The organism is Streptomyces sp. NBC_01233, from assembly GCF_035989305.1.
Lineage (GTDB): Bacteria > Actinomycetota > Actinomycetes > Streptomycetales > Streptomycetaceae > Streptomyces.
The window spans coordinates 8,517,404-8,628,428 of the sequence record NZ_CP108514.1 but is presented as its reverse complement, the minus strand read 5'-3'; the positions used below and the strand labels follow the sequence as shown (position 1 = coordinate 8,628,428).

At 72.4% G+C, this 111,025-nt stretch carries 102 protein-coding genes and 8 pseudogenes (2 of these 110 cut by a window edge); 54 read left to right on the top strand and 56 right to left on the bottom strand.

The genetic code is table 11. The features are described from left to right. On the bottom strand, positions 1-1,406 hold the 5' portion of the coding sequence (locus OG332_RS40260; protein WP_327418086.1) for a fatty acyl-CoA synthetase. 175 nt of this gene lie to the left of the window's left edge; only the first 1,406 of its 1,581 coding nucleotides appear in the window; its start codon is at positions 1,404-1,406; its stop codon lies beyond the left edge, outside the window. A 156-nt stretch (positions 1,407-1,562) separates the two neighbouring features. Between OG332_RS40260 and OG332_RS40255 the strand changes: the two genes are divergently transcribed. Continuing rightward, on the top strand, positions 1,563-4,022 hold the full coding sequence (locus tag OG332_RS40255) for a penicillin acylase family protein (protein WP_327418085.1): 2,460 nt from the start codon (positions 1,563-1,565) through the stop codon (positions 4,020-4,022). Between the two features lie 27 nt (positions 4,023-4,049). Here OG332_RS40255 and OG332_RS40250 read toward each other — a convergent pair whose 3' ends face one another. Then, positions 4,050-5,189 (bottom strand): calcium:proton antiporter, encoded by a 1,140-nt coding sequence (locus OG332_RS40250; protein WP_327418084.1) that lies wholly within the window; start codon positions 5,187-5,189, stop codon positions 4,050-4,052. A gap of 139 nt (positions 5,190-5,328) precedes the next feature. Here OG332_RS40250 and OG332_RS40245 point away from each other — a divergent pair, with 139 nt between their 5' ends. The 5 genes and pseudogenes from OG332_RS40245 (at position 5,329) to OG332_RS40225 (ending at position 9,620) form a co-directional block, all read left to right on the top strand. Further along, complete coding sequence (locus OG332_RS40245) at positions 5,329-6,105, top strand: TnsA-like heteromeric transposase endonuclease subunit (protein ID WP_327418083.1); 777 nt, start codon at positions 5,329-5,331, stop codon at positions 6,103-6,105. 101 nt (positions 6,106-6,206) lie between these two features. After that, complete coding sequence (locus tag OG332_RS40240; protein WP_327418082.1) at positions 6,207-6,947, top strand: hypothetical protein; 741 nt, start codon at positions 6,207-6,209, stop codon at positions 6,945-6,947. Then, the gene (locus tag OG332_RS40235) at positions 6,911-7,954 is read left to right on the top strand and encodes a Mu transposase C-terminal domain-containing protein (protein ID WP_327418081.1); all 1,044 of its coding nucleotides are present in this window, start codon (positions 6,911-6,913) and stop codon (positions 7,952-7,954) included. The genes OG332_RS40240 and OG332_RS40235 overlap by 37 nt, the downstream gene beginning before the upstream one ends. Then, positions 7,951-8,997: pseudogene (locus OG332_RS40230) on the top strand (ATP-binding protein). Before OG332_RS40235 ends, OG332_RS40230 begins: the two are co-directional and overlap by 4 nt. Next, complete coding sequence (locus OG332_RS40225) at positions 8,994-9,620, top strand: hypothetical protein (protein ID WP_327418080.1); 627 nt, start codon at positions 8,994-8,996, stop codon at positions 9,618-9,620. The pseudogene OG332_RS40230 and the gene OG332_RS40225 overlap by 4 nt, the downstream one beginning before the upstream one ends. Before the next feature lie 225 nt (positions 9,621-9,845). On the opposite strand, the gene OG332_RS40220 is transcribed toward OG332_RS40225, so the two are convergent. Beyond that, a complete protein-coding gene (locus tag OG332_RS40220; protein ID WP_327418079.1) occupies positions 9,846-10,352 on the bottom strand; it encodes a DinB family protein in 507 nt (168 codons plus the stop codon). Positions 10,353-10,751: 399 nt separating this feature from the next. Here OG332_RS40220 and OG332_RS40215 point away from each other — a divergent pair, with 399 nt between their 5' ends. After that, a complete protein-coding gene (locus OG332_RS40215; RefSeq protein ID WP_327418078.1) occupies positions 10,752-11,501 on the top strand; it encodes a hypothetical protein in 750 nt (249 codons plus the stop codon). Positions 11,502-11,562: 61 nt separating this feature from the next. Here the strand turns inward: OG332_RS40215 and OG332_RS40210 are convergent, their stop codons facing one another. Together OG332_RS40210 and OG332_RS40205 are read right to left on the bottom strand one after the other, a co-directional pair. Next, positions 11,563-13,143, bottom strand: coding sequence for an acyl-CoA synthetase (locus OG332_RS40210; RefSeq protein WP_327418077.1), 1,581 nt, complete (start codon positions 13,141-13,143; stop codon positions 11,563-11,565). Positions 13,144-13,157: 14 nt separating this feature from the next. After that, positions 13,158-14,264 (bottom strand): NAD(P)H-dependent flavin oxidoreductase, encoded by a 1,107-nt coding sequence (locus OG332_RS40205; protein WP_327418076.1) that lies wholly within the window; start codon positions 14,262-14,264, stop codon positions 13,158-13,160. Positions 14,265-14,583: 319 nt separating this feature from the next. Here OG332_RS40205 and OG332_RS40200 point away from each other — a divergent pair, with 319 nt between their 5' ends. Continuing rightward, positions 14,584-16,473 (top strand): serine hydrolase domain-containing protein, encoded by a 1,890-nt coding sequence (locus OG332_RS40200; protein ID WP_327418075.1) that lies wholly within the window; start codon positions 14,584-14,586, stop codon positions 16,471-16,473. A 36-nt stretch (positions 16,474-16,509) separates the two neighbouring features. Here OG332_RS40200 and OG332_RS40195 read toward each other — a convergent pair. Both OG332_RS40195 and OG332_RS40190 read right to left on the bottom strand, forming a co-directional pair. Next, a pseudogene (locus OG332_RS40195) lies at positions 16,510-17,073 on the bottom strand (GNAT family N-acetyltransferase). A 67-nt stretch (positions 17,074-17,140) separates the two neighbouring features. Beyond that, positions 17,141-18,040, bottom strand: a complete 900-nt coding sequence (locus OG332_RS40190; RefSeq protein ID WP_327418074.1) for an RNA polymerase sigma-70 factor — start codon at positions 18,038-18,040, stop codon at positions 17,141-17,143. Positions 18,041-18,233: 193 nt separating this feature from the next. Here OG332_RS40190 and OG332_RS40185 point away from each other — a divergent pair, with 193 nt between their 5' ends. Next, a complete protein-coding gene (locus tag OG332_RS40185; RefSeq protein WP_327418073.1) occupies positions 18,234-19,292 on the top strand; it encodes an NAD(P)/FAD-dependent oxidoreductase in 1,059 nt (352 codons plus the stop codon). 7 nt (positions 19,293-19,299) lie between these two features. Here the strand turns inward: OG332_RS40185 and OG332_RS40180 are convergent, their stop codons facing one another. The 4 genes from OG332_RS40180 to OG332_RS40165 form a co-directional block, all read right to left on the bottom strand. Continuing rightward, positions 19,300-19,986, bottom strand: a complete 687-nt coding sequence (locus OG332_RS40180; protein WP_327418072.1) for a DNA alkylation repair protein — start codon at positions 19,984-19,986, stop codon at positions 19,300-19,302. Positions 19,987-20,163: 177 nt separating this feature from the next. After that, entirely contained in the window at positions 20,164-20,781 is a 618-nt protein-coding gene (locus OG332_RS40175) for a GNAT family N-acetyltransferase (protein WP_327418071.1), read from the bottom strand. Positions 20,782-20,872: 91 nt separating this feature from the next. Next, positions 20,873-21,250 (bottom strand): VOC family protein, encoded by a 378-nt coding sequence (locus OG332_RS40170; protein WP_327418070.1) that lies wholly within the window; start codon positions 21,248-21,250, stop codon positions 20,873-20,875. 9 nt (positions 21,251-21,259) lie between these two features. Continuing rightward, positions 21,260-21,898 (bottom strand): TetR/AcrR family transcriptional regulator, encoded by a 639-nt coding sequence (locus OG332_RS40165; RefSeq protein WP_327418069.1) that lies wholly within the window; start codon positions 21,896-21,898, stop codon positions 21,260-21,262. An 80-nt stretch (positions 21,899-21,978) separates the two neighbouring features. Between OG332_RS40165 and OG332_RS40160 the strand changes: the two genes are divergently transcribed. From OG332_RS40160 to OG332_RS40150, 3 genes are all read left to right on the top strand, one after another. Further along, positions 21,979-23,187 carry an FAD-dependent monooxygenase gene (locus OG332_RS40160; RefSeq protein ID WP_327418068.1) on the top strand — a complete coding sequence of 403 codons (1,209 nt, stop codon included), beginning with the start codon at positions 21,979-21,981 and terminating at the stop codon, positions 23,185-23,187. A gap of 38 nt (positions 23,188-23,225) precedes the next feature. Then, the gene (locus OG332_RS40155) at positions 23,226-23,675 is read left to right on the top strand and encodes a nitroreductase family deazaflavin-dependent oxidoreductase (protein ID WP_327418067.1); all 450 of its coding nucleotides are present in this window, start codon (positions 23,226-23,228) and stop codon (positions 23,673-23,675) included. A gap of 282 nt (positions 23,676-23,957) precedes the next feature. Beyond that, positions 23,958-25,151 carry an IS30 family transposase gene (locus OG332_RS40150; RefSeq protein ID WP_327419355.1) on the top strand — a complete coding sequence of 398 codons (1,194 nt, stop codon included), beginning with the start codon at positions 23,958-23,960 and terminating at the stop codon, positions 25,149-25,151. Between the two features lie 53 nt (positions 25,152-25,204). Here OG332_RS40150 and OG332_RS40145 read toward each other — a convergent pair whose 3' ends face one another. Both OG332_RS40145 and OG332_RS40140 read right to left on the bottom strand, forming a co-directional pair. Beyond that, entirely contained in the window at positions 25,205-26,119 is a 915-nt protein-coding gene (locus OG332_RS40145) for an alpha/beta fold hydrolase (protein ID WP_327418066.1), read from the bottom strand. A gap of 262 nt (positions 26,120-26,381) precedes the next feature. Further along, positions 26,382-26,960: a TetR/AcrR family transcriptional regulator gene (locus tag OG332_RS40140; protein WP_327418065.1), complete on the bottom strand. Its 579-nt coding sequence runs from the start codon at positions 26,958-26,960 to the stop codon at positions 26,382-26,384. Between the two features lie 90 nt (positions 26,961-27,050). On the opposite strand from OG332_RS40140, the gene OG332_RS40135 reads away from it, so the two are divergent. The 3 genes and pseudogenes from OG332_RS40135 (at position 27,051) to OG332_RS40125 (ending at position 29,223) form a co-directional block, all read left to right on the top strand. Continuing rightward, positions 27,051-27,497 carry a DUF1772 domain-containing protein gene (locus OG332_RS40135; protein ID WP_327418064.1) on the top strand — a complete coding sequence of 149 codons (447 nt, stop codon included), beginning with the start codon at positions 27,051-27,053 and terminating at the stop codon, positions 27,495-27,497. Between the two features lie 322 nt (positions 27,498-27,819). Then, a pseudogene (locus OG332_RS40130) lies at positions 27,820-28,244 on the top strand (DUF4267 domain-containing protein). Between the two features lie 82 nt (positions 28,245-28,326). Further along, positions 28,327-29,223, top strand: a pseudogene (locus OG332_RS40125) (IS5 family transposase). Positions 29,224-29,242: 19 nt separating this feature from the next. Here OG332_RS40125 and OG332_RS40120 read toward each other — a convergent pair. Genes OG332_RS40120 through OG332_RS40110 form a run of 3 tightly spaced genes read right to left on the bottom strand, consistent with a single transcriptional unit; the run spans position 29,243 to position 33,783 of the window. Then, positions 29,243-30,808, bottom strand: coding sequence for a phytoene desaturase family protein (locus tag OG332_RS40120; protein WP_327418063.1), 1,566 nt, complete (start codon positions 30,806-30,808; stop codon positions 29,243-29,245). Continuing rightward, complete coding sequence (locus OG332_RS40115; RefSeq protein WP_327418062.1) at positions 30,805-32,940, bottom strand: serine/threonine-protein kinase; 2,136 nt, start codon at positions 32,938-32,940, stop codon at positions 30,805-30,807. Before OG332_RS40115 ends, OG332_RS40120 begins: the two co-directional genes overlap by 4 nt. A gap of 27 nt (positions 32,941-32,967) precedes the next feature. Further along, on the bottom strand, positions 32,968-33,783 hold the full coding sequence (locus OG332_RS40110; protein WP_327418061.1) for an oxygenase MpaB family protein: 816 nt from the start codon (positions 33,781-33,783) through the stop codon (positions 32,968-32,970). Positions 33,784-34,185: 402 nt separating this feature from the next. Between OG332_RS40110 and OG332_RS40105 the strand changes: the two genes are divergently transcribed. Further along, positions 34,186-34,536: an SAV_915 family protein gene (locus OG332_RS40105; protein WP_327418060.1), complete on the top strand. Its 351-nt coding sequence runs from the start codon at positions 34,186-34,188 to the stop codon at positions 34,534-34,536. Positions 34,537-34,549: 13 nt separating this feature from the next. Beyond that, positions 34,550-35,884: a diaminopimelate decarboxylase gene (lysA, locus tag OG332_RS40100; protein WP_327418059.1), complete on the top strand. Its 1,335-nt coding sequence runs from the start codon at positions 34,550-34,552 to the stop codon at positions 35,882-35,884. Positions 35,885-35,972: 88 nt separating this feature from the next. On the opposite strand, the gene OG332_RS40095 is transcribed toward lysA, so the two are convergent. Beyond that, on the bottom strand, positions 35,973-37,376 hold the full coding sequence (locus OG332_RS40095; RefSeq protein WP_327418058.1) for a virginiamycin B lyase family protein: 1,404 nt from the start codon (positions 37,374-37,376) through the stop codon (positions 35,973-35,975). A gap of 414 nt (positions 37,377-37,790) precedes the next feature. Here OG332_RS40095 and nadE point away from each other — a divergent pair, with 414 nt between their 5' ends. Next, on the top strand, positions 37,791-38,621 hold the full coding sequence (gene nadE / locus OG332_RS40090) for an ammonia-dependent NAD(+) synthetase (RefSeq protein ID WP_327418057.1): 831 nt from the start codon (positions 37,791-37,793) through the stop codon (positions 38,619-38,621). Positions 38,622-38,666: 45 nt separating this feature from the next. Here nadE and OG332_RS40085 read toward each other — a convergent pair whose 3' ends face one another. From OG332_RS40085 to OG332_RS40060, 6 genes and pseudogenes are all read right to left on the bottom strand, one after another. Continuing rightward, a complete protein-coding gene (locus OG332_RS40085; RefSeq protein WP_442816284.1) occupies positions 38,667-39,104 on the bottom strand; it encodes a carotenoid oxygenase family protein in 438 nt (145 codons plus the stop codon). A gap of 111 nt (positions 39,105-39,215) precedes the next feature. Continuing rightward, positions 39,216-39,686: pseudogene (locus OG332_RS40080) on the bottom strand (IS200/IS605 family accessory protein TnpB-related protein); the annotation flags it as partial. Positions 39,687-39,745: 59 nt separating this feature from the next. Continuing rightward, positions 39,746-40,234: pseudogene (locus OG332_RS40075) on the bottom strand (carotenoid oxygenase family protein); the annotation flags it as partial. 104 nt (positions 40,235-40,338) lie between these two features. Next, positions 40,339-40,779, bottom strand: a complete 441-nt coding sequence (locus OG332_RS40070) for an SRPBCC family protein (protein WP_327418056.1) — start codon at positions 40,777-40,779, stop codon at positions 40,339-40,341. Positions 40,780-40,899: 120 nt separating this feature from the next. Beyond that, positions 40,900-42,387, bottom strand: a complete 1,488-nt coding sequence (locus tag OG332_RS40065) for an MFS transporter (RefSeq protein WP_327418055.1) — start codon at positions 42,385-42,387, stop codon at positions 40,900-40,902. Positions 42,388-42,546: 159 nt separating this feature from the next. Then, positions 42,547-43,113 (bottom strand): TetR/AcrR family transcriptional regulator, encoded by a 567-nt coding sequence (locus OG332_RS40060; RefSeq protein WP_327418054.1) that lies wholly within the window; start codon positions 43,111-43,113, stop codon positions 42,547-42,549. Positions 43,114-44,146: 1,033 nt separating this feature from the next. Here OG332_RS40060 and OG332_RS48000 point away from each other — a divergent pair. Continuing rightward, positions 44,147-44,245, top strand: a pseudogene (locus OG332_RS48000) (IS5/IS1182 family transposase); the annotation flags it as partial. A 23-nt stretch (positions 44,246-44,268) separates the two neighbouring features. On the opposite strand, the gene OG332_RS40050 reads toward OG332_RS48000, so the two are convergent. From OG332_RS40050 to OG332_RS40030, 4 genes are all read right to left on the bottom strand, one after another. Next, positions 44,269-44,703: a VOC family protein gene (locus OG332_RS40050; RefSeq protein WP_442816283.1), complete on the bottom strand. Its 435-nt coding sequence runs from the start codon at positions 44,701-44,703 to the stop codon at positions 44,269-44,271. Between the two features lie 392 nt (positions 44,704-45,095). Further along, the gene (locus OG332_RS40040; RefSeq protein ID WP_327418053.1) at positions 45,096-45,785 is read right to left on the bottom strand and encodes a hypothetical protein; all 690 of its coding nucleotides are present in this window, start codon (positions 45,783-45,785) and stop codon (positions 45,096-45,098) included. Then, entirely contained in the window at positions 45,782-46,213 is a 432-nt protein-coding gene (locus OG332_RS40035) for a hypothetical protein (protein WP_327418052.1), read from the bottom strand. The genes OG332_RS40040 and OG332_RS40035 overlap by 4 nt, the downstream gene beginning before the upstream one ends. A 245-nt stretch (positions 46,214-46,458) precedes the next feature. After that, on the bottom strand, positions 46,459-48,162 hold the full coding sequence (locus tag OG332_RS40030) for a glycoside hydrolase domain-containing protein (RefSeq protein ID WP_327418051.1): 1,704 nt from the start codon (positions 48,160-48,162) through the stop codon (positions 46,459-46,461). Positions 48,163-48,317: 155 nt separating this feature from the next. On the opposite strand from OG332_RS40030, the gene OG332_RS40025 reads away from it, so the two are divergent. Further along, on the top strand, positions 48,318-49,478 hold the full coding sequence (locus OG332_RS40025) for an ISAs1 family transposase (protein WP_442816085.1): 1,161 nt from the start codon (positions 48,318-48,320) through the stop codon (positions 49,476-49,478). Positions 49,479-49,489: 11 nt separating this feature from the next. On the opposite strand, the gene OG332_RS40020 is transcribed toward OG332_RS40025, so the two are convergent. Then, on the bottom strand, positions 49,490-50,158 hold the full coding sequence (locus OG332_RS40020) for a hypothetical protein (RefSeq protein WP_327418050.1): 669 nt from the start codon (positions 50,156-50,158) through the stop codon (positions 49,490-49,492). A gap of 578 nt (positions 50,159-50,736) precedes the next feature. Between OG332_RS40020 and OG332_RS40015 the strand changes: the two genes are divergently transcribed. Continuing rightward, the gene (locus tag OG332_RS40015) at positions 50,737-50,892 is read left to right on the top strand and encodes a hypothetical protein (protein WP_327418049.1); all 156 of its coding nucleotides are present in this window, start codon (positions 50,737-50,739) and stop codon (positions 50,890-50,892) included. On the opposite strand, the gene OG332_RS40010 is transcribed toward OG332_RS40015, so the two are convergent. From OG332_RS40010 to OG332_RS40000, 3 genes are all read right to left on the bottom strand, one after another. Then, on the bottom strand, positions 50,889-51,275 hold the full coding sequence (locus OG332_RS40010; RefSeq protein WP_327418048.1) for a MarR family winged helix-turn-helix transcriptional regulator: 387 nt from the start codon (positions 51,273-51,275) through the stop codon (positions 50,889-50,891). The two genes, OG332_RS40015 and OG332_RS40010, sit on opposite strands and share 4 nt — an antisense overlap. A gap of 260 nt (positions 51,276-51,535) precedes the next feature. After that, positions 51,536-52,495, bottom strand: a complete 960-nt coding sequence (locus OG332_RS40005; protein ID WP_327418047.1) for a M56 family metallopeptidase — start codon at positions 52,493-52,495, stop codon at positions 51,536-51,538. Continuing rightward, a complete protein-coding gene (locus tag OG332_RS40000) occupies positions 52,492-52,869 on the bottom strand; it encodes a BlaI/MecI/CopY family transcriptional regulator (protein WP_327418046.1) in 378 nt (125 codons plus the stop codon). Before OG332_RS40000 ends, OG332_RS40005 begins: the two co-directional genes overlap by 4 nt. 436 nt (positions 52,870-53,305) lie before the next feature. Here OG332_RS40000 and OG332_RS39995 point away from each other — a divergent pair, with 436 nt between their 5' ends. The 3 genes from OG332_RS39995 (at position 53,306) to OG332_RS39985 (ending at position 55,140) form a co-directional block, all read left to right on the top strand. Continuing rightward, positions 53,306-54,088 (top strand): phosphatase PAP2 family protein, encoded by a 783-nt coding sequence (locus OG332_RS39995; protein ID WP_327418045.1) that lies wholly within the window; start codon positions 53,306-53,308, stop codon positions 54,086-54,088. Further along, positions 54,085-54,657, top strand: coding sequence for a TetR/AcrR family transcriptional regulator (locus tag OG332_RS39990; RefSeq protein ID WP_327418044.1), 573 nt, complete (start codon positions 54,085-54,087; stop codon positions 54,655-54,657). Before OG332_RS39995 ends, OG332_RS39990 begins: the two co-directional genes overlap by 4 nt. A 165-nt stretch (positions 54,658-54,822) precedes the next feature. Next, positions 54,823-55,140 (top strand): hypothetical protein, encoded by a 318-nt coding sequence (locus OG332_RS39985; protein WP_327418043.1) that lies wholly within the window; start codon positions 54,823-54,825, stop codon positions 55,138-55,140. A 93-nt stretch (positions 55,141-55,233) separates the two neighbouring features. Here the strand turns inward: OG332_RS39985 and OG332_RS39980 are convergent, their stop codons facing one another. Next, entirely contained in the window at positions 55,234-56,424 is a 1,191-nt protein-coding gene (locus OG332_RS39980; protein ID WP_327418042.1) for an acyl-CoA dehydrogenase family protein, read from the bottom strand. A gap of 157 nt (positions 56,425-56,581) precedes the next feature. Here OG332_RS39980 and OG332_RS39975 point away from each other — a divergent pair, with 157 nt between their 5' ends. After that, on the top strand, positions 56,582-57,133 hold the full coding sequence (locus OG332_RS39975; protein WP_327418041.1) for a DinB family protein: 552 nt from the start codon (positions 56,582-56,584) through the stop codon (positions 57,131-57,133). 805 nt (positions 57,134-57,938) lie between these two features. On the opposite strand, the gene OG332_RS39970 is transcribed toward OG332_RS39975, so the two are convergent. Genes OG332_RS39970 through OG332_RS39960 form a run of 3 tightly spaced genes read right to left on the bottom strand, consistent with a single transcriptional unit; the run spans position 57,939 to position 60,220 of the window. Then, complete coding sequence (locus tag OG332_RS39970) at positions 57,939-58,460, bottom strand: hypothetical protein (RefSeq protein ID WP_327418040.1); 522 nt, start codon at positions 58,458-58,460, stop codon at positions 57,939-57,941. A 24-nt stretch (positions 58,461-58,484) separates the two neighbouring features. After that, on the bottom strand, positions 58,485-59,321 hold the full coding sequence (locus OG332_RS39965; RefSeq protein ID WP_327418039.1) for a class II fructose-bisphosphate aldolase: 837 nt from the start codon (positions 59,319-59,321) through the stop codon (positions 58,485-58,487). Then, complete coding sequence (locus tag OG332_RS39960) at positions 59,318-60,220, bottom strand: SIS domain-containing protein (RefSeq protein WP_327418038.1); 903 nt, start codon at positions 60,218-60,220, stop codon at positions 59,318-59,320. Before OG332_RS39960 ends, OG332_RS39965 begins: the two co-directional genes overlap by 4 nt. Positions 60,221-60,410: 190 nt before the next feature. Here OG332_RS39960 and OG332_RS39955 point away from each other — a divergent pair, with 190 nt between their 5' ends. Next, positions 60,411-61,190, top strand: coding sequence for a DeoR/GlpR family DNA-binding transcription regulator (locus OG332_RS39955; RefSeq protein WP_327418037.1), 780 nt, complete (start codon positions 60,411-60,413; stop codon positions 61,188-61,190). A gap of 339 nt (positions 61,191-61,529) precedes the next feature. Here the strand turns inward: OG332_RS39955 and OG332_RS39950 are convergent, their stop codons facing one another. The 3 genes from OG332_RS39950 to tdh all read right to left on the bottom strand — a co-directional run bounded on the left by OG332_RS39950 (position 61,530) and on the right by tdh (position 64,938). Next, positions 61,530-62,444, bottom strand: a complete 915-nt coding sequence (locus tag OG332_RS39950) for a LysR family transcriptional regulator (protein WP_327418036.1) — start codon at positions 62,442-62,444, stop codon at positions 61,530-61,532. A gap of 128 nt (positions 62,445-62,572) precedes the next feature. Then, entirely contained in the window at positions 62,573-63,781 is a 1,209-nt protein-coding gene (locus OG332_RS39945) for a glycine C-acetyltransferase (protein ID WP_327418035.1), read from the bottom strand. 128 nt (positions 63,782-63,909) lie between these two features. Continuing rightward, the gene (gene tdh / locus OG332_RS39940) at positions 63,910-64,938 is read right to left on the bottom strand and encodes an L-threonine 3-dehydrogenase (RefSeq protein ID WP_319721267.1); all 1,029 of its coding nucleotides are present in this window, start codon (positions 64,936-64,938) and stop codon (positions 63,910-63,912) included. A 211-nt stretch (positions 64,939-65,149) separates the two neighbouring features. Between tdh and OG332_RS39935 the strand changes: the two genes are divergently transcribed. After that, complete coding sequence (locus tag OG332_RS39935) at positions 65,150-66,058, top strand: alpha/beta hydrolase (protein ID WP_327418034.1); 909 nt, start codon at positions 65,150-65,152, stop codon at positions 66,056-66,058. A 32-nt stretch (positions 66,059-66,090) separates the two neighbouring features. On the opposite strand, the gene OG332_RS39930 is transcribed toward OG332_RS39935, so the two are convergent. Then, positions 66,091-66,828, bottom strand: a complete 738-nt coding sequence (locus OG332_RS39930) for a class I SAM-dependent methyltransferase (RefSeq protein WP_327418033.1) — start codon at positions 66,826-66,828, stop codon at positions 66,091-66,093. A 169-nt stretch (positions 66,829-66,997) separates the two neighbouring features. On the opposite strand from OG332_RS39930, the gene OG332_RS39925 reads away from it, so the two are divergent. From OG332_RS39925 to OG332_RS39915, 3 genes are all read left to right on the top strand, one after another. Beyond that, positions 66,998-67,273, top strand: coding sequence for a hypothetical protein (locus tag OG332_RS39925; RefSeq protein WP_327418032.1), 276 nt, complete (start codon positions 66,998-67,000; stop codon positions 67,271-67,273). Between the two features lie 49 nt (positions 67,274-67,322). Further along, positions 67,323-69,425 (top strand): SpoIIE family protein phosphatase, encoded by a 2,103-nt coding sequence (locus tag OG332_RS39920; protein ID WP_327419517.1) that lies wholly within the window; start codon positions 67,323-67,325, stop codon positions 69,423-69,425. 81 nt (positions 69,426-69,506) lie between these two features. Next, entirely contained in the window at positions 69,507-70,670 is a 1,164-nt protein-coding gene (locus OG332_RS39915) for an IS701 family transposase (RefSeq protein WP_327419097.1), read from the top strand. A 142-nt stretch (positions 70,671-70,812) separates the two neighbouring features. Here OG332_RS39915 and OG332_RS39910 read toward each other — a convergent pair whose 3' ends face one another. Continuing rightward, positions 70,813-72,636: a glycoside hydrolase family 15 protein gene (locus OG332_RS39910; protein ID WP_327418031.1), complete on the bottom strand. Its 1,824-nt coding sequence runs from the start codon at positions 72,634-72,636 to the stop codon at positions 70,813-70,815. An 88-nt stretch (positions 72,637-72,724) separates the two neighbouring features. Continuing rightward, positions 72,725-73,288, bottom strand: coding sequence for a DoxX family membrane protein (locus OG332_RS39905; protein ID WP_327418030.1), 564 nt, complete (start codon positions 73,286-73,288; stop codon positions 72,725-72,727). 120 nt (positions 73,289-73,408) lie between these two features. Between OG332_RS39905 and OG332_RS39900 the strand changes: the two genes are divergently transcribed. Both OG332_RS39900 and OG332_RS39895 read left to right on the top strand, forming a co-directional pair. After that, positions 73,409-73,873, top strand: a complete 465-nt coding sequence (locus OG332_RS39900; RefSeq protein ID WP_327418029.1) for a MarR family winged helix-turn-helix transcriptional regulator — start codon at positions 73,409-73,411, stop codon at positions 73,871-73,873. Between the two features lie 55 nt (positions 73,874-73,928). Further along, entirely contained in the window at positions 73,929-74,225 is a 297-nt protein-coding gene (locus OG332_RS39895) for a YkvA family protein (protein ID WP_327418028.1), read from the top strand. A 33-nt stretch (positions 74,226-74,258) separates the two neighbouring features. Here the strand turns inward: OG332_RS39895 and OG332_RS39890 are convergent, their stop codons facing one another. The 4 genes and pseudogenes from OG332_RS39890 to OG332_RS39880 form a co-directional block, all read right to left on the bottom strand. Continuing rightward, positions 74,259-74,618: a VOC family protein gene (locus tag OG332_RS39890; protein WP_327418027.1), complete on the bottom strand. Its 360-nt coding sequence runs from the start codon at positions 74,616-74,618 to the stop codon at positions 74,259-74,261. Between the two features lie 64 nt (positions 74,619-74,682). Next, entirely contained in the window at positions 74,683-75,318 is a 636-nt protein-coding gene (locus OG332_RS39885; protein ID WP_327418026.1) for an alpha-ketoglutarate-dependent dioxygenase AlkB, read from the bottom strand. A 63-nt stretch (positions 75,319-75,381) separates the two neighbouring features. Continuing rightward, a pseudogene (locus OG332_RS47995) lies at positions 75,382-75,656 on the bottom strand (VOC family protein). Continuing rightward, complete coding sequence (locus OG332_RS39880) at positions 75,646-76,881, bottom strand: MFS transporter (RefSeq protein ID WP_327418025.1); 1,236 nt, start codon at positions 76,879-76,881, stop codon at positions 75,646-75,648. The pseudogene OG332_RS47995 and the gene OG332_RS39880 overlap by 11 nt, the downstream one beginning before the upstream one ends. Positions 76,882-77,250: 369 nt before the next feature. Between OG332_RS39880 and OG332_RS39875 the strand changes: the two genes are divergently transcribed. From OG332_RS39875 to OG332_RS39845, 7 genes are all read left to right on the top strand, one after another. Beyond that, on the top strand, positions 77,251-77,478 hold the full coding sequence (locus OG332_RS39875; RefSeq protein ID WP_030708804.1) for a CbtB domain-containing protein: 228 nt from the start codon (positions 77,251-77,253) through the stop codon (positions 77,476-77,478). A 12-nt stretch (positions 77,479-77,490) separates the two neighbouring features. Next, positions 77,491-78,324 carry a CbtA family protein gene (locus OG332_RS39870; RefSeq protein ID WP_327418024.1) on the top strand — a complete coding sequence of 278 codons (834 nt, stop codon included), beginning with the start codon at positions 77,491-77,493 and terminating at the stop codon, positions 78,322-78,324. A gap of 95 nt (positions 78,325-78,419) precedes the next feature. Continuing rightward, the gene (locus tag OG332_RS39865; protein ID WP_327418023.1) at positions 78,420-78,770 is read left to right on the top strand and encodes an ArsR/SmtB family transcription factor; all 351 of its coding nucleotides are present in this window, start codon (positions 78,420-78,422) and stop codon (positions 78,768-78,770) included. Positions 78,771-78,883: 113 nt separating this feature from the next. Then, on the top strand, positions 78,884-80,221 hold the full coding sequence (locus OG332_RS39860; RefSeq protein WP_327418022.1) for an MFS transporter: 1,338 nt from the start codon (positions 78,884-78,886) through the stop codon (positions 80,219-80,221). Positions 80,222-80,356: 135 nt separating this feature from the next. Next, the gene (locus tag OG332_RS39855; protein ID WP_327418021.1) at positions 80,357-81,775 is read left to right on the top strand and encodes a hypothetical protein; all 1,419 of its coding nucleotides are present in this window, start codon (positions 80,357-80,359) and stop codon (positions 81,773-81,775) included. Positions 81,776-81,836: 61 nt separating this feature from the next. After that, complete coding sequence (locus OG332_RS39850) at positions 81,837-83,141, top strand: AAA family ATPase (RefSeq protein ID WP_327418020.1); 1,305 nt, start codon at positions 81,837-81,839, stop codon at positions 83,139-83,141. 11 nt (positions 83,142-83,152) lie between these two features. Then, positions 83,153-84,424: a vWA domain-containing protein gene (locus OG332_RS39845; protein ID WP_327419516.1), complete on the top strand. Its 1,272-nt coding sequence runs from the start codon at positions 83,153-83,155 to the stop codon at positions 84,422-84,424. Here OG332_RS39845 and OG332_RS39840 read toward each other — a convergent pair. Then, positions 84,370-85,275, bottom strand: coding sequence for an alpha/beta fold hydrolase (locus OG332_RS39840; protein WP_327418019.1), 906 nt, complete (start codon positions 85,273-85,275; stop codon positions 84,370-84,372). The genes OG332_RS39845 and OG332_RS39840 overlap by 55 nt on opposite strands. A gap of 78 nt (positions 85,276-85,353) precedes the next feature. On the opposite strand from OG332_RS39840, the gene OG332_RS39835 reads away from it, so the two are divergent. After that, on the top strand, positions 85,354-85,983 hold the full coding sequence (locus OG332_RS39835) for a sigma-70 family RNA polymerase sigma factor (protein ID WP_327418018.1): 630 nt from the start codon (positions 85,354-85,356) through the stop codon (positions 85,981-85,983). Here OG332_RS39835 and OG332_RS39830 read toward each other — a convergent pair. Together OG332_RS39830 and OG332_RS39825 are read right to left on the bottom strand one after the other, a co-directional pair. Then, complete coding sequence (locus tag OG332_RS39830; protein ID WP_327418017.1) at positions 85,980-86,525, bottom strand: DM13 domain-containing protein; 546 nt, start codon at positions 86,523-86,525, stop codon at positions 85,980-85,982. The genes OG332_RS39835 and OG332_RS39830 overlap by 4 nt on opposite strands. A 137-nt stretch (positions 86,526-86,662) precedes the next feature. Beyond that, positions 86,663-87,496 (bottom strand): class I SAM-dependent methyltransferase, encoded by an 834-nt coding sequence (locus tag OG332_RS39825; RefSeq protein WP_327418016.1) that lies wholly within the window; start codon positions 87,494-87,496, stop codon positions 86,663-86,665. A gap of 137 nt (positions 87,497-87,633) precedes the next feature. Between OG332_RS39825 and OG332_RS39820 the strand changes: the two genes are divergently transcribed. The 4 genes from OG332_RS39820 (at position 87,634) to OG332_RS39805 (ending at position 91,005) form a co-directional block, all read left to right on the top strand. Further along, a complete protein-coding gene (locus OG332_RS39820) occupies positions 87,634-88,374 on the top strand; it encodes an ArsR/SmtB family transcription factor (RefSeq protein ID WP_327418015.1) in 741 nt (246 codons plus the stop codon). An 85-nt stretch (positions 88,375-88,459) separates the two neighbouring features. Continuing rightward, on the top strand, positions 88,460-89,437 hold the full coding sequence (locus OG332_RS39815; RefSeq protein WP_327418014.1) for a DMT family transporter: 978 nt from the start codon (positions 88,460-88,462) through the stop codon (positions 89,435-89,437). Then, the gene (locus OG332_RS39810; RefSeq protein WP_327418013.1) at positions 89,434-89,547 is read left to right on the top strand and encodes a 2-dehydropantoate 2-reductase N-terminal domain-containing protein; all 114 of its coding nucleotides are present in this window, start codon (positions 89,434-89,436) and stop codon (positions 89,545-89,547) included. Before OG332_RS39815 ends, OG332_RS39810 begins: the two co-directional genes overlap by 4 nt. A gap of 231 nt (positions 89,548-89,778) precedes the next feature. Beyond that, on the top strand, positions 89,779-91,005 hold the full coding sequence (locus tag OG332_RS39805) for a cytochrome P450 (protein ID WP_327418012.1): 1,227 nt from the start codon (positions 89,779-89,781) through the stop codon (positions 91,003-91,005). Positions 91,006-91,039: 34 nt separating this feature from the next. On the opposite strand, the gene OG332_RS39800 is transcribed toward OG332_RS39805, so the two are convergent. After that, positions 91,040-91,972 (bottom strand): SigB/SigF/SigG family RNA polymerase sigma factor, encoded by a 933-nt coding sequence (locus OG332_RS39800; RefSeq protein WP_327418011.1) that lies wholly within the window; start codon positions 91,970-91,972, stop codon positions 91,040-91,042. A gap of 173 nt (positions 91,973-92,145) precedes the next feature. On the opposite strand from OG332_RS39800, the gene OG332_RS39795 reads away from it, so the two are divergent. Then, positions 92,146-92,517: a helix-turn-helix transcriptional regulator gene (locus tag OG332_RS39795; protein ID WP_327418010.1), complete on the top strand. Its 372-nt coding sequence runs from the start codon at positions 92,146-92,148 to the stop codon at positions 92,515-92,517. A gap of 56 nt (positions 92,518-92,573) precedes the next feature. Beyond that, positions 92,574-92,840, top strand: coding sequence for a DUF6296 family protein (locus OG332_RS39790; RefSeq protein ID WP_327418009.1), 267 nt, complete (start codon positions 92,574-92,576; stop codon positions 92,838-92,840). A gap of 26 nt (positions 92,841-92,866) precedes the next feature. Here the strand turns inward: OG332_RS39790 and OG332_RS39785 are convergent, their stop codons facing one another. The 3 genes from OG332_RS39785 to OG332_RS39775 form a co-directional block, all read right to left on the bottom strand. Then, on the bottom strand, positions 92,867-95,290 hold the full coding sequence (locus OG332_RS39785) for a SpoIIE family protein phosphatase (protein ID WP_327418008.1): 2,424 nt from the start codon (positions 95,288-95,290) through the stop codon (positions 92,867-92,869). Continuing rightward, entirely contained in the window at positions 95,287-98,754 is a 3,468-nt protein-coding gene (locus OG332_RS39780) for a hybrid sensor histidine kinase/response regulator (protein ID WP_327418007.1), read from the bottom strand. Before OG332_RS39780 ends, OG332_RS39785 begins: the two co-directional genes overlap by 4 nt. 196 nt (positions 98,755-98,950) lie before the next feature. Further along, positions 98,951-99,295 carry an STAS domain-containing protein gene (locus OG332_RS39775; protein WP_327418006.1) on the bottom strand — a complete coding sequence of 115 codons (345 nt, stop codon included), beginning with the start codon at positions 99,293-99,295 and terminating at the stop codon, positions 98,951-98,953. Positions 99,296-99,506: 211 nt separating this feature from the next. On the opposite strand from OG332_RS39775, the gene OG332_RS39770 reads away from it, so the two are divergent. The 8 genes from OG332_RS39770 (at position 99,507) to OG332_RS39735 (ending at position 104,620) form a co-directional block, all read left to right on the top strand. Further along, positions 99,507-100,433 (top strand): SigB/SigF/SigG family RNA polymerase sigma factor, encoded by a 927-nt coding sequence (locus OG332_RS39770; protein ID WP_327418005.1) that lies wholly within the window; start codon positions 99,507-99,509, stop codon positions 100,431-100,433. Positions 100,434-100,442: 9 nt separating this feature from the next. Then, positions 100,443-100,802: an STAS domain-containing protein gene (locus OG332_RS39765; protein WP_327418004.1), complete on the top strand. Its 360-nt coding sequence runs from the start codon at positions 100,443-100,445 to the stop codon at positions 100,800-100,802. After that, positions 100,799-101,755 (top strand): anti-sigma factor RsbA family regulatory protein, encoded by a 957-nt coding sequence (locus OG332_RS39760; RefSeq protein ID WP_327418003.1) that lies wholly within the window; start codon positions 100,799-100,801, stop codon positions 101,753-101,755. The genes OG332_RS39765 and OG332_RS39760 overlap by 4 nt, the downstream gene beginning before the upstream one ends. Positions 101,756-101,831: 76 nt before the next feature. Beyond that, positions 101,832-102,296, top strand: a complete 465-nt coding sequence (locus OG332_RS39755; protein ID WP_327418002.1) for an ATP-binding protein — start codon at positions 101,832-101,834, stop codon at positions 102,294-102,296. An 88-nt stretch (positions 102,297-102,384) separates the two neighbouring features. Then, positions 102,385-102,507: a hypothetical protein gene (locus OG332_RS39750; protein ID WP_327418001.1), complete on the top strand. Its 123-nt coding sequence runs from the start codon at positions 102,385-102,387 to the stop codon at positions 102,505-102,507. 71 nt (positions 102,508-102,578) lie between these two features. Continuing rightward, positions 102,579-103,241 (top strand): DUF4230 domain-containing protein, encoded by a 663-nt coding sequence (locus tag OG332_RS39745; RefSeq protein WP_327418000.1) that lies wholly within the window; start codon positions 102,579-102,581, stop codon positions 103,239-103,241. 115 nt (positions 103,242-103,356) lie between these two features. Continuing rightward, a complete protein-coding gene (locus OG332_RS39740; RefSeq protein WP_327417999.1) occupies positions 103,357-103,806 on the top strand; it encodes an SRPBCC family protein in 450 nt (149 codons plus the stop codon). Positions 103,807-104,011: 205 nt separating this feature from the next. Further along, on the top strand, positions 104,012-104,620 hold the full coding sequence (locus OG332_RS39735; protein WP_327417998.1) for a response regulator transcription factor: 609 nt from the start codon (positions 104,012-104,014) through the stop codon (positions 104,618-104,620). Between the two features lie 55 nt (positions 104,621-104,675). Here OG332_RS39735 and OG332_RS39730 read toward each other — a convergent pair whose 3' ends face one another. The 4 genes from OG332_RS39730 to lanKC form a co-directional block, all read right to left on the bottom strand. Further along, on the bottom strand, positions 104,676-106,442 hold the full coding sequence (locus tag OG332_RS39730) for an ABC transporter ATP-binding protein (protein ID WP_327417997.1): 1,767 nt from the start codon (positions 106,440-106,442) through the stop codon (positions 104,676-104,678). Beyond that, positions 106,439-108,223: an ABC transporter ATP-binding protein gene (locus tag OG332_RS39725; protein ID WP_327417996.1), complete on the bottom strand. Its 1,785-nt coding sequence runs from the start codon at positions 108,221-108,223 to the stop codon at positions 106,439-106,441. The genes OG332_RS39730 and OG332_RS39725 overlap by 4 nt, the downstream gene beginning before the upstream one ends. A 68-nt stretch (positions 108,224-108,291) precedes the next feature. Further along, positions 108,292-108,426 (bottom strand): SapB/AmfS family lanthipeptide, encoded by a 135-nt coding sequence (locus OG332_RS39720; protein ID WP_319732052.1) that lies wholly within the window; start codon positions 108,424-108,426, stop codon positions 108,292-108,294. After that, on the bottom strand, positions 108,423-111,025 hold the 3' portion of the coding sequence (lanKC, locus tag OG332_RS39715) for a class III lanthionine synthetase LanKC (protein ID WP_327419515.1). The gene runs 34 nt beyond the window's last position; the window shows 2,603 of its 2,637 coding nt (coding positions 35-2,637); its start codon lies beyond the right edge, outside the window; the stop codon is at positions 108,423-108,425. The genes OG332_RS39720 and lanKC overlap by 4 nt, the downstream gene beginning before the upstream one ends.

Here is a 111,025-nt window from a genome sequence, read left to right as displayed (position 1 = left end):
ACGACCGCCGTGACCGCCTCGATCCACCGCTCGTCCGGGAGCCCGACCACCGCCGCCTCCGCCACCCCCGGATGGGTGTAGAGCACGTCCTCCACCTGGCGCGAGGCGACCAGCACCCCGCCCGAGTTGATGACGTCCTTCACCCGGTCCACGACCGTGAAGTACCCCTGCGCATCGCGCACCGCGAGGTCGCCCGAGCGGAACCAGCCGTCCCGGAAGGCCTTCTCCGTGGCCACCGGGTCGTTCCAGTAGCCGAGGCACAGCTGTGGCGAGCGGTAGACCACCTCGCCCGGCGTTCCGTCCGGCACGTCCTTGCCGTCCTCGTCGACGACCTTCGCCTCGACGTGGCGCACCGGCCGTCCGCAGGAGTCCATCCGCCCCTCGTGTTCGTCCGGCCCGAGCACGGTGGCCAGCGGGCCGATCTCGCTCTGGCCGAAGCAGTTGTAGAAGCCGAGGCCGGGCAGCCGCTCGCGCAGCCGTTCCAGGACCGGAACCGGCATGATCGAGGCCCCGTAGTACGCCTTCCTCAGCGCGCCCAGCTCACGCACCGCGAACTCCGGGTGGTTGGCCAGGCCGATCCACACGGTGGGCGGGGCGAAGAGGCTGTCCGCCTCCCCCGCCTCCACCAGGTCGAAGACCTGCTCCGCGACCGGCGCGTCCAGGATGGTGTTGCGCGCCCCCACCGCGAGGTACGGGAGCAGGAAGACGTGCATCTGCGCCGAGTGGTACAGCGGCAGCGAGTGCACCGGCCGGTCCTCCTCGGCCAGGTCCAGCGCCTCGATCGCGCTCTCGTACTCGTGGGCGAGGGCCCGGTGGGTCATCTTCGCGCCCTTGGGCAGGGCGGTGGTCCCCGAGGTGTAGAGCAGCTGCGCCAGCCGGCCCGGGTCCGCGTCGTCTTCAAAGGACAGCGGCTCGGCCAGTTCCGCGAGGAAGGAGCCGGGGGCGTCGCGCAGCGCCCGTACGGGATGTCCGCCGGGGACCCGCCCGGCCAGGTCCGGGTCGGCGAGGACCAGGGCGCTCGCCGAGTCGTCCAGGATGTGGGCGAGGTCCTCGCCGGTGAGGTTCTGGTTCACCGGGACGTGGATGAGCCCGGCCCGGGCGCAGGCGAGGAAGGCGAGGAGATAGGCGTCGCAGTTGTGGGCGAAGGTGGCGACGCGGTCGCCCTCGGCCAGCCCGTACCGCTCCCGCAGGACGGCGGCGCCGGTGGTGACGGCCGCATCGAGTTCCGCGTACGTCCAGTTCCGGTCGCGGTAGCGGACGGCGAGGCGGTCGGGAACCCGTCGCGCGGTGTCGCGCACCAGCCCGTCGACCGTGTTGCACCGCACGGTCTGCCCCGCCCGCCCTTCCTGCACGGCTCGCTCCGCCGACCCTGCCTGCTCCGCCCGCCCCGCTCGCGATGCCGTCATGGCGCGATCCTCGTCCCCCGCACTCCCAAGGTCAATAACCGGGATACCAAGCGGGATGTTGACAGATCATCGGACCGCCTGCATGAGTGTGGGGGCACGGACGCACGCCTGTCCCACGGGCAACCATGCCCATCCGCAGGCTACTTGGGAGGCACTTTGCAGCTCAGCACCCGTCCGATACTCCGCCGCGTCGCCCTCGCCGGCGCCGCGCTGCTCGCCGCGACGGCCGCGATGCCGCAGGCCTCGGCGGCGACCGGTGACCGGTTACCGGCCGGCGGCGGTCTGTCCGCCGTCATCCGGTACACCGAGAACGGCATCCCCCACATCCTCGCCCGCGATTACGCCCAGCTCGGCTTCGGCACCGGCTGGGCTCAGGCGGCCGACCAGGTCTGTGTCCTCGCCGACGGGTTCGTGACCGTCGCCGGTGAGCGTTCGCGCTGGTTCGGGCCCGACGCCGCACCCGACGGATCCCTCTCCTCCGCGACCCGGAACCTCTCCAGCGATCTGTACTTCAAGGGCGTCCGCGAGTCCGGCTCGGTGGAGAAGCTGCTGGCGACCCCCGCCCCGGCCGGTCCCACGAAGGACCTCAAGGAGCTGATGCGCGGCTGGGCCGCCGGGTACAACGCCTGGCTCGCCCGGAACAGGATCAGCGACCCCGCCTGCAGGGGCGCCGCCTGGGTCCGCCCGGTCACCACCACCGACGTGGCCGCCCGCGGCTTCGCGGTCTCCGTCCTCGGCGGCCAGGGGCGTGGCATCGACGGCATCACGGCCGCCCGGCCACCGGGTGCACAGCCACCCGCCGCAGCGGCGCCCGGCGCGCAGGCGGAGGCCCGTGGCCCGGCCGCCGAGCCCGATCCGGCGACGGCGGCCGAGGCGGCGCGCGAGTTCTTCGAGGCCGGCCGGTACGACATGGGCTCCAACGCGGTGGCCTTCGCCGGTTCCACCATGGCGAGCGGCAGCGGGCTGCTGCTCGGCAACCCGCACTATCCGTGGCAGGGCGGGCGCCGCTTCTGGCAGTCGCAGCAGACCATCCCGGGCGAGCTGAACGTCTCGGGCGGCTCCCTCCTCGGCACCACCGTGGTCAACATCGGCTTCAACGAGAAGGTGGCGTGGAGCCACACCGTGGCCACCGGCACGCCCGTCAGCCTGCACCAGCTCACCCTCGACCCGGCCGACCCGACCGCCTACCTGGTCGACGGCAAGCCGGAGAGGATGACCCGGCGGTCCGTCACCGTCCCGGTGTCCGGCGGTGATCCGGTCACCCGTATCCAGTGGTGGACGCGCTACGGACCGGTCGTCTCGCACCTCGGCCCGGGCCTGCCGCTGCCCTGGACGGCCGGCACGGCGTATGCCCTGAACGATCCCAACGCGGCGAACCTGCGCGGCTCCGACACCGCCCTGGCGATGGGCAAGGCCCGCTCGGTCGCCGGGATCCAGGACGCGCTGGCCCGCACGCAGGGCCTGCCCTGGGTCAACACCGTGGCCGCCGACTCCGCGGGCGGCACCCTCTTCACCCAGTCCCAGGTGGTCCCGCGGATCACCGACGAGCTCGCGGCCCGCTGCTCCACGCCGCTGGGCCGGGCCATGTACCCGGCCTCGGGGCTGGCGGTGCTGGACGGCTCGCGCACGGACTGCGCGCTCGGCTCGGATCCGGACGCGGTGCAGCCGGGCGTGTTCGGCCCCGCGAAGGCGCCGACGCTGCGCGACGCCCCGTACGCCGAGAACTCCAACGACAGCGCCTGGCTGGCCCATGCGGAGCGGCCGCTGACCGGCTACGAGCAGGTCTGGGGCAACGTCGCCACCCCGCGCTCGATGCGCACGCGCGGCGCGATCGAGGACGTCTCGGCGATGGCCGCGAGGGGTCGGCTGACCGTGTCCGACCTGCAGAAGCAGCAGTTCGCCAACCGGGTCCCGGCCGGTGATCTCGCGGCGGCCGACGCGGCGAAGGCCTGCGCCGCGCTGCCCGGCGGCACGGCCACCGGCAGCGACGGGAGCACGGTGGACGTCTCGGCCGCCTGCCCGGTCCTGGCGGGCTGGGACCGTACGACCGACAGCTCCAGCCGCGGCGCGCTCCTCTTCGACCGGTTCTGGCCCAGGCTGACGACTTCGACCGCGGCCAAGGACCTGTGGCTGGTGCCCTTCTCGGCGGCCGATCCCGTACGCACCCCCCGTACGCTCAACCAGGCGGCGCCCGGCCTCGGGCGGGCGCTCGCGGACGCCGTGGCCGAGCTGAGGGCCGCCGGAATCGCTCTGGACGCCCCGCTGGGCGAGCACCAGTTCGTGGTGCGGGGCGGGCGGAAGCTGCCGGTGGGCGGCGGTACGGAGGCGCTCGGCGTCTGGAACAAGATCGAGGCACCGTGGAACGCGGCGGCCGGCGGCTACCCGGAGGTCACGCACGGCTCCAGCCACATCCAGGCGGTCGGCTGGGACCGCGGCCACTGCCCGGTGGCGCGCACCCTGTTGACGTACGGCCAGTCCTCGAACCCCGGCTCGCCGTACTCCGCGGACCAGACCCGGCTGTTCTCCCAGGAGCGGTGGGTCACGGCGCGCTTCTGCGAGCGGGACATCCTCACCTCGCCGCAGCTGAAGGTGGTCTGGGCCCGCGAGCGGCGGTGAGCGCGACCTCCTCCTGGCCGCCGGCCCTCAGGGGCTGACGGCCAGGAAGAGGTACGCGGCCAGCAGCACGATGTGCACACCGCCCTGGAGCAGGGTGGCGCGGCCGGGGGCGATGGTGAGGGCGCTGACCACGACGGTCAGGGCGAGCAGCACCATGTGGACCGGACCGAGGCCGAGCAAGAGCGGGCCGGAGAGCCAGATCGAGGCCAGGGCGATGGCCGGGATGGTCAGGCCGATGCTGGCGATGGCGGAGCCGCAGGCCAGGTTGAGGCTGGTCTGGACGCGGCCGCGGCGGGCGGCGCGGACGGCGGCCAGGGTCTCGGGCAGCAGGACGAGCAGGGCGATGATCACGCCGACGACGGCGTTGGGCAGGCCGGCGTCGGCGACGCCCTTCTCGATGGTCGGGGAGACGGCCTTGGCGTCGCCGACCACCGCGACGAGTGCGACCAGCAGCAGGCCGAGGCTGATCAGGGCGGCGCGGGCGGTGGGCGGGGCCGCGTGGTCCTCGTTTACGTCTTGGCCGCCCTGGCCGCCTCGGCCGCCGGGCTCGTCGGCCGGCCGCTCGGTTTCCACGGGCAGGAAGTAGTCCCGGTGGCGGACGGTCTGGACGGCGACGAACAGGCCGTAGAGGGCGAGCGAGGCGACGGCGGCGAAGGCCAGCTGGGCGGTGGAGAACTCCGGGCCGGGCTTGCTCGTGGTGAAGGTCGGCAGCACCAGGCTGAGGACGGCGAGGGTCGCGACGGTGGCGAGCGCCGCGCCGGAACCCTCGGGGTTGAAGACCGCGACCCTGTTGCGCAGGGCTCTGACGAACAGGGACAGGCCGACGATGCCGTTACAGGTGATCATGACGGCGGCGAAGACGGTGTCCCCGGCGAGCGAGGCGGTCTTGTCCCCGCCGTCGGCCATCAGGGTGACGATGAGGGCCACTTCGATGACGGTGACCGCGACGGCGAGCACGAGGGAGCCGAAGGGTTCCCCGACCCGGAGGGCGACGACCTCGGCGTGGTGGACGGCCGCCAGCACCGCTCCCGCGAGGCAGAGCGCGACCAGCACCACCCCGAGCGCGGGCAGGTCGCGTCCCCAGCTGAGGACGAGTGCGACGAGCGCCACCAGGGGGACCACGAGGGTCCAGTCGGTCAGGGCAGATCTGCGGGTAGCCGTACTCATATATGCAAACTTGCCAGAAATGCCCCTCAAGTGCGGTGTCGTCCGCGTCACGCGTGGCTGACCGCTCTCATCCAATCGAGGCGTTTACTCACCGAACCGAGTCGTTTGGCTTTCCGTCTCAGCGAACCTAGGCGTGCGGATGGACGCACTGGGGGGGGACTGGGTGGCTGTGCTGGCTGGAGTGGATCTTGCGGAGACGTACGTCGAGCTGTCGTACGTGGACGCTGTACGCCAGCGGCGACGGCGTCCACTGCTGGACTGTGTGACGGCCCGCTTTGAGGACACACCGCCCGTACGGCCGTTTCGGTGGTCTCGTGGTGAGCGTCACTTCTCCGGCTGGTACTGGTCAGCGACGACCGGGCAGCACGTCGGCTTCGAGTCCTGGCTGGAACGGGACCGGCTTGTGCTCATGGACTCCGATCCCGGCGTCGTGGGGATCGCCTCGCAGCCGTTCTGGCTGCACTGGCACGACGGCAAGCGGGAGCGTCGGCACGCCCCGGACTACTTCGTACGCCGCGCGGACGGCTCGGCAGTGGTCATAGACGTCCGCGCGGATGAGCGGATCGAGCCCAAGGACGCGGAGGCGTTCGAGGTGACCCAGTTCGCCTGTGCTCAGGCGGGGTGGGGATTCGAGCGGGTCGGGGTGCCGGAGGCGGTGCTGGCGGCGAATGTCCGGTGGCTGTCACGTTACCGGCACCCGCGGTGCCTGCACCGCACGGCCGTGGACCGGCTGCGCGAGGTCTTCGCGACTCCGAGGCCGCTGCTGGACGGGGCGGATGCGGCCGGTGACCGGCTCGCGATGCTGCCGGCCCTGTTCCATCTCCTCTGGATTCAGGAGCTGGCCGCTGCGGATCTGTCGGTCGAGCTGATGGGACCGCGCACGGTCGTGGGCCTGACCAGCAGGGGTGTCGGGTGAGCGGGAGGGGGCGGAAGGTCCCGCCCACAGCCCGGCTCGCGGAGTTTCCCGAGACGGCGGCCGAACGGGCCTGCTGGTGGGAGGAGCACATCCTGGAGGTGATGCACGGCCTTGCTCCGGACGCCGCCGAAGGAGCGGTTCCCCGGCCGCAGTTCGACCCGAAGCGGCATTCACTCGCTGAGCGCGAGCGCGCGAAGGCTGCCGAGCTGACGGCGGCCGGGCATCAGGTGACGGCCAGCGGGGTCAAGCAGCGGCGCCAGCGCTATCAGCGAGACGGGTTGATCGGACTGGCGGATGGCCGGTCGGCCAAGCAGATGCCGGTCTTCGGCAAGGTCGATGCGGTGGTGGAGGCGATGCGGCAGGCGATCGGCGAGACAGGCGAGGATTCGTCGAAGACGATCGGGTTCATCGTCTGGCGGGCGAAGGAGATCCTGGCCCGCCGCAAGGACGCCGCCGCCATCGAGGTTCCCTCACGGGCCACCCTCTACCGGCTCTACGACAAGTTGGCGATCGGCACTCACGCGACGGGGTCGGCCAGCGCCCGCCGGTCGGTCAACGCCCGGCCGCCCGGCCCGTTCGGGGAAGTCCCGGCAAGTGCTCCGGGTGAGCTGATGCAGATCGACTCGACCCCGCTGGATGTGCTGGTGCGGCTGGACGACGGGATCGCGGAGAAGGTCGAGTTGACCGCAATGGTCGATATCGCGACCAGGTCGATCACGGCTGCGGTGCTACGGCCGACCACCAAGGCAGCGGACGAAGCGTCACTCCGGAGGCGATGCGTCCTGGCTGGTCAGAGGCTCTGCGAATGTCCCGTTCGGTGCTGCCGCACCGGCGGTTGCTGAGCTTGGACGAGCGCCTGGAGCACGCGGCAGCACGGCCGGTGATCGTTCCGGAGACGATCGTCTGCGACCACGGCAAGGTGTTCATCTCGAACAACTTCCGTGCCTCCTGCCGATATCTGGGCATCAATCTGCAACCGGCCCACAAGGCGACGCCGACCGACAAGGGAACGATCGAGAAGACTCTGGGCTCGGTGGCCACGCTGTTCGCCCAGTTCGTCGCGGGTTACACCGGCTCGAACCCGGACCGCCGTGGCCGGAAGCTGGGAGACGGGCCCTTGTGGTCGCTGCCCGAACTCCAGAATCTTCTCGACGAGTGGATCATCGCCGTCTGGCAGACGAGACCACATGACGGGCTGCGCGACCCGGACGCTCCGAAGCGGGCGTTCTCGCCGAACGAGAAGTACGCGATGTTGCTGCGGTCCTGCGGCTACGTCCCGGTCCCGCTGAACGGCGAGGACTACATCGAGCTGTTGCCTGAGCGCTGGCAGGCGATCAACAGCTACGGCATCCGGATCAAACACCGCACCTACGACGATATGGAGTTGGGCCCTCTGCGCCGCCAGCATTCCGGGGTGGTGGAGAAGAAGGGGTTGTGGGAGATCCACCATGATCCCTACGACATCTCCCGGATCTGGGTACGCGACCGCCAGCACGATCGGTGGATCACAGTGTTCTGGAAGCACCTGCGCCGCGTCGGCGTCCCGTTCGGAGAGCTGGCCTGGGACCACGCCTGCGAACAGGTCCCCGGCGGCACCGAGGAACAGATCGCGGACGCCGCTGCAACCCTGCTGCGACGGGCTCATGACGGCCCCGCTCCGAAGACGGGCCCCGCGGCCAAGCGGTCCCGGCGCGTCGCCGCTCGGACCCGGGCCACCGTCTCCGAGCGGTCGGCCCCCGATCCGCCCGTCGCCGAGGACGCTCAGGAACACCAGGCGGACACCGAGCTGGCCGAGGTCATCCCGCTGGGCCTGTTCGACCCGCTCGCGAACCCCTGGAGGCGCACGTGACCATCTCCGAACCGCCAGTCCGGCATACCGTTCTGCAGGAGGCCGACGCCGAGGCCAACCTGCAGCTGACCACCCTGGACGAATGGCGGAGGTTCACCGCCGGCCCGCCCCAGCCCGTGGTCATGCTGTCTGCGGATCAATTGCGAAGGCTGTCTGCGGCTGAGCGGACGCTCTACGACGAGGACCGGCTCGATCATCACGCCCGGATGCTCGTGGTCGCCACCTCGTTCGTCGAGAAGACGGTGGTCTGCGGCCGCAGGCTGGTCTTGCTCAACCGGCACGCGATCAGTGCCCGCCGCGGCCTGATGGTCTCTGGGCTGCCCGGCACGGCAAAACCAGCGCCATCACCCAGCTCGGGCTCGCCCACGAGCTCCTCGACCGGGCCCGTCATCCGAACTCCACCGACCGCATCCCGGTGCTCTACATCACCGTCCCGCCCGCGGCGACGGCCCGCATGGTCGCCGCCGAATTTGCGCGTTTCCTGGGCCTGCCGGTCCGGGGCAGGTCGAACATGACGGACATCATCGAGGCGGTGGTCGGCGTCTGTACTGACACCCGCACCGGCCTGGTCCTTGTCGATGAGATCCACAACGTCTCGCAGGTCACACGGGCCGGAGCCGAGGTCTCCGACACGCTGAAGTACTTCTCCGAGCGGATTCCGGCGACTCGTTTACGCGGGCATCAATCTCGAAACCAGCGAGCTGTTGGCCGGCACCCGGGGCGCTCAGATCGCGGGCCGTTTCACCCTCGTCCCCACCCGCCCGTTCCCCTATGGCGAGGAGTGGAAGGGCCTGGTCGCGACCATGGAGGCGACCCTGCTGCTGCACGGTCACCCGCCGGGCAGCCTGGTCAAGCTGGACCGTTACCTCCACAACCGGGCTGACGGCATGATCGGAGCGTTGTCCCATGCCATCCGAGGGGCCGCGATCGACGCGATCCTGACCGGCACCGAACGCGTGACCAAGGAAGGGATCGACGCGATCCCCCTGGACCACGCTGCGGAGACCAGGGGGAAGCCACTGAAGAAGGCGGCCACCCTATGACCGGGGCCCTGCCGGGGCGGCTGGCCCGGCTGCCCGTCCAGGTCGCACCGCGACTCGGTGAGGAAACCGACTCCTTCATCCGACGTCTCGCCCGCGCCAACCACCTCAAGCCCAGCTACCTGCACGGATACCTCTGCGGACCGCCGTTCTGGTTCGGCAAACCCCTCCTGGACCGACTCGCCGACGCCGCCGGACGGTCTCCCCAGGCACTGGAGCGGGCGCTCGCGGACGCAAGTTCGCCCCGAAGGCGCCTCAAGCCCAACCCCCGTTACCCCGGCAAGGACCTGTTTCCGAACCGTGGCGAAATGTCCTTCCTCATCGCCAATGACGCGCGCGACGGGACCATGACCATTCGTGCACTGTCTGAGCGTTACGAGGTCTCACAGCGAGCAGTACGGCGCGTGCTGGACACCGCACGGCCCGCTGATCGTGTTGTGAAGTTCCGCAAGGATCCGGTCATGATCCCCGTCATCCTCCTGGTCGACGACATGCTCGCCCGAGGGGCTCGCGGCAGAGCCATCTGGGCGGAGCTGATGGATGCGCACGACTACTCCGTGTCCTACTCGTCCCTGCTCTACTACATCCACCGCGGCCGGCACATGAAGCGCTACCAGCAGCCATGAGGAACCGGCAGAAGCAAGCCCACCATCGACCCGGCCGCCTGATCGCACTGCCCATCCAGGTCCGGCCCATCGCCGGCGAGGGATTCAATTCCTTCATCGAACGCCTCGCTGCCGCCAACCATCTCAGGGCCGGACACCTTCGGACCTACCTCTGCGAGCCGCCCCCACGGCACCGTCGCCGTCGCCTCGATCCGACTCTGGCTCCGCCCATGATCTCCGCCGGATCTAGTCGCCGGTCGTGCCGTCGAGCATCTCGCGCAGGATGTCCAGGTGGCCGTTGTGGCGGGCTGTTTCCTCGGTGAGGTGGAGGAGGATCCAGCGCAGGTCGACGTGGAGGCCGTTGCGGACGGCTCGCTTGGCCTGGTCGTCCAGGCCGTTCCCGGCGACCAGTTCGCGGTAGCAGGCGCTCTGTTCGGCGTATTCGTCGAGCAACTGCGTGAGTGGGAAGTCGACGGCGATACGCATCTCGCGGTCGGGGTCCTCCTCGGTCCAGGGGCCCCGGTCTTCCTCGCCGAGGAAGACCACCTGGAACCAGTAGTACTCGACCCAGCGGAGGTGGTTGATCACTCCGCTCATGGTCATCAGCGGTGAGCCCGACAGGAGCGCCTTGCGAGCGTTCTCTGCGGAGACGCCCTCGCACTTGGCGCGGGCGGTGTCACGTGTGTAGTCGAGGAACGTGGTGAGCTGGGTGCGCTCGTCCCACGCGGGAGGTGTGTCGTCGATTCTGGTCATCGCGCGAAGCGTCCCCGATCACCGCGACCGATGTCGAGGTATTTATCGACGGGCCCAACCTGCTCCACCTTATCCGGCGGATCGCTACAGCGATTCAGCGCCGGTGGGCCGCCCGGCCTGATCCGCCGGACAGGCCCTAGACACCGAGACCGAACCCGTTGATCGTCCTCACGGAAATTGTGCATGAGCCCGGCTGTCACCGACGAAGCCACCAGGAACACCTCGGAGAACCCGTCTCACGCAACATAGTCCACGCAGGTCGGCAGGACCCGGCCGACTAACTTCGCTGCGACAGGTCAGTGGCGGGAGTGTCGGGCGTGGCGTGGCGGGGCGTCAGGCGGGGCGGGGCGTCTGGTGCGGTGTCCCCGCAAACCCGGGCACGGCACCGCAGAATGGGGCATGACCTCAGCGGACGCACCCTCGGCCTGGACCGAGGCGGACCTGAACGGACTGCACCGCGTCGTGGTCAGGGCGTTGCAGCGCCACGTCTCCCCGGCGCCCGGGGCCGTGGGCGCCACCGGGGAAGCGGGCCGGCCCGTACGCGGGGTGGTGCCGCCGCCGGGACGCCCGGACACCACCCGCGTGGTCCTGTGGGACGGCCGCGACCTGGACAGTTCGGTCGCCTACGACCTGCCCCTGGTCGATGCCTCCCACGACTGCAACATCCCGTGGAGCGTCATCGCCGCGGTGCTGCGGCAGCTGGCCGCCGGCGGACCGGACCCGGCCGCCGCCCCGGCCGCGGACGGCCTGGGCATCCCCGTCATCGACGCCCGCCCCGCGACCTGGCGGTTCCTGGAGAAACCCGCGTACGACCTCACCGACGCGCTGCACGCCGCCGTCTCCATGATCGGTTACTACGGCGGGGATCGGGACCCCGAGCCCGAGCTGCTGCTCGCCGGTTTCCTGCTGGTCGGCCCCGCCACGGTACGACCGTACGTCGACCGGACGGCCGGCACCGCCGCGGCCGCCGGGCCGGCCGCGCGGATCGGTGTGGACATCGCACTGAGGGACGGGGAGGGAGCCGTACGAGGGGGGTTCACCGGGACGATGGCGGCGCTGCCCTCCCTCGTACGCGACGAGCTCGACTGGAACGCCTCGGAGGCCGAGGACCCCTACTGCCCGGCGGTCTACGACTTCACCTCCTGGTGACGCGGGATCAGCTGGACGAGCGGGACCGGCGGATCAGCCGGATCGGCCGGATCCCGCGCGATCACACGGCCCGGTCGCGGCCCTCCCAGTACGGGTCGCGCAGCCGCCGCTTGTAGAGCTTGCCGTTCGGATCGCGCGGCATCGTCTCGATGAAGTCGACGGTCTTGGGGCGCTTGTAGCCGGCGAGCCGGCGTTCGCAGTGGTGCAGGATCTCCGCGGCGAGCGCGTCGCCCGCGACGAAGCCCTCGGCCGGTTCGATGACCGCCTTGACCTCCTCGCCCCAGTCGGCGTGCGGGATGCCGAAGGCGGCGGCGTCCGCGACGGCCGGGTGGGTGAGCAGGGCCGACTCGATCTCGGCCGGGTAGATGTTGACCCCGCCGGAGATGATCATGTCGATCTTGCGGTCGCGGAGGAAGAGGTACCCCTCCTCGTCCATCAGGCCGAGGTCGCCGACGGTGAAGAAGTCGCCGATGCGGTTCTTCTTCGTCTTGCCCTCGTCCTTGTGGTAGCTGAAGCCGCCGGTGTTCATCTTGATGTAGACGGTGCCCAGTTCCCCGGCGGGCAATCGGTTGCCGTCGTCGTCGAAGACGGCCAGTTCGCTGATCGGCCAGGCCTTGCCCACGGTTCCCGGCTTCTTCAGCCAGTCCTCGGCGGTCGCGAAGGCGCCGCCGCCCTCGCTCGCCGCGTAGTACTCCTCCACGCAGCCGCCCCACCAGTCGATCATCGCCCTTTTGACGTGGTCGGGGCAGGGCGCGGCGCCGTGGATGGCATGCCGCATCGAGGAGACGTCGTACGCGTCCTTCGTCTCCTGCGGGAGGGCGAGCAGCCGGTGGAACTGCGTGGGGACCATGTGCGTGTGCGTGCACGCGTGCCGGTCGATCAGGCGCAGCATCTCCTGCGGGGTCCACTTGTCCATCAGGACCAGCGGGTGCCCGATGTGCAGGGCGGCGCCCGCGAACTGGAGGACGGCCGTGTGGTAGAGCGGCGAGCAGACCAGGTGGACGTTGCCGTCGAAGGGGCGGATGCCGAAGATGCCGAGGAACCCGCCGAGGTACGTCTCCTCCGGAAGCCTGCCCGGCAGCGGGCGGCGGATCCCGCGCGGGCGGCCGGTGGTGCCGGAGGTGTAGTTCATGACCCAGCCGAGGGTGCGCTCCCCGGGGGGCGTCCCGGGCTGTCCTTCGAGGAGGTCCCGGTACGGGCGGAAGCCCACGACCGCTCCGACGGCGTAGCGGTGGCTCGCGGGGAGGGCGGCCTCGTCGGCCGCGGCGGTGGCGGCGTCGGCGAAGCGTTCGTGGGCTATGAGCACCTTGGCCCCGGAGTCGGAGACGATCCAGGCGATCTCGGGGCCGACGAGGTGGTGGTTGACGGGGACGAGGTAGAAGCCGGCCTGGGAGGCGGCCAGGTAGGCGGTGAGGAACTCGACGCCGTTGGGGAGGACGACGGCGAAGACGTCCCCCTTCTTCAGACCGGCGGCGCGCAGGCCGTGGACGAGGCGGTTGACGTCGGCGTGCAGCCGGCCGGCCGTCCACTCCTCGCCTTCGGGGGTGACGAGGACGGTGCGCTCGGGGTCGGCGGCCGCCTGGGCCCAGAAGCCTCCCCCGGACTTCGTCCGGGGGGACCCCCATGCAGGCTGGTCACTCATGCTGATCACACCTCTCAGGCCCGGCCGGCGATGCGGTTGATGCGGTCGATGGCGCGCTCGAACCCGGCGGTGAGGTCGTCGAAGACGGCCTGGACGCTGCGTTCGCTGTTCATCCGCCCGACGATCTGGCCGACGGGGGTGCCGAGCAGCGGCTGGACCTCGTACTTCTGGATCCGGGAGACGGCCTCGGCGACGAGCAGGCCCTGGAGCGGCATGGGGAGCGCGCCCGGGCCCTCCGGGTCGTCCCAGGCGTCGGTCCACTCGGTGCGGAGCTGGCGGGCGGGCTTGCCGGTGAGGGCGCGGGAGCGGACGGTGTCGCCGGAGCCCGCGGCGAGCAGCTTCTCGGTGAGGGCGCGCGAATGGAGGTCGGACTCGGTGGTGGTCAGCCAGAGGGAACCGAGCCACGCGCCCTGGGCGCCGAGGGCGAGTCCGGCGGCGATCTGCTCGCCGCTGCCGATGCCGCCGGCGGCGAGGACCGGGAGCGGAGCGACGGCTTCGGCGACTTCGGGGACCAGGACCATGGTGGCGATGTCGCCGGTGTGGCCGCCGGCCTCGTAGCCCTGGGCGACGACGATGTCGATGCCGGCTTCCGCGTGGCGGCGGGCGTGCTTGGCGCTGCCGGCGAGGGCGGCGACGAGGACGCCGTGGTCGTGGGCGCGGGCGATGACGTCGGCGGGCGGGGAACCGAGGGCGTTCGCCAGGAGTTTGATGGGGTAGTCGAAGGCGACGTCGAGCTGGTTGCGGGCGACCTGCTCCATCCAGCCGGTGATCCGCCAGCCGGAGGCCTCTCCTTCGGCGAGCTCGGGAACGTGGTGCTTGGCGAGGGTGTCGCGGACGAAGGCACGGTGCCCGGCCGGGATCATCGCCTCGATGCCGGCTTCGCTGATGCCGTCGACGGCCTTCTTGGCGGGCATGACGACGTCGAGGCCGTAGGGCTTGTCGTCGGTGTGCGCCTGCATCCAGTCGAGGTCGCGCTTGAGGTCGTCGGGAGCGGTGTAGCGGACCGCACCGAGTACGCCGAAGCCGCCCGCGCGGGTGATGGCCGCGGCGACCGCCGGGAAGGGCGTGAAGCCGAAGATGGCGTGCTCGACTCCCAGTTTCTTGCTCAGCTCCGTCTCCATGGGCGGCAGGATGCCGCAGCCCGGCATGCGAGGGAAGAGATTTTCTGATGCAGTGTCAGATTCTTTACGGGCCGGTCGGTGCGGAGGGTGGCCGGCGGGCGGGCAGATACCCACTAGCGTGCGGCGCGAACGACGGCACGGGCAGGTCAGCCAGGATGAACCCAGCCCCGCACGACCGCGACGGGGCAGATCGTCTCGCTGCGGAGAACGGCTCGGCCGGACAGATCCAGCCCCGCCGGCGATTGAGGCGCGAGGTCCGGGGCGGAGCCCTGGGAAACGGCGCCGCAGCAGGACTCGGACGAAGAGCAGGAGGGCGGACATGACAGCACGAACGGGGGCTCACGGCGCGGCGGGCAGCGATGCCCAGGCCGCACCAGCGACGGCGGCAGCGACGGCGACGGCAGGCGGGCCCGGAAAGGCGGGCGGCGGGCTGAGCCGCCGCCGGCTCGGGGCGCGGCTGCTCGCGCTCGGCGGGGTGCTCGTCCTGCACGCCGCGCTCCCCGGCGCCGCCGCCGGGGCCTCGGGCCATCCGGCCGAGCGACGCGCGCTCCAGGGCCTGCGGCTGCGGTACGGCTCCGCACGCCAGGCCGGTCTGCTGGAGCAGCACCTCGAAGGGGTCGCGGACGAGGCCCGGCGGTTCCTCGGCCCCTCCCCCGAACACCCCTACTACGCCGGTGCGGTGGTCCTCGCGGGCCGGGGCCGCACCATCGCCCTGCACCGGGCCATGGGCGAGGCCGTGCGCTACGCGGACTACGACGGGCGGACCGACCGGGTCCGGGAGTTCCCTGCGGCCGAGCGGATCGCGATGGCCGAGGACACCGTCTTCGATCTGGCCTCGCTGACCAAACTGTTCACTTCCATCCTGGCCGTGCAGCAGATGGAACGGGGGCACTTGGAGCTGGAGGCTCCGGTGCGCCGGTACCTGCCGGAGTTCACCGGGGGCGGCAAGGAGGTGATCACGGTCCGTCAACTGCTCACGCACACCTCGGGGCTGCGCTCCTGGGCGCCCTTCTACAAGGAGTCCACGCGGGAGGGCCGCCTGAGGCTGCTGTGGTCGGTGAGGCCTCAGGAGACTCCCGGAACGGTCTACCGGTACTCCGACCTGAACCTGATCACCCTCCAGCTGCTCTTGGAACAGATCACCGGTCGCACTCTGGATGTCCTGCTCCACGACGAGATCACTGCTCCACTCGGAATGCACCGCACTCGTTACAACCCACCGCTCTCCTGGCGCCGGGTCACCGCCGCCACCGAGGTGCAGCGCCCGCCCTGGTCCGGCCTGGACCGCGGACTGGTGTGGGGCGAGGTCCACGACGAGAACGCGTACGCGCTCGGCGGCGTCGCGGGCCACGCCGGCGTCTTCGGCACCGCCTGGGACCTGGCCGTCCTCGCCCGCACCCTCCTCGACGGCGGGGTCTACGCGGGCAAGCGCATCCTGCGCCCGTCCTCCGTCGAGCTGCTCTTCACGGACTACAACACCGCCTTCCCCGGCGACGACCACGGCCTCGGCTTCGAGCTCTACCAGCACTGGTACATGGGCGCCATGGCCACCCCGCACTCCGCCGGCCACACCGGCTTCACCGGCACCTCCCTGGTCCTCGACCCCTCCACCGACTCCTTCCTGATCCTGCTCGGCAACTCCGTCCACCCCGTGCGCACCTGGCGGGCCGGCAGCGCGCCACGCGTCGCCGCCGGCAACCGCTTCGCCCGTGCCGTCCCGGTCCGTACCCGGCACGGCGGCGCGGCCTGGTTCTCCGGGATCGAGCCGGGCACCTCCGGCACGCTCACCCTCCCGCCGCTCACCCCGGCCACGGCCGCCGCCCGGCTGCGCTGCGCCGTGTGGTGGGACACCGTGCCCGGCGAGGGCGCCCTGCACCTGGAGGCCTCATCCGACGGGGAGCACTGGGAACCGCTGCCCTTCAGCACCCTCCGCTCCACCGGCGGCGCGCCCGAGCAATGGCCCCGCGGCTCGGTGAGCGGCTGGTCCGGCCGCATCTGGCACCGCCTCGAAGCCCCCCTCACCGCCACCGGGGCGGGCCGGGAGGTACGCCTGCGCTTCCGCCACACCGCGACCGGCCGCTATGTCGGCCGCGGGATCTACGTGGACGTCATCCGCGTGTCGGAGCCGGCCCGCCTCCTCTTCTCGGAAGACCGCCTCGCCGACGCCGTCCGCCTCGACGTCATCGGCTGGACCCGCTCCACGGACTAGAACGGAAGGGGGCCGGCCCTCGGGGGCCGGGCGGCCCTACGGGGTGGCCGTCGGGTGGGGCGGGCGGTCCGTACGGTCCGTGCGGCAGACGAAGTGGGCGCGGTCGTCGACGGGGTTGTCGGGTTCCAGGGAGCCTTCGGCGATACGGCGCAGGCCCGCCTTCTCCAGTGCCCTCCAGGAGGCCCGGTTGGCGGCATGCACCGGGACGATGATCGCCGTGGTGTCGGGATGGTCGGTCCAGGTCGCCTCGACGACCGCGTGGATCATGCGTGTGCCGTGTCCCCGGCCGGCCAGGCGGGGATCCCCCATCAGCTAGTCGATCGTCACCGCCCCGTCGGGCACGTCGACTTCGGCCGCCAGCTCGGCCGGGTAGTCGGGGTAGCCGGCGAGGCGGCAGCGCTGTACGAGACCGAGCGGTTCGCCGTCGAGCAGGACGAGCGGGGCCTCTGCCGGCTCCTCGCCCCGGGCTGCGGGGCCGAAGTCGCGCTCGACGGCCTCCGGGGAGGTCTCGTGGTTCCACCACCGTGCGACATGCGGCTGCGCCAGCCACTGCCTCAGGTGCGGGAAGTCCGGCTCGCCGAGCCGGCGCCAGGTGATCATCGGGGCTCCTCGGTGGGTCTGCGGCAACAGCCGTATCCGGCCTGCCGGGTGTTCGCCGCCTCCGAATTCAGCGGCTCACAGCGGTTTCCCGGTCCACGTGCGTCAGTTTTTCGGGGTTGCGCACGGTGTAGATGCCGGTGATGACCCCGTCGTCGATCCGCATGGCCACGACCAGGTCGATCTCCCCGCCGATCCGCACGATCAGAGCCGGATGGCCGTTGATCTGCGCCGGCTCCAGCGTGGACACCGGTCCCCACGCCGCCACGCCGGCGGCCAGCAGGCGGGCTACCTTCTCGGCTCCCACGGTGGGCCGCGGCATGGCCTGCTTGATGCCTCCGCCGTCGCTCAGGGCGACGACGTCCGGGGCGAGGAGGTCGACCAGGCTCTGCAGGTCCCCCGTTTCGACGGCCCGCTGGAAGGCCCCGAGCGCGGCCCGGGTCTCCGCCGTGGAGACGGCACCGCGCTGGCGGCGCGCGGCCACGTGCGCCCGGGCCCGGTGGGCGATCTGGCGGACCGCGGCCGGGCTCTTGTCGACGGCCTCCGCGATCTCCTCGTAACCGAGGTCGAAGACGTCGCGCAGCACGAACACCGCCCGCTCGGTCGGTGCGAGCGTCTCGAGGACCAGCATCATCGCCATCGAGATGCTGTCGGCCAGCTCGACGTCCTCGGCCACGTCCGGCGCGGTGAGCAGCGGCTCGGGCAGCCAGGGGCCGACGTACGACTCCTTGCGCCGGCCGAGCGTGCGCAGCCGGCCGAGCGCCTGCCGGGTGGTGATCCGGACCAGGTACGCACGCTGCTCGCGCACCGCGTCGAGATCGACGGCAGCCCAGCGCAACCAGGTCTCCTGGAGGACGTCCTCCGCGTCCACCGCCGACCCGAGCATCTCGTAGGCAACGGTGAAGAGCAGGTTGCGGTGGGTGACGAACGCCTCGATGGCGGGGTCGGGACGGCGATCGTCCTCACTCATGCCGTGCTCCTGTTTCTTCGGTTTCTTGTGCTTCTTCTGTCTCTCGGCTCTCGGCCGTGTCACGCACAAGACACCGGATCCCGCCGTTCTGTGACGCCTCGCCCCCTGTGACGCGCGACACGTGGAAGGGGTGTCACAGGACCCGGCCCGCCGGCATCTCATGTCCGACCAGTCACCGAGGCAGGAGGCCGACATGAAGGTGGTAGTGGTGGGCGCCGGTTACGCGGGCACGCTCGCGGCGAACCGGATCGCCAAGAAGGTGAAGACCGCCGAGATCACGGTGATCAACCCGCGCCCCGACTTCGTGGAGCGCGTACGGCTGCACCAGCAGGTCGTGGGGACCGCCGCCGTCGCGACGCCCCTCGCGTCGATGCTGCGTGACGGGATCGCTGCTCTGGTCGGCACGGTCGACAAGATCGGAGACGGCAGCGTCGTCCTCGACGACGGCGCGAGCGTCGGCTTCGACTACGCGTTCCTCGCCGTCGGCAGCACGGTGCGGCCAATGCCGGGCACCGTCCCGGTGGGCACGTGGGAGGGCGCCGAGCGGGCCCGCGCGGCACTCGCCGCCCTCCCTGCGGGCAGCACGGTCACGGTGATCGGGGGCGGCTCGACGGGCGTGGAGACGGCGGCGGAGGTGGCCGAGGCGAGGCCGGACCTCCAGGTGCGGATCATCGGGTCGTCGGTCGGCCGGGATTTCTCCCACCGGGCGTTCCGGCGGGTCCGGTCCGGACTGGAGCGGCTGAGGGTCTCCGTCGTGGACGACGGCGTCACGGAGGTCACCGACGGCGCGGTGCACCTCCGGTCGGGAGCGGAGTTCGCATCCGACCTGGCCCTGTGGGCGATCGTGTCGGGCGTCCCCGACCTCGCGGCACGCAGCGGTCTCGAAGTCGATGCGGAGGGCCGTGCGCTCGTGGACCCGTACCTGCGCAGCGTCGGCGACGAACGGATCTTCGCCGTGGGTGACTGCGCGGCCGTACCCGGAGCCCGTTTCGCCTGCGCCCTCGCCACGCCGCAGGCAGCTCATGCGGCGAACACACTGGCCCGCCTGAGCGAGGGCCGCACGCCCGAGCCGTACTCCCTGCGTTACGTCGCGCGGGCCGTCACGCTCGGGCGCAGGGACGCGGTGGGCCAGTTCACCCGCACCGACGACTCCCTGCGACGGGCGTACTTCACCGGACGCACCGCCGCCGTGGTCAAGGAGTTGGCGTCCCGAGGCGGGCAGTACGGCGCCCGCACGGGAACCGGCGCCTAGGGGGTCGTCACTTGCCCTGCTGCCGGCTCACCATCTCGGTGATCCAGACGGGCGCGAACGGAGAGGTGCAGCCCGGGGAGGTCGGGTAGTCCTTGAGTACTTCCAGGCGCTCACCGATGTCGATGGCACGGGCGCGGTACTCCGGGTGCTCGATCCCGATCTGGGCCAGGCAGTGGTTCATCGCCCACTGCAGGCGCTCCGGGGCGTCCTTCATCTGCGTCTCGATGACGTCGAGCAGTCCGGCGAGGTCGAGGCCCTCGGGCTTCTTCGCCACGCGCTCGGTGGTGAGCGCCCAGCCGGCACTCGCGATCACCGGATCCGGATCGGCGGACCAGGCCACACGCAGCTCTTCGTGGTGCGGGTTCTTCTTCACCACGTAGTTCACGAGCCAGTCGTGCACCTTGGGCGTGCGGGCCCCGCGCATCATGGCGTCCAGCTCGTCACGCCCGAACGCCTTCGGGCGGCAGATCAGGATCGCCAGCAGTCTCGCCGCGGTGTCGTCCGTCTCCCAGAGCCGGCACGCGAGTTCCTGCTGCGTCTTCAGCCGCTTCGCGAGCGCGCGCAGCTTGCCGAGGTTCACTCCGTGGTCGTCACCGTGTTTTTCGTTGACCGCGCGGGCCTTCGGGTCCTCGAGCGCGGCCAGCTCGGCCATCACCTCGGCCACCGTCACCCCGGTCACCAGCGTCTCGGCCATGTCGGCCTCCCGTCCGTCCCGTGCGGGATGCAGCCTACGACGGAAGGCGGCCCCGGTCGTACACGCGCCGGCGGCGCGGTCGAACGGACGAGGCGGGGCGAGCGGCGGGCCGGGGCGAGCGGTGGGCCGGGGCGAGCGGACCCGTCCACAGTCGGACGGGTCCGCTCGCCCCGTGCGTCACACGGCCCGGGGGTCGACCGGAGGCTGCGGTTCGCGGCGCATCGCCCACAGGGTCGGGCCGCCCCCGGGCAGCCGGATCTCCTCGCGCACGGTGAAGCCGAAGTGCTCGTAGAAGGGAAGGTTGGCGGCCTTGGAGGACTCCAGACAGGCGGGCAGGCCCGCCGCGTCGGCCTTGGCCAGGCCCGAGCGCAGCAGGGCGGCCCCCTGGCCCGTGCCCTGGGCGGCGGGGTCGGCGCCGATCACCGCGAGGTACCAGTGCGGCTCCTGGGGCGTGTGCTGGGCGGCCGCCTCGACAGTGGCCCCGAACAGCTCGGCCCGGTCGCCGAGGATGTTCCGCAGCTGCTGGATGGTTTCCGCGTCGGGAACGGCCTTGGCCTGCGCCTCCGGCGGCACCCAGAAGGCCGCCGCGGCCGCGGTGAACTCGCACACGGCGTTGGAGACGTACTGCCGGGTGAAGAGCGTCGTGAAGTAACTGCCCAGTGACGCCTCGCGCGAGGAGTCGTCGGGGAAGAACCAGCGCATCATCGGGTCGTCGTCGAAGGCCCGGGCCAGGGAGCGGCTGATCAGCGCTGCATCGTCGATCGCTGCCGTCTTCGGCGTGTTCGGTATCAGCATATGGACATTCTGCATCTGATGATCTTGAACGGTGCGGGCGGGGTCCGACTTGTCGGACACCCGGCATCCGGCATCCGGCACCCGGCACCCGCTAGTGGCGGACCAGGCAGAAGGGATGGCCCGCCGGGTCCGCGAAGATCCGCCAGCTGCGCCCGCCCTCGTCGCCGTCGAGCAGCGTCGCTCCGGCCGCCAGCACCTGCTCCTGCGCACGGTCGAGGTCCGGGACGCCGAGGTCCAGGTGGAACTGCTGCGGCCGGGTGGGGTCCGGCCGGCGCGGGGGCCGGTGGTCCGCCACGCGCTGGAAGGCGAGGACCGGACCCGACGGCGCGTGGAGCGTCGCCCAGTCCTCGCCAACCGCCCAGCGCCGGTCCGGCTGGTTGACGTTTCCACCGAGCAGGGACCGGTAGAACTCGGCCAGCACCTGCGGATCGGGACAGTCCAGGACTACGCACTGCAGTTCGGCGATCACGACCGGATCTTATCCACGGTGCGCGAGGGCCGCGTCGATCATCCTACGGGCGACGGAGGCGAGTTCGGCCGGGTCCGGGGCCACCCGGGAGCGGGCGAGGGCGCCGGCCAGCCGGTCGTAGAGGAGCCCGTCCGTCCAGGCGACGAGCAGCTCGGCGGCCTCCTCGGGCCGGTCGGCCCCGAGTGCGGCGAGGATGCCCGCGGCCCGGGCCCGGGGCCCCTGCCCCGCCCGGAGGAAGTCCGCCTCCAGTGCGGGGTTGCGGGCCGCCTCCAGGCTGAGTTCGAAGCGGGCCAGCTGGCGCTCGCGCCCCACCGTCAGCCAGCGGTGCAGCAGTCCGGCCAGCGCGGCCGCGGCCGCGTCCCGGTCCGGCACCGGGGGCGCGGACGGACTCTCACCGCCGAGGTCGCCGAGGTCGCCGAGGTCCAGGTCGCCGAGGTCCAGATCGGCCAGCCGCTGGTAGCAGGCGCCGATCAGGGCCGTCCTCGTACGGAAGTAGTACGAGGTGCTGCCCGCCGGCAGCCCTGCCGCGCCGTCGACCGCGCGGTGGGTCAGTCCGCGGAGGCCGGTGGCGGCCACGAGGTCGATCGCGGTGTCGGCGATCAGCGTCCTGCGGTCCGTGACGGGTGTGCTCTGACGGGGGATGGACATCCCTTCACTCTACAGCTGTAGAGTGAAGGGCATCGCCCTCTACAGCTGTAGAGGACGGGGAGAGTGAAGGGGGACTCGTCATGTCGGCACTTCAGCGTCACGCGGTCGTGGCAGGCGCGGGGATCGGCGGACTCACCGCGGCCGTGGCCCTGCACCGACGGGGCTGGCGGGTCACCGTCTGCGAGCGGGCGCCCGGGCCGACCGCCGTCGGCGCCGGAATCGTCCTCGCGCCCAACGCCCTGCGCGCCTTCGACGCCATAGGCTTCGACATCACCCGCGCGGTGGGCCGTGCCGCGCCCGCCGCGATGGGCCTGCGCCGCGCGGACGGCCGCTGGCTGAGCCGCGCCGACACCGCCGCGCTGGCAGCCCGTTACGGCGGACCGCCGCTCGCCGTGCACCGCTCGGCCCTGGCCTGCGCCCTGGCCGGAGCGCTCCCCGAAGGCTCGGTACGGTACGGCGTCGCGGTCGGATCGGTGGACGGTCCGGACGGCTCCCCCGTGGTCCGCACCTCGGCCGGCGACCTCGCGGGCGCCGACCTGGTGCTGGCCGCCGACGGCATCAACAGCCCGCTGCGGCGCCAGTACTTCCCGGGCCACCCCGGCCTCCGCTACAGCGGGGAGACCGCCTGGCGCACCGTCCTGCCCGCCGCGGCGAGCCTCGCCGCGGCGGCCACCGCCGAGACCTGGGGCCGCGGCGAGCGCTTCGGCGTCGTCCCGCTCGCCGACGGCCGGATCTACGTCTACGCCACCGCCGTCGCCCCCGAGGGCCACCGCCCCGGCGACATCCGCACCGAGCTCCTGCGCCGCTACGCCACCTGGCACGACCCGATCCCGGCCCTGCTGGAGCGGATCGACCCGGCGGCCGTGCTCCAGCACGACCTGTACGACCTCGCGGCTCCGCTCCCCCGCTTCCACCACGGGCGCCTCGCCTGGCTCGGCGACGCTGCCCACGCCATGACCCCCAACCTGGGCCAGGGCGCCTGCCAGGCCATCGAGGACGCCGCGGTCCTCGCGCATCTCCTGGACGGGGCCGGCCCCGCGGACGTTCCGGCCGCCCTCACCGCCTACAGCGCGGCCCGCTGCGCACGCACCGACGCCATCCGCGTCCGCGCCCGCCGCGCGGGCCGGATCGCCGCCCTCACCCATCCGCTCGCCGTGGCCGCCCGCGATCTCGCCGTCCGCGCCGCTCCGGCCCGCGCCACACACCGGGCGATGGACGCCCTCTACGACGGATTCACCGTCCCGGGCGGAATGGACGTCGTGCCTGCGGGCGTTGGCACTCGTTGGTGAGGTTCGTTGACCGTTCAACGCGAAGGCAGGCGGATCCTATGACCACCGACATCGACTGGGACAACCCGACCGACCCCAGGCCGGGGAGCTGGCAGCTGGACCACGTCAAGGAGTACGTGGCTTCCAGCGGCGCCGAGGGTCAGTACTGGAAGGGCACCCAGACGCTCCTGCTCACCACGGTGGGCCGGGTCTCCGGCAACCCCGTGCGCACCCCCCTGATCTACGGCGAGGCCGACGGCCGCTACCTGCTCGTCGCCTCCAACGGCGGCGACCCCCGGCACCCCCTCTGGTTCCGGAACCTGACCGCGCACCCCGAGGTCCGCGTTCAGGTCGGCGCCGAGATCCTCCAGGGCGCGGCCCGCACCGCGAGCGCCGAGGAGCGCGCCGCCTACTGGCCGCTGATGGTGAAGCACTGGCCCGCGTACGACGAGTACCAGGCCAAGACGGACCGCGAGATCCCGATCGTGATCATCGAGCCGGTCACATAGGCCCCGCCGGACGACACCCTCCCCGGGCCGGGCCCTTCCGGCGGGTTCTAATGATCCACGCAACACCCTGGAGTTCAGGGAGTTGCGGGGATCGTGGATTTCGAGGTGCTGAAGGCGAGGTTCTTCGAGGCGCTGGACAGGGAGAACGGCAGCATCACTGCTGCGGCTCGTGCAGTCGGAGTGAACCGCAACACGGCGTTCGGGTGGGCACGCCGGGCCGGAGTCCGTGGTCGCGGCAAGCCTCGCAGGCCCGGCCACCCCGGTCGGGCGGAGTACGAGCGGCTGCGTGCTGCGGGAGTCCGGCGCCGTGATGCCGCCGCGCAGGCCGGCGTCCATGAGCGCACCGCTGAGGACTGGGACCGCGGTATCCGGCAGATCGGCCACTCGCGCCTGCATCCTGACGGGCGCCGCATCGACTACAAGACTGGTGTGACCACCATCGCCGCCACCTCTTCAAGGTCGTCCCTCGCAACGGTCGAGGCCGAACTGCACCCCAGGTTTCTCACGGTGACCGAGCGAGAGCTGATCGCTGATCTGCACCGTGAAGGCCGGTCGCTGCGCGCGATCGGACGGGCACTGGGCCGACCGGCGTCCACGATCAAGCGCGAGATCGACGCCCGGTCGGTCGATGGCGTCTACCGGCCGCACCGGGCCCAGCGGGCATGGGCGAGGAGCCGGTCGCGCCCCAAGGACTCCAAGCTCGCCCAGGACGGCCCGCTCCGCCGGTTCGTCGCGGAAAAGCTGCAGGAACAGTGGTCACCCGAGCAGATCTGCCACGCTCTGGTCATCGAGTTCCCCGACGACGAGAGCATGCGCGTGAGCCCGGAAACGATCTACCAGGCGGTCTACGTCCAGGCCCGTGGCGGACTGCGCCGCGAAGTCGCGGCCGCGCTGCGCACCGGGCGCACTCGCCGCAAGCCGCACCGCAGCCCGGACCAGCGCACGCGCCGGTTCGTCGACGAGATGGTGATGATCTCCGAGCGTCCTGCCGAGGTCGAGGACCGGGCAGTGCCCGGTCACTGGGAGGGCGATCTGATCGTCGGCCCCCGCAGCGAGAGCGCGATCGTCACCCTGGTCGAGCGCTCCACCCGCTACGTCATGCTGGGGCATCTGCCCGGCGGGCATACGGCCGAGGAGGTCCGCGACGTGCTGGTGCCCTTGATCCAGACCCTGCCCGGGCACCTGCGCGGCTCGCTGACCTGGGACCAGGGCTGCGAGATGGCCGCGCACAAGCAGTTCACCGTGGCCACAGGCGTGCCGGTCTACTTCTGCGACCCGCACTCACCCTGGCAGCGCGGATCGAACGAGAACACCAACGGCCTGCTACGGCAGTACTTCCCCAAGAGCACCGACCTGTCCGTGCACAGCCCCGAAGACCTCGAACACGTCGCCCAGCAACTCAACGGCCGGCCCCGCAAAACGCTCGGCTGGAAAACCCCAGCCGAGCGCCTGCGTGATCTACTGACGAGCACGTAGACCGTCAGGTGTTGCGAGGACCCCAAGAATCCGCCTCCCCGCCCGGGGCTCCGTCACCTCAGTGGCACATCCGTGCCACCTGCTCCAGCTCGTCCCCCAGACGGCCACGTCGCGCGGGCCGATGTGCGGCGCGGACGGGACCGTACGCGGAAGGGGTTGCGCGGTGTCGTCCCGTCCGCCTCGCGGATCATCAGGACCTGCAGCGCCGGCGGGATGGAGCGATCCTCGGTGAAGCGCAGGAACGTGCGCTTCACCCGCCCCCACCCCTCCGGCAGCCCCCGGGCGTCCGCGGCCCCGATCGCGGCGGACTCGTCCGGCTCCAGGGTGTTGAGCAGTGCGCGCACCTCGGCGTCCGGCAGGTCACTGCCCGGCGCCTCCTTGGCCGCCGCGAAGAAGGCGGGGTCGCCCGAGCGCCAGTTGACCCGGTTGACGCCGAGTTCCGGCGGGGTCCGGACGGCGGTGAGCCGGAACAGGGCGCTGGTGGCCGCCTCCGGGGTCGTCATCAGCTGCGTCACCGAGGCGTGCCGGGTCGGGCAGAAGGCGGACGCGTACACCAGGTGGGAGATCAGCTCGGGCACTTGGTTGGCGACCGCGTTCACCGTCACCCCGCCGAGGCTCTGGCCGACCAGGATCACGGGGCCGTTGCGGTGCACGGCGCGCACGACGCCGACGACGTGCGCCGCGCAGTCCGCCAGCGTCACCCGGGCGAGCGGCGAGGGCTCGGTGCGCAGCCGCTCCGGGTCCTGGGGGGTCTGGCAGGAGAGCGGGAAGTACGCGCCCGTCCCGTGTCCGGGCAGGTCCACCGCCACCGCCCGGTGCCCGCGCATGCCGAGCTCGCGCAGGACGGGCGACCATCCGTAGGAGTTGCCGCCGGCGCCGTGGACGAGGAGGAAGGCGGGCGCGCCGCGCCGTGGTGCGTCGGCGCCCGGGCCGTCACTCGTTTCGCTGCCGCCATTCAAGTTACTCATGAGCAGGAACTTTGGATGTGGGGGCACACCTGCCCGACTGGTTTCAGCCATCCATCCCGCCGGGCTCCGCGGCGGCGACGGGCCAGGGCGTGCATCGGGTCGCGATCAATGAGCATCGCAGCCTCCGGGGCGGGTGCCCCGTCCGGGGTGCGGGGCCCGGCGATCTGCGACTGCGCCGCATGAGCACGAGTGACCGGAAGCGTTGCCGCAGGCAGGCGGCGGGGCCCGAGGGCCCCAGCTGCATGCCCGCCGGGACGGTGTGTCAGACCATGGCGAGGCGGTCCACCAACAGCTCCACTCTCGGCTCAGCATCCTCGGGCAGCAGGCGGCCCGCTCGGGTCAGGGTCGCCAGGCCGTGCAGAGCCGCCCAGAACACCTCGGTGAACATCCCCGGGTGGACGCCATCGCCGGCGACCTCGGCGAGGCACTCGAGCAGGGCGGCGAAGGCGTCCTTCAGCGGCTCGGGGGTGTCCTCCTGCGCATACGCCAGGCCGCCGTCGAGCTGGAACAAGGCGTCGTAGACCGCCGGGTTGTCCTCGGCGAAGTCGAGGTAGGCGCGGGCGAGGGCGGCGACCCGCTCGCGCGGGCCGTTCGCTCTGGAGGCCGCGGCACGCACCGCCGCGGCCAGCTCGGCGGCGCCTTCCAGGGCGACGGCGCCGATGATCTCGCGCTTGCCGCGGAAGTGGCTGTAGAGGACGGGCTGACTGTATTCGATGCGCTCGGCGAGCCGGCGGGTGGTGACTGCGTCCCACCCCTGCTGCTCGGCGAGTTCGCGGGCTGTCGCCACGATGAGTCGCTCGCGCTCCGCCCGTTCACGGTCCTTGCGTTCCTTTACCGACATGCATTGATCTTAGCATCGCTAGACAACCGAGCGTTAGCAGTACTAGCGTTGCCTCATCATCTAGCAACGCTAGTTCACGGAGGCATCGTCATGCTCGACACACTCGAGATCGTCACCACCGTCGTCGTCGGCCTGATGGTGGGGGTGGAGTTCTCCGTCGCCTTCATCATGAACCGGATCCTGGACGCACTTCCCGAGGAGAGCGGCCAGCTCGGCCACGCCCACGGCGGCCGGATGCTCGGCACCCTGATGCCGTTCTGGTACATGGGCTCGCTCGTCCTCAGCGCGATCTGGGCCGTCGCCGGATGGCACCACCCTGGCGCCGGCCTCGTCGTCACCGCCGCCGGACTGCTGATCCTCAGCGTGGTCATGTCGATCCTCCTGCTCGTCCCGATCAACAACCGAAACAAGACCTGGACCCCCGAGAACCGGCCCGCCGACTGGAAGGAGCAGCTGCACCGCTGGAACCGCTACCACTACATCCGCGTCGCCGTCATCGTCGCCGCGTTCACCCTGCTGGTCGCCGCCCTCGCCTGACACCACCGCTGCCCCGGCATGCACTGGTTCGCCCCTGTGTATCGGCGGCTTCTGCCCCGTCGGGGCGAGCCGGAGCGGACATCGGATTTCCGACCCCGCGGGCCGAGGCCGCACCGGCGGCCAATCCCCACTCCTCGGGGGCGCCTGACCACCGAGATCCCGGCATTCGGGAATGCAGCTGCCGCTCAGATCCCACGACCGCGATCCCGGCGAGCTGCGCCCGTCGATCGGCCGCGTTCCACGCGGCCTGATCAGGTCCCACACGACTCGGCAAGCTCCACGAAGCTCACCAAGCTGACGAAGACTCGCATGGAGAAGAACAATGCCGCTGAAGAAGATCAACACCGTCCTGGCCGCCGCCTTCATCCTCTTCATCCTCTGGTTCGGGACGGAGTACATCCTGAGCCCGGAGACGACGGCGCCGGGCTCGACATGCCGAGCTGGCCGTCCGGCGACGGCGACGGCTTCCTGATCATCAAGGGAATCCGCGACGTCGTCTTGGCCCTGGTTCTGGGCATCCTGCTGGTGACGGGTCACCGCCGGGCGCTGGGCTGGGTGCTGCTGATGGAAGCCTTCGCCGCGTACGGCGACATGGCCAACGTGCTGGTCCACCACGGCTCCGTGGCCACTGCGCTCGGCGTCCACGGCCTGACCGCGACACTGATGGTGGTCAACGGCCTGCTGATCATGCGCGAGACCCGCAACGTCACGGCCGCTCCGGAAACGCCCGCCCCGCAGCCCGCCTAGCACGGATCGGGCCGTGATCAGTCCGTGGGTTTCGCCCCGCTCCATGCCCTGGCCCTGGCCCTGGCCCGGTAGACCGTCGTGCGTGACGCGCGCGCAACTGACGGACGAAGAGCGGGAGTTCATAGAGCCGCACCTGCCGATCGGCGAGTACGGCCCGTACCCCCAAGACCCTGCGGCAGCAGTTCGAGGGCGTGATCTGGCGGTTGCGGACCGGCGGGCAGTGGCGGGAGATGCCGAGCGAGTTCGGTGCCTGGTCAGCATCGGCTCCACCACACACGCCCACCACGACGCCGCCGGGATGCACCTGGGCCAGGAGGTCCTCACCGCCCTGGAGAAGACCGCCGCCGAAGAGGGGGAGAAGGCCCCGCCGAAGGGGGCGGCCCCGAAGAACAAAGCGGACACGAGGCCGAAGCGGCCCCCGAGCGGGAGGAACGACGACGGGTCCGCCGCCGGCGAAAGCTCCGCCTGAAGACCGCCTTCTTGGGACGCCCGCGGGGCGGGCAGACCAGCAAGATTCGCCTCGCCGCCGATCGCAGGTGCCGCCCGCTGGCGTTCGTGCTGACCGCCGGACAGGCGGCCGACAGCCCCCAGTTCATCCCCTTCCTACGGAAGATCCGGGTCCGTGGGCCCGTCGGCCGCCCCCGCACCCGGCCGGACGCCGTCGCCGTCGCCGGAGACAAGGCTTACTCCTCCCGCGATAATCGCTCCCACCTGCGCAAACGCCATCAAGGCGGTCATCCCGGAGAAGGCTGACCAGGCCGCCAACCGGAAGAGGAAGGGTTCCGGGGGTGGCCGGCCCGTCGGCCACGGCGTCGGCCTCTACAAGCAGAGGAACACGGTCGAGCGGCTGATCAACAAGCTCAAGGCATGACGGAGCGTCGCCACTCGATACGACAAGACCCCGGACAGCCACCTCGCCGGCCTCTACCTGCGCGCCTCGATGATCTGGATCAAAGACCTCGCCAGAGCGACTCATTGATCACGACCCGCTACGCGCCCTAGTGCCCGAGCACCGCCATCGCCGCGTTGTGCCCGGGGACCCCGCTGACCCCGCCGCCCCGGACCGCCCCCGCGCCGCACAGCAGGACGTTGCGGTGGGCGGTCTCCACGCCCCACCGCCCGCTCCCGCCCGATTCGGCGAAGGGCCAGGACAGGTCGCGGTGGAAGATGTGCCCGCCGGGCAGGCCCAGTTCGCGTTCCAGGTCCAGCGGGGTCTTCGCCTCGATGCACGGGCGGCCATCCGCGTCGAAGGCGAGGCAGTCGGTGAGCGGCTCGGCCAGGTGTGCGTCGAGCTGCGCGAGGGTGGCGGTCAGGAGTACCTCGCGGGCCTGGTGGTTGTCGTGTCCGAACAGCCGGGCCGGGGTGTGCAGGCCGAAGAGGGTGAGCGTCTGGTAGCCCTGCTCCACCAGCTCCGGCCCGAGGATCGTCGGATCGGTCAGCGAGTGGCAGTAGATCTCCGAGGGCGGTACGGACGGCAGTTCTCCGGCGGCGGCCTCCGCGTGGGCCCGGGCAAGCTCGGCGTACCCCTCGGCGATGTGGAAGGTGCCGCCGAAGGCCTCGCGCGGGTCCACTGCGGTGTCCCGTAGCCGGGGCAGCCGGCGCAGCAGCATGTTGACCTTGAGCTGGGCGCCCTCGGGCGCCTCCTGCGGCGGTGCCTCGCCGAGGAGTTCGGCCAGTGCCCGCGGCGAGGCGTTCACCAGCACCGTGCGGCCGACGACCTGGCCCTCCCCCGTGACGGTACGGAACACCACCTCGGCCGGAGCGGTCCCGTCCGTGTCGATCCGCAGCACCTCGTGGCCGGTGGCGATCTCCGCCCCGGCGTCCCGCGCGGCGGCCGCGAGGGCGTCCGTCAGGGCGCCCATGCCGCCGACCGGGACGTCCCAGTCCCCGGTCCCGCCGCCGATGACGTGGTAGAGGAAGCAGCGGTTCTGTGCCAAGGAGGGGTCGTGCGCGTCCGCGAAGGTGCCGATCAGCCCGTCCGTGAGGACCACCCCGCGGACCAGGTCGTCCGTGAAGTGCCGCTCCACCGCCTGCCCGAGCGGCTCCTCGAACAGCATCCGCCACGCGGCCTCGTCGTCGATCCGGGCCCGCAGCTCGGCCCGGGTGGGCAACGGCTCGGTCAGCGTGGGGAACACCTTCCGGGCGACCTGCCCGGTGGTCCCGTAGAAGGCGCGCCAGCTCTCGTACTCGCGGTCCGAGCCGGTCAGCCGGGCGAAGGAGTCCCGGGTGCGCTCCTCGCCGCCGCCGACGAGCAGTCCGCCGGGCCGGCCGTCGCGTTCGACGGGCGTGTACGAGGAGATCGTCCGCCGGCGCACCGCGAACCGCAGGTCCAGGTCGCGCACGATCTTCGCCGGGAGCAGTGAGACGAGGTACGAGTACCGGGAGAGGCGGGCGTCGACGCCCGCGAAGGGGCGGCTGGAGATCGCGGCCCCGCCCGTGTTCCCGAGCCGCTCCAGGACGAGGACCGATCTGCCCGCCCGCGCCAGGTACGCGGCGGCCACGAGGCCGTTGTGCCCGCCGCCCACGATCACGTCGTCGTACACGTCCCGCCCGAAGGTCGTCATGGCTCTTGGTAACACACCTGGCCGAGCCGCTCCAGACAGTGGGCTTCGTCGGCGTGGGCCAGCGCCGTGTCGGGATGCTCGTCGCCCAGGGACCGCTCGCGGATGCCCGAGAGGTCCCGGTAGATGGGCAGGGCCTCCTCCCAGCGGCCCAGCCGGCCGAGCCCGACGGCGAGTTCCCGGCGGCTGACCAGGGTGTCCGGGTGCTCGGCGCCGAGCACCTCGGCCCGTACGGCGCCCACCTGCCGGGCCTCGGCCACCGCCTCCTCCCAGCGTTCCAGGCGGCCCAGGTTGACCCCGAGGACGTGCCGGGCGCGCAGGGTCTCGGGGTCGGCGGCCCCGTAGGCGCGGGTGCGGTCGCGGACCAGGGCCCGGAACAGGTCGAGGGCCCGGGCGCTGCTCCCGGTGCGGCCGAGCGCGATGCCGACCTCGTAGCGGGCGGCCAGGGTGTCGGGGTGGTCGCGGCCGAGCACCCGTTCCCGTACGGCGGCGACCTCGCGGAAGCCGGCCAGTGCCTCCTGCCAGCGCTCCAGGCGGCCGAGCGCGTACGCCGCCTCGTACCGGGTCAGCAGGGTGTCCGCGTGCTCGGGGCCCAGGACGGCGGCCCGGTCGGCGGCGACCGCGGCGGCGGTGGCGTGGGCGTCGGCGAACCGGCCCAGCGCACCGAGGGCGCAGGCCAGGTTGTGGCGGCAGCGCAGGGTGTCGGGGTGGAGCGGGCCCGTGGTCCGCTCGCGGGCGACGAGCACCGCGCGGTAGGTGTCGTGGGCTTCCTGGTGGCGTCCGAGCCGCCCCAGCTCGTACGCCGTCTCCTGGCGCGCGGCGAGGGTGTCGGCGTGGTCCGGGCCGAGCTCCCGCGCGCGCCCGTCGGCCACGGCCGCGTACACGGCGAGCGCCTCCTCGGGGCGGCCCGCGCGGCTGAGGGCGTAGGCGCGCGCGTGGCCCGCGGCGAGTGCGTCGGAGCCGGTCTCCCGGGAGCCGGCGCCGCGCGGGAGGCCGTACGCCGCGGTGAGCCGCGGGTCCTCGGCGGGCTCGGGGCGCACGATGGGCACGGCGGGGCCCACGGCGGGCTGCCCGTCGCTCGGACGGAATGCGGGGTGTTCGCCGCTCGCGCGGGCGACGGGCTGTTCGCCGCTGGGGCGGGCGGCCGTCCAGGAACCGGTGAGCACGGCCCATTCGCCGCTCGCGGGGCGGGCGTCGATCCCGGCCTTGCGCCCGGCGGTCATCCCCCGGGCCCACGCGGGGAGCGGGGCCTGGGCGCCGGGCAGCCCGCCCGGTCCCAGCCGGGCCTCGACGAGCCGGCGGTGCACGTGGCGGGCGTCGCCGGGCCGGTCCTCGGGGCGCTTGGCGAGCAGGTCCAGAACCACCCGCTCGAAGGAGACGGGCAGTTCGGGGCGGTGCTCGCGCAGCGGCACGGGCGGGGTGTCGCGGTGGCCGACCAGCACCGACCAGGAGTCGCCGAGGTCGAAGGGCGGGGCTCCGGTGGCAATCTCGTAGAGGACGCAGCCGAGGGAGTAGAGGTCGCTGCGGTGGTCCACCTCACCGCCGGCGATCTGCTCGGGCGACATGTAGTGCGGGGTGCCCATGGCCATGCCGCCGCCGGTCAGCTTGGCCGTGAACCCGATGTCGTGGGCGAGGCGGGCGATGCCGAAGTCGCAGATCTTCACGGTGCCGTCGGTGAGCCGCATGATGTTGGCCGGCTTCAGGTCACGGTGCACGACGCCCTGGTCGTGGGTGTAGCCGAGGGCGGCGGCCATCTGCTCGGCGATGTCGACGACCACGTCCACGGGGAGCGGGCGGGTCTCGTTGTCCTCCAGGAGCTGGCTGAGGTTGCGGCCTTCGAGGAGCTCCATGACCAGGTAGAGGGGACCGCCCGCGGCGCTGTCGTCGCCGAAGTCGTGGACGACCGTGACACCGCGGTGCTGGAGGGAGGCGGCCACGCGTGCCTCGCGCCGGAACCGCTCGCGCAGCACCTGGGTGAAGTGGGCGTCCTGCTCGGCGCCGATCGGCTTGAGGCACTTCACGGCGACCTGCCGGCCCAGCGATTCGTCGCGGGCGCGCCACACCTCGCCCATGCCGCCGCGCCCGATCAGATCGAGCGACCGGTACCGGCCCTGGATCAGTCTGGACTCCGCCATGTCTTGAAGCCGCCCCCGTTGTCGTGCTTACGCCCTCCCCGGCCGGTCCAGTATGGCCGCTGATGTACGCAGTGTGTACGGCGAGGGGCGGCTCCCGGGGCCCATGCGACGCATCGCTTTCAAGATGTGACCTGGAGGCAGCTTCCAGCGCAGACCTGCGGGAATGCTGCGCAACACGCGTCCGGTGAGGCGCAGGCGCCGGGTGGTGCTGCGCGGCGCCGGTGCGGGTCGCCCGTACAGCTGGTGCGCCCAGCCGGGGAGGGAACCGTACGCGAGGCCGGCGAGCGGGCGCCACAGCAGGTTTCGGCCAGGCACGAGGAGGGCAGGGACGGGCGGGCCTCGCAGGAAGTCGTCCACGGAGTGCGCGTCGGGGCCGGCGGCGAGCTCCGGGCGGATCCGCTCGAAGTAGGCGGCGAGCCCGGCGGTGTCGGCGGGGACGCCGGCCGGATCGAGGCCGACGAGGCGGGCGTTGACGCGGTTCTCGTCGACGTAGCGGTCGGCCTGGGCGGCGGTGAGGCGGACGCCGGAGCGGCGCAGGACGTGCAGGAAGCTGTCTATCTGCGCGCAGTGGATCCACAGCAGCAGCTCGGGGTCGTCGACGGGGAAGGGTTCGCCGGTGTCCGGATCGGTGGCTGAGAGCGCGCGGTGGATCGCCCGGACCCTGCCGCCGGCGCGTTCGGCGGCCTCGCTGGTGCCGTAGGTGAGGGTGCCGACGAAATCGGCGGTGCGCAGCAGCCGGCCCCAGGCGTCCCGGCGGAAGTCGGAATTCTGCATGACGCCGCGGACGGCGCGCGGGTGGAGCGCCTGGAGGTAGAGCGCCCGGACGCCGGCGATCCACATCATCGGGTCGCCGTGGCACTGCCAGGTGACGGACGCCGGGCCGTACAGCCCCGGATCGGCGCCGGATCCGGATCCCGGCGCTGCTCCCGGTCCCGGCGCCGGACCGGGTCCCGGCCCTCGCGTCGGCCCGTGCCCGGGTCCTTGCCCGTGCCCGGGTCCCGCCGCAGGTCCTGGTTCCGGTTCTGGTGCGGCCGCGGTGTTCCCCATCCGTACCTCCCCGTCGCAGGCCCCCGGCGGTCCCAGCCTACCGATCCGGGGCGGCCGTCAGCGATGCGTATGAACCGGGCCGACTTCCGTCAAGGTCCCGTCAGGAGGTGGCGCGCGGGGCGCGGGGGCGGGCATAGCTTCGGCGTCACCGGCCGATCGGTCTCCGATCGGCGACCGCGGCCCCGCCAGGAGGACCCCATGTGCCTGTTCCAGTACGCCGACGATCCCGAGCCCGAGGAACAGGTCCCGGCCGGACCCCTCTACGTGCCCGTCCGGCCGGGAACCGCGGAGGTGGTGCTCCGGATGTTCCGCACCCCGCTGGGCCGACGCACCGCCGTCGGGTTCACCCGTCCGGACCTGCTGGCCGCGACGCTCGGCGCCGGCCAGCCGTGGATCCGGCTCTCCGAGTCCGCGCTCCGGGCGCTGGCCGCTCCGCTCGGCACGTACCTGCTGACGATCGACCCGGCCCTCTCGGCTCCCGCCGTCACCCCGGTGCCGGCGACCGCGACCCCGACCGCGTCCGCCGAGGCCGCGGTCCGTGCCCGGTGACGAGGAGGCCTTCGTGACCACCGCCGAACTCCGCGCGGTTCCCGGCGTCGCGGACGACCTGTCCGTCTGGCCCGCCTCCACGACCCGCCTGGCACACGGCGGCCTGGCCGTCGGCGGGGTGTCGCTGGCGGAGATCGCCGAGCGGTTCGACACCCCGGCCTACGTGCTGGACGAGGGCGAGGTGCGCGGGCGCTGCCGCCGCTACCGGGACGCCTTCCCCGAGGCCCACGTCCTGTACGCGGCCAAGGCCTTCCTGTCCCGGGCCGTGGTGCGCTGGGTCGACGAGGAGGGCCTCGGACTGGACGTGTGCTCCGCGGGCGAGCTCGAACTGGCCGTCACCGCCGGCTTCCCTCCCGAGCGGATGGTGCTGCACGGCAACGCCAAACCGCCCCACGACATCGAGGCCGCGCTGCGGCTCGGCGTCGGCCGCATCGTCATCGACAGCCCTTCCGAGATCGCGCGGCTGGCCGCGGCCGTGGGCCCGGGCGGCCACCAGAAGGTCATGGTGCGCGTGGTCCCGGGCGTCTCGGCCGGCGGCCACGAGAAGATCCGTACCGGTACGGACGACCAGAAGTTCGGCCTCTCGCCGGTCGACGGCTCGGCCCAGGAGGCGATCGGCCGCATCCTCGGCCAGCCGCAGCTCGAACTCGTCGGCCTGCACTGTCACATCGGCTCGCAGATCGCCGAGGTCGAGCCGTACGTGGCCGCCGTGCGCCGCATGGTGGGCCTGATGGCCCGGATCCGGGACGGCCACCGCGTCACGCTCCGCGAGCTGGACGTGGGCGGCGGGCACGGGGTCGCCTACCGGCCCGGCGAAGCCGCCCTCGACCCCACCGCCCTCGCGCGCGGGCTCCGTACGGAACTGGTCGCGGCCTGCGCGGCCGCGGGGCTGCCCGTGCCCCGTCTGGCCATCGAGCCCGGGCGCGCGATCGTGGGCCCGGCAGGGGTGGCGCTCTACCGGGTGCTGGCCGTCAAGCACACCGGGGCGCGGCTGTTCGTGGCCGTGGACGGCGGCATGAGCGACAACCCGCGGCCGGCCCTGTACGGGGTCCGCTACGCGCCCCGCCTCATCGGCCGCGCCTCGGCGGCGGATTCCCGTACGGCCACGGTCGTCGGCCGCCACTGCGAGGCGGGGGACGTCCTGGCCGCGGACGTGCCGCTGCCGGCCGATGTACGGCCGGGCGACCTGCTCGCGGTGCCGGTGGCGGGCGCCTATCAGCTGTCCATGGCCTCGGGCTACAACCTCGTGGGCCGCCCGCCGGTGGTCTCGGTCCACGAGGGCCGGGCCCGGCTGCTGGTCTGGCGCGAGACGCTGGACGATCTCCGCAGCCGGGACGTCGGCGGATAGCCGCCCCGGGAGGGGCTGGTGGCGCCGATCGGGGAGTCGGTCGGCGCCACCGGGTGCGGTACGGCTCGGGCCCGGGGGCGTTCGGCACTCAGCGGCCGAAGACCCGGGTGATGGCCGTGTCGGTGTTGTTCCTCCTGTTCCGGTCCGGGGTGCGGGAGGTGACGGCGGCCCTCGCGGTGATCGCGGGCCGTTGGCCGACCCGCACCGTGACGTGGAACACGCGCTGCTGTCCGGCGCCCAGGGCCTCGACGCGCCAGGTCAGCGGAGTGGGAGTGCGGCGGTCGGCGCCGGAGGGCGCGTCCGTGACCGGCACCCCGCGCGGCAGGGTCAGGGTGACGGCCAGGTCCGCGGCGGCGAAGGGCCCCTTGTTGGTCACGGTGACGGCATAGGTGTACTCGGCGCCGCCGCGCACGGAGGCCGGAGCGCTCAGGCGGACCGCCAGGTCGGCCCGGGGCGGACCGGCGTCGAGCTCCAGCCGTCCGACGCGGTCGCCGCCGATCTCGGTGAACCACATGCCGGCGTCCGGCCCCGCGGTGATGCGGACGGGGAGGCTGCCCGGGTGGGGCAGCGGGTAGCGCGCGAAGTCCCCGTCGGGGGTGATCCGCCCGATCCCGTCGGTGAGCTGCTCGGTGAACCACAGGTTCCCGTCGGGCCCGGCGGCCATCCCGTCCGGGCCGCTGCCGGCGGTCGGCAGGGGGTACTCGGTGATGAGACCCGCCGGGCTGATCTTCCCGATCCGGTTGCCGAAGAGCTCCGTGAACCAGAGGTTCCCGTCGGGCCCGGCGGTGATGACGTCCGGGCCGCTGTCGGCATTGGGCAGGGGGTATTCGGTGATCTCGCCCTTGGGGGTGATCCTCCCGATCCGGTCACCGGAGATCTCGGTGAACCAGAGGTTCCCGTCGGGCCCGGTCACGATGGACTCCGGGGCGGTGCCGGGGGTGGGCAGGGGGTACTCGGTGATCTCGCCCTTGGGGGTGATCCTCCCGATCCGGTCACCGGGGTCCTCGGTGAACCAGAGGTTCCCGTCGGGTCCCGTGGTGATGGCGAACGGTGTGCCGCTGCCGGCGGGCAGGTCGTACTCGGTGATGAGACCCGCCGTGGTGATGTTCCCGATCCGCCGGCTGATGTCGGTGAACCACAGTTTGCCGTCGGGCCCGGCGGTGATCCCGATGGGGCTGTGGTCGTCGCCGGGCAGCTGGTACTCGGTCAGGTCCCCGGTGGGGGTGATCCGGGCGATCTTCCTAATGCCCTGCTCGGTGAACCAGAGGTTGCCGTCGGATCCCGTGGTGATGACGCCGGGAAAACTGCCGACCGTGGGAAGGGGGTACTCGGTGATGTCGCCGAGGTCGGCGCGGGCGGGGGCGGGGGCGGCCGAGGCCGCGGGAAGGCCGATCAAACCGAGGAGCAGGGCGGCGGCCAGCTGGAACGTCCAGCGCGGGCGGCGGCGTCGGGGTGTCCGGGGCGGGGACCCGCACGGGGTGCGTGGGGACATCGGGAGGCAGACCTTTCGGCCGGAGGTCGGGGGCAGGCCCGCCATCGGGGCGAGACCTCGCCGGCGGGTCTGGGCACTGTCGGGCGGCGCTCGAGGTCGCGACAGCGGTGCGCTGCTGGATGCCCGGGGGCATGCGCACTGCGCAGCGTAGGACCCCGGGTGACGGCCTGTCAGGCAGCGGTGGGCCAACAGGCTGACGGCCGGACGAGTAGGCCGTGCGCTGGCCCGCGGCGCCGGGGCACCCGCGCGGGGACCGCGCCGACCTGGCCCGATGCCGTGGCCGACCTGGCCGGACGCCTTGCGCGGGCGGTCGCGGCCGTCCTCTAGAGTGCTTCCGTCCCCCATCCACGCGCCCGTGGCCCCGGCCCTGCGGCGCGCCCCGAACCCGCCCACGGGCCCGACCGAGGAGCAGCCGTGACCGACCTGGCGTCCATACCCCTGCAGCAGGAGATCGCCCGGGATCTCCAGGTGAGCGCGTCCTTCGACGCGCAGCAGGAGATCGAACGCCGGGTGGCCTTCCTCGCCGGCCAGCTGACCTCCACGAGCCTGCGCTCCCTGGTGCTGGGCATCAGCGGCGGCGTGGACTCCACCACCGCCGGCCGGCTGTGCCAGCTCGCGGTCGAGCGGGTCCGTGCCACGGGGCAGGACGCGACGTTCTTCGCGATGCGGCTGCCGTACGGCACCCAGGCCGACGAGGCGGACGCGCAGCTGGCGCTGGAGTTCATCCGGCCCGACCGGGTCCTGACCGTCGACGTGAAGTCCTCCAGCGACGCGGCGCTGGAGGCGGTGCTGGCCGGCGGCACGGTCTTCCGCGACGCGCACCACCAGGACTTCGTGCACGGCAACATCAAGGCCCGGCAGCGCATGATCGCCCAGTACGCGGTGGCGGGCGCGCACGAGGGCCTGGTCGTCGGCACCGACCACGCCGCCGAGGCGGTCTCCGGGTTCTTCACCAAGTTCGGCGACGGCGCGGCCGACGTGGTGCCGCTCACCGGCCTCACCAAGCGGCGCGTACGGGCCATGTCCCAGGTTCTGGGCGCGCCCGCCGGTCTGACCGTGAAGACCCCGACGGCCGACCTGGAGACACTGAAGCCGGGCCGGCCCGACGAGGAGGCGCTCGGTGTCACCTACGACGACATCGACGACCTGCTGGAGGGCAAGCCCGTCGGCGAGGCCGCCTTCGCGGCCATCACCCACCGGTACCGCCTGACCGAACACAAGCGGCAGCTCCCGATCGCTCCCTGAGCCGGCGCCGGCCCCGGGGGTGGAGTCCCCCGGGGCCGGCGGCGTTCAACCGTCGGAGCCGGCAAGGCCGCCGTCGGCGTCGCGGTCCAGGTCGCTGTCGGGGATCCAGGAGCCGTGGATGCCGCCGGTGACCCGGCGCGGCAGGTGGACCGTGGCGATCCGCTCGAGGGCGGAGGCGTCCAGGACCAGGAGCTCGGAGGCGTTCTGCTTGAGGTCGGAGACGACGGTGAGCAGGTAGCCGTCGTCCTCGCGGGTGGCGCCTGCGGCGGGCACGAACACGGCCTCGCTGGGCAGGCGGGCGTCCCCGGCCCCGTGGATGTGACGGGCGCCGGTGCTGCGGTCGTACTTGACGATGCCGTAGCCGCCCTGGCCCTCCTGGTCGGGGAAGGAGACCGCGTACTGGTAGCGGTGCTCGGCGCCGAGGAACTCCTCGTTGAGCGTGGGGAATTCGATGGCGAGGTCGTCGATGGTCTGCTCGTCCACCCGGCCGACGGCCAGGTCGACGACCCAACGGCGGCTGTAGGAGCGCGTGTTGGGCTCCGTGCCGCGACCGGGGGCGCCGACCCACCAGTTCCAGGAGAGCTCGAACCGTTCCTAGTCAGTGAGCAGGAGTGAGTCTTGGACCCACTGCCTGGCACTGCGCGCATCCCGAACGGTTTTGGATGCACTGGTCGCCCGCGTTCCCTGGTGTTTCCCCGTCCGGGCACGTGCATCGTGTGCATGTTCCGTGACGGGGCGGCGGGTTTCCTCACGTCCTCGGACACCGCGTTCGGCCTGGACGGTCCGATGCCCCACACGATCACTCTGGTCGTGTGGGGGCGGTGCCGTCCGACGCCGGATCGGGTGTCCGAGGGCGCGTCGTCCGATCGCGATGCCGGCGGCATCGTGACGGGACATCGTGCGGCGTGGGGTGACCAGCGGTTTCTGCCAGTGCTGGCCTCCCCACTGCGAGGTGTAAGCGGGATCGACTGCGACGATGACAAGACCGGCTTCGGCGGCCATCGACACGAGTCGGGCCTTGAGCTTGCCGGTCGGCATACCGGAAACGAGCTGCCGGAACCGCTGCGGCTGATCCGGCCCGTGGCGTCGGCCACGTAGTACGTGAGGAACGGCGGGAACGGCGAGGAGCCGAAGAAGTGCAGCTCGCCGGTGACCGGGTCGGCCTTCGGGTGCGCGGTCATCGCGCTGCGCAGCTTGCCGCCGAAGTCGTGGGCGCCGACCGTGTCGAGGTCCCGGGTGAGCTCGAAGGGGAGGTTCGCCTCGCACAGGGCGAGGAGGCGTCCGGCGTGTTCGATGACGTGGGTGCCGGCGGTACTGGCCGTCAGGTCCGGGCCGCGGTCGGTCATGTAGGGCGCGCCGTCCAGGGCGGGGGTGTGCACCCAGCGGTTGCGGTACCACTCGGCGCGGCCTTCGCGCAGCCGGATGCCGTGGACCATGCCGCTGCCCTTGAACCAGTGGGTGGGGGTGACGCCGGGCTTGGGGTTGTGGCTGTTGCGGATCAGCCGGCCGGTCAGCTCCGGGGGAAGGGACCCCTCGACGGTCAGCTCGGTGGCGGTGATCTCGTCGACGGCCGGGGTGTAGTGGCTGGTCAGGTAGGGCTTGTCTGCGGTCATGGCAGGAACCTCGCTTCTGCGTGACGGTGTGGATGTGGTTACGGGTGCGGGTGCGGGTGCGGGTGCGGTGTCTGACGTGACGGGGCGACGGGTGGTGACCGGGGTCAGTCGGCCTGCTCGGCACGGTTCTTGAGGGCGGTGAGCCAGGCGGTCAGGGAGTCGCGCAGGGCCTGGCCGAGCTCGGCGGGGGCGGCGTCGACGGGGGCGCCGCTCCAGGACTCCTCGGTGCGGACGGTCACCTGGCCGCCGGTCTGCTCGAAGGTCCACACGTGGATGCCCTCGATGCCGTTGGCCGGGCCGCCCCAGACGAGCCGCTCACCGGGGACGATCTCGCGGATGGTGGAGGTGATGTCCAGCCCGTGCGTCTTCCAGGTGAAGGAGTGGCCCGGCAGCAGCGGGCCGTCGAGCTGCGCCTGGTCGACGTCGGCGTTCCAGCTCGGCCAGGCGTCGATGTCGGTGTGCAGCGCCCAGACCCGCTCCAGCGGGGCGTCGATCACGGTGGACAGGCGGACGACGGCGGGAGCGGTCTCGTCGATGGTGAACATGGCTGCTCTTCCTCTCGGTTGGTGTACGGGCGGTGACGCGTTCGGTCGGGTGGAACGGTGGAAGGGAACGGGTGGCACGGGTGGGTTCGGCGGGTCGGCCGGGTCCGTTGTCCCGGCCGGTCAGTGACGGCGGTCGGCGGCGGGCTGCGGAGCCGGGCTCGGACCGGCGCCGCAGGGGCCGGTCGCCGTGCGGCGCGTGAGGAGCGGGGCGAGGGCGGCGGTGGCCAGGAGGACGGCGGCGGAGACGCCGAAGGCGATGCGGTAGCCGGCGGTGAGCGCTTCCGGCTGCGGCTGGTGGACGGCTGCGTGGGCGGTGGCGGTACCCGCGAGGGTGGCCAGGACGGCGAGGCCGATCGCTCCGCCGACCTGCCGGGAGGTGTTCACCAAACCGCCGGCCAGCCCCGCGTCCTGGCGGGCGACGCCCTCCACGGACAGGGCGGTGAGCTGGACGAAGGCGATGCTCAGGCCCAGACCGATGAGGATGACCGGGCCGAGGAGGTCGGCGAAGTAGCTGCCGTGGGTGCTGATCCGGGACAGCCAGAGCAGTCCCGCGGCCTCGGTCAGCAGGGCGCCGGTCACCGTCGCGGTGGCGCCGATGCGGCGGGAGATCCGCGGGGCGAGCGTGGAGCCGAGCATGTTGGCTGCGGCGAGCGGGAGTTGGCCGAGGCCGGTAACCAGTGGGCTGGATCCGAGGACCTGTTGCTGGTAGAGCGGCAGGAAGAAGAACAGGGCGATCCACACCGAGCCGAGCAGCGCCATGAGCGCGTTCCCGACGGTGACGCGCCCGGCCCGGAACAGGCGCGGCGGCAGCAGCGGATTCGGGTGGCGTCGCTCGACGAGGACGAACGCGGCCACCAGCACGGCGGCGACGGCGAAGGCCCCGAGGACGGTGGTGTCCGCCCAGCCCGAGCGGCGGGCGGTGGTCAGGCCCCACACCAGGGCGGTCAGCGCGAGGGTGACGGTGGTGGTGCCGGGCAGGTCGAACCGGCCACTGCCGGTAACCGAGGCCGGGGTCGGGGCCGGGGTCGGGGCCGGGGTCGGGGTCGAGGCCGGGGTCGAGGCCGGGGTCGAGGCCGGGGTCGAGGCCGGGGTCGAGGCCGGCGGCACGCCGACCGCCGCGCCGGCCAGGACCAGGAGCGTCCCGACGGCGACGGCGAAGAGGATCCACTGCCAGCCCCAGGCCTGGGTGAGGGCGCCACCGAGCAGGACCCCGGCCGCGCCCCCCGCGCCGGACACCGCACCCCACACGCCGAGCGCCCTCCCCCGCCCGGGTCCCGGCGGGTACAGGTCCATGACCAGGGCCAGAGCCGCCGGGGCGATCGCCGCCGCGCCCAGGCCCTGCAGTGCGCGGGCGGCGATCAGGACCGGGGAGGAGGAGGCCAGCCCGGCCGCCAGCGAGGCGGCTCCGAACACCGCGAGCCCCGCGAGCAGTACCCGGCGCCGGCCGAGGACGTCGGCCGTCCTTCCGCCGGCGAGCAGCAGCGCGCCGAAGGCAAGGCCGTAGGCGTTGACCACCCAGGTCGCGCCGCTGTCCGACAGGCCGACGCCGGCGCGGATCTGCGGGAGGGCCACGTTCACGATCGAGGTGGCGAGCATGACGGTGAACACTGCGCCCCCGCCAGAACTGCGAGCGCTGCTCCCGGCTTCCGGGTGGTGGCGGTGATCCTCACGAGGTTCTCCTTGAGTGGTTAATCACTCACACCTGACGCCTGAGAAAAGGCGGGGCTCGCGCCCCGCCGACAGCCCGGCTTTTCGGTGACGCCGGACTCAGTAGTGCGTGATACCAGCGGACAGCGTCCGCATCCAGGGGGCATCCACGTCACCGGCCCCCATGGAAACGATGAGGTGGCACAGCATGCCGCGCGCGAAGAACTGCTGGACCTGCTCCTCGGCACCACCGGAGGCGCCGCGTACGTACTCCACCAGCCGGGCGTAGCCCTGCTGGACCACCTCGCGCACGGCCGGCTCGGAGACGGCCGCGGCCTGGGCGTGCAGCTGGATCAGCATCAGGTCGTTGTCGCTGATCAGCAGCGCGTACGCATCCCCCATGGCCTCCAGCACCACCTCGGCGGAGCTGCCCTTCGCCTCGGCAGCCGCCCGCTCCAGACCGGCCCGGACCTGCACGAAGCAGTGCTCGACCACCGCGGTGAACAGCAGCTCCTTGCTGGGGAACAAGCGGTAGACGTACGCCTGCGAGATGCCGGCCGCCTTCGCCACCTCGGTCGTGGTGGTGCCCCAGTAGCCGCGCGCCGCGAAGGCGCCGATGGCGGTGCGCAGCACCGTCTCGCGCCGCTCTTCGGCGGTGGACAGCTTTCGGGGTCGTTCATTCTTCATGTGAGTACTCAACCACTCACACTCTTGCGTGTCAACGACGGATCCTGCGCAACGGCGGCCCCGCCGAAGCGGCGGGCGAACTTCGCGTCGGCCCGGCGGACAGTGCTGCGGCCGTGGACGGCGGTCATGCCGAGGCAGGCCGCCGACAGGCCGTGCCAGACGGTTGGCTCGGCCCGCTTCGCCCGTCACGTGCGAGATCTGCACTGGCCGCCCCGTACGCAACTGGCGTGGCGCCAGGGGCGATTGATCGGAGCGGCTAGTGTGACCAGTGCCCCGCGAGGTCGTCCACAGAATCGGAACGGAGCGATCGTGCACCCTCCGCGCACCCGCGTCATGGCCACAGTGACGGCCCTCGTGGCCGCCATGTTTCTAGGTGCAATCGGCCCGCTCATGGACAAGTTCGACAACCCGTTGTGCCATGCTGCGGCCCTCGTCTTCTCCAGTGGGTGGGCGTGGGCAGGCTTCGCCTTCCTGGTGGGGCTTTCGCGCCGGTCCAAGATCGAGTCGGCGGTGCTGGCCTCCTCGACACTGGCTGTGGCCGTGGTCGTGTACTACGTCTTCAAGTCCGCTTTCCCCACCGGCCCCATCGGTCAGGTCGTCTCCCACGGGTCCGGAGGGGAGCTTGCTTCCAAGATCCTTGTTTGGGGAACAGCGGCCTTCGTCTTCGGGGCCCCTGTGGGGCTGTTCGGGAACCTCGCGCGAACGCGCGGTATCGGTGGTCTCCCGTTCCGGCTGCTCATCCCGTTGACCGCCTTCTACGAGACCTCGATGCGGTTGGCCACCGAGGCCCCCTCGCAGGGCCTCGTGGTCGAGATCCACCTGGAACGCGATTCGCATCGCAGCGGGGGTCGCCCTTGTGGCTCTGCCGGTGCACGGGCTGGTGACGTGGCGTGCTCACCGGGGCAAGCCCGGCGCGGGCGTGGAGGTCGATGCCCTGTCGAAGCACCTCTGACACGCTCCCACACCAGCCATCACTGGTGTGATCACGGCGTCGAAGCCGTCCTGAGCAGCCCCGCCGCGTACTGGCCTACTGGCCTACTGGCGCGAGAACTTGACGCTGCGCCAGCTCGCCCCCACTGTTCGGGCGTCGAAGTCAACGGCCACCCTGGTCCCCACGCGGGATCACACGGTGGACCTCGCGGGCTCGGAGGAGTCTCAGTCGAGACAGAACTCGTTGCCCTCGATGTCCTGCATCACGATGCACGACTCGTTGGCGCCGTCGGCAAGCAGCGTCCGCACGTGTACCGCGTCGAGCGCGACCAGTCGTGCGCACTCGGCCTGGAGTGTGGCGAGGCGCTCCTCACCGACGAGCCCGGTGCCCGCCCGTACGCAGAGGTGCACCCGATTCTTGACGACCTTGCCTTCGGGAACGCGCTGGAAGAGCAGCCGCGGGCCCACACCTGAGGGATCGATGCAGGAGAACCATTGCACCTGATGCTCGGGCGGCAGCGAGCGATGGTAGTCGTCCCATGTCTCGAACCCCTTCGGCACCGGCGAGACGACGTACCCCAGCACCTCGCACCAGAAGCGAGCGACGCGCTCAGGTTCTGCGCAGTCAAAGGTGACTTGGAACTGCTTGATCGATGACATCGGCGCACCATAACAGGGGCCCTGGGTGGGCCGTCTGGGGAAGTCGCGGGCGGCCATCCAGACGGTTCGTCGATCACGGCGATGAAAAGCGGTTGATGCCGCACTCGACCGCGTACCGGGCCTTGTAGTCCTCGCTGTCGAAGTTCGGAGGCTGCCCGCCCGGTCCCGCCCCGGCGGGTGCGGTGACCGGACTGGCCGACCGTTTCCGGCATCGTGCTGCGCATCCCGCGCCGGCGCAGATACGCACGGTTCACGCGCGACGCGTACGCCTTGTCGCCCCGCACCCGCAACGGGCGGACCCGCGGCCGGCCCCGCCCCGGGCGCGGTTCTCGCCCCACACCGAGATCATCACGGCACGAGGCGAGAAACGGACCCCCGTTCTAGAACACGCTCTAGACCTTCTGGCTCTTCGCCAGTTCCTTCGACGCCTTCATGCGCTTGGGGTCTTCGACGTTCTGAGTTCCGGCGCCCTTGCTCGGAGTGGTCTGCCACGCTCTGATCGTCGCTGCGACCTGCTTGAGTTGCTGCGACTGCGGCGGCACGTCGATGAAGAACATGGATTCCATGGCCGGCTTCATGTCACCGCCCCACTTCACCACGCCTCCGAGTTCCGCGAGGATGTCCCGGATCGCCGTGACCTGGTACGGGAAGAAGTTGCCCGTGACTCCCAGCGGGTAGGTTTCCGGATAGAGCGCCAGTGCAGTTCCTGACAGGTGGTTGGACTCGAAGTCCGCCCTGACCTCGCGAGCGGCGCGATATCCGACGATCTCGCCGCGATCGCTCTCCAGCCGGGCGACGTCGTAGTGGAAACGCTGTGCCAGGTAGGCCAGGACCGTTGCGGTGTCTCCTTGGCGCAGGACGACGGTCAGGCCGGTTCCCTGGATGTCGCAGGTGCCGGTGGAAAAAGAGCGGGCGTTCGGGATGCTCCAGCCGTTCGCCGAGGTCGATCTGCGCCACGTGGTGTCCGCGGCGACGGCGGTGGCGGGAGCCAGCAGTGTGCCTCCGGCGGATACCAGTGCGGCTCCGGCAGCGACGCCGGTGAACTGCTTGAGTATGACGCGACGCGAGAATTCGATGCTCATGAGGTCCCTTCGGGAAGGTGTCGTGCCCGCCGGTACAGGAACACGGCGGCGCAGGTCAGGACGACGGCAAGACCAGCCGGCACGTAGACGAACACGTTGATCGACATGGAGACGTGCTCCACCGTCGAGCCGTCGGAATAGATGCAGGCGTTGCGAAGGGGCCAGAAATCCTGCTTCAGCCTCGCCAACTGGGCGCCGGACGCGTTGCTGTCCTCGCACAGCTCCGGGAACGGTCCCCCGAGGGCGACGGAGAACCAGCCGTAGCAGTACACGGCCGTGGCCGAGAAGCCGAAGATCAGGGCGAGAACCGCACAGATCCTGGACAGTGAACGGGGTGGGTTCCTCAGTATGAGAACCATCACCACGATGCACGCCGGCACCGCCACCACACTCACGAGGAGGAGCAGGCCCATCAAAGGCGTCGGCATTGCGTCCCCACCTCCTGATCCGGTTTCGCGGACACGCGGAGCCGCGTGGTCCTTCCCGTCTCCTGCGCCGAGCGTTTCCTCATGGCTGGGGAAGATACCCGGCACGCCGCTTTCGACGGGTACGGGTGTCCGGGTCTGCTGTCGTCCTGGGTGTGATGAAGAATGCGCATACGCTAGCGAAAGGTCACTTCCGTGAGATTCTGGACAACGGGTCGGCCCTTCGCAGAGACGCCGGCTTCAGCGGGTCACTGCTGGTCGATGAGACGCTGCAGAACTTCGGCGAATCCCCGGTAGAACTCGTCCATCACGGAGTCGGACTCGAGCCAGGGCTTCTTGTGGATCGGGCAGTTCCGGTCGATCAGCACTGCACGCGTAGTTGACAGCAGAGTGTCACTGATGTCGTCCTCGAGAAACGCCTTCGCCGACTTCTTGACGCCGTCGGTGGTGTTGCCGAACCTGGCCGCCTTGAAGTCACTGAAACGCGTCTTGTGTCCCCCACCGAGCAGGATCTTCCTGAGTTCGGTGACGATGTCCGTGCCGCCGGCCTTCAGCTTCATCGCGACCGTGAACCCGTCGATGTCCTCGATCAGGTCGCTGAGCGAGAACGTGGACGCGACGTCGGGCCTGGCCAGTGTCCTGCGACAGAAGTCCAGCGGGGATGCGTTGTCCGAACGGCTCCACTCCCCGTAGAACGTGAGCAGGTCCCCGCCCCAACTGGCGAGTTCGGCACGATTCGCCTTACCGACTCCGGCATTCCCCTTGAGGAAATAACCCGCGGCACTGGCGATCAGATGGTCCGGGCTGATGGTGACACCCATCGACGGGTCGAGGTACTCCTGATCCCTCGCGCGGCCAAGTCCCCGGTCTACGCAGAATTGGATGAACGCGTTGTCCACATCACCGAACAGCTTGACCCAGCGGGAGTCCGTGTACTTCTCCCAGCGCATGAACTGCAGGCACAGTTCGTTCGCGTTGCCCTTTCCGTACGCGACGGCGGCATCGTACACCTTCTGGACATACGCGATGAACTGGTCGACCGATGAACTTCCCGACTGGTTGACCGAGTTCTGCCCGAAGTCCGCGCCGGGGCGGTGCGACACCCGGTCCAGCGCGAAGGTGTCCGAACCCGCGGAGAAGTTGAACTCCTTGATCTGGTTGAACGCCCAGTTCTGCGGGAGGGGGAATCCGAGGTTGCCGGAGAATCCATAGGACATGCCCGAGACGTACGCGTACGGTACGAAGGCGCCTCCGGCCACGCTGGCGCACACGTTCCGCGAACCGTACACGCCGGTGATGTACTTGCTGCCGTTGCTCTTCAGGGCGTCGTTCACGCCGATGAAGTAGTCGACGATCTTGTCCATCTCCGCTTGCGTGGCGTCATAGTCGACCGCGAAGTAGATCACCGTGCTCCGGTTGAATCCATAGCCTTCGGCCCGTTCGTGCGCCTTGCGCCCGTGCGAGTAGCCGTTGGCGTACGTGAAATCCGCGAGCTTCCGCGCGTCGTACTGCCACAGCGGGATGACCCTCAGACCGGCGGAGAAGATCGCGTCCAGTTCTCCGGGCTGTATCTCCTTGTTCAGGGTGCTCCCGGCCGGCTCGTCGAGGTAGCGTCCTACGGCGCGGTAGCCGGCAGCATGGAGCGCCTTCGCCCGGGAGGGAGTGATGGTGAAGCGGGTGTCACAACAGTCGACCGCCCGGTCGGGGTTGCCATAGGCGACCAGCAACTGCGCCCAGGTGTCGAAGTCGGCCTTACCCGACTCAGCGATCGCGGAGAAGCTCTGGAACTTCTTCACCCAGCTCGCGAGCTTCGGGCCGAACTGATAGCTGAAGCTGGCGATGTCGCCACTCGTGTTCGAGGGACCGTTCGCCACGCAGGCGGCGGAGAACAGCTGCACCCAGGTCCCGGAGTCGCCTTCGGCGAGCGTGTGGGCCCGCAGGCCCCAGGGCATCGGCACGAAGGTGACTTGAGGGTGTTCACCCCAACTTGCCTTGCTGGGAGGGTTCGTGACGAAATGTGGCAGGCACGGTCACCGGCGATCATGTGAGTGTCTACGTCCCATGATCCTGCTGGAAGACCGTGCCTGCCGTTGCCGAATCATCCCTCATGCCCGCCTCGCTTGACCAACTCGCCACCGCATCGTCTCTGTCGGTTGAGGAGTGCCCGGGCCTGTTGACCTGCCTTGCGACGGTGACGGACCCCCGTGACCCACGGGGCCGGCTTCACCCCCTGGTCGGCGTGCTCGCCATCTGCGCCGCTGCGGTCCTGACCGGCGCGACCTCTCTGCTGGCGATCAGTGAGTGGGCGGCTGACGCCTCGCAGTCGGTCCTGGCCCGGCTCGGTGCCCGCTGCGACCCCTTCACCGGCCAACACCACGCCCCTGGTGAGGCCACCATCCGCCGGGTACTCGCCCAGGTCGACGGTGACGTACTCGACCGAGCCGTCGGCAGCTGGCTGTCCGCCCGATGCCCGCAACCCAGCGAGCGGTTGCTGCGGGCGATCGCGGTGGACGGCAAATCCCTGCGCGGCGCCGCCCGCGCGCACGACCGGAAGATCCACCTGCTGGCGGCCGTCGACCACGCCACTTCCGCCGTCCTGGGCCAGGTCGACGTTGAGACAAAGACGAATGAAATCACCTGCTTCCAGCCACTACTGGATGCCATCGACCTGACCGGAGCGGTCGTGACCAGCGACGCGATGCATACCCAACGCGAGCACGCCGAGTACCTGGGAGGCCGGGGCGCCCACTACATCGTCATCGTCAAGGGAAACCAGAAGAAGCTCCGCAAGCAGATGAAGTCCCTTCCCTGGAAGCAGATCCCACTCCAGAACCGCACCGTCGGGACCGGCCACGGCCGCAGCGAGATCCGCCGGATCAAGGTCTGCACTGTCGCCGGCCTGCTCTTCCCCGGCGCCGCCCAGGCCATCGAACTCAAGCGGCGCCGAGTCAACCGCAAGACCGGCAAGGTCAGCACCAAGACCGTGTACGCGGTCACCAGCCTGACCGCCGAGCAGGCCAATCCGGCCCAGCTCGCGTCCTTGATCCGCGGCCACTGGTCGGTAGAGGCGCTCCATCACGTGAGGGACACGACCTTTGCCGAGGACGCCTCACAGCTGCGGACCGGCAACGCGCCCCGCGCCATGGCCACCTGGCGCAACCTCGCCATCGGAGCCCTTCGCCTGGCCGGTCTCCGCAGCATCGCCACAGCTCTCAGAGGAAACGCCCGCGACGCCACCCGGCCCCTGCGAATCCTGGCCATTCCGTGATCAAAAAACGGTCATACCTGCTTCATGCCGGAGCCCTGCCGCAGGCCCGCTTCCGTGCCGGGCCCGAAGATGCCGTTGGCCGAGCCCTCGGGAATTCCCGACTCGTACTGGATCCCCTTCATCAGGGCCTGCTGGACATCACGGGAGAAGAACCCGTCGCACGGGCCGATGAAGAAGGTCGACTTCTCCCAGTAGCGGGCGTTGAGCCACCGCTGCATGAGGCGGATCTGTTCCAGTCCGCCGGACAGGAAGACGTAGGCATCCATGGTGAGCAAGGCCTTGAAGACCTTGGCCGGCAGGGCATTGGTGACCTTTTCCGCCGGAAGGCCCATGTCTTCCATCATCGTCTTGAAGCCGAACAAAGTGGGGTTCGACATCTCCCCATCGATGGCACCGGCGCTGTAGCCCTTGCAATAAAGGCCGCACTGGATGATCTTGACTATGTTCTTGTTCGACTCACCGACCTTGATGGGCCCCCTGGCTGCCAACGTCGACAACGTGGTGGGACCGAATGCGTTGGAGAGTGTCGCGATCCCGAGTTCGCGCTGCAACGCCCGGGTCAGGGAGTACATGGTGTTCCATCCGGTCTTCCCGTCCTCCGTCACGGGGTTGTAACCGGCGACACCCTTGTACGTCGCGTTGACCCATTTCTGGGCTGCAAGAACCATTTGGTCAGCCATGGCGGCAATCCGCTCCTTTGACGCTTCGATACGTGCGGGGAAGTGGCGAGCTCGAACCGGTCGCGATGACCCCTGGCGGTCAGTTGTCCTGCGCAAGGATGCAGACCGGTGCTACCGCGACGCTTCTCATCGCGTAGTGCAGGCAGCCCTCACGTACCGGCCTTCCCCCGAGCCCGCGTTCGGGCAATCGCGCGGATTTGAGTAGCTACCGCGGTCGGCCGATGCTGAAGCATAGCGGCGCAAGCGGACAGGTGTTCGAGTATTTGTGCCGGGTGAAGCCGCGTGTCCTGTCGCGCAGGATCGCCAAGTGAACTGTCTCCTAGGGATGTTGACGGATCTTCAACTGCGTTTGGCCGCCTCGTACTTCGGCGGTGTGGCTGACTGCGCGGCGAAAAATGGCCGGGATCCATGCCTGATGCAGGCTCAATTGCGCCTGGCTGTCATGGCGTGGGTGCGCTCCCCGCCCATATCGCCAGCCGCGCACCGCCGGTGAGGCCGAGTCGTCGCAGACCGAACGTGCCGTGGACGAGGATCCGGTTCGGGCCCGCATTGACCGCGATCGACGCGCCTGCGACGTCATGGCGCCGCTACGCGACCTACCTACGAGCCGGGGCCTGGCCGTCGTCCTCGTCAGTCACGAGCTCCCCCTTGTGCTGCGCCATGCCGAAGAAGTCCTCACCCTCGGCGAGACGGACGCTGCCGCGTCGGCCGAGCGCCAGGTAGCCGCGACCTAGGACGAAGCCGAGCGAACCGCGCCGACACGGGCGGCCGTCGCGCACACCCGCCGGAGCAGGTAGTGCAGCTGGGTGCGCTCACCCTTCGTGAGGGACGCCAGCAGGACGTCCTGCACCGACTGCATGTCATCCTGCATCGTCGTCAGTGCCGCCGTACCGGTCGGGGTGAGCGTCACCACCTCGTGGCGCCCGCCGATGTTGACGACCATGTCCTGCACCAGACCCTGCGCCAGGAGATCACCGATCACCCGCGAAACGTCTGCCGGCGGCACGTCCATCTGCGCGGCGAGATCGCGCCGGGCGTGCGGCCCCCATTCGGCCAGCGTCCTGAGAACCGACTGGTGCACGGGGCTCAACCCGCCCGCACTCAAACGCTCGGCCATCAACGCGTCCACGGCCCTGCCCGCCGCCGCCAAGAGGTGCACGGTCTGTTCTGAGGGACTCGACGACCCGCTCCCCCTGTCGTACACGTCGCATCCAATCGCTGGGGAGGGGGATGTCACCTCCGACCCAGGACACGGGGACAACGTCGCCCACGGCGCGCCGAGCGCCGGGCACGGAGGAGGTCGGGCCTGGAGGGACAGGTGAAGCAAACGCAGGCTCAGCGTACTTACACCCGGCCGATTGGTCTACATCGACGTCGTCACTCGACGGCTCGGTCACCCAGAAGGCCCCGGGCGGCAAACTCCACGTACTCGTGCAGTCCGTACGCCAGAACCAGACCCGGCAGGGCGGAGACCGTCACCGCCGTCACCAGTCCGGCCACGGCAGCCTGCGTCCTGCGCGCCTGCGGCCGGACCGGGACCGGCTGCAATAGCGCTTCGACCCGCTGGGGGACCGGCCCTGTACTCACCGACAGCAAGGGACCACGGCCTCCGCCCGCCTTCTCGGCGGACGCGGCGGCCAGCGCCGCGCGTGCGATCGCGGTCGCCGCCAGCCGCCGGTCACCCACCGACGAGGCCGCCGACTCGTCCGCCCACCGCTCCAGGTGGAAGTCCAGCGCCGGGCGCAGGGGCCGCAGCGCGGGGTGCACCGCAGCGGCCAGGCAGGCGGTGACGGCCCACAGATGGTGGCGGCCCGTCAGATGGGCCCGCTCATGGCCGAACAGCACCTCGCGCTCCGTCGGCCCCAGGGTCCGGAGCATGCCCGTCGTCACCACGACCCGGCCGCCGCGCTTGCGCCACCCCGGCAGCGCGAACGCCTGCGGCTCGGAATCCGGTACGACCAGAAGATCACCATCGGACACCGCGTCGCCGGTGGACGCCCAGGCGCGGGCGAGCAGTGAGCGGCGCTCGTACCAGCGGCGGACCAGCAGCACCGCCTGGAAGGCCAGCACCGCACCGGCCACCGCGGCCACCGGCACGGTGGCCGGCCACTCGGCAGCCGCCTGCGACAGCGGAATCTGCTCCAGGGAGGCGAGGAACGGCACATGGAACAGGCCGATGAGCGCTGTCACGGTGCCGCCGGCCAGCAAAAGTGCGGCTCCGGTCAGCGCAGTGCACGCCTCCCTCGGCGGCAGGAGCTCAGCCAGCCTGCGGGTCGCCGGCACCGCACCCCACGGAAGCACCAGAGTCACCATGACCAGGGCCAGGACCAGGGTCATTCGCCTTCCCCGGACTCCAGGAGCAGGCGCCTCAGCGCTTGCTCGTCGTCTCCGGACAGCGAGGACACGAACCGCTTCAACACCAGGTCGCGCTGCGGCTCCCGCTCCAGCTCGCGGCGCATGCGCCCGGCCGCCAGCCCGGCGGCGTCGTCCGCCGCGGCATAGGCGAAGCCCCTGCCCTCGCGGGTGCGCACGACCGTCCCCTTCTCGTAGAGGCGGGTCAGGATCGTCGTCACCGTCGTCCTCGCCAGGTCCCGGCCGAGCGCGGCGTTGATCTGCTGCGGCGTCAACGGCTCCTCGGCCGCCCACAGCACCGCCAGCACATCCGCGACGAGTTCACCGTGCGGACGCCTTGCGTCCCCACCTTCCTCCATCTCACTACCGCCCTGCTGCCGCCCCGGGCCGATGCGCCCGGTCATCGCTCAATAGGTTTGCCTTATCTAACTGTACGGAGGCGTGGATCGGACCCGGTCGAGCCATACCCGCGCGCAACACCGGGAACAGGCGGCGCAGGCCGGCCTTCGCGGGCCTGTGCGGGCTCCCCCGCCGGATGGCCGGGAGCATCGGACGGTCGTCTACAGTGACACCGGCCGTCTACACGACTGTAGTCGCCCATGGTGTGCCGATCCGGGCCCCATCAGCACAGGGGAGCCGCTCACCGTGGCCCAATCCGACCGTCCGGCAGTGCAACAGGCCGTGAACGTGCGTGACGCCGGATCCGTCTTGTCCGCATCCGGCGCACTCGGCACGTCATGCCGCTCCTCGCCCGCCGCAGGGACACCAGACCGCCACGCCCACCGGTGACCCGAAATGAACCGCACCTCACCACTCGCGCGCCGTACGGCCTGGCTGGGCGCTGCCCTGTTCGCCGCCTTGTTCCTTCTGCTCACGGGGCTGATCACGGCCCGCCACGGCGCTCCGTACACCCTGGATCAGGACGTGCACCAGTGGGCAGTGGATCACCGCCGCCCGGCCGTCGCCACCCTGTTCCGCATCGTCACCTCGACGGGCACCGGGCCCTTCCCGTACCTCTGTGCCGCAGGAGCCGGATGGATCGCCGGACACGACGCCCGAAGCCGTCTCCTCGCCGCAGCAGGCGCCCTGGGTTTCCTCGTGACCGCGCAGGCCGTGCGCTACTCCGTGATGCACGCCACCGCCCGCCCACGACCTCCCGGCACCGACTGGGCCACCCACGCCACCGGCTTCGCCTTCCCTTCCGGCCACACCACCACCTCCGCCCTCGCGGCAGGACTCCTCGCCTGCGCCCTGTCCCGGAAGATCGGGCCGGCCGTGCACCGGAGCGCCTCCGCCCTCCTGGCCGGGTGGGCCGTCACCGTGGGTCTCAGCCGCATCTACCTGGGAGTCCACTGGCCCACCGACGTCCTCGGCGGCTGGCTCTACGCCCTCACCTGGCTGACCGCAGCAACAGCGCTGACCCGGTCGAAGCACCGACGACCCCTCGCAGCCCCGCGCCGACACCACTCAGCCGTGACTGCGCAACATCCCCGACAAACGGCGGTGCCCCCCGGAACCCACCACCTCCGCATGTCGGCCGAACCGCACCGGCCCCTGACCCCTCCGGACGGCAGATGACCAAGCACCCCACGCACGCGCAGATCGTTGCCGCAGCGCTGCCACTTGTCGTCAGGCACGGCACCTCAGTGACGGTGTCGATGATCGCCCGAGCAGCAGGAGTCCCGGCAGCGGCAGTCTTCAACGCGTTCCCCGACAAGGCCGCCCTGCTCGAGGCCTGCGCCACCGAGTTCCTCAGGCCCGGTGACGCAGTCGCCGCCGTCGCCGCGATTTCCCTGAACCAGCCGCTCGAAGCCCGGCTGGCATCGGCCGCAGCGGTTCTCCGCAGTTACACGACACGCTTGTCTCTACTCGCCGATGCCGCTCCCCAAAGCCGGCCCTGGCGCCCTGACAGGCCGACGGGCACCCCCGACTGGCACGCGCGACACGAGGGGGAACTCGCATCGCTCCGAGACGCACTGACGGCTCTCTTCGAACCGGAACGTGATCTTCTGAGGATGCCCCCGGAGCGCCTCGCCAGGGTGTTTCAGTCGATGGTCTTGACCGACCCTCTCTCCGGTCCCGCGGGCACACTGCCGACCGAGGATCTGGTGCCGCTGTTCCTGTGGGGCGCTCTCACCCCTCCCTGACAAGAGCTCATGTGCACCGGAGCGAGGTCCGCGAGCCATGGCCGCACGGGGCCGTGCCACTGTGCGGACGGTCACCTTGACGACTTTTGACGCTTAGGCCACCCCTTGCCTTCGCTCCCGCCTCGCGGGCGTGGGCACACCCCGCAGAAGATCCCCGGAGCAGCAATGTCCGCCGCCGACGCCACCGTGACCCAACGAAGACCTGGACGGGAAGCAGAACTTCTCCAGCTCCCCGACTGGTGTGGGGCCGGCGCCTTCCTCGACCCCGATCTCAGTTCACCGCTGACCTGCGTCAAACTCGGCCTCGTCCTGGTGCTCTCACTCAACGGTGTCCAGGCGTCCGCCCTGCGCCACCGGCTGGCCGCCGTCGACGGTGGCCCCGTCAGCCGCGCGCTGGTGATCCGCGGTGCCGTGACGGCATCCGTATCACAAGCTGCCTGGTGGGGCGCCGTCGCCATCGGCTTCTTGAACAGCCGGCACTGATCACCCCCACCGACGCGCTGAAAGTGCGTGCGCGGTTCACGGCGGCGACCATCCCTCTTTTGTGCCGGTCGAAAGGCCTCGTCACAGGCGGGCTCAGCGGCGGACCCGGGGCATGCCCAGGCCGATCCAGGAGATGATCTCCCGCTGGATCTCGTTGTTGCCGCCGCCGAAGGTGAAGATGACGGCGCTGCGGTAGCCGCGTTCGAGTTCGCCGTGCAGGACCGCGCCCGCGGAGCCGTCCTTGAGGGAGCCGGCCGCGCCGGCGATCTCCATGAGCCAGGCGTATGCGTCCCGGCGGGCCTCGGAGCCGTACACCTTGACCGCGGAGGCGTCCTGGGGCGTGAGGGTGCCGGCCTGGACGGCGTTCACCATCTGCCAGTTGAGCAGCTTCATCGCGTCGAGCCGGGCGTGGGTGCGTGCGAGGCGGCCGCGCACCCAGCCGAGGTCGATGACCCGGCGGCCGTCGGCGAGTTTGGTCGCGGCGGCCCAGCGCTGGACGTCATGGAGGGCCCGGATGGCCATGGTGCCGTGCGCGGCCAGGGTCACGCGCTCGTGGTTGAGCTGGTTGGTGATCAGGCGCCAGCCCTTGTTCTCCGCGCCGACCCGGCGGCTCGCGGGGACGCGGATGTTCTCGTAGTAGCTGGCGGTGGTGTCGTGCGAGGCGAGGGTGTTGATGAGGGTGCAGGAGTAGCCGGGGTCCGAGGTCGGCACGAGGAGCATGGTGATGCCCTTGTGCGCGGGTGCGTCCGGGTCGGTGCGCACGGCGAGCCAGACCCAGTCGGCGGTGTCGCCGTTGGTGGTCCAGATCTTCTGGCCGTTGACTACGTACGTGCCGCTCTCCTCGTCGCCCTCGCGGACGGCCTTGCACTTGAGCGCCGCGAGGTCGGTGCCGGCGTCGGGCTCGCTGTAGCCGATGGCGAAGTCGATCTCCCCCGCGAGGATCTTCGGCAGGAAGTACGCCTTCTGCTCGTCGGTGCCGAACTGCATGAGGGTCGGCCCGACGGTGTTGAGCGCCATCAGGGGCAGCGGTACGACGGCCTGTGCGGCCTCGTCGAAGAAGATGAACTGGTCCATCGGGGACATCCCGCGGCCGCCGTACTCCTTCGGCCACCCGACCCCGAGCCAGCCGTCCGCCCCGAGGCGGCGGATCGTCTCGCGGTAGTACCGCTTCTGGGCGGCCGGGTCCTCGTAGCGGGCGTACACGTCGTCCGGAACCAGCTCGGCGAAGTAGGCGCGCAGCTCGGTGCGCAACTGCTGCTGCTCAGGCGTGTATTCGAGGTGCACGGCCCCTCCGGGAGTCTCGCGGTCCAGCCGGTTCGCTGTGGCGGCGGTCAGAGTAGAACCAGTTTCAGAAATTCGGAAGGGCCGGGGATGCGCAAGGCGTCGGTGGGTCGGGGACCCGTGTGCCGGCGGTCCCGCGCCGCCGTTCATACTCTCGGCTATGACGAGTCCACGGAGCAGAGCGGAATTCTTCGTCGAGCCCGAGCGGGACGGCCGTTTCAGCGGCCCCGCGACCGGCGACGAACGGCACATGCTGGTCGCCTTCCTGGCGGACCACCGCGCGACGCTGGAACTGAAGTGCACGGGCCTGGGAGAGGAGTTGGCGCGGCGGTCCGTGGAACCGTCCACGCTCTCCCTGCTGGGACTGGTCCGGCACCTCGCCGATGTGGAGCGCCGCTGGTTCAGGAAGGTGCTGGCCGGGCAGGACGCGCCGCCGCTGTACTCCTCCGCGGCCGAACCGGACGGCGACTTCGACGGCGCCGACGCCGACCCCGCGGCCGTCGAGGCGGCCTGGGAGGCGTGGCGCCACGAGGTGGCCTTCGCCGAACGCTTCGTCGCCGAGGCGCCCGGCCTCGACGTCGAGGCCGTGGACGCGTGGCGCGGGAAGGTGTCCCTGCGCTGGGTCCTCATCCACATGGTCGAGGAGTACGCGCGGCACAACGGTCACGCCGACCTGCTCCGCGAGCGGATCGACGGAGCCGTCGGCATCTGAGCCGCCGGTCTCCTCACCGTGGTCCGGCCGCCCTGATCCCGGTGCCCGCCAGGCCCGGCCGGACGAGGATCTTGATGCGGTCCTGCGGGCGGCGCGGGAGGCGAAGGCCGCGTCCAGGGCGCCGGATCCGGCCTCGCCGGTGACCGGCGCGGCCGGGTCGATGCGTCCGTCGGCGAACCGCGCCGGCGAGGCGCCGAACTCCGCCGGCGGGTAGGTCGGGCACAGGCCACGGGGCGGATCACGCCCTCGGTCATCACCCCACCGATCTGCAGGATCTCGGCGCCGCGCGGGACGGAGTGCAGGAGCCGGTCCAACACGCTCGAACGCCCAGGCAGTTGACCACCACCAGGGCCGCGCACGCTCCACGCACCGGGCCACCGGATCCTCGTCGGCCGGGTCGACCACCGCGTGCGCGCCCAGCCGGGCCGCGGCCGCGCGCCGCAGCGCCGAGGGGTCGGAGGCGACCACCGGCCCGGCGCCGCGCTCCGGCAGGGCCGCGACGGCGCCGAGGCCCACCGGGCCGCAGCCGGCGGCCACGGCCGGGCCGCCCTCGCCGGCGGAGCTGCGCGCGATGGTCCCGAAGCCGACGGCCAGCGGCTCGGTGAGGAGGCCAGCGCCAGGTCCAGGGAGTCCGGTACGGGCAGCAGCGCCTGCGCCCGTACGACGATCCGCTCCCCGAATCCACCGGGGAAGGTGATGCTGCAGCCGACGCCACGGACCGCTCCCCCGGGTCGAGCGCCCAGCGGCGCACCTGCAACAGCGCCGCCGACGTCCTCCCACCGAGTGGGACGTCCGCCGCCGGCCGTCAGGTGTAGAGGTAGAGGACGTCGAAGCGGACGAGGTCCCGGACCGTGTCGAAGAGGTACTCGCCCGAGGTGACGGCCTCCGACTGCGTGCGGTGCGCGTACGCGTCGAACCCCGGGCTGTGCTGCCAGGCCGCGGCGGCGGGCAGGTGCGGCTCCAGCTCGGCGGGCGCCGCGGACGGCGCGGCGGGGGTGAAGGCGCCGTAATCGGCGTTGCGCACGATCGCGGCCGCCCCGCCGGCCGCCAGGCGGGCGACTCCGACCAGGCGGACGCGGGAGTCCGGGCTCGGGATCGTCCGGTCCCCGCCGGTCTCGTCGATGTCGTGGCCCAGCCAGTGCGCGTCGGTCAGCTCGCCCAGGTACGGCCGGAAGCGGCGGTTCAAGGGCTCCAGGTCGGTGCGCACCTGGAGCCGGTCCGGCTGCGGCCACGCGGCGTACGCCGTGAGGCCGCCCACGGCCAGCAGCGGGAGGCCGGCGATCAGCAGGAACCTGCGCCGATTCGTACGTCCCGGCTGCGCTTCCACGACCGCCCCCGCCCCCGATGCCCGTCAGTTCAGGGCGCTGATCATAGCCGCCGCCGTCGCCGTCATCGCCGTACGGGCGGCCGTCAGGTACGGCCGGGGGTCCGCCGGGGTCAGGTGGGTGCGGATGGCCTCGGTCATGGCCAGGTTCAGCGCGGTGCCGATGTTGACCTTGCGGATGCCGCCGGCGACGGCCGCCGCGAGCTCGGCGTCCGGCAGCCCGGAGGAGCCGTGCAGGACGAGCGGCGCGTCCACCGTCTTCGCCAGCCGGGCCAGCAGCACGTGGTCCAGGGCCGCGGTCCGGCTGGTCATCGCGTGGCTGCTGCCGATGGCGACGGCCAGCGCGTCGACCCCGGAGTCGGCGACGAACCGCCGTGCCTCGTCGGGGTCGGTACGGGCGCCGGGCGCGTGCGGATCCAGCGGGGCGGCGCCGTTCTTGCCGCCGACCTCGCCCAGCTCGGCCTCGATCCACAGCCCGTTGGCGTGCGCCCAGTCGGCGGCGGAGCGCGTCGCCTCCAGGTTCTCCCCGTACGGGAGGTGGGCGGCGTCGTACATCACCGAGCTGTACCCGGCGTCGCAGGCCTGCCGGAGCAGTTCCGCGCTCTTGACGTGGTCCAGGTGCAGGCCGACGGGGACCCCGGCGGCCTCCGCGCACGCGACGGCGGCCCGGGAGATGGGCAGGAGCTGCCCGCCGCGGAACTTCACGGCGTTCTCGCTCAGTTGCAGGATGACCGGCAGCCCGGCGGCCTCGGCCCCGGCCACGACGGCTTCGGCGTGCTCCAGGGTGATGATGTTGAAGGCGGCGACGGCGCGGCCCGCGCGGGCCGCCTCCAGGACGAGCGGACCTGCGGGTACGAGGCTCATCGGACCGCCTCCTCGCCGGTGGTGAGGATCACCGAGCGGGTGAGATGGCGCGGCGCGTCCGGATCCAGCTGCTGGTGGGCGGCGACGGCGAGGGCGAGGCGGTGCACGCGGACCAGTTCGGCGAGCGGGTCGAGCTGCCCGGCCACCCACTGGGCGCCGGTGGCCCGTACCTGCGCGGCGAGCCCCTCGGGGGCCTCGTCGAGCGACCAGGTGGCGGTGCCGGGTCCGGAGACGCTGATCGGCCCGTGCCGGTACTCCATCGCCGGGTAGGACTCCGCCCAGGACAGCGACGCCTCCCGCATCTTCAGCGCGGCTTCGTTCGCCAGCCCGACGCTCCAGCCGCGGCCGAGGAAGGTGAACTGCCCCCGGCTCGCCAGCTCGGCGGGCAGCGGCTCGGTGAGGGCGGTACGGGCGTCGGCGACCACGGCAGGGGTGTGCAGCCCGACGTGGGCGCGCAGCAGGGTGAGGGCGGTGGTCGCGAAGCGGGTCTGCACGACGGACTGTTCGTCGGCGAAGTCGAGGACGACGAGCTCGTCCGCGAGGGTCATCACCGGGGTCGCGGGATCGCCGATGACCGCGGTCGTGGGCACGCCCGCGTCGCGGAGCGCCCCCAGCAGGTCCAGTACCTCGGTGGTGGTGCCGGACCGGGTCAGGGCGACGACCCGGTCGTAGCGGCGGTGGCGGGGGAACTCCGAGGCGGGGAAGGCGTCGGTCTCGCCCTGCCCGGCCCCCTCGCGCAGCACGGCGGCCGCCTGGGCCATGAAGTACGAGGTCCCGCACCCGACGATCGCGGTACGCTCCCCCGGCTGCGGCAGCACCGCCCGCTGGGCCGGGACCAGTTCGGCGGCCCGTTCCCAGCATGCGGGCTGCGTGCCCAACTCGTACGCGACGTGACTCATACAGGCTCCCTCGTGCGACAGGCCGGTCTGAATGCGTGTTCCTGCAAGATATCGGGCAGTTTCACGCAACTTCAAGCATCCACGGGCTGATCGACTGGGTTAGTGTCGCCGGGTGGGCCGGTGGAGGCCGAGGGAACTCACCGGCGGGCGCCGTGGAACGAATGTCGCAGAACACCGAAGGGGGCGGACGATGACGCGCAAGGAGCGCTGGCAGACACTGCTGGACCTGCTCGTGGAGCGGGGTGAGCTGGAGGTGGAGCCGGCGGCGGAGGCCCTCGGCGTGTCGGCCGCGACCATTCGCCGCGACCTCGACCAGCTCGCCGAACAGCAGCTGCTGGTCCGCACCCGCGGCGGGGCGGTACTGCACGGGGTCTCGTACGAACTCCCCCTGCGCTACCGGACCTCGCGCCGTGCCGCCGAGAAGCGCCGGATCAGCGAGGCGGTGGCGGCCCTGGTCGCGCCGGGCGAGGTGATCGGCCTGACGGGCGGCACCACGACCACCGAGGTGGCGAGGGCGCTGGCCGGCCGCCCGGACCTGGCCCAGGGCTCGCCGGCGCTCACCGTGGTGACGAACGCCCTCAACATCGCGGGCGAGCTGGTGATCCGGCCGCAGTTCAAGATCGTGCTGACGGGGGGCGTCGCCCGCCCCCAGTCGTACGAGCTCACGGGGCCCCTCGCCGAGCAGGTGCTGGGCCAACTCGCCGTGGACACCGCGGTGCTCGGCGTGGACGGCTTCGACCCGGCGGACGGCGCGGCGACCCGGCACGAGGACGAGGCCTCGGTCAACCGCCTGCTGTGCGAGCGTGCCCGCCGGGTGGTCGTCGCGGCCGACTCCAGCAAGCTGGGCGTGCGCGCCTTCGCGCGGATCTGCGCCACCTCGTCGGTGGACGTGCTGGTGACGGACACCGGCCTGGCGCCGGCGGCGGCCCTGGAGTTCGAGGCCGCAGGCGTGCAGGTGCTACGGGTGTGAGCCGCGGCCCCGGGGGGCCCGCGCGCAGGCGCCCCTCACCCCGTCCGGCGTGATCACCCAGTACGCCGTACCGGAGAACGGCCTCGCGCCCCAGCCCCAGGACATCGTCGCCGGACCGGACGACAGCCTGTGGTTCACCCACCACACACCCGAGGAGGCCGGTACGACGGCGGCCGCCGCACGCGCCGGCCGGCTGGTCGTCACGCATGGGCGCCCCGGCCACGGCCCGGACGAAGCGGTGGCCCGCGCCTCGGCGCACTGCCGCCGGGCCCGTCGACCGCGCGGCGCCCGGGGCCGTCTTCACGCTCGCCTGACCCGCCTGCATCCGGCGTACCGCGCTCAGTGCGCCGGCAGCCGCTCGGACTCCCGGACCAGGGCGGCCAGCACGGGGGCGATCAGCGGATGGGTCTCGCCGCCCCGGCGGGTGGCGGCGAAGACCCGGCGGGTGGCGGCCGGGCCCGTCACCGGTCGGACCTGGACCTCCTTGAGGTCCATGCCCCGCAGCGCCGAGCGCGGTACGAGGGCCACCCCGGCCCCGGCGCCCACCAGCGCCGTCACGGCCCGGAAGTCGTCGGAGGAGTGGACGAACCGGGGCTGGAAGCCCGCCAGTTCGCAGGCGAGGAGCGTCACGTCGTGGCACGGGTTGCCGGGATACTGGCCCACCCAGTCCGAGTCGGACAGGTCGGCCAGCGACACCGCGGGCGCGTCGGCCAGCGGGTGCCCGGAGGGCAGCACCGCGTCGAAGGGCTCCGCGTACAGCGGGAGGACCGACAGCCGGGCGTCGTCCGCCCCGGGACCGCCCCGGTACTCGACCGCGAGGGCCACGTCCGCCTCGCCGTCCAGGAGCAGCGGCAGGCTCTGGTCGCCCTCCGCGTCCCGGACCCGCAGCCGGATGCCCGGCTGCTCCAGTGCGAGCCGGGCGATCGCCGGGGCCAGGACCTCCGCGATCCCCGTCGCGAAGGCGGCCACGGTGACCTCGCCCGCCGAGCCGCCGGCGTAAGCGGCGAGTTCGGCCTCCGCCCGCTCCAACTGCGCCAGCACCTCGTGGGCGTGGCCGAGCAGGATCTCACCGGCCGCGGTGAGCCGCACGCCCCGGCCGCTGCGGGTGAGCAGCGCGTGGCCCGTCTCCTGTTCCAGCGCCGCGAGCTGCTGGGAGACGGCCGAGGGGGTGAGGTACAGGGCTGCGGCCGCGGCGGTCACCGTACGGTGGTCCGCCACGGCCCGCAGGATGCGCAGCCGGCGGGGGTCGATCACCCCTCCATTGTCGCAGGCCACGCGGGCCCCTCCGGCCGCTGAGGCCGCTCTTGCCGCCCCCACCGCCCTTGCCACTCGGACCGCTCCGACCCCTCAGGCCACTCAAGCCACCCGGTCACGCCACCCGGTCAGGCCTTCTCGGCCGCCAGCGCCGCACGGGCGTCGGTGAAGGCGGCCACCGCACGCTCCACGTCGGCCGTCGAGTGGGCCGCCGAGAGCTGCACGCGGATGCGCGCCGCGCCCATCGGCACCACCGGGTAGGAGAAGCCGATCACGTAGACCCCGCGCTCCAGGAGCAGCTCCGCCATCCGGGCCGCCTCCGCCGCGTCGCCGATCATCACGGGGGCGATGGCGTGGTCGCCGGGGAGGATCTCGAAGCCCGCCTCGGTCATCTTCGTGCGGAAGAGCGCGGTGTTGGCGGCCAGCTGCTCGCGCAGGTCGCCGGCCGACTCCAGCAGGTCGAGGACCTTGAGGGAGGCCGCGGCGATGACCGGGGCGAGGGAGTTGGAGAAGAGGTACGGGCGCGAGCGCTGGCGCAGCAGCTCCACGATCTCCGCGCGCGCAGCGACGTAACCGCCGGAGGCGCCGCCGAGGGCCTTGCCGAGGGTGCCGGTGATGATGTCGACGCGGTCCATGACCCCGTGCAGTTCCGGGGTGCCGCGGCCGCCGGGGCCGACGAAGCCGACGGCGTGCGAGTCGTCGACCATGACCATGGCGTCGTAGCGCTCCGCCAGGTCGCAGATCTCGGCGAGCGGGGCGACGTAGCCGTCCATGGAGAAGACGCCGTCGGTGACGATCAGCTTGCGGCGGGCGCCGCCCTCGGTGGCTTCCTTCAGGCGGGCTTCGAGCTCGGCCATGTCGCGGTTGGCGTAGCGGAAGCGCTTGGCCTTGCTCAGCCGGATGCCGTCGATGATCGAGGCGTGGTTGAGGGCGTCGGAGATGACCGCGTCCTCGGCGCCGAGGAGGGTCTCGAAGACTCCGCCGTTGGCGTCGAAGCAGGAGGAGTAGAGGATCGTGTCCTCCTGGCCGAGGAAGGCCGACAGCCGCGCCTCCAGCTCCTTGTGCACCTCCTGGGTGCCGCAGATGAAGCGGACGGAGGCCATGCCGTAGCCCCAGCGGTCCAGTGCTTCCTTCGCGGCGGCGACGACCTCGGGGTGGTCGGCCAGTCCCAGGTAGTTGTTGGCGCAGAAGTTGAGCACCTCGCCGGGGGCGCCGCCCGCGGTGACGGCGACCGCGGCGTTCTGCGGGGTGCCGATGACGCGCTCGGGCTTGTGCAGGCCGGCGGCGCGGATCTCGTCGAGGGTGGTGCGGAGGTCCTCGCGGACGGTCTCGAACATGTGCGGTTCTCCTTGTGCGGCGGAGGGCGACGAGGGGACGAGGGGGGAGGGGGGCCGGGCCCCGCGGAGGGGGGACGGATTGCGGGACCCGGCCGGAGGGAGATGGTTCAGCGGGTCCGGTCCGGCGGTTACGCCGTCCAGTCCAGGATGATCTTGCCGCTGCGGGCGGTCGACGCCTCGTCGAAGGCGGCCTCGAAGTCGCGGTGCGAGTAGCGGCCGGTGATCACGGGGCTGAGGTCGAGCCCGCCCTCCAGCAGCACGGTCATCGCGTACCAGGTCTCGAACATCTCGCGGCCGTAGATGCCCTTGATGGTGATCATCGAAGTGACGACCTTCGCCCAGTCCACCGGGAACTCCTGCGCGGGCAGTCCCAGCATGGCGATCTTGCCGCCGTGCGTCATGTTGTCGATCATGTCGCGCATCGCCTCGGCGCGGCCGGACATCTCCAGGCCGACGTCGAAGCCCTCGCGCAGGCCGAGCCGCGTCTGCGCCTCGGCGATCGAGGACTCGGCGACGTTCACCGCGAGGGTGGCGCCCGCCTTGCGGGCGATCTCCAGCCGCTCGGGGCTGACGTCGGTGATGACGACGTTGCGGGCGCCGGCGTGCTTGGCCACGGCCGCCGCCATGATCCCGATCGGGCCGGCGCCGGTGATCAGCACGTCCTCGCCGACCAGCGGGAAGGACAGGGCCGTGTGCACGGCGTTGCCGAAGGGGTCGAAGATCGCGGCGACGTCCAGGTTCACGGTGGTGCGGTGCACCCAGACGTTCTGCGCGGGCAGCACCACGTACTCGGCGAAGGCGCCGTCCCGGCCGACGCCGAGCCCGATCGTGCTGCGGCACAGGTGGCGGCGGCCGGCCAGGCAGTTGCGGCACCTGCCGCACACCAGGTGGCCCTCGCCGCTGACCAGAGCGCCGATCTCGATGTCGCGGACGTCCGCGCCGAGCGCCGCGACCTCGCCGACGAACTCGTGGCCGAGGACGAGCGGGGTCTTGACCGCGCCCTGGGCCCAGCCGTCCCAGGCCCGGATGTGGAGGTCGGTTCCGCAGATGCCGGTGCGCAGCACCTTGATCAGCACATCGCCGGGGCCGTACTCGGGCTCGGGGACGTCCATGAGCCACAGTCCGGGCTCGGCCTTGTGCTTGACGAGTGCCTTCATGGGGTGGCTCCAGGCATGCGGAAGGGGGCGCCGCGGGCGTGCGGGCCCGGACGGCGTCGGTGACGGGCACCAATCTGCCGATCGGCGCGGTGATCAGTCCATCGAGACTTTCTTAAGCGGGTCGACAGCGCAGCTTCACGCCTATGCTCCTCAGGTGACGGGGCAGGGTCCCGTGCCGCTGCCGGCGCGGGGAAAAGGGGAGGTGAGGGGCGTGCCGAGTCTGCGCAGCAGGGCGCTGTCGGCGGCGCTGATCGCGGCGGGACGGCGAAGACGGTTCGCGAGCGCCGAGGCGGTACGGACCCGGGTGGCGCAGTCCGCCCGCCGGCCCGCCTCCCATCTGCCGCCGCGTTCGCTGGGCCGGGTCGCGGACATCTCGCGGACCTTCGTCGGAGCCTGGCCCGTGTACGACGTCTCCCCGCTCGGGAGGGAGCCCGCGGCGCAGGTGCTGTACGTGCACGGCGGCGGGTACATCAACGAACTGGTCCGCCCGCACTGGGCGCTGATCCGGACCCTGGTCACGCGGGCGCGGGCGCGGGTCGTCGTACCCGCGTACATCCTCGCTCCGCGCGGTACCGCGGACCGGAACGTCCCGGTCGCCGCCGATCTGCTGAGCGGCCTGATCGCGGGCGGCGGTGGCGGCGGGACGGTGCTCATCGGGGACTCGGCGGGGGCGGGGCTGGCGCTGGCGGCCGCGCAGCGGCTGCGCGACCGGACCGGCGCGCAGCCCTCCAGGATCGTGCTGATCTCGCCCTGGCTCGACGTGACCATGAGCCATCCCGACCAGGCGGCCATCGAGGCCGCCGATCCGATGCTGGGCCGTCCGGGGCTGCGGGAGGCGGGCCGGCTGTACGCGGGGACGCTGGCCCCGGACGATCCCCGGGTGAGCCCGCTGCACGGGAGCTTCGCGGGGCTGGCGCCGCTGACGGTGTTCACCGGGACCCGGGACGTGCTGATCACGGACAGCAGGGAGCTGCTGCGCCGGGCCCGCGCGGACGGGGTCGAGGTGGAGTTCCACGAGGCGGCGGGGCTGCCGCACGCGTACCCGCTGCTGCCGGTGCCGGAGGGGCGGGCGGCGCGCGACCGGATCGTCGAGCTGATCAGGGCGACGGCGGAGCTGTGACCTGCCCACCCGGGACCGGGGAACAAAGTGCGCTACGCCGTGCAGGTCATCAGCGAGCTGATCGGCCAGGCCCGGTACGCCGTCCAGTACGCCTCGTCGCGTACGGCGTCGGCGGGCGGGGTCCGGTTCGGCTGCCAGCCGACGGTGGCGAAGCCCGCTTCGACGGCCGCCTCGGCGAGGTCGGAGTGGGCCCACTCGCGGAACTCGAAGGGCACCGGCGGCTCGGTCAGGAAGTGCGCCTTCAGCAGCGGTGCGTCGCCGTCCGGGATCCGGTCGAGGATGCGGACCCCGTACGGCGACCAGTCCACGCGCGGGAAAGCCCCCGCGTTGGGCACGATGGCCAGCAGCCGCCCGCCGGCGCGCAGGTTGGCGCGGACGGACCGGAACATCGCGTGCAGGGACCTGCGGTCGGGCGCGTAGCTGAAGACGTACGCGGCGGTGGCGAGGTCGAAGGGGCCGAGGTGGGGAAGGCCGGCGGCGTCGGCGACGTGGTATTCGACGTCCGGCCGGTCCTTCGTGGCCTCGTGCTCGCGGGCCAGCCGGATCATCTCCTCCGAGACGTCCACGCCGACGGTCCGGCGGGCCCCGCCGCGGGCCAGCAGCCGGGTGTTGTAGCCGTATCCGCAGGCAAGGTCGAGGGCATCGAGCCCGCGCACCCCGCCGAGCGCGTCGAGGGCTCCGTGCAGCGTGTAGGTGTCGGCCGCCGAGAAGGCCGCCGTGGTCTTGGACTCCGCGTAACGCTCGCCGATGGTGTCGTACTGGAACCGCATGCTCTGCCTTCCGGGGGCCTGCCGGGGGTGGGACGCGTGCGTATCGTGCCCCGCGGCGCGCCCGGGGGGCGGTCCGTACACCCGTACGTCCCCCGGACGAGGGAGGCGGTCGGCCTAGCGCCGCTCCTGGCCGGCGGGGATCAGCTCGCGCGCAGGTGCGCAGCCAGGCGTGAGCCGGGTCGGCGTCGTGGCGCGGGTGCCAGGCCATGTCGCCGCCGTCAACCTGCTGATGGCGGTGGTCGGCACCGTGCTGGCCTCGCGCTTCCACGGGAACCCGCAGGATCCGGCCCAGGTCGCCGCCTTCACCGACGCGATGGGGGCCGCGCTGCGCACGGTGGCCGTGGCGCTGTTGTGCGCGTCGGCCGCGGTGGTGGCCGGGTACCGGGCCGGGGGGCGGCGCGGGCGCGGCCGGGATGCAGTGGCCGCCGCCGAGGGCGCATCCTGACTGTGTGATCGCGAGAGCGGACAGCGGCGGCGTCCCGGCCCCTGATGCCATGACTCGGGCGCTCGCCCGGGCCACCGTGAGCGCCGTGAAGGCCGTGGGTGGGTACGCGGGCGGGGTCTACATGCGCTCGCCCACCGCCGGGCTCCTGCTGCTGGCGGTGTTCATGGGACTGCCTCTGCCGCTGTTCCGCCCGTGGTGGCGGATCCAGGTGAACCGCCCGTACCCGCCCGCCGAGGCCTACCGCACCGGGCAGGCCGTGCACCTGCCCGACGCGGAGTCGGCCGTGGGCCGCTTCCCGCAGCTCGTCGCCAGCCTGCCGTTCCCCTTCGCCTCACTGTACGAGCCGGTGACCGCCGGGGCGCAGCGGTTCGGCGTGCTGCTGGTGCTGCGCCCGGCGACCCCCGGCGTCCCGGTGGGGGCCGTCGACCGGGAGCGGCTGCGGGAGGCCGCGGACCGGCTGGCCCAGGACCTCGCCGCGCTCGCGGCGGCCGGGACGCCGGTGGAGTGGGAGGGCGACCCGGTGGGTGTGCCGACGCCGCCGCCCGACACCGGGTCAGCGGGTGCCCGTGCGGCCCTGGACCGGCTCGCGCTGGCGGTGCTCTCCCTGGACCGGCAGGGCAGGATCGGTTTCGTCAACAGGGCGGCCGAGGAGCTGCTCGGCCTCGCCGGCCCGCAGCTGTACGGGAAGGTGCTGTGGGAGGCGCTGCCGTGGCTGGGGCACCACGCCTACGACGACCATTTCCGGGCCGTCTTCATGTCCGGCGAGCCGGCCCGCTTCCCGGCCCGTCGCGGCCGCCACCCGCCCGGGGAGTGGCTGTCGGTGGACCTGCACCCCGCCCCCGACGGCGTGACCCTGACGATCGGCAGCACCGAGAAGCCCACCTACGCACCCGCGTCGGTGGGCCGGCCGGATGCGGGCCCCGTTTCGCCCGTCGACCAGGCCTCCGCGCTGTACCGGCCGGTGGCCCTCGCCATCGCGCTGTCGGAGGCGGTCACGGCCCGGCAGGTGTCGGCGGTGGTCACCGAGGAGCTGCTGCCGGCCTTCGGCGGCCGCCAGCTGGCGATCTACCTGCTCGACGAGCGGCACCTGTACCTCGCCTGGGAGACCGGATTCCCCAAGGGCTTCCTCAACCGGTTCGACGGGGTCTCCCTCGATGTGCGGCTGCCGGGCGTGGAGACGCTGACCACGGGCCGGCCGATGTTCTTCGAGTCGATGGAGCACCTCGCCGCCGCCTATCCGGGCATTCCCCTGGACGCCGACGTCGGCGCCCGCGCCTTCCTGCCGCTGATCGCCTCCGGCCGGCCGGTCGGCTCGTGCATCCTGGGCTTCGACTCGCCCCGCGGCTTCACTGCGGAGGAGCGTACGGTCCTCACCGCGCTCGCCGGCCTGATCGCGCAGGCCCTGGCGCGGGCCCGGCGCTACGACAGCGAGGCGGCCCTCGCGCGCGGGCTCCAGGCGGCCCTGCTGCCGCACCGGCTGCCGGTGCGCGAGAACGTGGACACGGTCGGCCGCTACCTCGCGGGCACCGTGGGCATGGACGTCGGCGGCGACTGGTACGACGTGATCGAGACGGGTCGCGGCCTGCTGGCCCTGGTCATCGGGGACGTCCAGGGCCACGGCGTGGCGGCCGCGGCGACCATGGGTCAACTCCGCAGCGCGGTACGGGCCTTCGCGCTCAGCGGCTCCACGCCGGAGCAGGTGATGAGGGGCACCAACCAGCTGCTCATCGACCTGGATCCGGGCCAGTTCGCCAGCTGCTGCTACGTGTTGCTCGACCCGGCGTCGGGTGCCGTCCGGGCCGTCCGGGCCGGCCACCCCCAGCCGCTGCTGCGCCACCCCGACGGGCGGACCGAGGTGCTGGACCTGGCGGGCGGGGTGGTGCTCGGCATCGACCCGGAGGCCTCGTACCCGGTCACGGAACTGCGGCTGGAGACGGGCGCCGTGCTCGCCCTCTACACGGACGGACTCGTGGAGACGGCGGGCATCGACATCGACGTCGGGGTCGAGCGGGTACGAGTGGCCCTGGCCGCGGCCCGGCCGTCCCCGCTGACCGAGGCCGCCGACCGGCTGATCGGCCAGGCGGGCGACACCGTCGACCGGCCGGACGACATCGCCCTGCTGCTGGCATCCCGCAGGGGCGAGGACGCCTAGTACTGCAACCGCATGTGGCGTGACGGTCGGTGAGGTTGCTCGTTGTTGTGACTGTGTGATGAATCGCTGACGGTTGAGCAGATCGAGTCGTGGTCCGAGGGTGTAGCGGGGTTGCATGCCCGGTTCGGGCATCGTTTTGGCAGGTCGGAGCCACGTGATCGGGCTCTGGACTACATGACGGGCCTGCTTGCGCCGCTAGAGAAGAAGAACGGGTGGACGCTGGCCGAGCAGGTCGGCCAGCTCCGCCCGGACGGTGTGCAACGCCTGCTCAACCACTCCGAATGGGACGAGAACGCGGTCCGCGACGATGTCCGGGACTTCGTCGTGGAGACCATCGGCGCCAAGGATGGCGTGCTCATCGGGGACGACACCGGGTTCCTGAAGAAGGGCACCAGGTCAGCAGGGGTCCAGCGGCAGTATTCCGGCACCGCTGGCCGCACCGAGAACTGCCAGATCGGCACCTTCCTCGCCTACGCATCCGCCAAAGGGCGGGCGCTGATCGACCGGGAACTCTACGTCCCGAAGTCCTGGACGGACGACCGCGACCGCTGCCGGGCAGCCGGGATCGACGACACCGTGCCGTTCGCCACGAAGATCGAGCACCTCAAGTGGATGCTGCAACGCGCCATCGACGCGGCTGTTCCCTTCGCCTGGGTGACCGCGGACGAGGCATACGGGCAGGTCAAGCACTTCCGCGCCTGGCTGGAAGAACGCCAGGCCGCGTATGTGCTGGCCACCAAGGTCAACGACACCGTGATCACCGCCGACGGCCGGGACGCCCGCGTCGACGAGCTGATCGCGGCCCTGCCGAAGCAGGCATGGAAGCGGATCTCCGCCGGAGCAGGCGCCCACGGCCAGCGGATCTACCACTGGGCCCGCGTCGCGATCCGGCCCGCCTGGGAGGGCGGATCCGGGCACTGGGTGCTCGCCCGCCGCAATCTGTCCGACCCCACCGACATCGCCTACTACGTCTGCTATGGCCCCGTCACTTCCCGGCTGAAAGACCTGGTCAGGACCGCCGGAGCCAGGTGGGCGGTGGAGGAATGCTTCCAGACCGCGAAGGGTGAATGCGGGCTCGATCACTACCAGGTGCGGCTCTACCGGGCCTGGTACCGGCACATCACCCTGGCCATGGCCGTCCTGGCCTACCTCACGGCCATCCGTGCCGCAGAAGCCGCAAAAGGGGCAGCGGAGATGACGAGCAAGACCTCATACCCCTCAGCGTCCCGGAGATCCGCCGGATGATCGGGCACGTCGTCGTCACGCCCCGCTGCCACAGCAACGAGCACCGTCTGCACTGGTCACGCTTCCGGCGCCGCAGCCAGGCCCGAGCCCGCCGCTGCCATTACCAACGCCGAGGCCACGACCCACACATGCGGTTGCAGTACTAGGCCGTCCAGGGCCTGTCAGCCGGCTTCCGTGGACGGTCCGTGCCGCCCGCCAGGATCAGTGCGGTGTTCACCAGGCCGACGTGGCTGAACGCCTGGGGGAAGTTGCCGAGTTGGCGTCCGGCGAGGGGGTCGTACTCCTCCGCGAGCAGTCCCACGTCGTTGCGCACGGCCAGCAGCCGCTCGAAGAGATCGCGCGCCTCCTTCTCCCGGCCCGTCAGGTACAGGGCGTCGGCCAGCCAGAACGAGCAGGCCAGGAAGGCTCCTTCGTCGCCGGGCAGTCCGTCGACGGTGGGGCCTTCGGTGGTGTAGCGGCGGACGAGTCCGCTGCGGCCGAGCTCCTCCCGGACCGCGTCGACCGTCCCGACGACGCGCGGGTCGTCGGGCGGCAGGAAGCCGACCCGCGGGATGAGCAGGGTGGACGCGTCGAGCTCGCTGGAGCCGTAGTACTGGGTGAAGGTGCCCCGTTCGTGGTCGTAGCCGCGCTCGCACACGTCGCGGTGCACCTCGTCGCGCATGGTCCGCCAGCGCTCCACGTCGCCGGGCATCGAGGAGTCGTTCTCCAGGGCGCGCACGGCCCGGTCGGCGGCGACCCACGCCATCACCTTGGAGTGCACGAAGTGCCGGCGCGGTCCGCGCACCTCCCACAGGCCCTCGTCGGGCCGGCGCCAGTTGCGCTCCAGGAAGTCGAGGAGGGCGAGCTGGATCCGCCAGGCGTGCCGCTCGGAGGGGAGCCCGGAGGACCGGGCCAGGTGCAGGGAGTCGATGACCTCGCCGTACACGTCGAGCTGGAGCTGGTCGACGGCGGCGTTGCCGACCCGGACCGGGGCGGAGGAGGCGTAGCCGCGCAGCCACGGCAGCTCGCTCTCGGGGATCCGTCGCTCGCCGGCGATGCCGTACATGATCTGGAGGTCGGCGGGGTCGCCCGCGACGGCGCGCAGCAGCCATTCCCGCCAGGCGCGGGCCTCGTCGAGGAAGCCGGTGGACAGGAGCGAGCCGAGGGTGAGGGTGGAGTCCCGGAGCCAGCAGTAGCGGTAGTCCCAGTTGCGGACGCCGCCGAGCTCCTCGGGGAGGGAGGTGGTGGAGGCGGCGACGATGCCGCCGGTCGGGGCGTAGGTGAGGGCCTTGAGGGTGATCAGGGAGCGGGTCACGGCCTCTTCGTAGGGGCCCTCGTAGCGGCACTGCGAGCTCCACTCGCGCCAGTCCGCGAGGCCCTGCTCCAGTGCCTCGAAGGGGTCGCAGGGCTCGGGGCGCGGCTCGTGCGAGGGATGCCAGGTCAGGACGAAGGCGACGCGCCGGCCGGGGGTGACCGGGAACTGGGAGCGGGTGCTGTTGGCCTCGCCCCAGGTGCGGACCGGGGGGACGCTGCGGAACCACGCGGAGTCGGGCCCGGCGACGGCGACCCGGTCCTCCTCCACGCGGCGCACCCAGGGGACGACGTGACCGTAGTCGAAGCGCAGGCGCAGGGTGCTGTGCATCCGCACGGTGCCGGTGATGCCCTCGACGATGCGGACCACGTCGGGGGCCCGGTCGCGCTGCGGCATGAAGTCGATGACCTTGGCGGTGCCGGTGTCGGTCACCCAGTACGACTCCAGGACGAGCGAGCCGTCCACGTAGGCGCGGCGGGTGCACGGCTCTCCGTCGGGGGCGTCGACGGGGGCGATGCGCCAGTGGCCGTTCTCCTCGTCGCCGAGGAGCCTGGCGAAGCAGGCGGCCGAGTCGAAGCGGGGCAGGCACAGCCAGTCGATGGACCCGTCACGGCCGACCAGTCCGCTCGTCATCAGGTCGCCGATGAGTGCGTAGTCTTCGATGGGTTGTGTCATTTGTGCGCTCTTCCCGCGAATGCCCGGGGCCAATCAGCTCGGACCCCGGACACCCCCGTGCGCGCTACGTCAGGCTCTGGGGAGCGTTCTAGTCGCGTACGAGGAGCAGCGCGGCGGCGAGGACCACGCCGAGGGCGACGGCGAGGGCGCCGTGCGCCAGGCGGTGGCCGCGCAGCACGGGCAGGAAGCGGTCGGCCGCGTACCGGCCGGGGCCGGTGAGGGCGAGGGCCGCGGCGCCCGCGGTCAGCAGCAGCTCGTACTCGATGCCCTTGGGGGCGAAGAAGGCGCCGGCGCCGTGGACGGCGATCGCGTTGATGAGGGTTCCGACGATCGCGGCGCCGGCGAGCGGGGTGAGCAGTCCGAGGGCGAGGCCGAGGCCGCCCAGGGTCTCGGTCAGCCCGGCGAGGACGGCCATGGCGTCACCCGCGGGGTAGCCGCTGGCGGTGAAGAACCGGCCGGTGCCGCTGATGCCGCCGCCCCCGAACCAGCCGAAGAGCTTCTGGGCGCCGTGGGCCGCCATGGTGAGGCCGAGGACGAGGCGCAGGAGGAGCAGGCCGGTGTCGTGGCCCGGGGTGGAGAGGGCGGCGGGCTCGGGGCGTACGGCCGGTGCGGCGGCCTGCGGCTTCGTCGTGGTGACGGAGGGGCTGGTCATGGGGGGGGTCCTTCCGGTCGGGCGGCCCGGTGGAGGTGGCAGGAGTTGTTCAAATTCGAACCGCTAATCGTCGACCCTAACCATTGATTCAAATTGGAACAACCCGTGTAGGGTGGGGCCATGTCTGAACCGAGATGGCTGGACGACCGCGAGATGCGGGCCTGGAGCGGCTTCCTGGCCGCATCGGCCCTGGTGAACCGCCGTCTCGACCAACAGCTCAAGGACGAGGCCGGGCTCTCGCACCCCCAGTACGAGATCCTCGTACGGCTCGCCGCGGCGCCCGGGCGCGAGCTGCGGATGACCGAGCTCGCCAACGGCCTGATCAACTCCAAGAGCGGGCTGACCTACCAGGTCACCCAGATGGAGAAGGCCGGCCTGGTCCGCCGCCGCAGCTGCCCTTCCGACGTCCGCGGCGTCTTCGCCGTCCTCACCGACGCCGGCGGCGCCAAGCTGGAAGAGGCCGCACCGGGGCACGTGGCGACGGTCCGGGAGATCCTCGTCGACGTCCTGACCCCCGGGCAGCTCGACGCGCTCGCCGACGGGCTGGGCGAGGTCGGCCGCAGGCTGCGCGAACAGGGCGCCTGAGCGGATCCGGCCGCCGGCCGGGTAGTGAGTGCCGGTTTCGGGGTATAGGGGCGGCATGGACGGAACGGTCTGGCTCAGCTTGGTCACGGTCGTCGCGGTGGGGCTCGCGATCGCCGCGGCCGTGCTGCTCGTACGGGTCTTCAAGGCGCGGCGGCTGCTGCTCGACGCGGGGATCCCGCTGCGCGACAAGGCCCTGTTCTGGGTCGCCGTGATCTACACCGTCTCGCCGGTGGACCTGATTCCGGACCCGGTGTACCTGGACGACATCGGCGTGCTGATGCTGGCGCTGCGCTCGCTGCACGCGGCGGCCGGGGCCGTCCGCACGGCGAAGGAGCCGGACGCCGTCGCGTGAGGCCGTGGCGGTACGGGTCGGCGCCGTACGGGCTCAGCGCTGCTGGTCGAAGAGGCCCGGGTTGCCGTCCGGGTCGAGGACGAGGAAGCCGCCCGGACCGGAGCCGGACTCGTCGGCCTCCGTCAGGAACTCCACGCCGCCCGCCTTCAGCTCCCGCTGCAGCCCGCGGACGTCGGTGAACGAATCGAGCGGCTGCGCGTTCGCGCCCCAACCCGGGTTGAAGGTCAGCATGTTCTTCTCGAACATGCCCTGGAAGAGCCCGATCATGTGGTCGCCGTTCTTGAGGATCAGCCAGTTCTGCGCGGGGTCCCCGCCGAAGGCGGTGAAGCCGAGCTTCCTGGAGGCCTCGATGTCCCGTACGGACAGACTCACGGAGAACGCGCCCAGATCCACGCCCATCAGCGTGGACGGGCCCGGGTGGGGCCGCAACTCCGAGGGCGGCGCCCGGAGCCGGCGGTCAGCGGACGCCCCGGGTCCGGAACTGCACGCTGATGCGGGGCCCGACCGCCCGTACCGACTTCGGCACGGCGTGCTCCATGGTGCGCTGGCAGGAGCCGCCCATGACGACGAGGTCGCCGTGGCCCAGGGGCAGTCGCAGCAGGGTGGCTCCGCCGTCGCGGGGACGGAGGGCGAGATCGCGCGGGTCGCCGACGGAGACGATGGCGACCATGGTGTCCTCGGTCGAGGAGCGGCCGGTCCGGTCTCCGTGCCAGGCGACGCTGTCCCGGCCGTCGCGGTAGAGGCACAGGCCCGCGGTGGTGAAGGGTTCGCCGAGCTCGGTGGCGTAGTGGCGGGTCAGCGCCTCGCGGGATTCGGTGAGCGAGGGGTGCGGCAGGACCCCGTCCTCCCCGTAGAAGGCGAGCAGCCTGGGCACCTCCACCTCGCGCTCGTACATCTGCCGCCGCTCGGCGCGCCAGGGCACGTCGGCGGCCAGCCGCTCGAAGAGCGCGTCGGCGCCGCTCAGCCAGCCGGGCAGGTGGTCGACCCAGGCCCCGGCGCCGAGCTCGGTGCGCCACATGCCGTCCAGGGGGCCGAGCCGGATCTCGTCACCCTGGTCGAAGAGGGAGCCCTGAAGGCCCTGGACTGCGTGCATGACCCCAGCCTAACCCCATGAACCGAACATATGCACGAATACAGGTCTTGGTGGCCGCTCACCTCATCGGCCCGCCGGGGGCCGGTGCAGGCCGAAGGGGGTGCCCTGGTCGACGTGGCAGAGCCGGAAGCGGCCGAACCGGGCGACCGACTCCTCGCCGCTCCCCGGTTCGGTGTCGTCGACCGCGAAGAAGGGGTACGGCCTGGCGCCGGGGTCGTTGCCGTGCAGTCCGCCGGGGTCGTATGGCGTCCGGATCGCGCCCCGCCGCCGGCCGGGCCCGGCTCGAAGGCCCAGCCGAAGAGTCCGCCGAAGAAGGCACGGGCCCGCTCAACTGCCACCCGCGCGGACGACGTACGGCCGGGACAGGACGGTGACGGCGACGGAGACGGCGGCGACGAGGGCGATCGCGGCGCCGGGGGCGAGGCACTGGGCCAGGCCGCCGGCGAGCGCGGCGCCGAGCCCCTGCCAGGTCATCCGGCCCGCCGACTCGACTCCCTGGACCTGGCCGCGGACCCGGTCGGGGGTCAGGTCCAGGAGCTGCTCCTGGAGGGGCAGGGTCGCCGCGAACCCGGCACTGGCGAGGAACACCGCGGCCACCACGACCGGGAGGGGCGGGTGGAACGCGAACAGCAGGAAGGGGACGGCGAGCAGCAGCCGCAGGGCGAAGGCGTGGCGGCGGCGCCGGTCGGCGCTCAGCAGCCGGCCGACGGCCAGGTCCCCGAGGAGCATGCCGGCCGATCCTGCGGCCAGGAGGGTGCCGGCGCGGCCGGGTTCGTAGGAGATGAACAGGGCCTCGCAGCCGACGATCAGACCGTTGGGGACCCACAGGTTCAGCAGCAGCGCCCGCCGGCCGGGGTGGGAGAACAACTCGGCGTTCGTCGTCCAGGTCCGGCGCAGTCCGGGGCGCCGGGTAAGCCGGATCGAGCGTTCCCGGACGGTGGCCGCCACCACGGCGAGTCCGAGGGCGGTCAGGGCGGCGGCGACGAGGAAGACCCCGTGCGGGCTCAGGTACGACAGCAGTACGGCGCCGGCTGCGTAGCCGAGGATCGCCGTACCGCCCGAGGTGATGTTCATGAGCGAACGCGCGGGTGCGTAGGCGGAGTTCGGCACGATCTCGGCGAGCAGCCCCAGCCGGGTGCCGGTCCCCAGGGACTGGAAGAAGCCCAGCACCAGCAGCAGCCCGAACCGCGCGGCCAGCGGCAGCCCCGGAACGGCCTGGGCGCAGACACCGGCCAGCGAGGCGAACTGGAGCGCGACGATGGTCCGGCGCGGCCGGTTCCCGTCCGCGACCGACATCAGCGTCAGCGCGCCGAGCACCGTCGCGAACGTGGCGCCGTACATGCTCACGGCCGTCAGGAAGGGGGAACGGGTCTGCTGGTCGACGAGGGTGCCGAGGGCGAAGCCCGACAGGGTGCTCGCGGCGACGGTCAGGGCGAAGCCGGCGTAGAGGCCGGTGAACTCCCGGTTGCGGAGCAGGTCGCGGTAGCCGGTGGAGGGCCGGGAAGGCGCGGAAGACGGATCGGAGGAAGGGGAGGGAGGAGAGGAAGGAAGGGAAGAAGGCATGAAAAAAGCCTCCGGACACGTGCACGGGGCACGCACGCCGAAGGCCAACACCGGGATTCTAGCAGTGTTTTCCGTACCACTCCTTGGACACCCCCGGCCCCCGGCCCGGGCCCGGGGCGGAATCTTCCCCGCATCTGCGTGTGATCAGGAACTCACGCACTTGGCCGCAGGCCCGCCGCACGGTAGCGTCACGGCGACATTTGCATATTAGCGACGACGGCGAGACGGAAGCCCGGTGTGAATCCGGCATGGTCGCGCCACTGTGTGCTGCGGTGACATCCCCTCCGGGGGCGCCGTGGCGAGTCAGACCCGAGGACCGTCGTCCTGCACCACCGTATGGGACGCGTTGTTCCCCGAGGAGGTTCCATCATGGCCGAGGCTGTCGCTTCCGCTGCCGTATCCACCCCCGCCGGCTCCCTGTCGGCTCCGCTGCCCGTGCGCGCGGTCCTGCCCTGGGCGCTCTTCGTCGGTCTCCTGATGCTCGTCGCCCTGTACTTCGTCGGTGCCGAGCAGGGCGCCACGGCCGTGTTCGCCGGCGAGGGCGTGCACGAGTGGGTCCACGACGGGCGTCATCTGCTCGGCTTCCCCTGCCACTGAGAGGCCGCGCACATGTACGCCTCCACTGTCAGAGGTCTGTTGGTCCGCGGCATGCTCGCGGGCCTGATAGCCGGGCTGTTCGCCTTCGCCGTCGCCTACGTGGTGGGTGAGCCCCCGGTACGGGGCTCCATCGCCGTGGAGGAGGCCCAGGCCGCCCAGGACGCGGCGGGCGCCCCGAGCGCTCACGCCGGGCACGGCGGCGGCGACGCCGCACCGGCGGAAGCCGCCGAAGAGGAGGAGGAACTGGTCAGCCGGCCGGTGCAGTCCACCTTCGGCCTGGCCACCGGCGTCCTGGTCTACGGGGTCGCGCTGGGCGGCATCGCCTCGCTCGCGTTCTCGTTCGCCCTCGGCCGGGTCGGCGGGTTCAGCCCGCGGGCCACGGCGGCGCTCACCGCCGCCGGTGCCTTCGCCACCGTCTACCTGGTGCCGTTCCTCAAGTACCCGGCCACCCCGCCGGCGGTGGGCAATCCGGACACCATCGGACAGCGCACCACGCTGTTCTTCCTGATGATCCTGCTGAGCGTGCTGCTCGGCGTCGGCGCGATCATCCTCGGGCGACGGCTGGCACCGCGTCTGGGCAACTGGAACGCGACGCTGGCCGCGAGCGGCGGCTTCGTCGTCGCCGCCGCCCTGGCGTTCGTGTTCCTGCCGGACAACAGCGACGCGGTCCAGCCCGGTTTCCCCGCCGCGCTGCTCTGGGAGTTCCGGGTCGCCTCGCTGGCCGTCCAGTTGGTGCTGTGGGCGGTGTTCGCCATCGTCTTCGGCGTCCTGGCCCAGCGGCTCCTGGCCTCGCGCGCGGACGGCACGGAGGCCACGGCTCAGCAGTCGGCGCCCGCCCTCGGCTGATCCCGCCCGCCCTGCCCGCACCACGGGCCCCGTCACCCCCGGCCGGGGGCGGCGGGGCCCGTGGCATTGCACCGTGGCCGCCCTACGATGTGCGCATGAGCGCAGGCACGGATCTGGCAGGTGCACAGGTTTCGCAGGAGCGCGCTGACCGGCTGGAGGTCGCCGCGTCCGTTCTGGCCCTGCTCGCGGACCGCACCCGCCTGGCGCTGATGGAACGGCTCGCCCGCGGCGAGGCCGATGTCACCACCCTCACCGAGGCGTGCGGGGCGGCCCGGCCCTCGGTCAGCCAGCACCTCGCCAAGCTCCGTCTCGCCGGGCTGGTCACCACCCGCAAGGACGGCCGCCGGGTCGTCTACGCCGTCCGCCACGGGCATCTGCGGCGACTGGTGGACGAGGCCCTGAACGCCGCCGACCACCAGCTCGGTTCCCTGCCGCCGCACGACTGAGACGGCGACCGGCCGGACTCCGCACGTCCCCCGGCTCCATACGTGCACAGGTGCGCACATGTTGGCTACGCTGATGCGGAGTCATCGATCCGCCGACCGGGACGGGGCCGCCCGTGCTGTCCGTACTGCGCAACGGCACCTACCGCCGCCTCTTCACCGCCCAGGTCGTCGCGCTGGTCGGAACCGGTCTCGCCACCGTCGCACTGAGCCTGCTCGCCTACGACCTCGCGGGCGCCTACGCCTCGGCGGTCCTCGGCACCGCCCTCGCGATCAAGATGATCGCCTACGTCGGCATCGCCCCGCTGATCGGAGCGCTCGCCGGGCGGATCCCCCGCCGCACCCTCATGGCGGCCATGGACCTCACCCGCGCCGGCGTCGCCTCGGCCCTTCCGTTCGTCACCGAGGTCTGGCAGGTCCACGTCCTGATCTTCCTGCTCCAGGCGGCGTCGGCCGCCTTCACGCCGACGTTCCAGGCCACCGTTCCCGAGATCCTTCCCGCCGAACGCGACTACACCCGGGCCCTGTCGATGACCCGGCTCGCCTATGACCTGGAGAGCCTCTTCAGTCCGGTTCTGGCCACGGCCCTGCTGACGCTGGTCTCCTACGACTGGCTGTTCGCCGGCACGGCCCTCGGCTTCCTCGCCTCCGCCGCGCTCGTCGTGGCCACCGTGCTGCCCCGGCCCGCCCCCGCCGAACCGACCGGCGGCCTCCGCACCCGGGCCGCATTCGGCATCCGCCTCTTCCTGGCCACTCCCCGACTGCGCGCCCTGCTCGCCCTCGACCTCGCCGTCGCCGCCGCCGGCGCCCTCGTCTTCGTCGGCACCGTCGCCCTGGTCCGCGGCCACTTCGGCCGCCCGGCCGGCGCCGTCGCGCTCGCGCTCGGCGCGTACGGCGCCGGATCCATGCTGGCCGCGCTGGCCCTGCCCCGGCTCCTGCAGCACGCCACCGACCGTACGGTGATGCTCCGCGCCGCCTTCGCCCTCCCGGCACTCCTGGCCGCCGCGGCGGCCGTCACCTCGACCACCCCGGGCACCTGGTCCTGGCCCGCGCTCCTCGCGGTCTGGGCCGGGCTCGGCGCCGCCTGCTCCGCCGTCCTGACCCCGGGGGGCCGCCTGATCCGCCGCTCCACCGCCGACGCGGACCTGCCCGCCGCCTTCGCCGCCCGGTTCTCGCTCTCCCACGGCTGCTGGCTGCTCACCTACCCCCTGGCCGGGTGGCTCGGCGCGGGGGCGGGCCTGCCGCCGACCGCCCTGGTCCTGACGGCCGTCGCCCTCGGTTCCACCACGGCCGCGGCCGTGATCTGGCCCGCCCGTGACCCGTACCGGCTGGAACACGTCCACCCTGACCTGCCCTCCGGCCACCCCCACCTCGCCGACGCCCGCCCGTCCGGCGGCGGCTGGCGGCACGACCACCACTACGTCATCGACCGACACCACCACCGCTGGCCCTGACGGCTCCGAAGACGCACCGATCCGAAAGCGCACCGAAAACCGCTGGCCGGTCTCTGCCGACGGGGTTACGATCACCGCGATGACCACTCAATCTGCTCACAGATCGGGGGTCCCGTCCGCGCAAGGTGAGTGCTGATGCCCACTCAGACCGCGTACGGGGATTCCCGCCTCTCCTTCTGGCTGCGCGTACGCGAGTACGCCGTGCCGCCGTCCATGATCGAGACCGCGACCGCCCGCCGTTCCGTCGGGGACTGGTCGGGGGCCTGCGCCGCCGCAGGTGTCGACGTCGATCTCAATCTGCGTTCCGTGGCGCGCTCGTACGGCCACGACCTCACGGCCCGGATCCGGGCCGATCTCCGCCATCTGGCGCCCGACCTGTTGCGCTGGCACATGCCGCGCATCGCTCCGGACGGGCTGCTGCGCCCGGATCTGCCCCTCTCTCTGGCCCGGTACGAGGTCGTGGAGCGGGACGGGCCGCGGTCGAGGGCACGTCCGGTCCACCTCGTCGCCCGGACCGCTCCGGCCTGGGCGGACGCCGGTCAGCGGATCAGCCTCGCGCTGTGGGACGGATCCGGCGCCTGCGGTGATCCGCGCCCCCGCGCCCGTCCCGAACGGCGGTTCCGCCTCGACCTGCACCGCCACTTGTGGGACGCCCGCAGGACCGACGAGCTGAGGGTCCGGTCCGGGGCCGACCGGCCGCCCGCCGACGGGTGCCCGCAGGACCCGGAGCTACGGGGGATGCTCCCACCGGGGCACCACTGTGCCGTGGACCGGTGGACCGACGAGGCGCGGATCCTGCTCCGCGCCGAGGCGCGGCCCCCCGGGGCCGTCACCGTACGGTTCGGTGCCCGGCGGCGACTGGTCCTGGACCTGGTCGCGCACGGGGACGGGGGCCGGGACCGGGACGACGGGCCCCTCGCCCTGCGGGTCGGGGCCGCGCCCGCCGACGGCAGCGTCTCCGCGCTGCCGGTCCTGCCCGACGCGGCGGTCCGGGTGCTGCCCGACCTGGACCTGCTCCGCGCCGGTGCGCTCGATGCCGACCGGCTGCACCCCCTGGTCGCCGCCGCGCTCGTACCGGGTCATGCGCCGGCCGGTCCGTCACGGAGCCCCGACCGGGCGGGGCAACCGCGCCTCGTCGACTGCCGGGGCGCCCGGCACCGGATCGGTCTGGTCGACGGGGTGCTGGCCCCGCTGGACCACGACCCGGCCGAGATCCGCCGGGAGGAACTGCTCGCCGCGCTGACCGGTACTCCGCTCCCCTGCCTGCAGGCCGTCGACGCGGCGCACCGTCATCCGGACTGCCTCACCGGCGTGCGCGAACGCCTGGACCACGGTGACACCGCCGGTGCGCTGGCCGTCGTCGAGGGCCTGCTGGGCCCCGGCGCACTGCTGCGCGCCGGCGCACTGCGGGATGCCCTGGAGGCGGCCGCCCTCCGGCGGATCACCTACGGGCTGTTCCGGGCCGGCCTGGCCGGACCCGGACCCGGCCGCATCGACCGGGGGGCCCGCCGCCCCCGGCGGTACCGCTCGCACCCGCGCCAAGCCCTGCGCTGACCGGGGGGACCTCCCTCCCCCGCACCCGTTCCGCCCTCACGAACCCACAAGGTGATCGAACATGCCCGCAACCCTTCCGTCCGCTGTTGCCGACATCGCCAACGCCCCCTCCTCCCAGGCCTGTTCCACCGCCGACCCGGCCGGCGCCTCCCAGCTCGACATCGCCGGTGAGCTGCTGTCGCTGCTCCGCGACACCACCACCGAACCGCGCCCCGACGCACAACTGGAGGCGCTGACCCTGGCCGTGGCCGCCGACCTGCCCGTACTCCTGTGGGGCGAGCCGGGGACCGGGAAGACGGCGGCCCTGACCCAGCTCGCGGAGTCGCTGGACCTTCCGCTGACCACGGTCATCGCCAGCGTCCACGAACCGTCCGACTTCTCCGGGCTGCCCGTCCTCGGCGACGACCCCGCGGAACAGGGCGTCCCGATGGCCCCGCCGGACTGGGCCGTCCGAATCGTACGGGCCGGCCGGGGTCTGCTGTTCCTGGACGAGCTGTCCACCGCGCCGCCGGCCGTCCAGGCCGCCCTGCTGCGCCTCGTACTCGAACGGCGGATCGGCGCCCTGCAACTGCCGCCCGGGGTCCGGATCGTGGCGGCCGCCAACCCGCGGTCCTCGGCTGCCGACGGCTGGGAGCTGAGCCCGCCCCTGGCCAACCGGTTCGTCCATCTCCAGTGGACCCACGACCACGAGGTCGTGGTGCGCGGACTGGGCGGGACGTGGCCCCGGGCGAGCCTGCCGCGCCTCGACGCGCAGGCGCTGCCGGCGGCCGTGGACCACGCCCGCCGTGCGGTGTGCGGGTTCCTCTCCGCCCGCCCCACGCTCGTACACCGGCTGCCCAGCAGCGAGACGCGGCGGGGCGGGCCCTGGCCGTCCCCGCGCAGCTGGGACATGACACTGGGTCTGATCGCCTTCGCGACCGCCGCAGGCTCCTCCAGGGAGGTGCTCTCCTTGCTGGTCCGGGGCACCGTGGGGGACGGTCCGGCGCTGGAACTGCTGGCGGGCATGGACCGGATGGACCTCCCCGACCCCGAGGATCTGCTCGCCGACCCGGCGGGTGCCGTCCTGCCCGAGCGGGGAGACCTGCGCCAGGCCGTGCTCGACGCGGTGGTGGCGGCCGTCCGCAGGCGCCCGGAGAAGTCCCGCTGGGACGCCGCGTGGGCGCTGCTGGTCCGGGCGCTGGAGACCGGAGCACCGGATCTGCTGGTCGTCCCCGCGACCACGCTCGCCACGCTGCGCCAGGAGGACTGGGACGTTCCGGCATCGATCGAGCGGCTCGCCGGAGTGGTGACCCTGTCCGGGCGGGCGGACCGGGCGGCGGACCGGGCCGCGGCGCGGACCGCGGTCCCCGTGCAGGCCGGCCGGTGAGGCCGGACGTACTGGGGACAGGGGAGGCACCGGGGGCACAGGGGGCACAGGACCTCGGCCTCGCCCTCGACTTCGACAAGCTCTTCGCCGCCCGGCTGCAGGCCGCCCGGGCCCGGCCGTACCTGGCGACGGCCCTGTTCGCCCTGCACACCGTGGAGTCGCGGCGGGTGCCGACGATGGCCGTCGACCGGCACTGGCGGTGCTACGTCTCTCCCTCCTTCGTGGACCGGACGCCGGTGGAGGAGCTCGCCGGGGTCTGGGTGCACGAGGTGTCGCACCTCCTTCGCGACCATCACGGGCGCGGTGACCGGTACGCACGGGCGCACGGGCTGACCGGCCCGGGCGAGCGGCTGCGGATGAACATCGCCGCGGACTGCGAGATCAACGACGACGCCTTCGGAGAGGGTCTGGTCGGGCCCGAGGACGCCGTGACGCCGGAGGCCCTGGGGCTGCCCGCCGGTCAGCTGATGGAGGACTACCTGCGCCAGTTCCGGCTCTCGGCGCATACGCAGGGCCTGGCCTGGCTGGACTGCGGCAGTGGCGCCGACGGCCTCGCGCGGGAGTGGGACCTGGGCCCGGACGGCGCTCACGGGCTCAGCCCACAGGAACGGGACGCGGTCCGGTTCCGGGTGGCCCAGGGCATCAACGGCCGCCCGGGAAGCGCCCCGAAGGGGTGGCAGCGGTGGGCGGACGAGGCGTTCCATCCGCCGCAGCCGTGGCGCGACCTGCTGGGGGCGGCGATCCGGTCGGCGACCTCCGGCTCGGGCGCGGGCGAGGACTACAGCTACGGCCGTCCCTCCCGGCGTTCGGCCGGGGTGCCCGGGGCCGTTCTGCCGAGCCTGCGGCGCCGGCCGCCCCGGGTCACGGTGGTCATCGACACCTCGGGGTCGGTCAGCGACGCCGAACTGGGCAGTGCGCTCCTTGAGGTCGCCGCGATCTCCCGCGCCGTGGGCGGCCGGCGCGACCTGGTCACCGTGGTGCCGTGCGACGCGGCGGCCCGGATCGTGCACCCGCTGTGCCGCGGCGAGGGCATCCCGCTGCTGGGCGGTGGGGGTACGAACCTGCGTGAGGGGTTCGCCAAGGCGCTCCGGACGGGGCCGCGGCCGGACGTGATCGTGGTCCTGACCGACGGCCAGACCCCCTGGCCGGACACCCGGCCGCCGTGCAGGACGGTGGTGGGGCTCTTCCCCCGCGGGCGGTCGGCCCAGTGGGACGAGGAGGATCCCGACTACGTGCCGGACTCGCCGCCCGACTGGGCCCGGGTGGTGACCATCGAGTCGTGAGGGCGGGCCGGTCCTCGTCGGTCCAGGAACGCCGTGGTGGTCGCCACGAACCGGTCGGCGTCGTCGAGCCACGGGTAGTGGCCCGCTCCGGGCTGTACGACGAGTGTGGCGTCGGGGAACACGTCAGTGAACCGGGTCACCGTCCGGGGAGGGCTGTTCAGGTCGAACTCCCCGGCGACGAGCAGTACGGGCGCCTCGAGCGCGGCGAGCGCCGCACGGGTTGCCTCCGGGTCGAAGGCGCCCTCGGCCGCGAAGAGGGCGGCGGCCTCGCCGTTGGTCGGCTGACCGGCCGCATGGTGCTGCTGCGCCACGGCGTCCCACCGGCCGCAGAAGAAGGGCGCGACGGCCTGCCAGTCGCTTCCGGTGCCGGTGCCTTCGGCGATCGCCTCCAGTGCGGCGAAGGCCGTCGGGAACCACGGCTCGTCCCTCCTGAGCAGCGCGAGTTCGCGTCGCGTCTGCGCGGTGACGGCGATGCCGACGGCCCGGACGCCGGGGCCGATCAGGGCGAGCCTGCGGATCTTCTCCGGGTACCGGGCCGCGTACTGCGCCGCGAGGTTCGCGCCGCCCGAGTGGGCCAGCAGGTCGATCCGGGAGAGCCCGAGGTGTTCGCGCAGGGCCTCGACGTCGCCGACCAGGCGGTCGCAGCGGTAGGAGGCGGTGTCTTCGGGAACCGCGGAGCGGCCGGTGCCGCGAAGGTCCAAGGCGATGAGCCGACGGTGCGCGGACAGGCCGCCGAGGTCGCCGAGGTAGCGGGAGTCCGAGGGACCCCCGGGCAGGCAGAGGAGCGGCTCGCCGTCCCCGGTCACGCGGTAGGCGAGCCGGGTTCCGTCAGGTGCGGAGAAGGTGGGCATGCCCCGGATCCTGCCAGCCATAACCTAGTTGTACAACCGGGTTATGACGAGGGCGGTGCGGGGGTATATAACCGAGTCATGACAGGGGAAGAGGACACGCGCAGCGACCGCGGGGCATTGACCGAGGAACAGGCCGAGCGGATGTTCGCCGGCATGAACGAGGTCATCCGCGCCGGAGAGGAGATGCGGAAGCTGCGCACGGAAATGATCCGGGTGCTGGCCGGGCTGGGCTGGACCCAGGACCGGATCGCCCGGCTCGCCGACATGAGCCAGCCCGCCGTGTCCAAGCAGGCGGCGAAGCACCGGCCGGACGAGCCGCCGGCGCCGATGACGCTCTCGCTCGACCAGCACGACGCACCGTGGCTCGAAGGACGCCTGTGGGGCCTCGCCGAGGAGATCTCCGAGACCCTCGGCGACACCGCCCGCTGCTCCCGTTACGTCGACGCCGTCGCCCGGGGAAGGAAGCGCTTCACGCCCTGGAACGTCGACGAGTTGCGGCGCCTGGTCGAAGAGGACCTGGTGCTGCACCGGGACGGGATGCCCGCCGGCTACCAGAAGGCGTACGACCGGATCAGCCGCGGCCTCGACGTCCCGCCGAAGGCCGCCGCCTCCGCCACCGGCACGACCACCGCGTCGGCCTCGGTGCGGCGCGCACTGGCCCATCGGATCCAGCGCGACCACCTCGCCGCCGGCTCGAACACCGGCTAGACCGGCTTGAGGGCGGCGGCGCCGAAGGAGACGTCGAAGCGGTCGCACCAGATGGCGAGGCTGGTGTAGTCGGCCGGGTTCGCCTCGGCCGGAACGGCGTGGTTCTGGTCGCCCTCGTTCCCCTTGAGAGCGCCGAGGCTGACGTGCTTGCCGTCGTCGAAGACGCGCCGGCCGGCAATGCCCTCGACGACCGGGGCGTCGGTCAGCCAGACCCTCAGGTCGGGGCCGTTGCTCGTGTCCAGGTCCTCCACGCGGAGGACGTGCGACCCGTCGGCGAGGCGGAGGAGTTCGACGGTGCCGGTGGTGGCGTGCTCGTGGCTGATCAGGGTGCCCTGGGCCACCGTCCGGGGTGCGGCCGGCGGGCTCGCCGACGCGTTGGCGTTCGGGGCGGCCGAGACGGTGGGGACGGCCTCGTCGACCGTGTCCTGCGCCCACAGCTTCCAGGGCTCGAACCAGGACAGGCCGACGGCCAGCCCGGCCGCCGCCACCGCCGCGCCGCCGATCAACAGGGGCCTGCGCCGCCGCCCACGCTCACGTACCACGCCCGGTCCTCCGTCATGCCGCTGTGCAGCGCCGCCCGTCGGGGACGACGAGCGATTTACGCCGCCGCCCACCCCGTCTCACCGTCCGGCACCTGCTGCTGGAGAGCTGACGCACGCCGCCCCGGGCCGTGCGAGAACTACGGGCGGGTGGCCGTCACCAGGTAGTAGTCCAGGATCTGCTGCTCCCAGGCGGCCAGGAAGTTCCGGGGCCAGGTGCCCGGCTTCCAGAGGCGGGCGAGCCAGCGGTCCCAGCCGGGCCAGACCTGCGGGCCGATCGAGGCGACCCGGACATCGGTGAAACCGGCCTCGTCGAGGGCGTCGGCGAGCCGGGAGACGGGCCGGGCGATGTCCAGGCCGCTGGCGAACGAGTCGAGGAGCCCCGCGAGCCGCTCCGCGTGCGAGGGCGCGCCGTCGACCGTGAAGAAGCTGGCGACCGCCACCCGCCCGCCGGGGCGCAGGACGCGCGCCGCCTCCCGGGCGAACGCGGGCAGGTCCGGGAAGTGCTGCGCCGCCTCGACGCTGAACAGGCAGTCGTACTCCGCGTCGCCGAGCGGCAGGCTCTCCGCCGCCCCGAGTACGAAGCGCAGCCGGTGCGGCTGCGCTTCGAGGTGTGCGGAGTTCGCCTCGCGGGCCCGCTGGAGCTGCTGGGGATGGATGTCCACGCCCGTCATCACCGAGGGCCCGTACTCCTCGAGGGCGAGGGCGCACCCGAGGCCGAGGCCACAGCCGATCTCCACGGCCCGACGGGCCTCGGGGGCGGCCGCGTCGAGTACGTGCCGGTAGAGGTCCTGCTCGCTCCGGATCCGGTCGCCCTGCGACAGCGGCCCTTCGAGATCGACGGCCTGCCAGAAGCCGAAGTTGATGAAGCCGCCGGCGAAGACCGGCACGGCGCTGAGATCGGCCGGTCCGTACGTCTCCCACACTGCGGGGCGCACGACCGGAGCGGGCTGCTCCGCAGACTCACCCGACAACTCCCCACCACCCTCCTCGTGTCGGGGCTTCCTGCCCCGAGGTCACCAGTGTGGCCCGGGAACGACCGTCACGACAGAGGACCCGATCGCGGGTGGACCGTTCGTTGTTTGCCGAAATCATGGGGCATTCTGGATGCATGGACACCTCGCACGCCGGGACGCCGGCGCCGGCGGACCAGCCGGCGCCCGCGGCCCGCCTCGCCGCCTTCGCCGCGGCCCTGGCCGACGAAACCCGGGCCGCCATCTGCATGACACTGCTGGAGGGGCGCGCCTGGACCGCGGGCGAGCTGGCCCGGATCACCGCGGTGGCGCCGTCCACCGTGAGCGGCCACCTGTCCCGGCTGCTCGACGCGGGCATCTGCGTGACCGAACGGCAGGGCCGCCACAGCTACGTGCGCATCGCGGACGCCGCGACCGCCCGCCTCGTGGACGAGCTCGCCTCCTACGCGATTCCCGACCGGGACGCGGCGCACGCGGTCCCCGTGGTCGCCGCACCGGACCCGCTGGCGCGCGCCCGGACCTGCTACGACCACTTCGCCGGACGGCTGGGGATGGCAGTGACCGACGCGATGGAGCGGCGCGGACTGCTGCGCACGGAGGGCGTCTTCGAGCTGACCGATGACGGCCGAGCCTGGTGCGCCGGGGCCGGCATCGACCTCGCCCACGAAGGGCGCCGGCCGCTGGCGAGTTCCTGCCTCGACTGGACCGAGCGGCGCCGCCACCTGGGCGGCGTCACCGGGTCGCGGCTGTGCGCGCACGCGTTGCGCGAGGAGTGGGTGGTTCGCCCGCCGGGCGGCGGGCGGGCCCTGGACGTGACCCGGGCCGGGGAGCAGGCCTTCGGCGACCTGCTGGGGATCACGCCGCAGGCGTGGATCTGAGCCCTGACGGCGCCGCGCACCTCCACGGAGATCCGGAATCAACATTTCGGTCGACAGCGAAATGTTGCGGTCGTAGGGTGGATCCATGACGTTCCGCACGGGTCGCATCCCTCCTCCCCACGTGCTCACGATCGGCGCCGTCTCCTTCACGGCGTTCGCCTGGGCCTCCGCCTTCGTCTCCATCCGCAGTGCGGGCGCCGCCTACTCCCCCGGGGCCCTGGCCCTCGGCAGGCTGCTCGCCGCCTCGCTCGTGCTGGGCGTCCTGCTCCTGGTCCGCCGCCAGGGGCTGCCGCCCCGCGGGGCCTGGCGCGGGATCCTGCTGTCCGGTCTGGTGTGGTTCGGCGGCTACACGGTCGCACTGAACTGGGGTGAGCGTCTGGTCGACGCGGGGACGGCCTCCCTGCTCGTGAACACCGGGCCCATCCTCATGGCCCTCCTCGCGGCCCGCCTCCTCGGCGAGGCGCTGCCGCCGCGGCTGCTGGCGGGCATGGGCGTCTCCTTCGCCGGAGCGGTGGTCGTGGGTCTGTCCATGTCCTCCGGCGAGGGCGGCTCCACCTCGGTGCTCGGCGTCGTGCTCTGCCTGCTCGCGGCGGTGGCCTACGCGACCGGGGTCGTCGCGCAGAAGCCCGCGCTCTCCTACGGAACACCCCTGCAGATCACCGGCTTCAGCTGCCTGACGGGAACCGTGGCCTGCGTGCCCTTCGCGGGGCAGCTGGCCGCGGAACTGCCGAACGCGCCGGTGTCGGCGACCCTGAACATGGTCTACCTGGGCGTGGTCCCCACCGCCCTGGCCTTCACCACCTGGACCTACGCCCTGGCACGCATGCCCGCCGGCAGGCTGGGCGCGACGACCTACGCCGTCCCGGCCATCGTCGTCCTGCTGAGCTGGGCCCTCCTGGGCGAGGTACCCGCATGGCTGACCCTCCTCGGCGGGCTGCTCTGCCTCGCCGGGGTCGCGGTGTCCCGGTACGGACCGCGCGCCCCGCGGACTCCCGGCCGGGACGGCCGGCTTCCCGCGGGCAGGCCGGACCTGACCGGATCCCACGAGAGGAACTCCGCATGAGGATCCTCACGGTCGGCGCGGGCGCCGTCGGCGGCTTCTTCGGCGCCCGGCTCGCCGCGGCGGGCCAGGACTCGTGGCCGGAGCGCCCACGGAGGCCGACCACGTGCTGACCGACCTCACCGTCCGCGCCCGCGCGTTGGGGGTGGCCACTCCGCTGCTGGACCTCGCCACCCTCCACCTGCGCGTCCACGAGCACCGCCTCGCCGCGGGAGGCTCCTGACGGGGGGGGGGGAAGGGCGCCCTACCGGCCGGGGCGGGGTTCGGACAGGATGACCCGGCGCACCGGAGGTCGCCCGCGGCGGTGACCTCCGACCGGCCCCGACCGTGATCCGGAGGTCCCCGTGACGTCGTACGACGAGCAGGCGCGGCGTGACGAGCTGTACCGCGACCCGTATCCGCTCTACGACCGCGCCCGCCGGGCCGAAGGGCTGACGTACGTGCCCGAGTTCGACGCGTGGCTGGTGGCGCGCGACCGGGACGTACGGGAAGTGCTGCTGCGCGCGGAGGACTTCTCCTCGGCCAACTCCCTGCTGCCGGACGTCGCACTGTCGCAGGCGGCGCTCGGCGTCCTGCCCCGCGGGTTCGGCCCCCGGCCGACCGTCGTGTCCTCGGACGGAGCGGCCCACCGCAGGCACCGCGCCCCGCTGAACCGGGGGCTGTCCACCGGCCGGGTGGCGGCGCTGGTGCCGTACGCGCGCGCCCGTGCGCAGGAGCTGGTGGACGGCTTCGCGGCGGACGGGTCGGCGGAGCTGGTGGAGGCGTACGCGCGGCGGCTGCCCTGGATGGTGGTCGGGCGGCTGATCGGGCTGGACCCGGCCGACGTGCCCGCGGCCGTGCACGGTGGCTACCGGGCCGAGGAACTGCTGTTCCGGCCGCTGCCGCCGGAGGAGCAGGTGGCTGCCGCCGAGGACGTGGTGGCGCTCCAGCACCTGCTGGACGGGTACGTCCGCGACCGGCGCGCACGGCCGCGGGACGACATGTGCTCGGCCATGGTGGCCGCGCTCGCCCCCGGTGACGGCGAGCTCACCCTCGAACAGCGCCACGAACTGGTGACGAGCCTGCAGAACCTGCTGATCGCCGGATTCCTCACCACCAGCGCCCTCATCGGCACCGCGCTGCTGCACTTGCTCGGTGACCGGCGGCAGTGGCGGATGCTCCGCGCCGATCCGTCACTCGTCCCGGCGGCGGTGGAGGAGGCCGCCCGCCACGACACCGCCATCCAGGCCTTCCGGCGGACCACCACCGGGCCGGTGACCCTCGCCGGGACGAAGCTGCCGGCGGGGGCCACCGTGCTGGTGGCGTTCGGTGCGGCCAACCGGGACGCGGAGCGGTACGAGCGGGCCGACGAGTTCGACATCACCCGGCCCGGGAACCGGCACCACCTCGCCTTCGGGCACGGGCCGCACGGCTGCCCCGGTTCCCGGCTGGCGCGCGAGCAACTGCGCCTCACGCTCGAACTGTTCACGCGCCGCCTGCCGGAACTGCGGCTCGACGAGGACCGTCCGCGACCGCGGATGCGCGCCACCCTGATCCACCGCTCGCCGCAGGACCTGTACGTCACCTGGTGACCGGACGGCCCGGCGCCATGGCACCCCGCCGGACTCAGTCGTCGTGCAGCAGCTCCGCGCGCAGGGTGCCCAGCGTGCGGGAGAGCAGCCGGGAGACCTGCATCTGGGAGAGGCCGAGCTCCGCGCCGATCTCCGCCTGCGTCAGCTCCTGGCCGAAGCGCAACTGCAGGATGCGGGTGGAGCGTTCGTCGAGGTCGGCGAGGAGGGGCGCCAGGGCGTGCCGGTCCTCGACCGCCTCCAGTGCGGGGTCGGTATCGCCCAGGGTCTCGGCGAGGCTGCGCGCGGCCAGTGCGCCCGCGGGCGCCTGCGCGCTGCCGGCGGTGGGCTGCTGGGGCGCGTCGAGGGACTGGGTGGAGTAGCCGTTGGCCGCGACCATGCCCTGGCGGACCTCGTCCTCGGTCAGGCCCAGGTGCGCGGCGAGCTCCGCCGGGGTGGGCGTGTGCTCCGACACGGAGGTCAGCGCCTCCGTGGCCTTCGCCAGCTCCACGCGCAGTTCCTGCAGCCGGCGCGGCACCCGCACGGACCACGTGGTGTCCCGGAAGTGGCGCTTGATCTCTCCGGTGATGTACGGCATTGCGAGCGTGGTGAACTGCGTGTTGCGCTCGGGGTCGTAGCGGTCGATGGCCTTGATCAGGCCGATGATGCCGACCTGTACGACGTCCTCGTTCTCGGGGCCGCCGGGGCGGTCCCGGAAGGGGCGGGCGGCGAAGTGCACCAGTGAGATGTTCATCTCGATCAGCGTGTTGCGCACGTACTGGTACGCGTGGGTCCCCTCTTCGAGGCTCCGCAGCCGTTCGAAGAACACCCGGGTCAGCTGCCGGGCGTCGCCGGTCGGCAGGTCCCGCGGGCTGGGCACGTAGGGCAGCCCGCTGAGGGCGGGGACGGATCCGGCCCCACCGGTGGAGGCGGGGGTCGGCGTCGGGGGCGTGGCCGGGGTCGTGGCCTCGGCTGTGGCCGTGGGGGTCATCGTCGTCGCTCCTTGGGCACAGGTGCTTGCGGCGCGTTGCGCGATTGCTCGGGTCAAGCGGAAGTCCGCTTCCGCTCACCTGCACCCTGCCGGGGCCACGGACACACGTCAAGTTATACCGGAAAACCATTTCTGGATTTGATTTTCGCGAGTGGCCATTCCAAGATGTCCGTGTGGAGAACGAGCACGCCGGGTCCCGCCGGAACCACTGGACCTTCCTGACGAACCACGCCCGGGTTCTGATCGCGATCGCGCGCGACCCGGGGGTCCGGCTGCGCGACCTCGCGACGATCTGCGACCTCACCGAACGCACCGTGCAGACGATCGTCACGGACCTGGAGGCGGACGGGTACCTCACCCGGACGCGGGACGGCCGGCGCAACCGCTACGCCATCGCTCCCGGCGCGCGCTTCCGCCACCCTGCGGAGGCCGGCCGGGAGATCGCCGGCCTGCTGTCCTACCTCGCTGCCCCGCTGACCGCGCCGGCTGCGCCTCCCGGGGCGACGGCGCCTCCCGGCCAGGACAGAGCAGCGGGTGGGGCCTAGCGTGTCTGGTGGGGGACAGTCACCCCGGGCGCACGCCCACGGCAGGAGGGTCCGCCATGAGCACAGGCCACGAAACCGAAGCCCCGCACGAGGACCGGCAGGCGGAAGCCTACGAAGTCGTCTTCGCGACCACCGACCCGCCCGGGGAGGACGTGGTCCGGATGACCCGCACGGACGCGGCGGGGCCCGGCGGCCACCCCGTCTACGAGGACGCCACCGGCATCCTCCGGGCGGAGATCAGCAGCGGGGACGAGGTCCGCGTGCTGGCGACCGGAGGCGGTCAGGAGCCGGCCCGCGTGCTGCGGGCCCGGGCGGTGGCCTGACACCCGCACCGTGACGGACGGCGGCCTCAGCCGACCTGGATGCCGATCACGCACGTGTCGTCGTCGGTGTCGGACCGGCTCTCGGCGAGGAGCCGGTCCAGCCGCCCGTCCAGATCCCCGGCTCCGGCGGCCGCCGCGGTCACGAGATGGCCGAGCGAGTCCTGGACCGAGGAGTCCCGCCGTTCCACCAGCCCGTCCGTGAACATCAGCAGGGTGTCGTCCGGTTCGAGCCGCACCTCCCGCTCGACGTACGTGACGTCGGGCAGTGCCCCCAGGAGCAGGCCCTCGATGAGCGGGAAGGCCTCGGCCTCACCCCCGCGGACGAGTACGGGCGGCAGGTGCCCCGCTCGTGCCCAGCGCATCACCCTGGTGCTCGGGTCGAAGAGGCCGCAGACGGCGGTGGCCGTCACGTGCTTGGCCAGGTGGTGGGTGACCGTGTTGAGCCAGGACAGCAGCTGGGCGGGGCCCGCGCCCGTGACGGCGAGGCCGCGCAGGGCGTTGCGCAGCACGACCATGCCGGTGGCGGCCTCGATGCCGTGACCGGCGACGTCACCCACGGACAGCATGATCAGCCCGGAGGGCAGGACCACGGTGTCGTACCAGTCTCCGCCGACGAGCGACTCGGTCTCCGCCGGCCGGTAGCGGACGGCGACCCGCAGGCCCGGGGCCTCGATGGCGGGTGGCGTGGGAGGCATGATGGCGTGCTGGAGCTGGAGGGCCAGCCGGTTGCGTTCGGCGGACTCGGCCTCGGTGTGGGCGAGCTGGTCCCTGGTCGCGGCCAGTGCGACCTCGGTCCAGTGCTGGGCGGAGATGTCCTGGTAGGCGCCGCGCACCGCGTGCAGCCGCTGGTCCGCGTCGAGTACGGGCTCGGCGACGACCCGGATGTGGCGGGTGATCCCGTCGGACCTCTGGAGGCGGAAGTTGACGGAGGCCGGCCGGCGGTGGCGGAGCACCGCGCGCAGGAAGCGGTCGAGGGCGGCCGAGTCGTCCGGATGGGCGTGTCCGGGCAGCTCTCGCAGTCGTACCGGGGGCGCGCTGGCCGGGAGTCCGTGCAGGGCGTAGAGCTCCGCGTTCCAGGTGGTCTCCCCGGTCGCGAGGTTCTCCTCGAAACCGCCGATGCGGCCCAGGCGCTGGGCGTGCTGGAGGAGGTTGGCCAGCCGGGCCCTCTCATCCTCGATCCGCCAGATCAGCAGGACGGCGGAGCCGTGACGGCTGACGCTGATGTCCGCGACCGTGGTCAGCGGGATCTGGTCGACGAGCGCGGTCAGGCTCATCCGTTCGGCCCTGAACGGCTCGCCCGTCGCGTGCACGCGCTCGATGATGTCGAACAGCCCGCTCTCGCCGGCGGCCATCGGATAGGCCTCCAGCAGCAGCGCACCGTTGACATCGCCGCGCGGCCGGCCCACCGGGTCGACGAACCGGCTGCCGGCGTACCGGATCCGGAAGTCGCCGAGCCGGCCCTCGGCGTCGAGGACCGGGGTGAGCACCACGGCGGGGTCCTGCAGTCCTTCGGCGAGGTCGATGAGCTCCGCGACGTCCGGGAGCACCCCCTCGGTGGTCGTGACCTCGCGCGGGGGCGAGGCGTCCATGGTGTGGGCGCACAGTTCGGCGAGGGCCTCCACCTGGCGCTCGATCTGCGGCGGCTGCGGTGCCAGGGGCTGCGGCCAGCAGATTTCGAGGACGCCGTGGATCCGTCCGCCCGTCCCCGTCGGTACGGCCATCCGGCCCCCGTCGGGCCACTCGAGGTGCCCGATCGAGGGCAGCCCTTCGCGTTTGAGGCGGGGGAGGGTGACCAGTCGGCGCTCGCGCAGCGCGAGGCGGGCGACGGTGGAGACGCCCGGGGGTACGTGACGCCAGCGGGCGGCCTCCCTCTGCGGGAAACCGGCGTGGCCGGCGAGGGCCAGCGAACCGTCGGGCACCGCGGTCCACACGGCGACGGCGACCGCTCCGAGGGGGCCCAGGGCGTTCGTCAGGAGGGACTCGGCCACCGCCTGGGTGTCGGCGTCGGCGGCCAGCATGCCGCTCTCGGCGGTGCGCAGGCGGACCGACACCGTGGAGTTCCGCTCCGCCGGGTCGTCAGCCGTGCCGGTGCGCTCGACGAACGCGGCGGCGATCTCGCTGACGTGGTCGCGGGAGGCCTGGTTGACGATGTCGGCGGCGAGTTCGAGCGGGGACGTCCCGCTCTCGCGGCACAGCACGTCGAGCTGGCGTGCGGCCGCGGCCGGCGTGCAGTGCAACTGCCCGATCAGGATGCCCTTGGCCAGTTCGACCAGGGCCCGGCCGTCGGCGGCCGCCTGTGCCTCCAGGACCTCGCGGCGCAGCCGTTCGACGGTGGCGACGAGGCGTCCCATCGTGGTCGGTGCCTCGTGCGGGAGGGCGCCCGCGGCCCGGTCACCGACCGGTGCCGGCTGCGGGCGCGCGTCCTGGTGCCGCTGCGTGTCCCCGGTCATCGCGTGAGCCAGTACCGGACGCGGGCGATGAGGTCGTCGGCGTCCACGGGCTTGGTCACGTAGTCGCTGGCGCCCGCGGCGAGGCTCTTCTCCCGGTCCCCGGGCATCGCCTTGGCGGTGACCGCGATGACGGGCAGGCCCGCGTACGCCGGCATCCGGCGGATCTCGGCGGTGGCGGCGTAGCCGTCCAGTTCGGGCATCATCACGTCCATCAGGATGATGTCGACACCCGCGTGGTGGGTGAGGGCGTCGATGCCCTTGCGGCCGTCCTCGGCGTGGAGCACGCGCATGCCGTGCAGTTCCAGGACCCCGCTGAGGGCGAAGAGGTTGCGTGCGTCGTCGTCGACGACGAGGACGGTGCGTCCGGCCAGGTCGCCGTCGAGCACGTGGGCGGCCTGCCGGCCCTGTGTGTCGCCCTGTACGAGGGGGAGTACGTCCCCCGGCTGCTCGGCGGACAGGTGGAGCGCGATGCGTTCGCGCAACTCGTCCAGACTGGACAGTAGTTCCACGTGGCGTGCCGCGGGCCGCTCCCGCACGGCCTCCTCCAGACCGGTCCTGACCCGGGGGTTGTTGTGGGCGAGGACGGGGAGCGAGGAGAGGGCCGGGTCTCCGTCGAGCGCGTCGAGGAACCGCAGCGCTTCGCCGTCGGGCATGTCCAGTTCCAGGACGACGCAGTGGAAGGAGTCGGTCGCCAAGGCGGCGGCGGCCTCGCGCGAGCTCGTGGCGTTGACCACGTGGATGCCGCCGTGCTCTCCCGTCGCCTGACGGCCGGGGGCGAAGTCCCGGCCGGCGCTCTCCGCGACGAGGGAGAGCAGGCCGTTGGGTCGCTCCTCGATCACGAGCAGGCGGCGGGCCCGCCGCTGCGCGGGGAGCGCGGGCGCGCCGGGACGGCCCGGGCCGGCCTGCCCGGAGGCCTGCGCGGGCGACGGCTGCGCCGGGGCGTCGGGATCGGGCGCGTCCTCGTAGTCCGCGCGGCTGACCGGCAGGTAGAGGGTGAAGGTGCTGCCCTGGCCGGGTGTGCTTTGCGCGGTGACGGCCCCGCCGAGGAGCTGGGCGATCTCACGGCTGATGGACAGCCCGAGGCCGGTGCCTCCGTACTTGCGGCTGGTGGTGCCGTCGGCCTGCTGGAAGGCTCCGAAGACGGACTCCAGCTGCTGCGCGGGGATGCCGATGCCCGTGTCCCGCACGCGGAAGGCCAGCATGGGCCCGCGCCGGGGAAGCCCGGCGGGGACCTCGGAGGCCGTCGCCGGTTCGATCCGGAGCTCCACGCCGCCGCGCTCGGTGAACTTGACGGCGTTGGACAGCAGGTTGCGCAGGATCTGGCGCAGCCGCGAGTCGTCGGTGAGCAGGTCGTCGGGGGCGCCCGGGGCGGTGGTGACGGTGAAGTCGAGGCTCTTCTGCGTGGTCATCGGCCGGAAGGTGGCGTCGACGTACTCGAGCAGCTGGGGCAGGTCGACCCGCTCGGGGTTGATGTCCATCTTGCCGGCCTCGACCTTGGACAGGTCGAGGATGTCGTTGATCAGCTGGAGCAGGTCCGAGCCGGCCGAGTGGATGATGCCCGCGTACTCGACCTGCTTGGGGGTGAGGTTGCGGGCGGGGTTCTGGGCGAGCAACTGGGCGAGGATGAGCAGGCTGTTGAGCGGTGTGCGCAGCTCGTGGCTCATGTTGGCCAGGAAGTCGGACTTGTAGGTGGAGGCCAGCGACAACTGCTGTGCGCGGGTCTCCAGTTCCTGGCGGGCCTGCTCGATCTCCAGGTTCTTGGCCTCGATGTCGCTGTTCTGGCTGGCGAGGAGGGCGGCCTTCTCCTCCAGCTCGGCGTTGGAGCGCTGGAGTTCCTCCTGCTGGACCTGGAGTTCCTCAGAACGGGCCCGGAGTTCGCCGGCCAGCCGCTGGGACTCGCCGAGAAGCTCGTCGGTCCGGGCGTTGGCGACGATCGTGTTGACGTTGGCGCCGATGGTTTCCATCAACTGGGCCAGGAAGTCGCGGTGGACGGGGGTGAAGGCGCTGAAGGAGGCGAGCTCGATCACTCCGAGGACCTGGTCGTCCACCACGATCGGCAGGATGATCAGGCTGCCCGGAGTGGTGTGGCCGAGCCCGGAGGCGATGACGTAGCCGCCGGGGACCTGGTCGGTGGCGATGATGCGGCGGCTGCGGGCCGCCTGACCGACGAGGGACTCGCCGAGGGCGAACACGACGCCCTCCTCGGCGGCCGCGGACCGGCCGTAGGAGCCGACGAGGGTGAGCACGGTGCCGCCGGGGCGGTCCTCGGCGAGGTAGAAGGCGCCGTACTGGGCGGCGACGAGCGGCGTCAGTTCGTCCATGACGAGTTCGGCGACGGCGGCGAGACCCCGGTGGCCCTGCATCAGGCCGGAGATGCGGGCCAGGTTGGACTTGAGCCAGTCCTGCTCCTGGTTGGCCCGGGTGCTCTCGCGCAGCGAGCCGACCATGGAGTTGATGTTGTCCTTGAGTTCGGCGACCTCACCCGAGGCGTCGACCGTGATCGAGCGCGTCAGGTCGCCCTCGGCGACCGCGCTGGCCACCTCGGCGATGGCCCGGACCTGGCGGGTCAGGTTGCCGGCCAGCTCGTTGACGTTCTCCGTCAGGCGCTTCCAGGTCCCGGAGACGCCCTCGACCTCGGCCTGGCCGCCGAGCCGGCCCTCGCTGCCGACCTCGCGGGCGACCCGGGTGACCTCGGCGGCGAAGGCGGAGAGCTGGTCGACCATCGTGTTGATGGTCTCTTTCAGCTCCAGGATCTCCCCGCGCGCGTCCACCCGGATCTTCTGCGTCAGATCGCCCTGGGCCACGGCGGTGGTGACCTCGGCGATCGAGCGCACCTGGGCGGTCAGGTTGTCGGCCATGACGTTGACCGATTCCGTCAGGTCCTTCCACGTGCCGGAGACGCCCATGACGTCCGCCTGGCCGCCGAGCCGGCCCTCGGTGCCCACCTCGCGGGCCACCCGTGTGACCTCCCCGGCGAACCCGGAGAGCTGGTCGACCATCGTGTTGATGGTCTCTTTCAGCTCCAGGATCTCCCCGCGCGCCGTGACGTTGATCTTCTGCGAGAGGTCGCCCTTGGCCACGGCGGTCGCGACCTGGGCGATGGAGCGCACCTGCGCCGTGAGGTTTCCGGCCATGAAGTTGACCGAATCCGTGAGGTCCAGCCAGGCCCCGCCGACTCCCGGTACGTCGGCCTGGCCGCCCAGTGTCCCCTCCGTGCCCACCTCGCGGGCCACCCGCGTCACCTCGGAGGTGAACAGCGACAGCTGGTCGGCCATCCCGTTGAAGACGGTGGCGATCTCCCCGAGCAGCCCGTCCGCCGTTTCGGGCAGCCGGGTGCGGAAGTCCCCGTCGCGTACGGCGGTCAGCCCGGCCAGCAACCGGCGCAGCTCCGACTCGCCGATCCCGTCCTCACCCGGAAGCGGCGGCACCCCGCTCGGTGAATCCGTGCCCGCCCGCTCGGCCATCCGCCAACCTCACTCTCGATAACAACCGCACCGGCACCCGGGACAGGACAGGCCCCTGGTATCAGGGCGCGCCGGAACGCCCGGTTCCGCCGGGATCCGTACGCGCCCGGGCACCGGGTCGGGTGAAGGCTAACGCCACCGGAAGAACGGCGAGCCCCAGTCGATCACACCGGAAGCAGCACATCCGGCCCCGGGTTCACGCCCCGAGGGCGTCCTCGACACTCGCGTGCAGGGAGAGCACGGTATCGGCGCCGGTCACGGCGAACAGCCGTCGCAACTGCTCGCCGGGGGCGGCGATGCGCAGGGCGGTGAGGTGGTGCAGCCGCAGGAGCAGGTTCAGGAAGGAGGAGTCTCCGAAGGTGATGGCGCCGGCGTCCAGCACCACCAGCGGGTACCGGTCGGCGGCGGAGAGGAGGGCGTCCTCCAGTGGGGTCAGCGTGTCCTGGTCGAGCTCCCCATGGGCCGTCACCACCCAGCCGGCGCCCGCCGGGTAGCCGTCCCCGACCACACCCTGCTGGTCCGCGTCCCCTGTTCCGGTCATGTCCGCCTCCCCGGATCGCCACCTGTACGTCCTGCTCAAGGGAGTATGCCTGTTCGCTCCGCCGACGTGGCCGCCCCCGTCCGCGGCGGCGCCCTTCGGGCCGCACGGTGCGACCGGCAGAACAAGGCAATGTCATCGAAGTGTGTAGAACCCCGAAGCCGGGGCAGAAGGGCCCGGGCAGCCGTCAGTCGATCGGGAGGGAGCGGCCACCATGTCTCGCTCGTCCACCGCCACAGGCCCCATTCGTGCAACAGACGGGCAAGTTCGTGCTTGTGACCGAGGCACCGCGGGAGCGCCAACGCAGGACGAGGACCTGTTCCGTGTGGAAAACGCCCGTGAGATGGCACCCGCCGACGCACGGGAACTGTCGCGGCTCTTCTTCGGGAGGCTGCGCACCCTGGAGGAGGGGACGCGCGAGTACCAGTACACGCGCAACACCCTGATCGAGATGAATCTCTCGCTCGTCCAGTTCGCCGCGCGCCGGTTCCGCTCCCGCGCGACCGGTGGCGGTCTCGACATGGACGACATCATCCAGGTGGGGACCATCGGCCTCATCAAGGCCATCGACCGCTACGACCTGGAGCGCGAGGTCGAGTTCTCCACCCTCGCCCTCCCCTACATCACCGGTGAGATCAAGCGCTACTTCCGCGACACCACGTGGGCCGTGCACGTCCCGCGGCGCCTGCAGGAACTGCGCATGGAACTCGCCAAGGCCCAGGAGAACCTGACCGACGTCCTGGGCAGGGCTCCGACGGTCAACGAGGTCGCCCGGCACCTGAAGCTGTCCGAGGACGAGGTGATCGACGGGCTGGTGGCCGCGAACGGCTACACCAGCGGTTCCCTCGACGCCGCCGGCGCGGAGAGCGACGCGCCGTCCACGACGAGCCCGGCGACCCGGCCGCTGGCGGAACGCCTCGGCGGGGTCGACCCCGCCATGGAGCTCTTCGAGGAGTTCCACACCCTCGCGCCGCTGCTGGAGCAGCTGGACGAACGAGACCGGCGCATCCTGCAGATGCGCTTCGGCGAGGAGAGGACCCAAGCCGAGATCGGCGCCGAACTGGGCGTCTCCCAGATGCAGGTCTCCCGCATCCTGTCCCGGACCCTGGCCCGCCTGCGCGCCGGCATGCTCACGGTGTAGGCCCGGGCCATGACCTCCCTGCGGACAGGAACGGGCGCGGGCGCGGGAACGGGCGCGACCACGCCGCTGACCGCCCTGCCCATGCGGGACCGTCCCGGCGCACGCCTGAGCGGCAGCTGCGACCTCGACACCCGGCATGCCCTGTCGGCGGCGCTCGGCGTCGTGACCGGGATGCCCGGCACCGTCGTCCATCTCGACCTCTCCGCCGTGGCCTTCCTCGACACGGTCGCGGTCGCCGCCCTGGTGCAGGCGTCGGCCGCCCTCAACGGTGAGGGGCGGCGCCTGCTGCTCCACGACCCGCCATACTCGCTGCGCAAGGTAGTGGAGATGTTCCCGGACGAATGCGCCGCGCTGGAGGTCGCAGCATGATCACCGTTCCTGCGCCCGCCGGGCCCGGGGCCCTCGTCCACCCCGCCCTCTTCTACCGGGACCTCGGCGAGTACCTCACCGGGGTGGGTGGTTTCGTGCGGGCCGCCCTGTCGGCCGACGAGCCGGTCCTCGTCGCCGTGCCGGGCCCGCACCTGGACGCCCTGCGCGAGAGCCTCGGCACGAGCGGGTCCGGGATCGCCTGGACCGACATGACGGAACTGGGCCGCAACCCCGGCCGCATCCTGGCCTCTCTGCAGGACTTCGCCGACCGGCACGCGGGCCGGGCGGCCCGGATCGTCGGCGAGCCGATCTGGCCCGGCCGCTCCCCCGCCGAGGTACTCGAGGCCACCCGCCACGAAGCCCTCATCAACACGGCCTTCGCCGGCCGGCCGGCCACCGTCCTGTGCCCGTACGACGTACGGGGGCTCGCGCCCGCGGTGGTGACCGGGGCCCGGCGCACGCACCCCACGCTGATCGAGGGGAGCCGGGACCTGCCGAGCCCGGCCTACACCGATGCCTCCCGGGTCTGCGCGGACTGCGATCTCCCGCTGCCCGAGCACGACGGCGAGGTGTCCCGGCTCGCGTACTCCCACGGCGGGCTGGCCGGGGTGCGCGAGCACGCCGAGAACTGGGCCCGCGCCACGGCCCTGACCCCGGCGCGGCGCGGCGACCTCGTCCTGGCCATCAGCGAGGCGGCGGCCAACTCCCTGTCCCACGGAGGCGGGAAGGGCACCCTCCGGCTGTGGGCCGCCCCCGGACCCGGTGGGGGAATCGTCGCCGAGATCCACGACGGCGGCCGCCTGGCCGACCCCCTGGCCGGACGCCGCCGCCCTTCCCTGGCGTCGGCCGAGGGTGGCCGCGGACTGTGGATGATCCACCAGCTCTGCGATCTGGTCGAGGTCCGCGCCACGGAGAGAGGCCTCACGCTGCGCCTTCACATGGCAACGCCCTGAGAGCGGCGATCCCCTAGACTGTCCGGGCAGGTGCCGAGAGCAAAGACCAGCGTCGACGTGGGGGTGAAAGACACCAGTGGAGACCATCGGTCCGGAAACGGGCGATCCGGTGAGTTCCGCCGTTCCCGCCGGGGGGCAGCGCCGTCGGCTCGCCCTGACGGGCGTCCGCGGCTCTGTGGCCAAGGGCCGCGACTTCACTCGTCAGGCCCTGCGGGACTGGGGCTGGGACGGGACCGAGACCGCCGAGGACACCCTGCTCCTCGTGTCCGAGCTGCTGACCAACGCGTCACTGCACGCGGGCGGCTGTCACGAGCTCGTGCTCACGGCCGGGGAGGCCCTGCGCATCGAGGTGTACGACGGCACGACGACGCTGCCCTACCCCCACCCGGCCCCGCAGCGCGGCCTCCCGGGGGGCCACGGTCTGCACATCGTGGAGCGTCTGTCCGATCGCTGGGGCGCGCACGCGCACGGACACGGGAAAGCCGTCTGGGCCGAGATCGAGGCCGCCCGGCTGGTGTCCGGCAGGCCCACCGGGCGATGACCGCCGGTCGCACCCGACCGGACCGCCCGCCCGTCTGCCCGCCCCGCACCCGGGGCATCGATCCGGCTGCCGCGGGCAAACGCGCAGCATGGCCTCGTATCAGCTCACCACCCTGTCCCTCAACCCGGCACCCGGGCCCGCCTGGGTGCACCTCCTCGTCATCGCGTTCGCGCTGATCGTCCTCGTACACACCCTCGCCCGGCGCCGGTAACGACACCGGTGGCGCCCACGCCGGGTACGCGGATCCGTGCTGGAGCCGCGTCCACGGGGTATCCGCGGAGTATGGAAACCTCTTCGGCCCGGCCGGGCGGCTCGCGGCGCCCGTGGTGGGGGCGGATCGCCGTCGGCCTGGCGGTGGTCGTGGCGCTGATCGTGCTCGTGGCTCGCTTCAGCCTGGTTCCGGGGTCCGGCAGCCTCTTCGGCGAGGACACCCGGGACCGCTCCGGTCCCGCGCTCCTCAAGTCGATGCAGGACATGGACCGTTACGAGGCGGCCGTCGGCAACTTCCAGGTGGTCGTGGACCTGGAGAAGGACGCGGCGCTGCTGCCGGACGCGATCCGGGGGACCCGCACCCTGTACGTGGGCGCCGGCACCGTCAGCGGCTACGTCGACCTGGGCGCACTGGGCGAGCGGAACGTCACCGTGAACGGCGACCGCACGAAGGCCTCGATCCGGCTCCCGCACGCGGTGCTCGCCGCCGCGGCCCTCGACCCGGACCGTTCGTACGCGGTGTCGAAACAGCGGGGCCTGCTGGACCGGATCGGCGATCTGTTCTCCGACAACCCGGCCGGTGAGCAGGCCGTGCAGAAGCTCGCCGCGCAGCACATCAACGAAGCGGCCCGCGACAGCGGCCTCGTCGAGCGCGCCGAGCAGAACACCACGTCGATGCTGGAGGGATTGCTGCGCTCCCTGGGCTTCCGCGAGGTGACGGTCGCGTACGGCTGAATCGCGTGCCGGCACGGCGTGTTCCGCTCCGGGCCGGGTAGCCGCGCCTCAAGACGTCCTGACGGACGACCCGCACCACGGGGTGCGGGCTGCCGACGACACGGAAGGGGTGCACATGTCGCACGTCGAGGAGCACGTCGAGGTCAACGTCCCCGTACGCACGGCCTACAACCAGTGGACGCAGTTCGAGGAGTTCCCCGCCTTCATGGAGGGGGTCGAACGCGTCGACCAGCGCACGGACACGCTCACCCACTGGGTGACGAACGTGAACGGCGTGCAGCGCGAGTTCGACGCGCAGATCACCGAGCAGCTCCCGGACCGGCGCGTCGCGTGGATGACGGTCGACGGCGAGGCCCGCCAGGCCGGGCTGGTCGTCTTCCAGCCGATCGACGCGACGACCACCAAGGTCGTCCTGCACATGAACTGGGTGCCCGACGGTCTGGCCGAGACGGCCGCCGACAAGCTCGGCTTCGTCAAGCGTCAGGTGATGGGCGATCTGAAGCGGTTCAAGCTGTTCATCGAGTCGCGCGGGGTCGCGACGGGCGCGTGGCGCGGCGAGGTCTGATCCCGGTCGCAGGGGCGGGCAGGGGCGCGGGCGGGGCAGTGCGCGCCCGGTCTTCAAGGGGGTTACCCGCCTAAGGCGGGCGGAATCCTAGGGTATCTCGGCCAAGTTGCCCGTACGCCCCTGCACGCCCCCCGCAGTGACGTTCCATCACCCCTGTACGGGGGCACCCGTGGTGCCGTTGGTTCGTCTACCGAGGAGAGCACAGATGACGAAGGTCCTCGTCCTGCACAGCGTCAGCCTGGTCAGGTCGGCACTGGCCGCCCTGCTGAGATCGGAAGGGCGCTTCGAGGTCACGTCGGCGGGCTGGCGGGCCGCGGTGCGCCAGGCCGAGTCCTTACGACCAGACGTGACGGTCGTCGACCTCGACTGTCCGGGGACCACGGCCGTCCTGGCCGACGAGGGACGCGCGGACCGCCAGGTCCTCGCGTCCCCGTCCCCGGTCCTGGTGCTCGCGTCGACCGGCGCGCCCGGTTCGCTGCACCGGGCCTTCCGGGCCGAGGCCCTCGGCTACGTCGACAAGGACGGCTCGCCGGGGCGGCTCGTACGGGCGGTCCGGAAGGTCGCCGCGGGGCAGCGGTTCATCGACGCCTCGCTGGCCTCCGCCTTCATGGAGGCCGACCCCGTGCCGCTGAGCCCGCGGGAACTCAGCGTGCTGGCGCGGGCCGCGGAGGGCGATTCCATCGCCGAGATCGCCCGCGCGCTGCATCTGGCGAGCGGGACGGTACGCAACTACATGGCCGCGGCGACCCGCAAGACCGGCGCGCGCAATCTCATCGACGCGATCCGGATCTCCCGGCGGGCCGGCTGGGTCTGATCCGCGGCCGCCGCGGACGGGCCCGGCAGGGAGCCGCCCGGCGGCGCCGGCCGTTTCACCCGTCCGTCCCGTTCCACCTCCCCACCAGCTCGCGGTACAGGGGCGACCTTTCCGGGAGTTCCGCGTGCGTGCCGCACACGGCGCGGGTCCCGTCGAGTACGAGGACCCGGTCGGCGCGGGCCGCGGACGAGACCCGGTGGGCCACCACGACGAGGGTGCCGGGACGGTCCGCGAGGGCCCGTTCGGCACGCTCCTCCGTACGCGGGTCCAGGTGGCAGGTGGCCTCGTCGAGCAGCAGCAGCGGAGCCGGCGAGAGGTAGGCGGCGGCGAGCGCGAGGTGCTGGCACTCCCCCCGGGACAGCAGCCGGGGAGACACCTCGCCGTCCAGGCCGCCCAGCCGTTCCACGAGTCCCTCCAGCCCCAGGGCGCTGACGGCGCGCCGCACCCGGGCGTCCCCCGGCCCGGGGACGCCCGGGTGCGGGGACAGGTGGGTGAGGTTCTCCCGCACGGTGCCGGTGAACACGTAGGCCTGCTGGGGCAGCAGGGTCCGCCGCGGGTCCGGTCCCGTGGCGGCCGGATCCCGGCGGGCGGCCGCGCCGGCGACGAGGACCGCCCCGGCGTCGGGTGAGAGCATCCCGGCGAGCAGGGCGGTGAGCGTCGACTTGCCGATGCCGCTCGGCCCGACCACGGCGAGGTGCTCCCCCGGCCGCACCACCAGGTCGAGGGCGTCGAGTACGGGAGCCGCGCCGGGACCGTAGGCGAAGGTGGCGCCCCGGAGCTCGGCCGCGGCGGCGGTCCGCCGGCCGGCGGGGACGGGCTCCTGCGGCTTCGCCGCGCGGTGGCCGCCGGAGTCTCCCGGCGGCGGATCGCAGAACCGTTCGAGGACCACCACCAGTCGGGTTCCGGCGGAGCCCAGGGCTGTCATCAGCGAGTTGAGGGCGGGCAGCAGCGCCTGCACGACGTACGTGAGGCCGCCCGCCAGCGTCCCGGCGGTGACCCCGTACCCGAGCAGCCAGGGCGTCGCGGCGAGCAGGGCGATCACCGGCAGCCGGCCCGCCGTGGCCAGGGCCAGGGTGCGCACGGCCGCCCAGCGCGCGAGCGTCCGCGCCAGCCGCTCCTGGGCGGCGATCAGCGGCTCCACCCGGGCTCGTGCCGCCTCCTGCCCGCCGCAGGCGACGATGTCCCGCAGGCCCTCCCCCAGCTCCCCCACCCGGTCCGCCAGTGCCTCGTCGGTGTCCAGGGACCGCCGTTGCGCGGCCGCCATGGGGCGGAGCGTGGCGAGGAAGGCGGCCACGCCCAGCAGCAGCGGGGGCAGCACGACCAGCAGCAGCACCGGAGCCAGGGCAGCCATGCCCGCGAGGACGCCCACGACGGTGAACGCGAACGAACGCACCGTCAGGACCAGCCCCGCGAAGGAGTCCCGGGCCATTTCCGTCTGCTGGGTGAGCCGGGACACCGCGCCCGTGCCGGGAGCGTGCACCGGGTCGGCGACCGCCCGGTCCAGTGCCTGCCGCACCGCCCGGCGAACCAGGCCGTCCCGCAGCGGTTCCACGAGGTCCGCGAGCCCGGCGAACACGCCGCGCAGCGCGAACCCGCCGAGCAGGGCTCCGGCTCCGGCCGCGGCCAGCCAGGCCAGACCGGTGCCGGTGCGGCCGGCGAGGAAGCCGTCGTCGAGTGCGCGGGCCACGCCGTAGCCGCCGAGGAACGTGTGCGCGGACTCGACGAGCGACCATGCCGCGAGCCGTCCCACAGCGCCCTTGCGGCCGTGCAGGAACCGCCGGCCCTCGGGCGCCACCCGGCTCCAGGCCTCGCCCTCGGTCACCGCGCCGCCTCCGTCGCCGTCTCCCCTTGCGTGCCGGCCGTCCCGTCGGCGGCGAACACCGCCCGGTAGGCGGGTTCGTGCCGCCACAGCTCGCCGTGGGTGCCCACCGCCCGCATCCGCCCGTCCTCCAGCCACACGACGAGGTCGGCGCGGACGGCGGACGAGAGGCGGTGCGCGACCACGATCCGGGTGCCGGGCCGGATCCGGTGGGCGAGGGCCCGCTCGACCTCACGGGCCGTGACGGTGTCCAGGCTGGAGGTGGCGTCGTCCAGCACGAGGAGCCGACCCGCGTGGCAGAACGCCCTGGCCAGCCCGAGGCGTTGGACCTCACCGCCGGACATCGGGGCGTGGGCGAGGCGTGTGCCGTACCCGTGGGGCAGGCGCCGTAGGAACGGGTCGGCGCCCGCGGCGCGGGCCGCGACGCGGACCGCTTCCGGGCCGGGCGCCGGACCGGCGCCGAACCCGATCGCGTCGCCGACCGTGTCCCCGAACAGCACGGGCCGGTCGAAGGCGTGCCCGACCTCGCGGCGCAGCGCTCCCGCGGTCACCTCCCGCAGGGGAACTCCGTCCAGGAGCACCTCGCCCGCGTCGGGGTCGGTCAGCCGGCCGGCCACGGCCGCGAACAGCGTCTTGCCGGCGCCGGACCTGCCCACCACCGCCACCGTGGAGCCTCCGGGGATCACCAGGCTGATGTCGCGCAGGACCGTCGTACCTGCGCGCACGACCCGGACCCCGCGCAGTTCCAGGGTGCCGGGGCCGTCCTGCGGCAGCTCCGCCCGGCCGTGGTCGAGTACGGGCAGCTCCAGGAGGGCGGCGGTGCGCCGGGCGGCGGCCCGGCCGCGGACCACGGCGGCCAGCCCGCCGGTCACGGCGCCGGCACCGGCCGCGAGGCCGGCGTACCGCAGGGCGGCGAGGAGTTCACCGACCCCGATGGCTCCGGCCGACAGGCGGATGCCGCCGACGGCGAGGACCGCGTACAGGAGCATGGGCATGAGGGCCGCGGACCGGGCCGTCGTGCCGCCGAAGACCTGCCACATGCGCCGGCCCACGGCGGCGAGCTCGGGCAACTGTGCGAGGATCCGTGCGCGTTCGCGGTCCGCGGTACCGGCTGCGGCGATCGTGCGCGCCCCCGCCAGTGCCTCGACGAGGCGGCCGGCGGTCGCGAGCTGGACCTGCTGGTAGCGGGCGATGCTGGTACGGGTGTCGCGGGCGAAGGCCCGCAACAGCAGCACCAGCAGCGGAACGCCCGTGAGGAAGGCGAGCGCCGTCCACACGTCGATGACGAAGAGTGCCACCACCGCGCCGGCCGGCGGCAGCAGTGCGGCGACGGCGTGCGCGGCGGCTGCCGGGACCTTCCCGGCCTCGGTGGCGTGCGCGGTCAGCCGCGCTGCGGTTTCGCCGGGCGCGTGACGGGCCGCGTGGTGCGGGGCCGTCCGCAGCAGCCCGGCGAGCCCGAGCCTGCGCAGCCGGGCGGTGGAACGGCCGTCCACCTCGCCGGTCAGCCGCGCGGCGGCGGCGTCCAGCGCCACTTCGGCCGCGATGACCGCGGCGCACAGCAGCGTCCAGACGGGGCCCGACGGGTCTCGGCGGAGGAGCAGGTCGAGGGTGTGGCCGAGGACGGCGGGTTCGGCGAGTGCTGCCGCGGCGGCCGCCACCGCGCATCCGAGGACGGCGGCGGCGCGCCCACCACTGTGCCGGGCCGCTGCCACGAGCGCCCGGTCGGCGCTGCGGCCCACGGCCGGCTCCTGCGCCGTGTCGAGCGCCTCGTCAGGGGGGCTCATCGGCGAATGCCTCCAGCAATGTGGTGCGGGCCCGGGCGGCGAACCGCCCGGGCCCGAGGTGACCTGGGTCAGTTACAGGTCGTGAGGCTCAGGCTGCTGTCGCCGCAGAGCAGCAGGCTGGCCCGGCTGCCGCCGCCCGTCAGCGCGGCCTCGGTGGTCTCGTCCTTCGGGGTCTCCATCGACTGCAGGTCAAGAAGCGTCATGTCAGGTTCCTCTTCTTCTCTGAGGTGGTGCGATGGGTCACGGCCCCGGGTGGGACCGGCTTGGGGGCCGCCGCGCGCTCGCGCAGCGGCGGGAGGAACGGCAGGTGCGCGCGCCCGCCGGGCGCGGCGCTGCCGAGGGCGAGGAGAGCGCCGGCCGTGCCCGTGGCGAGGTCCATGGACAGCCGCATCATCTGCTCGCCCGGGAAGGCCAGATGCCCCTGGTACGGCACGGCGTGCCGGGCCAGTGCGTCGATCTGGCGGGCGATGGCGCCGGCCCCGGTGCCCGGGCCCGGCGTGGTGGTCCGGGCCAGGTGGAGGATCATCCCGGCGGCGCCGCGCAGCAGCCCGGGCTGGGCGTAGAAGGTCGCCTGCGCCGCCCGTACGATCTCGCGCCGGGCCTGTTCGAAGCGCTCGTCCGGGCCGTGCTCCAGCCAGTCGTCGAGCACCATGCCGATGCCGACACTGCCCTCGCCGAGGTACGGCATCGTGCGCCAGCCCTCGTTCACCTGGAGGGTGCCGAAGGCGCTGGTGACACAGCGGTCGAGGTCGCGGTGGAGCGCTTCCGCGGCCTGGATCAGCAGTTCCTTGTCGCCGGTCCGCTCGTAGAGCCGTACGAGGAGCAGGGCCGCGCCGGAGTTGCCGTACAGGAGACCCGCGCGTCGGGGCCGCCGCTCCGGCCGCACGATCAGTTCGGCGCAGCGCAGGGCGGCGGTGTGCAGTTCGCTCTCGCCGCTCGCGGTGCCGAGCGCGTCCAGGGCCAGGCCGATGCCGGCCAGTCCGCTGTGCAGGTCGGGGCCCGCGCTCTCCCACGGCTGCTGCAGCAGCAGGTCGACGAGGGCGAGGGCGCGCTCCTGGTGTCCGAGCCGGTGCAGCGTCCAGGCCGTGCCGGCCAGGCCGTCGTAGAAGCCGAGCGGAGTGCCGGAGACGGGTTCCCCGGTCCGGTCGAGCAGCCATTCCTCGGCCTCGGGCCAGGGTCCGGCGCCGGTCTCGGCGAGGGCGTGGAGCACGCCCGCGACCCCGTAGCCGAAGCCGACGCCTCCCCCGGCGGCCGCGAACTGGGCGATGTCGCCCGGGAGGAGGCGGTCCTCCCGTTCCGGGGTGGCGCTCGCGCGCAGCGCCGCGGTCATCGACGTACGGGCGGCCGGCCATGCGCCCGGCTCGACGGGCAGGTACGGCCCGGCCGGTGCGGGCGGGCGGCCGCCCGGTGCGCCCTGCGGGACGCCGGACAGGATCTCCTCGACGGCCTCGTCGAGGAACCATCGCGGTACGGGGAACTGCTCGGCGGCGACGGCGGCCAGGTGTGCGGCCTTGGCGCGGTCCAGGACGAGCAGGCTGGTCAGCGGGAGGAACAGGGCGAGCCGCAGGCAGGCGAGGGCGTAGCGGTCGACGGAGAACCCGCGCCGCCCGGCCGGGGCGACGAAGGCGGGGTTGGCCACGGTCTGCCGCAGTCCCTCGTCGACGTGCGCGGCGGCTTCGAAGTCCAGGAGTGCGACGGTGGGTTCGCCCGTCTCGTCCTCGGCCACCATGATGTTGAAGAGGTGGAGGTCGTTGAAGGCCACGCCGCGGGCGTGCACGGCGTCGACGGCCTCGGTGACCCGCCGGTGGATCGTGAGGGCCCACTCGGTGTACGAGGCGAGCTCCGCCGGGTCGGGATCCGCCTCGATCAGGGGGTGACGGCGGGCGAAGTAGGTGTTGAGCGGTTTTCCGGGGAGGTGTTCGAGCACCAGGAAGTGGTGGTCGCCTACCGTGAAGGTGCCGCGGACCGCCGGGACGCACCCCAGGCCCGCCAGCCTTTCCAGTGCTGCCTGTTCGCGGTGGAGCCGGGTCACGGCGTCGGCCCCGTCGGCGGCGAGGCCGGCGTACGGCCGGGCCTCCTTGAGGACCACGCTCTCGCCGGTGCGGCTGTCCTTGCCGAGGTAGACGCCGCCGCCGTTGGAGAAGTGCAGCGCCCGCTCGACCGTGAAGGGGATGCCGGTCAGGGTGACCGCGGAACGCGCTTCGATGTGCGGCTTCAGGAAGTCGGGCAGTTCGAGCCACTCGGGCGGCTGGAAGGCCGGACCGCGCCGGTCCGGTACGAGCCGCCCGTCGGGGGCCTCGATCGCCGGGACCAGTTCGCCCTGCTCGGTGTAGCAGTGTCGCAGGGTGAAGCTGCCGTAGCGCAGGTGGACGGGTCCGGCGCCCCAGCGCAGATCGCTGAGGATGTACGGGCCGGCCGCCCCCGCCAGCGCGCCGTCGAGGTCTTCCGCGATCCGGCGGCACTGCTGCTCGTCGGACGGGTACACGGTGATGAACTTCCCGCTCGCCGCGCGGTCGGCGTACTTGGCGTTGCGCAGGTGCAACAGGTACCGGCTCGGTATGAACTTGAAGGCGATGCGGCGGGCGGTGCAGTACTCGTACACCGTCGTCAGCAGCGACTCGGCGTTGTCGAGCGTGGCCGATATATGGATCTTCCAGCCCTGCGAGGGCAGTTCGGCGTCGACGGGGCGCAGCGCGAGCCAGTCGCCGCTCCGGTGCGAGCGCCACCCCGCCGGGACGGGGGCGTCGGCCGCCGGGTAGTTCTCACCGGCCCGCCGGTACGGCGCGTCGTAGAACCAGCGGT

Excerpts from the sequence above, each read along its gene's own strand:
- OG332_RS39885 (WP_327418026.1), bottom strand. The coding sequence starts at position 75,318 with ATGCACGCAGTCCAGGGCCTTCAGGGCTCCCTCTTCGACCAGGGTGAC.
- OG332_RS39865 (WP_327418023.1), top strand. The coding sequence starts at position 78,420 with ATGAGCGCAGGCACGGATCTGGCAGGTGCACAGGTTTCGCAGGAGCGC.
- OG332_RS40240 (WP_327418082.1), top strand. The coding sequence starts at position 6,207 with ATGCACGGCCTTGCTCCGGACGCCGCCGAAGGAGCGGTTCCCCGGCCG.
- OG332_RS40205 (WP_327418076.1), bottom strand. The coding sequence starts at position 14,264 with ATGGAGACGGAGCTGAGCAAGAAACTGGGAGTCGAGCACGCCATCTTC.
- OG332_RS39955 (WP_327418037.1), top strand. The coding sequence starts at position 60,411 with ATGACGCGCAAGGAGCGCTGGCAGACACTGCTGGACCTGCTCGTGGAG.
- OG332_RS39855 (WP_327418021.1), top strand. The coding sequence starts at position 80,357 with ATGCCCACTCAGACCGCGTACGGGGATTCCCGCCTCTCCTTCTGGCTG.
- OG332_RS40110 (WP_327418061.1), bottom strand. The coding sequence starts at position 33,783 with ATGATGTGGATCGCCGGCGTCCGGGCGCTCTACCTCCAGGCGCTCCAC.
- OG332_RS40145 (WP_327418066.1), bottom strand. The coding sequence starts at position 26,119 with ATGAGTAACTTGAATGGCGGCAGCGAAACGAGTGACGGCCCGGGCGCC.
- OG332_RS40175 (WP_327418071.1), bottom strand. The coding sequence starts at position 20,781 with ATGCTGATACCGAACACGCCGAAGACGGCAGCGATCGACGATGCAGCG.
- OG332_RS39965 (WP_327418039.1), bottom strand. The coding sequence starts at position 59,321 with ATGAGCCTCGTACCCGCAGGTCCGCTCGTCCTGGAGGCGGCCCGCGCG.
- OG332_RS39995 (WP_327418045.1), top strand. The coding sequence starts at position 53,306 with ATGAACCGCACCTCACCACTCGCGCGCCGTACGGCCTGGCTGGGCGCT.
- OG332_RS40200 (WP_327418075.1), top strand. The coding sequence starts at position 14,584 with ATGACAGCACGAACGGGGGCTCACGGCGCGGCGGGCAGCGATGCCCAG.
- OG332_RS39800 (WP_327418011.1), bottom strand. The coding sequence starts at position 91,972 with ATGACCCCCACGGCCACAGCCGAGGCCACGACCCCGGCCACGCCCCCG.
- OG332_RS39875 (WP_030708804.1), top strand. The coding sequence starts at position 77,251 with ATGGCCGAGGCTGTCGCTTCCGCTGCCGTATCCACCCCCGCCGGCTCC.
- OG332_RS39850 (WP_327418020.1), top strand. The coding sequence starts at position 81,837 with ATGCCCGCAACCCTTCCGTCCGCTGTTGCCGACATCGCCAACGCCCCC.
- OG332_RS39740 (WP_327417999.1), top strand. The coding sequence starts at position 103,357 with ATGTCGCACGTCGAGGAGCACGTCGAGGTCAACGTCCCCGTACGCACG.
- OG332_RS39815 (WP_327418014.1), top strand. The coding sequence starts at position 88,460 with ATGACGTTCCGCACGGGTCGCATCCCTCCTCCCCACGTGCTCACGATC.
- OG332_RS39905 (WP_327418030.1), bottom strand. The coding sequence starts at position 73,288 with ATGACCAGCCCCTCCGTCACCACGACGAAGCCGCAGGCCGCCGCACCG.
- OG332_RS39760 (WP_327418003.1), top strand. The coding sequence starts at position 100,799 with ATGATCACCGTTCCTGCGCCCGCCGGGCCCGGGGCCCTCGTCCACCCC.
- OG332_RS39900 (WP_327418029.1), top strand. The coding sequence starts at position 73,409 with ATGTCTGAACCGAGATGGCTGGACGACCGCGAGATGCGGGCCTGGAGC.
- OG332_RS39750 (WP_327418001.1), top strand. The coding sequence starts at position 102,385 with ATGGCCTCGTATCAGCTCACCACCCTGTCCCTCAACCCGGCACCCGGG.
- tdh (WP_319721267.1), bottom strand. The coding sequence starts at position 64,938 with ATGAAGGCACTCGTCAAGCACAAGGCCGAGCCCGGACTGTGGCTCATG.
- OG332_RS39775 (WP_327418006.1), bottom strand. The coding sequence starts at position 99,295 with ATGACCGGAACAGGGGACGCGGACCAGCAGGGTGTGGTCGGGGACGGC.
- OG332_RS40025 (WP_442816085.1), top strand. The coding sequence starts at position 48,318 with ATGCCCGCCTCGCTTGACCAACTCGCCACCGCATCGTCTCTGTCGGTT.
- OG332_RS40050 (WP_442816283.1), bottom strand. The coding sequence starts at position 44,703 with ATGTCATCGATCAAGCAGTTCCAAGTCACCTTTGACTGCGCAGAACCT.
- OG332_RS40250 (WP_327418084.1), bottom strand. The coding sequence starts at position 5,189 with ATGAGTACGGCTACCCGCAGATCTGCCCTGACCGACTGGACCCTCGTG.
- OG332_RS39945 (WP_327418035.1), bottom strand. The coding sequence starts at position 63,781 with ATGTTCGAGACCGTCCGCGAGGACCTCCGCACCACCCTCGACGAGATC.
- OG332_RS39840 (WP_327418019.1), bottom strand. The coding sequence starts at position 85,275 with ATGCCCACCTTCTCCGCACCTGACGGAACCCGGCTCGCCTACCGCGTG.
- OG332_RS39780 (WP_327418007.1), bottom strand. The coding sequence starts at position 98,754 with ATGGCCGAGCGGGCGGGCACGGATTCACCGAGCGGGGTGCCGCCGCTT.
- OG332_RS39990 (WP_327418044.1), top strand. The coding sequence starts at position 54,085 with ATGACCAAGCACCCCACGCACGCGCAGATCGTTGCCGCAGCGCTGCCA.
- OG332_RS40215 (WP_327418078.1), top strand. The coding sequence starts at position 10,752 with ATGACCTCAGCGGACGCACCCTCGGCCTGGACCGAGGCGGACCTGAAC.
- OG332_RS40005 (WP_327418047.1), bottom strand. The coding sequence starts at position 52,495 with ATGACCCTGGTCCTGGCCCTGGTCATGGTGACTCTGGTGCTTCCGTGG.
- OG332_RS40010 (WP_327418048.1), bottom strand. The coding sequence starts at position 51,275 with ATGGCCGAGCGTTTGAGTGCGGGCGGGTTGAGCCCCGTGCACCAGTCG.
- OG332_RS39725 (WP_327417996.1), bottom strand. The coding sequence starts at position 108,223 with ATGAGCCCCCCTGACGAGGCGCTCGACACGGCGCAGGAGCCGGCCGTG.
- OG332_RS40190 (WP_327418074.1), bottom strand. The coding sequence starts at position 18,040 with ATGAGTGAGGACGATCGCCGTCCCGACCCCGCCATCGAGGCGTTCGTC.
- OG332_RS40210 (WP_327418077.1), bottom strand. The coding sequence starts at position 13,143 with ATGAGTGACCAGCCTGCATGGGGGTCCCCCCGGACGAAGTCCGGGGGA.
- OG332_RS39870 (WP_327418024.1), top strand. The coding sequence starts at position 77,491 with ATGTACGCCTCCACTGTCAGAGGTCTGTTGGTCCGCGGCATGCTCGCG.
- OG332_RS40035 (WP_327418052.1), bottom strand. The coding sequence starts at position 46,213 with ATGCCGACGCCTTTGATGGGCCTGCTCCTCCTCGTGAGTGTGGTGGCG.
- OG332_RS39745 (WP_327418000.1), top strand. The coding sequence starts at position 102,579 with ATGGAAACCTCTTCGGCCCGGCCGGGCGGCTCGCGGCGCCCGTGGTGG.
- OG332_RS40000 (WP_327418046.1), bottom strand. The coding sequence starts at position 52,869 with ATGGAGGAAGGTGGGGACGCAAGGCGTCCGCACGGTGAACTCGTCGCG.
- OG332_RS40020 (WP_327418050.1), bottom strand. The coding sequence starts at position 50,158 with ATGGCTGACCAAATGGTTCTTGCAGCCCAGAAATGGGTCAACGCGACG.
- OG332_RS39910 (WP_327418031.1), bottom strand. The coding sequence starts at position 72,636 with ATGACACAACCCATCGAAGACTACGCACTCATCGGCGACCTGATGACG.
- OG332_RS39835 (WP_327418018.1), top strand. The coding sequence starts at position 85,354 with ATGACAGGGGAAGAGGACACGCGCAGCGACCGCGGGGCATTGACCGAG.
- OG332_RS39810 (WP_327418013.1), top strand. The coding sequence starts at position 89,434 with ATGAGGATCCTCACGGTCGGCGCGGGCGCCGTCGGCGGCTTCTTCGGC.
- OG332_RS39975 (WP_327418041.1), top strand. The coding sequence starts at position 56,582 with ATGACGAGTCCACGGAGCAGAGCGGAATTCTTCGTCGAGCCCGAGCGG.
- OG332_RS40160 (WP_327418068.1), top strand. The coding sequence starts at position 21,979 with ATGTCGGCACTTCAGCGTCACGCGGTCGTGGCAGGCGCGGGGATCGGC.
- OG332_RS39785 (WP_327418008.1), bottom strand. The coding sequence starts at position 95,290 with ATGACCGGGGACACGCAGCGGCACCAGGACGCGCGCCCGCAGCCGGCA.
- OG332_RS40095 (WP_327418058.1), bottom strand. The coding sequence starts at position 37,376 with ATGTCCCCACGCACCCCGTGCGGGTCCCCGCCCCGGACACCCCGACGC.
- OG332_RS39770 (WP_327418005.1), top strand. The coding sequence starts at position 99,507 with ATGTCTCGCTCGTCCACCGCCACAGGCCCCATTCGTGCAACAGACGGG.
- OG332_RS40115 (WP_327418062.1), bottom strand. The coding sequence starts at position 32,940 with ATGGCGGAGTCCAGACTGATCCAGGGCCGGTACCGGTCGCTCGATCTG.
- OG332_RS40235 (WP_327418081.1), top strand. The coding sequence starts at position 6,911 with ATGTCCCGTTCGGTGCTGCCGCACCGGCGGTTGCTGAGCTTGGACGAG.
- OG332_RS40070 (WP_327418056.1), bottom strand. The coding sequence starts at position 40,779 with ATGTTCACCATCGACGAGACCGCTCCCGCCGTCGTCCGCCTGTCCACC.
- OG332_RS40225 (WP_327418080.1), top strand. The coding sequence starts at position 8,994 with ATGACCGGGGCCCTGCCGGGGCGGCTGGCCCGGCTGCCCGTCCAGGTC.
- OG332_RS39735 (WP_327417998.1), top strand. The coding sequence starts at position 104,012 with ATGACGAAGGTCCTCGTCCTGCACAGCGTCAGCCTGGTCAGGTCGGCA.
- OG332_RS40030 (WP_327418051.1), bottom strand. The coding sequence starts at position 48,162 with ATGCCCTGGGGCCTGCGGGCCCACACGCTCGCCGAAGGCGACTCCGGG.
- OG332_RS39720 (WP_319732052.1), bottom strand. The coding sequence starts at position 108,426 with ATGACGCTTCTTGACCTGCAGTCGATGGAGACCCCGAAGGACGAGACC.
- OG332_RS40120 (WP_327418063.1), bottom strand. The coding sequence starts at position 30,808 with ATGACGACCTTCGGGCGGGACGTGTACGACGACGTGATCGTGGGCGGC.
- OG332_RS39820 (WP_327418015.1), top strand. The coding sequence starts at position 87,634 with ATGGACACCTCGCACGCCGGGACGCCGGCGCCGGCGGACCAGCCGGCG.
- OG332_RS40220 (WP_327418079.1), bottom strand. The coding sequence starts at position 10,352 with ATGACCAGAATCGACGACACACCTCCCGCGTGGGACGAGCGCACCCAG.
- OG332_RS40140 (WP_327418065.1), bottom strand. The coding sequence starts at position 26,960 with ATGTCGGTAAAGGAACGCAAGGACCGTGAACGGGCGGAGCGCGAGCGA.
- OG332_RS40135 (WP_327418064.1), top strand. The coding sequence starts at position 27,051 with ATGCTCGACACACTCGAGATCGTCACCACCGTCGTCGTCGGCCTGATG.
- OG332_RS40185 (WP_327418073.1), top strand. The coding sequence starts at position 18,234 with ATGAAGGTGGTAGTGGTGGGCGCCGGTTACGCGGGCACGCTCGCGGCG.
- OG332_RS39790 (WP_327418009.1), top strand. The coding sequence starts at position 92,574 with ATGAGCACAGGCCACGAAACCGAAGCCCCGCACGAGGACCGGCAGGCG.
- OG332_RS39985 (WP_327418043.1), top strand. The coding sequence starts at position 54,823 with ATGTCCGCCGCCGACGCCACCGTGACCCAACGAAGACCTGGACGGGAA.
- OG332_RS40245 (WP_327418083.1), top strand. The coding sequence starts at position 5,329 with ATGGACGCACTGGGGGGGGACTGGGTGGCTGTGCTGGCTGGAGTGGAT.
- OG332_RS39920 (WP_327419517.1), top strand. The coding sequence starts at position 67,323 with ATGACTCGGGCGCTCGCCCGGGCCACCGTGAGCGCCGTGAAGGCCGTG.
- OG332_RS40155 (WP_327418067.1), top strand. The coding sequence starts at position 23,226 with ATGACCACCGACATCGACTGGGACAACCCGACCGACCCCAGGCCGGGG.
- OG332_RS39960 (WP_327418038.1), bottom strand. The coding sequence starts at position 60,220 with ATGAGTCACGTCGCGTACGAGTTGGGCACGCAGCCCGCATGCTGGGAA.
- OG332_RS39880 (WP_327418025.1), bottom strand. The coding sequence starts at position 76,881 with ATGCCTTCTTCCCTTCCTTCCTCTCCTCCCTCCCCTTCCTCCGATCCG.
- OG332_RS39930 (WP_327418033.1), bottom strand. The coding sequence starts at position 66,828 with ATGCGGTTCCAGTACGACACCATCGGCGAGCGTTACGCGGAGTCCAAG.
- OG332_RS40105 (WP_327418060.1), top strand. The coding sequence starts at position 34,186 with ATGTGCCTGTTCCAGTACGCCGACGATCCCGAGCCCGAGGAACAGGTC.
- OG332_RS40040 (WP_327418053.1), bottom strand. The coding sequence starts at position 45,785 with ATGAGCATCGAATTCTCGCGTCGCGTCATACTCAAGCAGTTCACCGGC.
- OG332_RS39765 (WP_327418004.1), top strand. The coding sequence starts at position 100,443 with ATGACCTCCCTGCGGACAGGAACGGGCGCGGGCGCGGGAACGGGCGCG.
- OG332_RS39895 (WP_327418028.1), top strand. The coding sequence starts at position 73,929 with ATGGACGGAACGGTCTGGCTCAGCTTGGTCACGGTCGTCGCGGTGGGG.
- OG332_RS40180 (WP_327418072.1), bottom strand. The coding sequence starts at position 19,986 with ATGGCCGAGACGCTGGTGACCGGGGTGACGGTGGCCGAGGTGATGGCC.
- OG332_RS40015 (WP_327418049.1), top strand. The coding sequence starts at position 50,737 with ATGGCGCCGCTACGCGACCTACCTACGAGCCGGGGCCTGGCCGTCGTC.
- OG332_RS40060 (WP_327418054.1), bottom strand. The coding sequence starts at position 43,113 with ATGAAGAATGAACGACCCCGAAAGCTGTCCACCGCCGAAGAGCGGCGC.
- OG332_RS40165 (WP_327418069.1), bottom strand. The coding sequence starts at position 21,898 with ATGTCCATCCCCCGTCAGAGCACACCCGTCACGGACCGCAGGACGCTG.